This is a genomic window from Amycolatopsis sacchari (assembly GCF_900114035.1).
GTDB classification, from domain to species: Bacteria; Actinomycetota; Actinomycetes; order Mycobacteriales; family Pseudonocardiaceae; genus Amycolatopsis_E; species Amycolatopsis_E sacchari.
Genome location: NZ_FORP01000009.1, coordinates 1 through 115,343 on the forward strand (window position 1 = coordinate 1; position 115,343 = coordinate 115,343).

Annotated in this window: 91 protein-coding genes and 4 pseudogenes (1 of these 95 running past the window's edge); 48 read left to right on the plus strand and 47 right to left on the minus strand. The window is 71.1% G+C overall.

Going from position 1 to position 115,343, the window contains the following annotated elements; translation table 11 throughout:
• The first annotated feature begins 151 nt into the window (after nucleotides 1–151).
• The 3 genes from BMZ92_RS16870 to BMZ92_RS16880 are packed head-to-tail and all read left to right on the plus strand — an operon-like array spanning nucleotide 152 to nucleotide 2,688.
• Complete coding sequence (locus BMZ92_RS16870; RefSeq protein WP_091508455.1) at nucleotides 152–517, plus strand: Rieske (2Fe-2S) protein; 366 nt, start codon at nucleotides 152–154, stop codon at nucleotides 515–517.
• Between the two features lie 30 nt (nucleotides 518–547).
• A complete protein-coding gene (locus BMZ92_RS16875) occupies nucleotides 548–1,501 on the plus strand; it encodes a PDR/VanB family oxidoreductase (RefSeq protein ID WP_091508458.1) in 954 nt (317 codons plus the stop codon).
• A 41-nt stretch (nucleotides 1,502–1,542) separates the two neighbouring features.
• Entirely contained in the window at nucleotides 1,543–2,688 is a 1,146-nt protein-coding gene (locus BMZ92_RS16880; RefSeq protein ID WP_091508461.1) for an amidohydrolase family protein, read from the plus strand.
• Between the two features lie 557 nt (nucleotides 2,689–3,245).
• Here the strand turns inward: BMZ92_RS16880 and BMZ92_RS16885 are convergent.
• Entirely contained in the window at nucleotides 3,246–4,466 is a 1,221-nt protein-coding gene (locus tag BMZ92_RS16885) for an MFS transporter (RefSeq protein ID WP_091508463.1), read from the minus strand.
• A gap of 45 nt (nucleotides 4,467–4,511) precedes the next feature.
• Here BMZ92_RS16885 and BMZ92_RS16890 point away from each other — a divergent pair, with 45 nt between their 5' ends.
• Nucleotides 4,512–5,429: an NAD(+)/NADH kinase gene (locus tag BMZ92_RS16890; RefSeq protein ID WP_091508467.1), complete on the plus strand. Its 918-nt coding sequence runs from the start codon at nucleotides 4,512–4,514 to the stop codon at nucleotides 5,427–5,429.
• An 8-nt stretch (nucleotides 5,430–5,437) separates the two neighbouring features.
• Here BMZ92_RS16890 and BMZ92_RS16895 read toward each other — a convergent pair whose 3' ends face one another.
• Nucleotides 5,438–6,697, minus strand: coding sequence for an alpha-amylase family protein (locus tag BMZ92_RS16895; RefSeq protein WP_091508472.1), 1,260 nt, complete (start codon nucleotides 6,695–6,697; stop codon nucleotides 5,438–5,440).
• A gap of 62 nt (nucleotides 6,698–6,759) precedes the next feature.
• Here BMZ92_RS16895 and malQ point away from each other — a divergent pair, with 62 nt between their 5' ends.
• Genes malQ through treZ form a run of 4 tightly spaced genes read left to right on the plus strand, consistent with a single transcriptional unit; the run spans nucleotide 6,760 to nucleotide 14,792 of the window.
• Nucleotides 6,760–8,697 carry a 4-alpha-glucanotransferase gene (malQ, locus tag BMZ92_RS16900; protein WP_091508475.1) on the plus strand — a complete coding sequence of 646 codons (1,938 nt, stop codon included), beginning with the start codon at nucleotides 6,760–6,762 and terminating at the stop codon, nucleotides 8,695–8,697.
• Between the two features lie 10 nt (nucleotides 8,698–8,707).
• Nucleotides 8,708–10,837: a glycogen debranching protein GlgX gene (gene glgX / locus BMZ92_RS16905; protein ID WP_091508479.1), complete on the plus strand. Its 2,130-nt coding sequence runs from the start codon at nucleotides 8,708–8,710 to the stop codon at nucleotides 10,835–10,837.
• Complete coding sequence (gene treY, locus BMZ92_RS16910; protein WP_091508483.1) at nucleotides 10,834–13,077, plus strand: malto-oligosyltrehalose synthase; 2,244 nt, start codon at nucleotides 10,834–10,836, stop codon at nucleotides 13,075–13,077. The genes glgX (BMZ92_RS16905) and treY overlap by 4 nt, the downstream gene beginning before the upstream one ends.
• Entirely contained in the window at nucleotides 13,077–14,792 is a 1,716-nt protein-coding gene (treZ, locus tag BMZ92_RS16915; protein WP_091508486.1) for a malto-oligosyltrehalose trehalohydrolase, read from the plus strand. Before treY ends, treZ begins: the two co-directional genes overlap by 1 nt.
• A gap of 10 nt (nucleotides 14,793–14,802) precedes the next feature.
• On the opposite strand, the gene BMZ92_RS16920 is transcribed toward treZ, so the two are convergent.
• The 3 genes from BMZ92_RS16920 to BMZ92_RS16930 form a co-directional block, all read right to left on the minus strand.
• The gene (locus BMZ92_RS16920; RefSeq protein ID WP_091508491.1) at nucleotides 14,803–15,273 is read right to left on the minus strand and encodes a flavin reductase family protein; all 471 of its coding nucleotides are present in this window, start codon (nucleotides 15,271–15,273) and stop codon (nucleotides 14,803–14,805) included.
• The gene (locus BMZ92_RS16925) at nucleotides 15,270–16,478 is read right to left on the minus strand and encodes an acyl-CoA dehydrogenase family protein (protein WP_091508495.1); all 1,209 of its coding nucleotides are present in this window, start codon (nucleotides 16,476–16,478) and stop codon (nucleotides 15,270–15,272) included. Before BMZ92_RS16925 ends, BMZ92_RS16920 begins: the two co-directional genes overlap by 4 nt.
• Before the next feature lie 87 nt (nucleotides 16,479–16,565).
• On the minus strand, nucleotides 16,566–17,126 hold the full coding sequence (locus tag BMZ92_RS16930) for a TetR/AcrR family transcriptional regulator (protein ID WP_245783096.1): 561 nt from the start codon (nucleotides 17,124–17,126) through the stop codon (nucleotides 16,566–16,568).
• 128 nt (nucleotides 17,127–17,254) lie between these two features.
• Here BMZ92_RS16930 and glgX (BMZ92_RS16935) point away from each other — a divergent pair, with 128 nt between their 5' ends.
• The 5 genes from glgX (BMZ92_RS16935) to glgB all read left to right on the plus strand — a co-directional run bounded on the left by glgX (BMZ92_RS16935) (nucleotide 17,255) and on the right by glgB (nucleotide 27,028).
• Nucleotides 17,255–19,378: a glycogen debranching protein GlgX gene (glgX, locus tag BMZ92_RS16935; protein ID WP_091508502.1), complete on the plus strand. Its 2,124-nt coding sequence runs from the start codon at nucleotides 17,255–17,257 to the stop codon at nucleotides 19,376–19,378.
• 195 nt (nucleotides 19,379–19,573) lie between these two features.
• Entirely contained in the window at nucleotides 19,574–21,553 is a 1,980-nt protein-coding gene (locus tag BMZ92_RS16940) for an alpha-1,4-glucan--maltose-1-phosphate maltosyltransferase (protein ID WP_091508503.1), read from the plus strand.
• Between the two features lie 100 nt (nucleotides 21,554–21,653).
• Nucleotides 21,654–23,465 carry a maltose alpha-D-glucosyltransferase gene (gene treS / locus BMZ92_RS16945; protein WP_091508506.1) on the plus strand — a complete coding sequence of 604 codons (1,812 nt, stop codon included), beginning with the start codon at nucleotides 21,654–21,656 and terminating at the stop codon, nucleotides 23,463–23,465.
• A gap of 2 nt (nucleotides 23,466–23,467) precedes the next feature.
• Nucleotides 23,468–24,853 (plus strand): maltokinase N-terminal cap-like domain-containing protein, encoded by a 1,386-nt coding sequence (locus BMZ92_RS16950; protein WP_091508507.1) that lies wholly within the window; start codon nucleotides 23,468–23,470, stop codon nucleotides 24,851–24,853.
• A gap of 3 nt (nucleotides 24,854–24,856) precedes the next feature.
• Complete coding sequence (gene glgB, locus BMZ92_RS16955) at nucleotides 24,857–27,028, plus strand: 1,4-alpha-glucan branching protein GlgB (protein ID WP_091508510.1); 2,172 nt, start codon at nucleotides 24,857–24,859, stop codon at nucleotides 27,026–27,028.
• A 607-nt stretch (nucleotides 27,029–27,635) separates the two neighbouring features.
• Here the strand turns inward: glgB and BMZ92_RS16960 are convergent.
• The 14 genes from BMZ92_RS16960 to BMZ92_RS17025 all read right to left on the minus strand — a co-directional run bounded on the left by BMZ92_RS16960 (nucleotide 27,636) and on the right by BMZ92_RS17025 (nucleotide 46,427).
• Nucleotides 27,636–28,982, minus strand: coding sequence for a protein kinase domain-containing protein (locus BMZ92_RS16960; protein ID WP_091508512.1), 1,347 nt, complete (start codon nucleotides 28,980–28,982; stop codon nucleotides 27,636–27,638).
• A gap of 678 nt (nucleotides 28,983–29,660) precedes the next feature.
• On the minus strand, nucleotides 29,661–30,743 hold the full coding sequence (locus tag BMZ92_RS16965; protein WP_091508515.1) for an MSMEG_0565 family glycosyltransferase: 1,083 nt from the start codon (nucleotides 30,741–30,743) through the stop codon (nucleotides 29,661–29,663).
• Between the two features lie 30 nt (nucleotides 30,744–30,773).
• Complete coding sequence (locus tag BMZ92_RS16970; protein WP_091508518.1) at nucleotides 30,774–31,613, minus strand: carbon-nitrogen hydrolase family protein; 840 nt, start codon at nucleotides 31,611–31,613, stop codon at nucleotides 30,774–30,776.
• Between the two features lie 5 nt (nucleotides 31,614–31,618).
• Nucleotides 31,619–32,476: a carbon-nitrogen hydrolase family protein gene (locus BMZ92_RS16975; RefSeq protein ID WP_091508521.1), complete on the minus strand. Its 858-nt coding sequence runs from the start codon at nucleotides 32,474–32,476 to the stop codon at nucleotides 31,619–31,621.
• The gene (locus BMZ92_RS16980; protein WP_091508522.1) at nucleotides 32,473–33,858 is read right to left on the minus strand and encodes an MSMEG_0567/sll0787 family protein; all 1,386 of its coding nucleotides are present in this window, start codon (nucleotides 33,856–33,858) and stop codon (nucleotides 32,473–32,475) included. The genes BMZ92_RS16975 and BMZ92_RS16980 overlap by 4 nt, the downstream gene beginning before the upstream one ends.
• Before the next feature lies 1 nt (nucleotide 33,859).
• Nucleotides 33,860–34,900 (minus strand): MSMEG_0568 family radical SAM protein, encoded by a 1,041-nt coding sequence (locus tag BMZ92_RS16985; RefSeq protein WP_245783098.1) that lies wholly within the window; start codon nucleotides 34,898–34,900, stop codon nucleotides 33,860–33,862.
• A gap of 105 nt (nucleotides 34,901–35,005) precedes the next feature.
• Complete coding sequence (locus BMZ92_RS16990; RefSeq protein WP_091508525.1) at nucleotides 35,006–35,518, minus strand: MSMEG_0572/Sll0783 family nitrogen starvation response protein; 513 nt, start codon at nucleotides 35,516–35,518, stop codon at nucleotides 35,006–35,008.
• 34 nt (nucleotides 35,519–35,552) lie between these two features.
• A complete protein-coding gene (locus tag BMZ92_RS16995; protein ID WP_177228738.1) occupies nucleotides 35,553–36,368 on the minus strand; it encodes an amidohydrolase family protein in 816 nt (271 codons plus the stop codon).
• A gap of 759 nt (nucleotides 36,369–37,127) precedes the next feature.
• Nucleotides 37,128–38,420 (minus strand): MSMEG_0569 family flavin-dependent oxidoreductase, encoded by a 1,293-nt coding sequence (locus tag BMZ92_RS17000; RefSeq protein ID WP_245783099.1) that lies wholly within the window; start codon nucleotides 38,418–38,420, stop codon nucleotides 37,128–37,130.
• Nucleotides 38,421–38,561: 141 nt separating this feature from the next.
• Nucleotides 38,562–40,280 (minus strand): FAD-dependent oxidoreductase, encoded by a 1,719-nt coding sequence (locus BMZ92_RS17005; protein WP_091508531.1) that lies wholly within the window; start codon nucleotides 40,278–40,280, stop codon nucleotides 38,562–38,564.
• Entirely contained in the window at nucleotides 40,277–42,205 is a 1,929-nt protein-coding gene (locus BMZ92_RS17010; RefSeq protein WP_091508534.1) for a maleylacetate reductase and hydroxyquinol 1,2-dioxygenase domain-containing protein, read from the minus strand. Before BMZ92_RS17010 ends, BMZ92_RS17005 begins: the two co-directional genes overlap by 4 nt.
• 93 nt (nucleotides 42,206–42,298) lie before the next feature.
• Entirely contained in the window at nucleotides 42,299–45,259 is a 2,961-nt protein-coding gene (locus BMZ92_RS17015; RefSeq protein ID WP_245783100.1) for a GH92 family glycosyl hydrolase, read from the minus strand.
• A gap of 67 nt (nucleotides 45,260–45,326) precedes the next feature.
• Nucleotides 45,327–46,160 (minus strand): AraC family transcriptional regulator, encoded by an 834-nt coding sequence (locus tag BMZ92_RS17020; protein WP_091508536.1) that lies wholly within the window; start codon nucleotides 46,158–46,160, stop codon nucleotides 45,327–45,329.
• Between the two features lie 33 nt (nucleotides 46,161–46,193).
• The gene (locus tag BMZ92_RS17025) at nucleotides 46,194–46,427 is read right to left on the minus strand and encodes a hypothetical protein (RefSeq protein WP_143249871.1); all 234 of its coding nucleotides are present in this window, start codon (nucleotides 46,425–46,427) and stop codon (nucleotides 46,194–46,196) included.
• Between the two features lie 71 nt (nucleotides 46,428–46,498).
• Between BMZ92_RS17025 and BMZ92_RS17030 the strand changes: the two genes are divergently transcribed.
• The 7 genes from BMZ92_RS17030 (at nucleotide 46,499) to BMZ92_RS17060 (ending at nucleotide 54,470) form a co-directional block, all read left to right on the plus strand.
• Nucleotides 46,499–47,452, plus strand: coding sequence for a GlxA family transcriptional regulator (locus BMZ92_RS17030; RefSeq protein WP_091508540.1), 954 nt, complete (start codon nucleotides 46,499–46,501; stop codon nucleotides 47,450–47,452).
• A gap of 15 nt (nucleotides 47,453–47,467) precedes the next feature.
• Nucleotides 47,468–48,658: a cysteine desulfurase-like protein gene (locus BMZ92_RS17035; protein WP_091508885.1), complete on the plus strand. Its 1,191-nt coding sequence runs from the start codon at nucleotides 47,468–47,470 to the stop codon at nucleotides 48,656–48,658.
• Nucleotides 48,659–48,750: 92 nt separating this feature from the next.
• Nucleotides 48,751–50,076, plus strand: a complete 1,326-nt coding sequence (locus tag BMZ92_RS17040) for a purine-cytosine permease family protein (RefSeq protein ID WP_091508542.1) — start codon at nucleotides 48,751–48,753, stop codon at nucleotides 50,074–50,076.
• A gap of 14 nt (nucleotides 50,077–50,090) precedes the next feature.
• On the plus strand, nucleotides 50,091–51,635 hold the full coding sequence (locus BMZ92_RS17045; protein WP_091508544.1) for a hydantoinase/oxoprolinase family protein: 1,545 nt from the start codon (nucleotides 50,091–50,093) through the stop codon (nucleotides 51,633–51,635).
• The gene (locus tag BMZ92_RS17050; protein ID WP_091508547.1) at nucleotides 51,632–52,687 is read left to right on the plus strand and encodes an S-methyl thiohydantoin desulfurase family protein; all 1,056 of its coding nucleotides are present in this window, start codon (nucleotides 51,632–51,634) and stop codon (nucleotides 52,685–52,687) included. Before BMZ92_RS17045 ends, BMZ92_RS17050 begins: the two co-directional genes overlap by 4 nt.
• Nucleotides 52,684–53,766 (plus strand): S-methyl thiohydantoin desulfurase family protein, encoded by a 1,083-nt coding sequence (locus BMZ92_RS17055; RefSeq protein ID WP_091508548.1) that lies wholly within the window; start codon nucleotides 52,684–52,686, stop codon nucleotides 53,764–53,766. The genes BMZ92_RS17050 and BMZ92_RS17055 overlap by 4 nt, the downstream gene beginning before the upstream one ends.
• On the plus strand, nucleotides 53,763–54,470 hold the full coding sequence (locus BMZ92_RS17060; protein WP_091508551.1) for an SDR family oxidoreductase: 708 nt from the start codon (nucleotides 53,763–53,765) through the stop codon (nucleotides 54,468–54,470). Before BMZ92_RS17055 ends, BMZ92_RS17060 begins: the two co-directional genes overlap by 4 nt.
• Here BMZ92_RS17060 and BMZ92_RS17065 read toward each other — a convergent pair.
• A complete protein-coding gene (locus BMZ92_RS17065; protein WP_218153478.1) occupies nucleotides 54,455–55,987 on the minus strand; it encodes an alpha/beta hydrolase family protein in 1,533 nt (510 codons plus the stop codon). The genes BMZ92_RS17060 and BMZ92_RS17065 overlap by 16 nt on opposite strands.
• A 31-nt stretch (nucleotides 55,988–56,018) precedes the next feature.
• Between BMZ92_RS17065 and BMZ92_RS17070 the strand changes: the two genes are divergently transcribed.
• Genes BMZ92_RS17070 through BMZ92_RS17080 form a run of 3 tightly spaced genes read left to right on the plus strand, consistent with a single transcriptional unit; the run spans nucleotide 56,019 to nucleotide 59,255 of the window.
• Complete coding sequence (locus tag BMZ92_RS17070; RefSeq protein WP_091508555.1) at nucleotides 56,019–57,074, plus strand: S-methyl thiohydantoin desulfurase family protein; 1,056 nt, start codon at nucleotides 56,019–56,021, stop codon at nucleotides 57,072–57,074.
• Nucleotides 57,071–58,549: a PucR family transcriptional regulator gene (locus BMZ92_RS17075; RefSeq protein ID WP_091508557.1), complete on the plus strand. Its 1,479-nt coding sequence runs from the start codon at nucleotides 57,071–57,073 to the stop codon at nucleotides 58,547–58,549. The genes BMZ92_RS17070 and BMZ92_RS17075 overlap by 4 nt, the downstream gene beginning before the upstream one ends.
• A 1-nt stretch (nucleotide 58,550) precedes the next feature.
• Nucleotides 58,551–59,255, plus strand: coding sequence for a class I SAM-dependent methyltransferase (locus BMZ92_RS17080; protein ID WP_091508560.1), 705 nt, complete (start codon nucleotides 58,551–58,553; stop codon nucleotides 59,253–59,255).
• Here BMZ92_RS17080 and BMZ92_RS17085 read toward each other — a convergent pair.
• Both BMZ92_RS17085 and BMZ92_RS17090 read right to left on the minus strand, forming a co-directional pair.
• Nucleotides 59,248–59,652, minus strand: coding sequence for a MarR family winged helix-turn-helix transcriptional regulator (locus BMZ92_RS17085; RefSeq protein ID WP_091508562.1), 405 nt, complete (start codon nucleotides 59,650–59,652; stop codon nucleotides 59,248–59,250). The two genes, BMZ92_RS17080 and BMZ92_RS17085, sit on opposite strands and share 8 nt — an antisense overlap.
• Nucleotides 59,649–61,070 (minus strand): MFS transporter, encoded by a 1,422-nt coding sequence (locus BMZ92_RS17090; protein WP_091508564.1) that lies wholly within the window; start codon nucleotides 61,068–61,070, stop codon nucleotides 59,649–59,651. Before BMZ92_RS17090 ends, BMZ92_RS17085 begins: the two co-directional genes overlap by 4 nt.
• Nucleotides 61,071–61,191: 121 nt before the next feature.
• Here BMZ92_RS17090 and BMZ92_RS17095 point away from each other — a divergent pair, with 121 nt between their 5' ends.
• Nucleotides 61,192–62,916, plus strand: a complete 1,725-nt coding sequence (locus BMZ92_RS17095) for an IlvD/Edd family dehydratase (protein ID WP_091508566.1) — start codon at nucleotides 61,192–61,194, stop codon at nucleotides 62,914–62,916.
• Between the two features lie 2 nt (nucleotides 62,917–62,918).
• On the opposite strand, the gene BMZ92_RS17100 is transcribed toward BMZ92_RS17095, so the two are convergent.
• The 7 genes and pseudogenes from BMZ92_RS17100 to BMZ92_RS38945 form a co-directional block, all read right to left on the minus strand.
• On the minus strand, nucleotides 62,919–63,869 hold the full coding sequence (locus BMZ92_RS17100; RefSeq protein ID WP_091508568.1) for a TIGR03557 family F420-dependent LLM class oxidoreductase: 951 nt from the start codon (nucleotides 63,867–63,869) through the stop codon (nucleotides 62,919–62,921).
• Nucleotides 63,870–63,897: 28 nt separating this feature from the next.
• Nucleotides 63,898–64,230, minus strand: a complete 333-nt coding sequence (locus BMZ92_RS17105; RefSeq protein ID WP_091508571.1) for an STAS domain-containing protein — start codon at nucleotides 64,228–64,230, stop codon at nucleotides 63,898–63,900.
• Nucleotides 64,227–65,786: an ATP-binding SpoIIE family protein phosphatase gene (locus tag BMZ92_RS17110; protein ID WP_245783101.1), complete on the minus strand. Its 1,560-nt coding sequence runs from the start codon at nucleotides 65,784–65,786 to the stop codon at nucleotides 64,227–64,229. Before BMZ92_RS17110 ends, BMZ92_RS17105 begins: the two co-directional genes overlap by 4 nt.
• Before the next feature lie 198 nt (nucleotides 65,787–65,984).
• A pseudogene (locus tag BMZ92_RS38805) lies at nucleotides 65,985–68,066 on the minus strand (DNA gyrase subunit A); the annotation flags it as partial.
• A 390-nt stretch (nucleotides 68,067–68,456) separates the two neighbouring features.
• A pseudogene (locus BMZ92_RS38810) lies at nucleotides 68,457–69,104 on the minus strand (LAGLIDADG family homing endonuclease); the annotation flags it as partial.
• 27 nt (nucleotides 69,105–69,131) lie between these two features.
• Nucleotides 69,132–69,758, minus strand: a pseudogene (locus BMZ92_RS38815) (DNA gyrase subunit A); the annotation flags it as partial.
• 22 nt (nucleotides 69,759–69,780) lie between these two features.
• Entirely contained in the window at nucleotides 69,781–73,296 is a 3,516-nt protein-coding gene (locus tag BMZ92_RS38945) for an ATP-binding protein (protein ID WP_091508579.1), read from the minus strand.
• Nucleotides 73,297–73,473: 177 nt separating this feature from the next.
• Here BMZ92_RS38945 and BMZ92_RS17125 point away from each other — a divergent pair, with 177 nt between their 5' ends.
• Together BMZ92_RS17125 and BMZ92_RS17130 are read left to right on the plus strand one after the other, a co-directional pair.
• Nucleotides 73,474–74,349, plus strand: a complete 876-nt coding sequence (locus tag BMZ92_RS17125; RefSeq protein ID WP_425425825.1) for an RluA family pseudouridine synthase — start codon at nucleotides 73,474–73,476, stop codon at nucleotides 74,347–74,349.
• A 58-nt stretch (nucleotides 74,350–74,407) separates the two neighbouring features.
• Nucleotides 74,408–75,214 carry a class I SAM-dependent methyltransferase gene (locus BMZ92_RS17130; protein WP_091508584.1) on the plus strand — a complete coding sequence of 269 codons (807 nt, stop codon included), beginning with the start codon at nucleotides 74,408–74,410 and terminating at the stop codon, nucleotides 75,212–75,214.
• A gap of 9 nt (nucleotides 75,215–75,223) precedes the next feature.
• Here the strand turns inward: BMZ92_RS17130 and BMZ92_RS17135 are convergent, their stop codons facing one another.
• A complete protein-coding gene (locus BMZ92_RS17135; protein ID WP_218153479.1) occupies nucleotides 75,224–76,207 on the minus strand; it encodes a CobW family GTP-binding protein in 984 nt (327 codons plus the stop codon).
• Between the two features lie 65 nt (nucleotides 76,208–76,272).
• On the opposite strand from BMZ92_RS17135, the gene BMZ92_RS17140 reads away from it, so the two are divergent.
• Entirely contained in the window at nucleotides 76,273–77,670 is a 1,398-nt protein-coding gene (locus tag BMZ92_RS17140) for an MFS transporter (RefSeq protein ID WP_245783102.1), read from the plus strand.
• A gap of 6 nt (nucleotides 77,671–77,676) precedes the next feature.
• Here BMZ92_RS17140 and BMZ92_RS17145 read toward each other — a convergent pair whose 3' ends face one another.
• The gene (locus tag BMZ92_RS17145; RefSeq protein ID WP_091508586.1) at nucleotides 77,677–78,519 is read right to left on the minus strand and encodes a helix-turn-helix transcriptional regulator; all 843 of its coding nucleotides are present in this window, start codon (nucleotides 78,517–78,519) and stop codon (nucleotides 77,677–77,679) included.
• 102 nt (nucleotides 78,520–78,621) lie between these two features.
• On the opposite strand from BMZ92_RS17145, the gene BMZ92_RS17150 reads away from it, so the two are divergent.
• Nucleotides 78,622–79,527, plus strand: a complete 906-nt coding sequence (locus tag BMZ92_RS17150) for an SDR family NAD(P)-dependent oxidoreductase (RefSeq protein WP_091508589.1) — start codon at nucleotides 78,622–78,624, stop codon at nucleotides 79,525–79,527.
• Nucleotides 79,528–79,536: 9 nt separating this feature from the next.
• Nucleotides 79,537–79,671, plus strand: coding sequence for a LysR family transcriptional regulator (locus BMZ92_RS38820; protein WP_091508592.1), 135 nt, complete (start codon nucleotides 79,537–79,539; stop codon nucleotides 79,669–79,671).
• Between the two features lie 171 nt (nucleotides 79,672–79,842).
• Here the strand turns inward: BMZ92_RS38820 and BMZ92_RS17160 are convergent, their stop codons facing one another.
• Nucleotides 79,843–80,634 (minus strand): SDR family NAD(P)-dependent oxidoreductase, encoded by a 792-nt coding sequence (locus BMZ92_RS17160; RefSeq protein WP_091508593.1) that lies wholly within the window; start codon nucleotides 80,632–80,634, stop codon nucleotides 79,843–79,845.
• Nucleotides 80,635–81,093: 459 nt separating this feature from the next.
• Here BMZ92_RS17160 and ligD point away from each other — a divergent pair.
• Nucleotides 81,094–81,219, plus strand: a pseudogene (gene ligD / locus BMZ92_RS38825) (non-homologous end-joining DNA ligase LigD); the annotation flags it as partial.
• Nucleotides 81,220–81,479: 260 nt separating this feature from the next.
• Here the strand turns inward: ligD and BMZ92_RS17165 are convergent.
• Nucleotides 81,480–82,064 carry a cysteine hydrolase family protein gene (locus tag BMZ92_RS17165; protein WP_091508597.1) on the minus strand — a complete coding sequence of 195 codons (585 nt, stop codon included), beginning with the start codon at nucleotides 82,062–82,064 and terminating at the stop codon, nucleotides 81,480–81,482.
• A 357-nt stretch (nucleotides 82,065–82,421) separates the two neighbouring features.
• Between BMZ92_RS17165 and BMZ92_RS17170 the strand changes: the two genes are divergently transcribed.
• The 11 genes from BMZ92_RS17170 (at nucleotide 82,422) to BMZ92_RS17220 (ending at nucleotide 94,556) form a co-directional block, all read left to right on the plus strand.
• On the plus strand, nucleotides 82,422–84,716 hold the full coding sequence (locus tag BMZ92_RS17170; RefSeq protein WP_091508599.1) for a sensor histidine kinase: 2,295 nt from the start codon (nucleotides 82,422–82,424) through the stop codon (nucleotides 84,714–84,716).
• Entirely contained in the window at nucleotides 84,713–85,117 is a 405-nt protein-coding gene (locus BMZ92_RS17175) for a roadblock/LC7 domain-containing protein (RefSeq protein ID WP_091508602.1), read from the plus strand. Before BMZ92_RS17170 ends, BMZ92_RS17175 begins: the two co-directional genes overlap by 4 nt.
• Nucleotides 85,114–85,476 (plus strand): DUF742 domain-containing protein, encoded by a 363-nt coding sequence (locus BMZ92_RS17180; protein WP_091508605.1) that lies wholly within the window; start codon nucleotides 85,114–85,116, stop codon nucleotides 85,474–85,476. The genes BMZ92_RS17175 and BMZ92_RS17180 overlap by 4 nt, the downstream gene beginning before the upstream one ends.
• A complete protein-coding gene (locus BMZ92_RS17185) occupies nucleotides 85,457–86,038 on the plus strand; it encodes a GTP-binding protein (RefSeq protein WP_091508607.1) in 582 nt (193 codons plus the stop codon). The genes BMZ92_RS17180 and BMZ92_RS17185 overlap by 20 nt, the downstream gene beginning before the upstream one ends.
• Before the next feature lie 22 nt (nucleotides 86,039–86,060).
• Complete coding sequence (locus tag BMZ92_RS17190; protein WP_091508892.1) at nucleotides 86,061–86,831, plus strand: MHYT domain-containing protein; 771 nt, start codon at nucleotides 86,061–86,063, stop codon at nucleotides 86,829–86,831.
• Between the two features lie 289 nt (nucleotides 86,832–87,120).
• Complete coding sequence (locus BMZ92_RS17195) at nucleotides 87,121–87,963, plus strand: ESX secretion-associated protein EspG (RefSeq protein WP_091508610.1); 843 nt, start codon at nucleotides 87,121–87,123, stop codon at nucleotides 87,961–87,963.
• Between the two features lie 19 nt (nucleotides 87,964–87,982).
• A complete protein-coding gene (locus BMZ92_RS17200; protein WP_425425821.1) occupies nucleotides 87,983–88,408 on the plus strand; it encodes a hypothetical protein in 426 nt (141 codons plus the stop codon).
• A 30-nt stretch (nucleotides 88,409–88,438) separates the two neighbouring features.
• Nucleotides 88,439–90,331, plus strand: a complete 1,893-nt coding sequence (locus tag BMZ92_RS37400) for a hypothetical protein (RefSeq protein ID WP_177228739.1) — start codon at nucleotides 88,439–88,441, stop codon at nucleotides 90,329–90,331.
• A gap of 11 nt (nucleotides 90,332–90,342) precedes the next feature.
• On the plus strand, nucleotides 90,343–90,669 hold the full coding sequence (locus BMZ92_RS17210) for a type VII secretion target (protein WP_091508616.1): 327 nt from the start codon (nucleotides 90,343–90,345) through the stop codon (nucleotides 90,667–90,669).
• Nucleotides 90,666–91,181, plus strand: coding sequence for a YbaB/EbfC family nucleoid-associated protein (locus BMZ92_RS17215; RefSeq protein ID WP_091508618.1), 516 nt, complete (start codon nucleotides 90,666–90,668; stop codon nucleotides 91,179–91,181). The genes BMZ92_RS17210 and BMZ92_RS17215 overlap by 4 nt, the downstream gene beginning before the upstream one ends.
• Before the next feature lie 813 nt (nucleotides 91,182–91,994).
• Nucleotides 91,995–94,556, plus strand: a complete 2,562-nt coding sequence (locus tag BMZ92_RS17220; protein WP_091508620.1) for a helix-turn-helix domain-containing protein — start codon at nucleotides 91,995–91,997, stop codon at nucleotides 94,554–94,556.
• 193 nt (nucleotides 94,557–94,749) lie between these two features.
• On the opposite strand, the gene BMZ92_RS17225 is transcribed toward BMZ92_RS17220, so the two are convergent.
• Nucleotides 94,750–97,257: a helix-turn-helix domain-containing protein gene (locus BMZ92_RS17225; RefSeq protein ID WP_091508622.1), complete on the minus strand. Its 2,508-nt coding sequence runs from the start codon at nucleotides 97,255–97,257 to the stop codon at nucleotides 94,750–94,752.
• Between the two features lie 276 nt (nucleotides 97,258–97,533).
• On the opposite strand from BMZ92_RS17225, the gene BMZ92_RS17230 reads away from it, so the two are divergent.
• Entirely contained in the window at nucleotides 97,534–98,397 is an 864-nt protein-coding gene (locus BMZ92_RS17230; RefSeq protein ID WP_245783103.1) for an SAM-dependent methyltransferase, read from the plus strand.
• 3 nt (nucleotides 98,398–98,400) lie between these two features.
• Here BMZ92_RS17230 and BMZ92_RS17235 read toward each other — a convergent pair whose 3' ends face one another.
• Complete coding sequence (locus BMZ92_RS17235) at nucleotides 98,401–99,018, minus strand: DUF1275 family protein (protein ID WP_091508624.1); 618 nt, start codon at nucleotides 99,016–99,018, stop codon at nucleotides 98,401–98,403.
• A 9-nt stretch (nucleotides 99,019–99,027) separates the two neighbouring features.
• Nucleotides 99,028–99,183 carry a hypothetical protein gene (locus BMZ92_RS37405; protein ID WP_177228740.1) on the minus strand — a complete coding sequence of 52 codons (156 nt, stop codon included), beginning with the start codon at nucleotides 99,181–99,183 and terminating at the stop codon, nucleotides 99,028–99,030.
• Between the two features lie 194 nt (nucleotides 99,184–99,377).
• On the opposite strand from BMZ92_RS37405, the gene BMZ92_RS17240 reads away from it, so the two are divergent.
• The gene (locus BMZ92_RS17240) at nucleotides 99,378–99,884 is read left to right on the plus strand and encodes a universal stress protein (RefSeq protein WP_091508626.1); all 507 of its coding nucleotides are present in this window, start codon (nucleotides 99,378–99,380) and stop codon (nucleotides 99,882–99,884) included.
• Nucleotides 99,885–100,611: 727 nt separating this feature from the next.
• Here the strand turns inward: BMZ92_RS17240 and BMZ92_RS17245 are convergent.
• From BMZ92_RS17245 to BMZ92_RS37410, 3 genes are all read right to left on the minus strand, one after another.
• Complete coding sequence (locus BMZ92_RS17245) at nucleotides 100,612–101,478, minus strand: NAD(P)H-hydrate dehydratase (RefSeq protein ID WP_091508899.1); 867 nt, start codon at nucleotides 101,476–101,478, stop codon at nucleotides 100,612–100,614.
• A gap of 101 nt (nucleotides 101,479–101,579) precedes the next feature.
• On the minus strand, nucleotides 101,580–102,323 hold the full coding sequence (locus BMZ92_RS17250) for a histidine phosphatase family protein (protein WP_091508629.1): 744 nt from the start codon (nucleotides 102,321–102,323) through the stop codon (nucleotides 101,580–101,582).
• A 48-nt stretch (nucleotides 102,324–102,371) separates the two neighbouring features.
• Complete coding sequence (locus BMZ92_RS37410; protein ID WP_177228741.1) at nucleotides 102,372–102,542, minus strand: hypothetical protein; 171 nt, start codon at nucleotides 102,540–102,542, stop codon at nucleotides 102,372–102,374.
• Nucleotides 102,543–102,678: 136 nt separating this feature from the next.
• On the opposite strand from BMZ92_RS37410, the gene BMZ92_RS17255 reads away from it, so the two are divergent.
• Nucleotides 102,679–103,614 (plus strand): serine hydrolase, encoded by a 936-nt coding sequence (locus BMZ92_RS17255; RefSeq protein ID WP_091508631.1) that lies wholly within the window; start codon nucleotides 102,679–102,681, stop codon nucleotides 103,612–103,614.
• On the opposite strand, the gene BMZ92_RS17260 is transcribed toward BMZ92_RS17255, so the two are convergent.
• Nucleotides 103,533–104,489, minus strand: coding sequence for a LysR family transcriptional regulator (locus BMZ92_RS17260; RefSeq protein WP_091508633.1), 957 nt, complete (start codon nucleotides 104,487–104,489; stop codon nucleotides 103,533–103,535). The two genes, BMZ92_RS17255 and BMZ92_RS17260, sit on opposite strands and share 82 nt — an antisense overlap.
• An 83-nt stretch (nucleotides 104,490–104,572) precedes the next feature.
• On the opposite strand from BMZ92_RS17260, the gene BMZ92_RS17265 reads away from it, so the two are divergent.
• Nucleotides 104,573–105,508 carry an MBL fold metallo-hydrolase gene (locus BMZ92_RS17265; RefSeq protein ID WP_245783104.1) on the plus strand — a complete coding sequence of 312 codons (936 nt, stop codon included), beginning with the start codon at nucleotides 104,573–104,575 and terminating at the stop codon, nucleotides 105,506–105,508.
• On the opposite strand, the gene BMZ92_RS17270 is transcribed toward BMZ92_RS17265, so the two are convergent.
• The 5 genes from BMZ92_RS17270 to BMZ92_RS17290 form a co-directional block, all read right to left on the minus strand.
• Nucleotides 105,498–106,976: a PI-PLC domain-containing protein gene (locus BMZ92_RS17270; RefSeq protein WP_091508638.1), complete on the minus strand. Its 1,479-nt coding sequence runs from the start codon at nucleotides 106,974–106,976 to the stop codon at nucleotides 105,498–105,500. The genes BMZ92_RS17265 and BMZ92_RS17270 overlap by 11 nt on opposite strands.
• A 52-nt stretch (nucleotides 106,977–107,028) precedes the next feature.
• Complete coding sequence (locus BMZ92_RS17275) at nucleotides 107,029–107,691, minus strand: alpha/beta fold hydrolase (RefSeq protein WP_091508643.1); 663 nt, start codon at nucleotides 107,689–107,691, stop codon at nucleotides 107,029–107,031.
• Nucleotides 107,692–107,695: 4 nt separating this feature from the next.
• Entirely contained in the window at nucleotides 107,696–108,436 is a 741-nt protein-coding gene (locus tag BMZ92_RS17280) for a three-helix bundle dimerization domain-containing protein (RefSeq protein ID WP_091508646.1), read from the minus strand.
• Between the two features lie 45 nt (nucleotides 108,437–108,481).
• A complete protein-coding gene (locus tag BMZ92_RS17285) occupies nucleotides 108,482–109,819 on the minus strand; it encodes an NAD(P)/FAD-dependent oxidoreductase (RefSeq protein WP_245783105.1) in 1,338 nt (445 codons plus the stop codon).
• Between the two features lie 88 nt (nucleotides 109,820–109,907).
• Nucleotides 109,908–110,135: a tautomerase family protein gene (locus tag BMZ92_RS17290; RefSeq protein WP_245783106.1), complete on the minus strand. Its 228-nt coding sequence runs from the start codon at nucleotides 110,133–110,135 to the stop codon at nucleotides 109,908–109,910.
• Between the two features lie 93 nt (nucleotides 110,136–110,228).
• Between BMZ92_RS17290 and BMZ92_RS17295 the strand changes: the two genes are divergently transcribed.
• Nucleotides 110,229–111,074, plus strand: coding sequence for an MmyB family transcriptional regulator (locus BMZ92_RS17295; protein WP_091508651.1), 846 nt, complete (start codon nucleotides 110,229–110,231; stop codon nucleotides 111,072–111,074).
• A gap of 9 nt (nucleotides 111,075–111,083) precedes the next feature.
• On the opposite strand, the gene BMZ92_RS17300 is transcribed toward BMZ92_RS17295, so the two are convergent.
• A complete protein-coding gene (locus BMZ92_RS17300; RefSeq protein WP_091508652.1) occupies nucleotides 111,084–111,791 on the minus strand; it encodes an SDR family oxidoreductase in 708 nt (235 codons plus the stop codon).
• A gap of 100 nt (nucleotides 111,792–111,891) precedes the next feature.
• Here BMZ92_RS17300 and BMZ92_RS17305 point away from each other — a divergent pair, with 100 nt between their 5' ends.
• The gene (locus BMZ92_RS17305; protein WP_091508905.1) at nucleotides 111,892–112,368 is read left to right on the plus strand and encodes a winged helix-turn-helix transcriptional regulator; all 477 of its coding nucleotides are present in this window, start codon (nucleotides 111,892–111,894) and stop codon (nucleotides 112,366–112,368) included.
• Nucleotides 112,369–112,392: 24 nt separating this feature from the next.
• On the opposite strand, the gene BMZ92_RS17310 is transcribed toward BMZ92_RS17305, so the two are convergent.
• The gene (locus tag BMZ92_RS17310; RefSeq protein WP_091508655.1) at nucleotides 112,393–113,607 is read right to left on the minus strand and encodes a cytochrome P450; all 1,215 of its coding nucleotides are present in this window, start codon (nucleotides 113,605–113,607) and stop codon (nucleotides 112,393–112,395) included.
• A gap of 118 nt (nucleotides 113,608–113,725) precedes the next feature.
• Between BMZ92_RS17310 and BMZ92_RS17315 the strand changes: the two genes are divergently transcribed.
• Nucleotides 113,726–115,343 carry the 5' portion of an AfsR/SARP family transcriptional regulator gene (locus tag BMZ92_RS17315; protein ID WP_091508656.1) on the plus strand. Its footprint extends 1,538 nt past the window's final position, so only the first 1,618 of its 3,156 coding nucleotides appear in the window; the start codon lies at nucleotides 113,726–113,728; its stop codon lies off the right edge, out of view.

The following is a 115,343-nucleotide window of genomic DNA, read 5'->3' on the forward strand; positions in this document are numbered from 1 at the left end:
CTCCGCACTGAACGCCGAGCCGATGTCCACCAGGCCATCCTCAGCGTGGCCTGCTCAATCATCTGCCTACGCAAGCTCATTCTGAACTGATCTCTTATAGCTCGTAGCCAAGGCCACCCCGTATGCGGGATGCGAAAGATAGGTCAGCACTGTGGTCGGAACGAACCTCCAACGCGTCGCTCGCGTGGACGAGATTCCCGAGACCGGCTCCCTCGTTGTCACCGTGAACGGTACCGAGATCGGCATTTTTCGGGTCGGCTCGGAGCTAGTCGCCTGGCGAAACGTGTGTCCACACTTCGCCGCTCCGGTCTGCAAGGGCACCGTTGCAGGCACGACGCTGCCGTCGGGGGTATACCAGTACGAATACGGGCGAGATGGCGAGATTTTGCAGTGCCCCTGGCACGGGTGGGAGTTCGATCTGCGGACAGGGGAACACTTGGCTGTCGGTTCACGTGCCCGGCTGAGGCAGTACTCGGTCGAGATTCACGGCGATGACGTTTACGTCGCTGCGCGTTGAACAGCCCCAACCGGCAGCGAGAAGCAGGCTATGACTGGACACTCGAATTCTTTTTTCGACACCGTAGTCAGCGAACGACGGCAAGAGGCAGAAAATGTTATTTCTTTAGCGCTTTCTCCCGCAAGTGATGCTGCACTGCCCCCATGGGCACCCGGCGCTCACATCGACGTCAGGCTACCATCGGGCGTCATCCGCCAATATTCGCTCTGCGGCACAGGCGAGAATAATTACACCATTGCGGTATTGCGAGATCCGAATAGCCGCGGCGGCTCCATAGAGATACATGACGCGGTTCCCGTGGGAACAGTCCTCGCGATACGCCACCCGCGCAACAAGTTCCCGCTCGTCGAAGCGAGCGACTATGTATTTTTAGCCGGTGGTATCGGAATCACACCAATACTCTCCATGGTACGCCACTTGGATGCAATAAGGAAACCATGGACGTTGCACTACGGCGGCCGCTCCAGATCAACGATGGCGTTTCTCGGCGAACTGGAACGTATGAACGGAACTACCCTGATCGTTCCTGAAGACGAGTGCGGTCTCCTCGATCTTCCTACCATTCTCTCCTCCACCGCTCACGAAACCGCCATCTACTGCTGCGGCCCTGCAGGCCTGATCCAGGCCGTCAATGAACTATGCAACCACTTCTCAAGGAAAGATAACCTGTACACGGAACGATTCACCGCGAGCGGGTTCCCTACATCGGACAGCTCGAGTACTTTCGAGGTCCGACTGGCAAGGAGCGGATTCTCCGTATTCGTGCGCCCTGAACAAAGCATACTCGAAGCGGTGCGCGAGGTTGTAGCAGATGTGCCATCCTCTTGCGAGGACGGGTACTGCGGCACCTGCGAAACTCGAGTTCTCGAAGGTGTGCCCGACCATCACGACGATTATTTGTCCGATGAAGAACGCGCAAGCAACGAGCGCATGATGATCTGCGTTGGACGCGCAAAGACACCCCTGATCGTCCTGGACATATAGAATTACCTGTCGTTCAGACAATCCCATTGGAGGCACGAGGCATGCCCGCAGAAGCAGCAACGAACCTGTTGATCGACACCGATGTGCATCCTCATCTCGGCGACCTCTCCGCATATTTGCCCAGAGTATGGGGTGAACGATGGAAACGAATAGCTATGGGAGTAGGCGCTGCGCACGAAGGAAATCCTCGAGGCGTCCCGCGACGTGACGCTTGGACACCAGATGGACGATTACCTGGAAGCGACCCAGAATTCATGGTAACGGACCATCTCGACCGGTATGATATCGATTACGCGATACTGTTGCCACCTGTTCTTCCAATGATTCCGGATCCAGACTACGCGAACGCGCTCGCGTCCGCGTACAACGATTGTCTACTGGATTCGTGGTTACCTGTGTCCGCACGCTTCAAAGGATCTGTAGCCGTCAACTCGAACGACCCAGAGGCAGCGGCTCGCGAAATTCGTCGCGTTGGCTCGCACCCTGACATGGTTCAGGTGCTGATGAGCAGCGTGTCCCGCGCGCCATACGGGCAGCGCCAGTACCATGCAATATACGAGGCCGCAGCCGAGTTCGACTTGCCGGTAGCCGTCCACCCGGGCACGGAGGGCGCCGGCACAGCGTGGCCCCCCACTCCTGTCGGTTACCCGTCACGCTATCTGGAGTGGCACAACATCCTTCCGATAACCTATATGGCACAAATTAACAGTTTGATATGCGAAGGCGTCTTCGAGAAGTTCCCAACCCTCAAGTTCGTCGGCGTCGAAGGAGGCCTGGCTTGGCTACCCCACCTCATGTGGCGCATGGATAAAAACTACAAAGCGCTTCGTGATACGACTCCTTGGCTTAAACGCCTTCCTTCCGAGTATATCGTTGAACACATTCGATTTACTACCCAGCCTATCGAAGAACCCGCAAAGCCAGCGGAGCTTGAACAAATCTTGTCGATGATCTCAGCCGAAAAGACTGTCATGTTCTCGTCGGACTACCCCCATTGGGACAACGACGATCCCAGACTCGTTCTGCGGCGCCTTGATCCAGCTATGCGAGCCAGGATTTTCGGAGGCACTGCCGCCGAGTTATATCAGTTGCACACCGCGCCAGCGCGCACTGAACCAACTTGGCAGCGGACAAAGAAAACCGAAAGTAAGGACGACAGTACGTCCTATGCCACGGTTATCGAATGATTGTTTTCAACCGGCTTAAGTGCTGGGCTTGTTCTCGTCCGGTCGTCTACCACTTTCTACTCCCGACTTGTACCCGCTCGCAAACAAAACGCTGGGTGCAAACTGAAGCTGCAGTAGGGGCAACCGCACCCAAGCCCGAAGAACGCCGATGCGACCTCAAGAAGTCGTGCCCACGGAGGTTTCCGTGTGACGGTCGCGGCAGGTCGAACAGGCAGGAGGGCAGGTGCCATGACTCTGGCCGTGTGGGCCTTGCGCCGTCGGGCCCGGTAGCGGTCCCGAGTGTGCGCCACCCTTGAGGTCGGCGAAACCGTTGTCTGGACGCTGGTGGCCGGCGTGGCACGCTCGCGGACCACCTTTGCTCGTCGAACGCACCGACACGAGCTGCCAGCAGGGACAGCGTCGGGCCATAACCACAGCCTGGGGCGCCACCTGCGGTGTCGCTGCTCCCGGTGACCGGCACAGGCACGACGGACGGCTACCTCAAGGCAAAGCCGCATCGGGGAGCACCTCGTATTCCTCCCGTCGGGGCTTCGCCAGTGTGCAGCGGCACCGCGGGGTCACTCGCGCAGCGCCGGTGTCCGCCACGCGACCAGCGCGACCGCCAGCACGCACAGCACCCCGCCCGTCACGAGGGCCACCGCGCCGGAGGTGGCATCCGCGACGAGGCCCGCCCGCAGGTTCCCCACGTCGGGACCCGCCAGGCCCACGATCTGCTCCGCCGCCCCGACTCTGCCCAGCATCGAGTTCGGGGTGTTCAACTGGACCACCGTGCCGCGCGACACGACGGACACGGTGTCTGCCGCGCCCGCCAGCACGAGGCAGCCCAGCCCGAGCCACGCGTTCGGCACGAGCCCGAACACCACGAGCGCGACACCCCAGCCCGCCGAGCCCGCGAGCATCACCGGTCCCGGCCGCAGGCGCGTGAACGTGCCCGAGAACACCGACGCCAGCACACCGCCCAGTGCGATCGCGCTCATGAACAGGCCCAGGGTGTGCGGGTTGCCGCCGAAGCGTTCCTCGTTGATCAGCGGGAACAGGCTTGTCGGCATCGACAGCACCATCGCGGCCAGGTCCGTCAGCAGCGCACCCCGCACCGCTGGTTCCCGCACCAGGAACGCCAGCCCGTCGGCCACCCCGCGCAACCCCGGCCGCGACGGCTCCCCGTCGGGACGCATCGGGGGCAGCCCGAAAACGCCGTAGAACGCCAGGAGGAACGTGCCGGCGTCCACGGCGTAGCAGCCGCCGACGCCCGCCCAGCCGAGGACGACACCGGCCAGCGCGGGCCCCAGCAACATCGCCCCCTGGAAGGAGATGCGGTTCAGCGCGAGCCCGGCGCCGACCTGCGTGCGGGGCAGCAGGCTCGGCGCGAACGTCCGCGCGGCGGGCCCGCCGCCCGCGACGAAAGTGGACTGGACCACTACCACCGCGAGCAGCACCGGCACCGGCAGCTGCCCGGCGAACCCCTGCACCGCGAGCACCACCGAGCAGACGAGTTGTCCCGTCAGCGTGCACAGGTAGTACTTCCGCCGGTCGACGCGGTCCACGAGGGTGCCGGCGAACAGCCCGAACGCGAGGATCGGCACCGCCTGCGCGAGCGCCGCCGCCCCCGTCCACACGGTGCTGTGCGTCGACTCCCACACCTGGTACAGCACCGCGACGAGCGTCATCTGGCTGCCGAAACCGGAGAACGTGCGGCCGGTCCACCACCGGCGGAACGGGCGGGAGGTGCGCAACGGCGCCAGGTCGAGCAGCACCGGGTCACCCTGCCAGCCGATCATGGCGGCCGCCAGGGGTTTTCGGCGCCTATAGTCGCCGTCGTGGGGATGGGAACGATCGGGCTCGTGGTGCACCCGAGCAAACCGGTCCAGTCGTCGGTGCACACGATCCTCCGCTACGCCCGCGCACACGGCTCGCGCGTGCTGGTCCAGGCCTCCCAGGCGGCGCTGGTGCCGGAGGCCGAAGCGGTGCCCGACGAGGAGCTCGCCGAACAGGCGGACGGGATCATCAGCCTCGGCGGTGACGGCACGATGCTCGGCGCGCTGCGGCTGGTCGTCGGCAGACCGGTGCCGGTGCTCGGCGTCAACCACGGCAACCTCGGCTTCCTCGTCGAGATCCCGCCGGACGGGCTGGCGGCCGCGCTGGAACAGCTGGTGCGTGAGGAGTTCACGATCGAACCGCACAGCTGCCTGGTCACCACCGAACCGGCCGAGCACGCCGCCTTCAACGACCTCGTGCTGGCCCGGCGCGGCCGGGGCGCGCTGTCGGTGGACCTGACCGTCAACGGTCAGCGGTTCGGCTACTACCGCTGTGACGCCGTGGTGGTCGCGACGCCCACCGGCTCGACGGCCTACAACTACGCGGCGGGCGGCCCGGTGCTCTCGCCGTCCGCGCCCGCGCTCGTGGTCACCCCGGTCGCGCCGATGGCGGGCGTGAGCCGCCCGATCGTGCTGGGCCCGAGCGACGAGGTCCGGCTGCACGTCGCCCCGGACAGCGCGACCGCCGGGCTGGAGGTCGACGGCACGGAGGCGGGGTCGCTGGCCGTGGACGGCGTGCTCACCGCGCACCTGCTCCAGGACGCGGCGAGGGTCGTGCGGCTCTCCGCCGGTGAGCACGCGAGCCGCAGCCGCGTCAAGCTGAGCCTGCTCGACCTGCCGCTGCGGCCGGACCAGCTGCTCGACCTCGTGCCCGAGCACCTGCGCAAACGGCTGGACCAGGCGCCTCCCGGGAAGTGGAAGTCCTGACCGGCCGGCTACCTGCTCCTGCCCAGCACCAGCCAGCCGTGCCCCGGCACGAGCGAACCCGGCCCCTCCCCCGCTGACGGCGTGGCGATCACCGAGAAGCCCGTGACGTCCAGGGGGAACCGGTACGGCTCGTCGCCGATGTTGAGCAGCGTCAGCACCTCGCCCTCGGGCGCGGTCGAGCGCAGCGCCAGCGCGCGGTTCGTCAGGTGCTCGACCGACGTGTGCGCCCGCACGAGCCAGGGGTGGCGGCGCCGCATGCCGACGAGCCGCTGGTGCAGCCGGTAAGTCGGCCAGCCGAACGGCGCCAGCTCGCTCGGGTCGCGCGGGAACGCGGGGCGGATCGCGTCGTCGCCGCCCTCGCGTTCCTCCTTCAGCCCGCGGAACGCCTGCTCGTCCCCGTAGTAGATGCTCGGCACCCCGGGGAGCGTCATCAGCAGCACGAGCGCGTGCGCGAAGTGCCGCTCGTCGGTGAGCCGCGTCGCCAGGCGGGTCACGTCGTGGTTGCCGATGAACGTCTGCGGCACGAAGGTGTCCAGCATCGCGACGTGCCGCTTCAGCGCCCAGGCCAGCTCGAAGAAGTTGCCGTCGTTGAGGGAACTCCAGGTCGCCTTCCACAGCTCGTACTGCGTGACCGAGTCCAGCCCGCTGCGCTCGACGTACGCGGCGTAGTCGCCGTGCAGCACCTCCCCGAGGAACCACGCGTCGGGATGGCGTTCGCGCACCGGCGGCACGACCTTCGCCCAGAACTCGGGCGGCACGGCGTACGCGGCGTCGAGCCGCCAACCCGACACGCCCCGGTCGAGCCAGTGGCTGAGCACCCGCGTCACGTACGCCGCCACTTCCGGCCGCTCGTGGTCGAGCGCGACGAGGTGCCGGTGCCCCTCGAAGACGTCGTACGTCCCGTCGCCGCGACGCCGGAACCAATCGCCGCCCTGCGCGAAGCGGCGGCTGACGTGGTTGAACACCCCGTCCAGCACGAGGCGCAGCCCCCGCTCCCGCGCGGCGGCGACCAGGCGGTCGAAGTCCTGCTCGTCGCCCAGCCGCGGATCGACGCGGAAGTGGTCGATCGTGTCGTAGCCGTGGGTTTCGGAGGCGAAGACCGGGCCGAGCAGCAGCCCCGAACAGCCCAGTTCCACCGCGTAGTCCAGCCAGTCGGCGACCCGCCGCAGCCGGTGCTGGACGGCACCGTCGGCGGCGGCCCGCGGCGCACCGGTGAACCCCAGCGGGTAGACGTGCCACAAGATCGCGTGTTCCGCCCACTGGATCATGCGTGCTCCTCGTCTCAGACCTATCGGTAGCGCCGTTCGCCGCCGACCGCGATGCTTTACGGGTGGATCAGGACCTCGTCTCCCTCGCCGACGCCTACGGGGTGGCTACCCGTTACGAGAACTCGGAACAACGCGAGGTCGTCGTCGACGCCGATGTCGTGATCGCCGTACTCGCCCAGTTCGGTGTCGACGCTTCGACGCCCGAGAGCATCGAGCGCGAACTGGCAGCCGTCCGCGAGGCACGAGAACGTACCGCGCTGCCGCCGACGCTCGTACTCCGGGCCGGTACCGAGCACGACGCGGGTGGCCCGGCGTTACTGCGTTTGGAGGACGGCACCCGCCGCGAAATCGACGGGACGATCCCGGGGGACCTGCCGCTGGGCTGGCACCGGGTGGTCACCGAGGACCAGGACGTCGTGCTCGCCGTGGTCCCGGACCGGCTGCCCGACGTGCCGCCCGCGTGGGGCTGGATGCTCCAGCTGTACGGGCTGCGCTCGGCCGGGTCGTGGGGCATGGGCGACTACGGGGACCTCGCCGTGGTGGCCCGTCGTTCGGCGGAGGAGCTGGGCGCCGGCGTGCTCCTGGTGAACCCGGTGCAGGCGATCAGCCCGACGCACCCGGTCGAGCGTTCGCCGTACTCCCCGTCCAGCCGCCGCTTCGCGAACCCGCTGTACCTGCGGGTCACGGACACGAAAGCGTTTGCGGAAGCGGACGAGGCGACCAGGGAACGCGTGCTGGCGCTGAAACCGGACAACGACACCGAGTTGATCGACTACGACGCCGTGTGGGACGCGAAACTCGCCGCGCTCGAACTCCTGTGGCCACAGGAAACCGCCGAACCGGACCCGGCGCTGCGCGATTTCGCCACCTTCTGCGCGCTGGCCGAGCGGCACGGCCCGGACTGGCGCGACTGGCCCGCGCCGCTGCGGGACCGCGACAGCGCTGAAGTCGCGAAGGCGCGTGAGGAACTGGCCGAGCGCATCGCCTTCCACGCCTGGCTGCAGCACCTGTGCCGCGAGCAGCTCGACGCCGCACGGCAGGCGGCCCATGACGGCGGCATGCCGGTCGGCGTGGTGCACGACATGCCCGTCGGCGTGCACCCCGGTGGCGCCGACACCTGGGCGCTCGGGGACGCCTTCGCCGCGAAGGTCACGGTCGGCGCCCCGCCCGACGCCTTCAGCCAGCAGGGACAGGACTGGAACCTGCCGCCGTGGCGGCCGGACCGGCTCGCCGAACTCGGTTACGCGCCGTTCCGCGACGTGTTGCGGGGTGTGCTGCAGTATGCGGACGGCGTGCGCATCGACCACGTCGCGGGGTTGTGGCGGCTGTGGTGGATCCCGCCGGGCGAGCCGCCGTCTCGCGGCACGTACGTGCATTACGACGCCGAAGCGATGATGGGCATCCTCGCGCTCGAAGCGCACCGGGCCGGTGCGGTCGTCGTCGGTGAGGACCTCGGCACGGTCGAGGACGAGGTGACCGAGACGATGCACGAACGCGGCATGCTCTCCTCCGCCGTGCTGTGGTTCCAACGCGACTACGACACGCCGGGACACCCGTTTGTCCCGCCGGGGAAGTGGGACCCTGAGTCCATGGCCAGCATCACCACGCACGACCTGCCGACGGTGGCCGGGTGGCTCACGGCCGAGCACGTGCGGGTGCGGGCGGAGCTGGGCCTGCTCGACGGTCCGGCCGAGCGGGAGTACTCGGCAGCTGAGGAGGAGCGCACGGATCTGACGAACTTCCTCGTCCAGCAAGGGATTCCGACCGAAGACAGGGTGGCGGCGCTGCACACCCTGCTCGCGTCGGCGTCCTCCCGCCTGCTGCTGACCGCACCCGCCGACGTCGTCGGCGAGCGCCGCCAGCCCAACCTGCCCGGCACGGTCGATGAATACCCGAACTGGCGGATACCCTTGCCCGTCACCGTCGACGAGTTCTTCGCCGACCCCGGCGTACGCCGTCTGGTCGCCACCCTGCGGGCCGCGCGCCCGCTGAACCGCTGAGGAGACCAAGTTGCCGCCCTGGCCCGGAACGCCCTACCCGCTCGGTGCCACCTACGACGGGGTCGGGACCAACTTCGCCCTGTTCTCGGAGGCCGCGACCCGCGTGGAGCTCTGCCTCGTCGACGAGGAGGGCAAGGAGGAGCGGATCACCCTCCCCGAGGTCGACGGTTTCGTCCACCACGGTTACCTGCTCGGCGTCGGCCCCGGCCAGCGCTACGGCTACCGCGTGCACGGCCCGTACGAGCCGGAAAAAGGTCTGCGCTGCAACCCGAACAAGCTGCTGATCGACCCGTACGCCAAGGCGATCTCGGGTGCGGTCGACTGGGACGAGTCGCTGTTCGGCTACCCCTTCGGCTCCCCGGAGGAGCGCAACGACGCCGACTCGGCGGGCCACGTGCCGCTCTCGACCGTGGTCAGCCCGTTCTTCGACTGGGCCGACGACCGCCCGCCGCGCACGCCCTACAACGAAACGGTCATCTACGAGGCCCACGTGCGCGGCCTGACGATGAACCACCCCGAGGTGCCGCCACGGCTGCGGGGCACCTACGCCGGGCTGGCGCACCCCGCGGTCATCGAGCACCTGCAGAAGCTCGGCGTCACGGCGATCGAACTGATGCCGGTGCACCAGTTCATCACCGACCACGGCCTCGTCGAGAAGGGACTGGCGAACTACTGGGGCTACAACACGATCGGCTTCTTCGCACCGAACGAGGCCTACGCCGCGCTGCCCGAGCAGGCCGGGCAGGTGCAGGAGTTCAAGGGCATGGTCCGCGCCCTGCACGAGGCGAACATCGAGGTCATCCTCGATGTGGTCTACAACCACACCGCCGAGGGCAACCACCTCGGCCCGACGCTGTCCATGCGCGGCATCGACAACCAGGCCTACTACCGGCTGGTCGACGACGAGCCGAAGTACTACATGGACTACACGGGCACCGGGAACTCGCTCAACGTCCGCAACCCGCACACCCTGCAGCTGATCATGGACTCGCTGCGGTACTGGGTCACCGAGATGCACGTGGACGGGTTCCGGTTCGACCTCGCGGCCACGCTGGCGCGCGAGTTCTACGACGTGGACCGGCTGTCGACGTTCTTCGACCTCGTCCAGCAGGACCCGACGGTGAGCCGGGTGAAGCTGATCGCCGAGCCGTGGGACGTCGGGCCCGGCGGCTACCAGGTCGGCAACTTCCCTCCACTGTGGACGGAGTGGAACGGCAAGTACCGCGACACGGTGCGGGACTTCTGGCGCGGCGAGCCCTCGACGCTGGGCGAGTTCGCCTCGCGCCTGACCGGCTCCTCCGACCTGTACCAGGACGACGGCCGCCGCCCGTTCGCGTCGATCAACTTCGTCACCGCGCACGACGGCTTCACGCTGCACGACCTGGTGTCGTACAACGAAAAGCACAACGAGGCCAACGGCGAGGGCGGCAAGGACGGCGCGGACGACAACCGCTCGTGGAACTGCGGCGTCGAGGGCGAAACCGACGACAAGGAGGTGAACGCGCTGCGCGAGCGGCAGCGCCGCAACTTCCTCGCCACGCTGCTGCTGTCCCAGGGCGTGCCGATGCTCCTGCACGGGGACGAGCTGGGCCGCACGCAGCAGGGCAACAACAACGCCTACTGCCAGGACAACGACCTCTCGTGGGTGGACTGGCGGCTGCTGGAGCACAACGCCGACCTGGTGCACTTCGTCGGGAAGCTGACGGAGTTCCGCCGCAACCACCCCGTGTTCCGCCGTCGGCGGTTCTTCCAGGGCAGGCCGATCCGCAAGGGCGACGAGGTCGCGGACATCGCCTGGTTCACCCCGTCCGGTCAGGAGATGAAGGAGCAGAACTGGGACGACGCGTTCGGCAAGTCGGTCGTCGTGTTCCTCAACGGCAAGGGCATCCCGGACCTGGACCAGCGCGGCATGCGGGTGGAGGACGACTCGTTCCTCATGGCGTTCAACGCGCACTACGAGGACATCGAGTGGACGTTGCCGGACGAGGAGTACGGCGGGGGGTGGGCGGTCATGATCGACACCGCGAAGGGCGAGATCGTCGAGGAACCGGGTGAGCCGGACGTCGCGGCGGGCGGGAAGCTCACGCTGCCCGCGCGGTCGCTGATGGTGCTCCAGCGCGTCGAGCAGAGCGAAGAATGACGCCGCCGAGCTCCACCTACCGGCTGCAGCTGCGGCCCGAGTTCACGTTCACCGACGCCGCGGCGCAGGTCGGCTACCTGCGCCGCCTGGGGGTCGGCGCGCTCTACGCCTCCCCCGTGCTCGACGCCACCCCGGGCTCCACGCACGGCTACGACGTGGTCGACCCGACGCGGGCCCGTCCGGAGCTGGGCGGCGAAGAGGCGCGGAAAGCGCTTGCCGCGAAACTGCGGGAAGCCGGGCTCGGCTTCGTGGTCGACATCGTGCCCAACCACATGTCGGTCGAGGTCGCCAAGGCGAACCCGTGGTGGTGGGACGTGCTGCGCAACGGCCGCGAGTCGGCGTACGCGGGCCACTTCGACATCGACTGGAGCCGCGGCCGCATCCTGCTGCCCGTGCTCGGCGACGACGACGCGGTCGCGGAGCTGAAGGTCGAGGGGGAAGAGCTGGTCTACTACGACCACCGCTTCCCCATCGCGCGGGGCACCGAGGGCGGCACGCCGCAGGAGGTGCACGACCGGCAGCACTACGAGCTGGTGGGCTGGCGCCGTGGCAACGCGGAGCTGAACTACCGCCGGTTCTTCGACATCACCACGCTCGCCGCGGTGCGGGTCGAGGTGCCGGAGGTGTTCGCCGACACGCACGGCGAGGTGCTGCGCTGGGTCGCCGACGGGGATGTGACCGGGTTGCGCGTGGACCACCCGGACGGCCTGGCCGACCCGGGCGGCTACATGCGCAGGCTGCGTGAGGCGGCGCCGGGCGCGTGGCTCGTGGTGGAGAAGATCCTGCACCCCGGCGAGGACCTGCCGCAGAGCTGGCCGGTGGACGGCACGACGGGGTACGACGCGCTGCGGGAGATCGCCGGGATCTTCGTCGATCCCGCCGGGGCGCCGCGGTTCTCGCTGCTCGCCGGTTCGCCCGACTACCGGGCGGTCGAGGAGGAGGCCCGGCGGCTGGTCACGGACACGATCCTGGTCGCCGAAATGCGGCGGATCGGTGCGCTGGTCGGCGCGCCCGACGCCCCGGCCGCCGTGGCGGAGCTGATGATCGCGTTCCCGGTGTACCGGTCGTACCTGCCCGAGGGCGGTGACCACTGGGCGCAGGCCGTGGCGCGGGTCAAGGCGAAGCGGCCCGACCTGGCGTCCACTGTGGACGTCATCGACCGGCAGGTGCGCGCCGACCCGGACGGTGAGCTGGCGACCCGGTTCCAGCAGACGTCGGGCATGGTCGTCGCGAAGGGCACCGAGGACACGACGTTCTACCGCTACACCCGCTTCGCCGCGCTCAACGAGGTCGGCGGCTCGCCGGAGGACTTCGGCACGAGCGTCGAGGAGTTCTACGCCTCCGCCACCGCCCGTGAAGCGGGCTGGCCGGCCGCGATGACGACGTTGACGACCCACGACACCAAGCGTTCCGAGGACGTCCGCGCGCGGCTGGCGGTGCTGTCGGAGCTGCCGGACGACTTCGCCGACGCGGTCGAGGAGTGGACGGGCAAGCACGGCATCGACGAGCCGTCGCTGAACCTGCTGGCGTGGCAGACGCTCGTCGGCGCCTGGCCGATCTCCGCCGACCGCCTGCGGGACTACCTCGACAAGGCCGCGAAGGAAGCCAAGATCCGCACGACGTGGACCGACCACGACGAGGCGTTCGAGGCGGCGGTCGCGGCGTGGCCCGAGCAGGTGCTCGGCGACACCACGCTGGGCGTCGCGGAGTTCGTCGAGCGGATCAAGGGGCCGGGCTGGTCCAACTCGCTGGGCCAGAAGCTGATCCAGCTGACCGCGCCGGGTGTGCCCGACGTGTACCAGGGCACCGAGCTGTGGGACTTCTCGCTGGTGGACCCGGACAACCGGCGTCCCGTGGACTACGCGTTGCGCCGGGAGGTCCTCGACCGGATCGAGGCGGGCGAGCTCCCCGAGGTCGACGAGACCGGCGCGGCGAAGCTGCTGGTCGTGCACCGGGCGCTCACGCTGCGGCGGGACCACCCGGAGCTGTTCCGCGGGTACAAGCGGCTGCACGCCGAAGGCCCCGCGGCCGAACACGCGGTCGCGTTCGAGCGCAACGGCCTGATCGTCGTCGCGACGCGGCTGCCGGTCGGGCTCGCGGCGGCGGGCGGCTGGCGCGAAACCGTACTTCCCCTGCCCCCCGGTGAGTGGACCGACGTCCTGACGGGTACCGCTGCGGTCGGCGAGCTGTCCGGTTTGCTGTCGCGGTACCCCGTGGCGTTGCTGGTTCGAGGAGACTGATGGCTTTCCGCGTGTGGGCACCGGGACAGGAACGCGTCCGGGTGCGGGTCGACGGTGCCGACCACGAGATGACCCTGCGCGACGGCGACTGGTGGTACTCCGACGTGACGGGCACGGACTACGCGTTCCTGCTCGGCGACGACGAGGACGCGCTGCCGGACCCGCGCTCGCGGTGGCAGCCGGAAGGCGTGCACGGGCCTTCGCGCGTGTACGACCATTCCGCGTTCCCGTGGACCGACCGGTCGTGGACGGGGCGGGCGCTGCCGGGCGGGGTGATCTACGAGCTGCACATCGGCACGTTCACCGAGGGCGGCACGTTCGACTCGGCGATCGAGCGGCTGGACCACCTCGTCGACCTCGGCATCACGTTCGTCGAGGTCATGCCGGTCAACTCGTTCGACGGCACCGCGGGCTGGGGCTACGACGGGGTGCTGTGGGGTGCGGTCCACGAACCGTACGGCGGGCCCGACGGGTTCAAGCGGTTCGTCGACGCGTGCCACGCGCGCGGCCTGGCCGTGGTGCTCGACGTCGTCTACAACCACCTCGGCCCGTCGGGCGCGTACCTCGACCGGTTCGGCCCGTACTTCGCGGGGCAGAACGACTGGGGTCCTGGTCTGAACCTCGACGGCGAGGGCTCCGACGAGGTCCGCCGGTACGTGATCGACAACGCGCTGGGCTGGCTGCGGGACTTCCACGTGGACGCGCTGCGGCTCGACGCGGTGCACGCGCTGGCCGACCGGCGGGCGACCCACCTGCTGGAGGAGCTGGCCCGTGAGGTGGAAACGCTGTCCGCCGCGGTGTGCCGCCCGCTGACGTTGATCGCCGAGTCCGACCTCAACGACCCGAAGCTGGTGCTGCCGCGCGAGGCGCACGGGTACGGGCTGCACGCGCAGTGGTCGGACGACCTGCACCACGCGCTGCACGTGGCGCTCTCCGGCGAGACGAGCGGGTACTACGCCGATTTCGCCGCGCCCGGCGCACTGGCGCGGACGCTGAAGGAGGTCTTCTTCCACGCCGGGACGTGGTCGTCGTTCCGCGGCCGGACGCACGGGCGGCCGGTGGACACGCGGACGGTGCCGGGCCACCGGTTCCTGGCGTACCTGCAGAACCACGACCAGATCGGCAACCGCGCGACGGGCGACCGCCTGTCGGCGACGGTCTCCCCCGGCAGGCTCGCGTGCGGGGCCGCGATCGTCTTCTGCTCCCCGTACACGCCGATGATCTTCATGGGCGAGGAGTGGGCGGCGAGCACGCCGTGGCTGTTCTTCGCGTCCTTCCCCGACCCGGAACTGGCGGAGGCGGTCCGGACGGGGCGCCGCCGGGAGTTCTCGCGGCACGGCTGGGGCGAGGCGGAGGTCCCGGACCCGATCGACCCGGCGACGGTCGAGCGTTCGCGGCTGCGCTGGTCCGAGGCGGGCGAGCCCGGGCACGCGGAGGTGCTGGAGCTGTACCGCTCGCTGATCCGGCTGCGGCGCGAGTGGCCGTCGCTCGCGGATCCGTTCGTCGACCACCTGGAGGTGCGGGCGGAGGGCTCGTGGCTGCTGCTGTACCGCGGCACGCTGCGGCTGGCGTGCAACCTGGGCCCCGACGCGGTGACCGTCCCGTTGGACGGTGAGACCGCCCGTGTCCTGCTGTCCTGGGGCGAGGCGAAGGCCACCGGCGGCACGGCCACCCTGCCGCCGGAGACCTTCGCGCTGGTGGAACTGCTCGACTGAGCCGGGTGCCTCAGGCGAGCCGCCGGAAGCGGCTGCCGTGGAACACCAGCGGCGGGACGGAGGGCCGGAACTCGACCGCCGTGACCGCCAGCAGGGCGAGCACGTGGTCACCCGCGGGCACCTCCTGGTGCAGGGTGCAGTCGAACCGGGCGGTCGCGCCGCCGATCAGGACCGCCCCCGATTCCGCGGCGGTCCAGTCCACTCCCGCGAACCGGTCCCCCGGCCCGGACAACCGCCTGCCCAGCTCCCCGTGGTCCTCGGCCAGCACGCTCACCCCCAGTGCGGCGGCCCCACGCAGGAGCGGCCACGTGGTGGACGTCCGCTGGATCGAGGCGGCGATCAGCGGCGGTTCGAGGGAGATCGAGGCGAAGGAACTCACCGCCATCCCCACCGGCCTGCCGCCGACCAGCCCGGCGATGGCGGTGACCCCGCTGGGAAAACACGCGAAGGCGGCACGCAGCACGCCGGCATCGATGTTCACAGCCGGAAGTAGTCGAGGACGTTCGGCAGCTCGCCCGACAGCTCGTACGCCCCGATCAGCGCGTTCTTCGCGTCGATCGAGTCGTGCGTGGCGAAGGTCCTGGCGTTGCGCCAGAACCGGTCGAAGCGGTAGCGGTTGGCGGTGCTGCGGGCGCCGGTGAGGTCGTGGATCCGCCCGGTCACCTCCAGGCTCACCCGGTTGCTCGCGACCTTCGACCGGAACCCGTGGATCGTGAGCTCCCGCGGATCGACCTCCGGTTCCTCCAGCCACGCCGCCACGCTCAGCAGGTACGCGCGGGCGGCGGCCAGCTCGCTCGACATCTCACCCAGCTGGCGGTGCATCAACGGGTCCTCCAGCGCGGTGGGGAACTTCGGCATGCTCCCGCGGTTCAGCGTGCGGAGGTAGCCGACGGCCGCGTCGAACGCGCCCTCGCCGATGCCCTGCATCAGCGCCGCGTGGACCAGCATGCCCGCGCCGAACGCGTTCGGGTCGGTCAGCGTCGACGCGAAGTGCCACCCGTCGGGGACGAACACGTCCTCGTAGGTGATGGTCTGGCTGTGGGTGCCGCGCTGGCCCATGTTGTCCCAGTCGTGCGCCTGCCGCACCCCCGGCGCGTCCAGCCGGACCAGCGCTTCGTGCCTCGTCGCGGTCGCGAGGTCCGCGTCGGGCCCGAGCAGCGCGAACCCGACCACGAGGAGGTCCCGGCCGCCGCCACCGCTGTTGGTGTTGAACGTCTTGGTGCCGCTGACCACGATCCCGCCCGGCACGCGCCTGCCGGTCACCGGTCCCCTGGCGCCCGCCTCGGAGTTGGAGGAGACCAGGCGCCTGCCGTCGTTGACCAGCTCGTCGGCCAGCTGTTCCTTGGTTTCGTCCGGCAGCTCGGCGGTGAACAGGCGGCGGGGGTGGATCGCGTTGTTGGTCCAGCACATGCCGGTCGAGCCGTCGGCGGCGGAGATCTCCACCAGCGCCTCGATCGTGTCACGCCAGCCGCTCCACATGCCACCGCTCCACAAACCGCCGTACTCGGCCGGCACGCTGAGCCGGTTCACGCCCGTCTCGCGGAGCAGCTCCATGTTCTCCGCGACGTCGATGCCCTCGGCGTCGACGCGGACGCCGTTCTCGCTCATTTCGGGACGCACGGCGCGCACGCGCGCCAGCACCTCCGCGCGGCCCTTGGCCAGGTCTTCTCGTTCGAGAGTGGTCATGGGGAAAACGCTAATCGCGTGACGACGCGGATCCGGCCGATCGGGAAGAAGCGAGAAACGCGCGCGCGGGAGCTTCTCGCCTTCCGGTCAGCCGAACTCGACGCCCAGCAGCGAGACCGGCACCGGCGCGGGCAGCGGGGCGGTGCGGGCGGAGAACGACTGCAGGAGGTAGGCGACCAGGCGCCGCGCCGCGGCCGGGGAAGCGGCGCTGTCGCTGGCCTGGACCAGCAGGGCGAGATCGGCCGTCATGAAGTCGGCACGCAGGGCTCCGGCCTCCTGGGCCCGGCGCACCAGCTCGGTGACGTTGCCCAGGATCCGCTCCCGCGCCCCCGTGTCCGGGAAGTCCGGCGGAAAGCCCCGCTTGCCGTGGTGACCGGAAACGGCCTGGTCCACCACCACTCGCAGCGCCCGCCACGGGTCGGGATCGGCGAGCGCCTCCTCGGTCAGCCGGTCACAGTGCGCCAGCTCCTGCTCGAAGGCCGCGGCGATGAGCGCCTCCCTGGTGGGGAAGTGCCGGTAGAGGGTGGCGACCCCGACCCCGGACCGCCGGGCGATCGCGCGCATCGTGACGTCGGGCCCCGTGGCGGCGAAGAGCTCTCGCGCGGCCTCCAGGATGCGGCTGCGGTTGCGGCTCGCGTCGGTGCGCACGGGCTGACCTCCGGTTCCGGACGGCGCGTTCCGGTCCCCAGTCAACCACGGCCGGCTCCACCGCCTCCGAAAATAACGCCTGAGCTGCGGATGTGCGGAATGTCGGTGTCGGCTGAGAAGATCGGGAGATGGCCATCCCACCGACCGAAGCCGACACCGGAGTCCTCGCCGGCCGCCCGTTCCCGCTGGGCGCCCACCCCGAAGGAGGGGGCGTCCGTTTCGCCGTGACCTCCAACGTCGCGGAAGCGGTGGAGGTGTGCCTGATCTCCGACGACGGTTCCGAACGCCGCGTGGAGCTGACCGAGCGCACCTTCGGCGTCTGGCACGGCCTCGTCCCCGGCGTCACCTCCGGCCAGAAGTACGGCTACCGCGTCCACGGCCCGTACGCCCCGCAGCGCGGTCTGCGCTGCAACCCGAACAAGCTGCTCGTCGATCCGTACGCCACCCACATCACCGGAGCGCTGACCGACCTGGACGCCGCGCTGGGCTACGTCGGCGACCCGATGCACGGCCGCCCCTCCAAAGTGGACTCGCTGGGCAGCGTCCCGCTGTCGGTCGTCGGCTCGCACGGCGGACCGGACACGGGCACCAAGCCCGACGTGCCGTTCGAGGAGTCGGTGATCTACGAGCTGCACGTCAAGGGCTTCACGCAGCAGCACCCGTTCGTCCCCGAGCACCTGCGCGGCACGTACCTCGGCATCGCGCACCCGGTGGTCATCGAGCACCTCGTGCGCCTGGGCGTCACGGCGGTGGAGCTGCTGCCGGTGCACTGGTTCACGGAGGAGCCGTACCTGGTCCGCACCGGCCGCCGCAACTACTGGGGCTACTCCCCGCTGGGCTACTTCGCCCCGCACGCGGGGTACGCGAGCGAGCCCGGCCGCGAGGTCGAGGAGTTCCGCACGATGGTCGCCGCGCTGCACGCGGTCAACATCGAGGTGATCCTCGACGTCGTCTTCAACCACACGTGCGAAGGCGGCTTCGAAGGGCCGACGCTGAGCTTCCGCGGCCTCGACGCACCGGCGTACTACCTGCACGGCCCGCGCGGCGGCGGGTTCGACCTCACCGGCTGCGGCAACACGCTCGAAGCGGGCTCCCCCACCGTGATCAGGCTGGTCACCGACTCGCTGCGCTACTGGGCCACCGAGATGGGCGTCGACGGGTTCCGCTTCGACCTCGCCAGCACGCTGGGCCGCCCCCACGGCGGCGCCTTCGACCGCGACTCGGCGATGCTCACCGCGATCACCACCGACCCGGTGCTGTCCCGGTGCAAGCTGATCGCCGAGCCGTGGGACGTCACCGGCGAGGGCTACCGCGTCGGCGACTTCGGCGCGCAGTGGGCCGAGTGGAACGGCCGCTACCGCGACACGATGCGCGACTTCTGGCGCGGCATGCTCCGCGTCGACGACCTCGCGTTCCGCCTGTCCGGCTCGTCCGACCTCTACGACCACAACCTGCGGCGGCCGTGGCAGTCGATCAACTTCATCACCGCGCACGACGGTTTCACCCTGCGGGACCTGGTGTCCTACAACGGCAAGCACAACGAGGCCAACGGCGAGGACAACCGCGACGGCAGCAACGACAACCGCTCGTGGAACTGCGGGGTCGAGGGCCCGACGGACGACCCGGAGGTCAACGCGCTGCGCGCCCGGCAGGCCCGCAACCTGCTCGCCACGCTCCTGCTGTCCACCGGCACCCCGATGATCGTCGCGGGTGACGACCTGTGGCGCACCCAGCACGGCAACAACAACGCCTACTGCCTCGACGACGAGACGTCGTGGGTGGACTGGGCGGGCGGCGAGGAGGCCGAGGCGATGCTCGCGTTCGCCCGCCGCGTCATCCACCTGCGCGCGGACAGCCCGGCGCTGCGCCAGCCGCAGTTCTTCGAAGGCCGCAAGACGCCCACCGGCAAGCCCGACCTGATCTGGCTGCGGCCCGACGGCACGGAGATGACCGAGAAGGACTGGTTCGACGACGACCGCCGCACGCTCGGGATGTGGATCGACGGGTCCAACAGCCAGTCCCGCACCCGCGCGGGCGAGCTGATCCCCGACCACTCGTGGCTGCTGTGGCTGCACTCCGGTGACGAGCCGGTGGAGATCACCCTGCCCGCCGAGGAGTACGGGCCCTCGTTCAAGCCGACGCTCGACACCAGCCGCGCCGACGGCGCTCCCGCGCGGGTGGAACCGCTCAAGCCGGGGGACACCCTCACCCTGCCCTCCCGATCGCTGCTCCTGTTGCGCGCACCCCGCTGATCGGTGACACCTGGGTTACCAGTCGCCGGGAGCTCTGGACAGGAGTCGCGCGACGGCAGAAAGTGACACCCGATAGGTTTGCGCTCGTCCGCAGCCGGGTATCGCCTACCGAGGACCTGTTCCCGGTCCCACCAAGCCTTCCGCGCATGGCTGCGGCTTTGAGCGCACACGCACTTTTGAGGGAGAGGGGCGCCGATGACGGGCCGGCTCGGCATCGACGACGTGACCCCGATGGTGAGCTGTGGCCAGTACCCGGCCAAAGCCGTTGTCGGAGAACACGTTCCGGTTTCCGCGACCGTGTGGCGGGAGGGGCACGACGCGCTCGCCGCCACCGTCACGTGGCGCGGGCCGAACGACCGGGTCGCCCGCCGCACCCGGATGACCGAGCAGGGCACCGGGCTCGACCGCTACACCGCGGTGATCGTGCCGGACTGCGAGGGCTTGTGGACGTTCCGCGTGGACGCCTGGAGCGACCCGTGGACCACGTGGCGGCACAACGTGAAGGTGAAGATCGCGGCCGGGCAGGGCGCCGAGGAGCTGTCCAACGACCTGGAGATCGGCGCGCAGCTGCTCGACCGCGTGTCCCGCCGCCCCGACCGCCGCCGCGAGCGCGCCCTGCTCGCCAGCGCCTCCGCCGCGCTGCGCGACTCGGTGCGGCTGCTCGCCGAACGGGTCGGGCCGGCGTTGTCCAACGACGTCGAGCGCGTGATGCACGAGTACCCGGTGCGCGAGCTGGTCACCAAGGGCAAGCCGGTCAAGGTCTGGGTGGACCGCGAGCGCGCCGCCTACGGGTCCTGGTACGAGTTCTTCCCCCGCTCGACCGGCGGCTGGGACGCCGAGGGCAGGCCGGTGCACGGCACGTTCGCCACCGCCACGAAGGAGCTCGACCGCATCGCGCGGATGGGCTTCGACGTCGTCTACCTCCCGCCGATCCACCCCATCGGCCGCGTGAACCGCAAGGGCCGCAACAACTCCGTCGTCGCCGAGGAGCACGACGTCGGCTCGCCGTGGGCCATCGGCTCGGACGAGGGCGGGCACGACGCGGTCCACCCGGAGCTGGGCACGATCGAGGACTTCGACACGTTCGTCGCGCGGGCCGAGGAGCTGGGCATGGAGGTCGCGCTCGACCTCGCCCTGCAGTGCGCCCCGGACCACCCCTGGGTGCTCAAGCACCCCGAGTTCTTCACGATGCGCCCCGACGGCACGATCGCGTACGCGGAGAACCCGCCGAAGAAGTACCAGGACATCTACCCGCTCAACTTCGACAACGACCCGCAGGCCATCTACAACGAGGTGCTGCGCGTCGTGCTGCACTGGGTCGAGCACGGGGTGCGGATCTTCCGGGTCGACAACCCGCACACCAAGCCGCCGGACTTCTGGGCCTGGCTGATCGCCACCGTCAAGGACGCGCACCCGGACGTGCTGTTCCTGTCGGAGGCGTTCACCCGGCCCGCGCGGCTGTGGGGGCTCGCGAAGCTGGGCTTCACCCAGAGCTACACGTATTTCACGTGGCGGACCAGTAAGGACGAGCTGGTCGAGTTCGGCCAGGACCTCGTCGACCACTGGGACGTCGGCAGGCCGAACCTGTTCGTCAACACGCCGGACATCCTGCACGAGTCGCTGCAGCGCGGCGGTCCGGGCATGTTCGCGTTGCGGGCGGCGCTGGCGGCGACGATGTCGCCGTCGTGGGGCGTGTACTCCGGGTTCGAGCTGTACGAGTGCCAGCCCGTGCGGGAGGGCAGCGAGGAGTACCTGAACTCCGAGAAGTACGAGCTGCGCCCGCGGGACTACGGCAAGGCGCTCGCCGAGGGCCGTTCGCTCGAACCGTGGCTGACCAAGCTGAACGCCATCCGGCGCGCGCACCCGGCGTTGCAGCAGATGCGCACGCTGCGGTTCCACCACATCGACAACGGTGGGCTGATCGCGTACTCGAAGCAGGACCCGGCCACGGGTGACACGGTCGTGGTCGTGGCGACGCTCAACCCGTTCGGCGCGGAGGAGGGCACCCTGTGGCTCGACCTGCCCGCGCTGGGTTTCGACTGGTACGACCGCGTGATCGCGCACGACGAGGTCACCGGTGAGACCTGGGACTGGGGACAGGCGAACTACGTGCGGCTCGAACCTTGGCGAGCCGTGGCGCACGTGGTGAGCCTGCAACGACGACTGGCCGGCTGACACCACAACGCGAGCAAGTCGAGGTGGGCACCCCCGTGCCGGCGAGGCGCACGGGGGTGGATGGGACGTACCCGGATTCCAGGTGGGACGAGGTGGAGTGATGGACGAAGAACCCCGGCCCGACGCGGCCCTCGGACTGGAGGGGGTGCCGCACACCGGTGAGGCACTGACCGAAGAGGGCATGCTGGTCGAGCCGCAGGCCGACGACTTCCAGTCGGCCAGGCAGGCGCCCGCGAACCCCATGTGGTACAAGGGCGCCGTCTTCTACGAGGTGCTGGTGCGCGCGTTCACCGACTCCAACGGGGACGGCACCGGCGACCTGCGCGGGCTGGCGAGCAGGCTCGACTACCTCGAATGGCTCGGGGTGGACTGCCTGTGGCTGCCGCCCTTCTACGCCTCGCCGCTGCGCGACGGCGGTTACGACATCTCCGACTTCCGCGCGGTGCTGCCCGAGTTCGGCACCGTCGAGGACTTCGTCTTCCTGCTCAACGAGGCGCACAAGCGCGGCATCCGCGTGATCACCGACCTCGTGCTCAACCACACCTCGGACCTGCACCCGTGGTTCCAGCAGTCCCGCACCGACCCCGACGGCCCGTACGGCGACTTCTACGTGTGGAGCGACGACGACTCCCGCTACGCCGACGCGCGCATCATCTTCGTCGACACCGAGACCTCGAACTGGACGTACGACCCGGTGCGCGGCCAGTTCTACTGGCACCGCTTCTTCAGCCACCAGCCCGACCTCAAATACGAGAACCCCGCCGTGCAGGAGGCGATGCTCGACGTCCTGCGGTTCTGGCTCAACCTCGGCATCGACGGGTTCCGCCTGGACGCCGTGCCCTACCTGTTCGAGCAGGAGGGCACCAACTGCGAGAACCTCCCCCGCACGCACGAGTTCCTCAAGCGCTGCCGCAAGGTCGTCGACGACGAGTACCCGGGCCGCGTGCTGCTCGCCGAGGCCAACCAGTGGCCCTCGGACGTCGTCGAGTACTTCGGTGACCCGGCCACCGGCGGCGACGAGTGCCACATGGCGTTCCACTTCCCGCTGATGCCGCGCATCTTCATGGCGGTGCGCCGCGAGTCGCGCTTCCCGATCTCGGAGATCCTGGCCCAGACGCCGAAGATCCCCGACAACTGCCAGTGGGGCATCTTCCTGCGCAACCACGACGAGCTGACGCTCGAGATGGTCAGCGACGAAGAACGCGACTACATGTACTCCGAGTACGCCAAGGACCCGCGGATGAAGGCCAACATCGGCATCCGCAGACGCCTCGCCCCGCTGCTGGAGAACGACCGGAACCAGCTCGAGTTGTTCACGGCCCTGTTGCTTTCCCTCCCGGGCTCGCCCGTCCTGTACTACGGTGACGAGATCGGCATGGGCGACAACATCTGGCTGGGTGACCGCGACGCGGTCCGCACGCCCATGCAGTGGACCCCGGACCGGAACGCGGGCTTCTCCTCCTGCGACCCGGGCCGGATCTACCTGCCCGTCATCATGGACCCCATCTACGGCTACCAGGCCATCAACGTGGAGGCGCAGCGTGACAGCGCTTCCTCGCTGCTCAACTGGACCCGCCGGATGATCGAGGTGCGCAAGCAGCACCACGCGTTCGCCGAGGGCGAGTTCGTCGAACTCGGCGGGTCCAACCCGAGCGTGCTGGCCTACAAGCGGACGTGGGTGCGGCCGGACGGACGGCAGGACGTGGTGCTGTGCGTCAACAATCTGTCCCGGTTCCCGCAGCCGGTGGAGCTGAACCTGGCCGAGCACGAGGGCTGCACGCCGATGGAACTCACCGGTGGTGTGTTGTTCCCCGACATCGGGGAACTGCCTTACCTGCTGACGCTGCCAGGGCACGGCTTCTACTGGTTCCAGCTGCTGGACGAGGACGCGAAGGCGAGGCGAGGTGACTGACGGTGAGCGATCCGGCTGAACTGATCGACCCCCTGGTGAGCGAACTCCCGACGTGGCTGCCCGGGCAGCGGTGGTTCGGCGGCAAGGACCGGCCGATTTCGTCGGTGCACCCGCTGGGCACGACCGTGCTGCAGGAAGGCGATCCCCTGCTGCTGCACATGATCGTCGAGGTGCGGCAGGACGACCGGGTCACCCCGTACCAGCTGCTGGTGGCGAGCAGGGAGAAGCTGCCGGAGTACCTGGGGTCCAGCTGGATCGGCACCGAGCGCGGCCGGCCCTGCTACGAGGCGACGGGCGACGCGGACGTCACGGGGCGGCTGCTCGACCTCATCGCCGAGGGGGCGGACGTGGGGTCGATGCAGTTCCGCCACGAGCCGGGCGCCGAGGTGCGGGGCGGATTGCGGGGCCGCCCCATCACCTCCGAACAGAGCAACACGTCGCTGGTCTACGGCGGCACCTACATCCTCAAGCTGTTCCGCAAGGTCGCGCCGGGCGAGAACCCGGACCTGCGGCTGCACCGCGCGTTGCAGGAGCAGGGGTGCGAGCACATCGCGCCCCTGCTGGGCAGCATCACCGGTGACCTGCACGGCGAGCCCGCCACGCTGGGCATGCTGCAGCGGTTCATCTCCGACGCGGTGGACGGCTGGGCGATGGCGACCACGAGCGTCCGGGACCTGATGGCCGACCCGGAGCTGCCGCCGGACCAGGTGGGTGGCGATTTCGCGGGCGAGTCGCAGCGGCTGGGGCAGGCCGTCGCGAACGTCCACAACGACCTGCGCCGCGCGCTGGGCGAGCAGGTGGCCGACGCCGAGCACATCGACCGCGTGGTCAAGGCGATGCACAGCAGGCTCGACACGGTGGTGGCCGCTGTGCCGCAGCTGGCCGAGCACGCCCCGGCGTTGCGTGCCGCCTTCGACAGGCTGCGTGAGCTCGACGCCCCGGTCCCCATGCAGTTCATCCACGGCGACCTGCACCTGGGCCAGGTGCTCCGCACCGTGACCGGCTGGCTGCTGCTCGACTTCGAGGGCGAGCCCGCGGCGACGCTCGCGGAGCGGTCGGCGTTGCGCTCGCCGTTGCGTGACGTGGCGGGCATGCTGCGGTCTTTCGACTACGCCGCGCACCAGATGCTGCTGGGTGAGCAGGGCGAGGACCCGAAGCTCACCGAACGGGCCCTGGAGTGGGCGCGGCGCAACCGCGCGGCGTTCTGCGAGGGCTACGCGAAAGCCGCCGCGGATTCCCTCGGCGACCCCCGCTCGCACGGCGATCTGCTGCGCGCGCTGGAACTGGACAAGGCGGTCTACGAGGTCGCCTACGAACACGCGAACCGGCCGGAATGGCTCGGCGTGCCGCTCGCGTCGATCGCCCGGATCAGCTCAGGAGGCGAGTAACCCGTGACCGAACTGCCCGCCGGCGCCCCGGCCCCCGCGGACATCGACCGGCTGCTGGACGGATCGCACCACGATCCGCATTCGGTCCTCGGCGTGCACACGGTCGGGGACGAGGTGGTGGTGCGCGCGTTGCAGCCGCACGCGCGAGCCGTGACCGTGGTGGCGGCCGACCACAAGTTCGAGCTGACGCGGGTGGTGGACGGCCTGTTCTCCGGCACGGTGCCGGAGAACCCCGGTGACTACCGCCTGGAGGTCGATTTCGACGGGCACGTCGTGGAGATCGACGATCCGTACCGTTGGCTGCCCACCGTCGGCGAGCTGGATCGCCACCTGATCGGCGAGGGCAGGCACGAGCGGCTGTGGGATGTGCTGGGTGCGCACGTGCGCCGGTACGACACGCCGCACGGGACCGTCGAGGGCGTGTCGTTCGCGGTGTGGGCGCCGACCGCGCGCGGGGTGCGCGTGATCGGTGATTTCAACGGCTGGGACGGGCGGGCGCACATGATGCGTTCGCTGGGGTCGTCCGGTGTGTGGGAGATCTTCGTCCCGGGGCTCGGGGCGGGGATCTGTTACAAGTACCGGATCCTGGGCGCGGACGGGCACTGGCACGAGAAGGCGGATCCGCTGGCGTTCGCGACGGAGCGCCCGCCGAAGACCGCGTCGGTCGTGGCCGAGTCGTCGTACGAGTGGGGTGACGACGAGTGGCTGGCCCAGCGGGCGGCGACGAACTGGGCGAACGCGCCGATGAGCATCTACGAGGTGCACCTGGGTTCGTGGCGGCAGGGGCTGGGGTACCGCGAGCTGGCGGATGAGCTGGCGGACTACGTCGAGGAGACGGGTTTCACGCACGTCGAGTTGCTGCCGATCGCGGAGCACCCGTTCGGTGGTTCGTGGGGTTACCAGGTTACGTCGTACTACGCGCCGACGGCCCGGTTCGGTTCGCCGGACGATTTCCGGTATTTCGTGGACAGGTTGCACCAGCGCGGGATCGGTGTGCTGGTGGACTGGGTGCCGGCGCATTTCCCGAAGGACAGCTGGGCACTGGCGCGGTTCGACGGGACGCCGTTGTACGAGCACGCGGATCCCCGGAGGGGTGAGCAGCCGGACTGGGGCACGTACGTGTTCGACTTCGGGCGCAACGAGGTGCGGAACTTCCTGGTGGCCAACGCGCTGTACTGGCTGGAGGAGTTCCACCTCGACGGGCTGCGCGTGGACGCGGTGGCGTCGATGTTGTACCTGGACTACTCGCGGCCGGAGGGCCAGTGGGTGCCGAACGAGTACGGGGGCCGGGAGAACCTCGACGCGGTGCGGTTCCTGCAGGAGCTGAACGCGACTGTCTACAAGCGACACCCGGGTGCCGTGATGGTGGCGGAGGAGTCGACGGCCTGGCCGGGCGTGTCGAGGCCGACCCACCTGGGTGGGCTCGGGTTCGGGTTCAAGTGGAACATGGGCTGGATGCACGACACGCTGCACTATTTGCAGCACGATCCGGTGCACCGCATGTACCACCACAACGAGATGACGTTTTCATTGGTGTACGCCTGGAGCGAGAATTTCGTGCTGCCGTTGTCGCATGACGAGGTGGTGCACGGCAAGGGTTCGCTGTGGGGCCGCATGCCGGGTGATGACTGGAACAAGGCGGCGGGCGTGCGTTCGTTGCTGGCGTTCATGTGGGCGCATCCGGGGAAGCAGTTGTTGTTCATGGGCGGGGAGTTCGGGCAGGAGCAGGAGTGGTCGGAGGAGCGTTCGCTGGACTGGTACCTGCTGGACCAGCCCCTGCACGCCGGCGTCCGGCGGCTCCTGGCGGATCTGAACGGGGTTTACCGTCAGACGCCGGCCCTGTACAGCACGGACACGAAGCCGGAAGGCTTCCAGTGGATCGACGCCAACGACGCGAACAACAATGTCGTGAGCTTCCTCCGCATCGGTGAGGATGGTTCACAGCTGGCCTGCGTGGCCAACTTCGCGGGCATGCCCCACCACGACTACCGCGTAGGCCTGCCCAAAGCAGGCCGCTGGCGCGAGCTGGTGAACACAGACGCCGAGACGTATGGCGGTTCCGGCGTGGGCAACTACGGCACAGTCGAAGCGGCGGAGGAGCCGTGGCACGGCATGCCCGCGTCCGCGGTGCTGCAGCTCCCCCCGGCGGGGGTTCTCTGGCTCACGCCGGAGTGATCCGGGAGGGGTTCTCGGGTCACGCCGGAGTGACCCCGGGGAGGGGGGTTCTCTGGCTCGCCCCGGAGTGACCCCGGGCCCGGGTTTCCTGGCCACGCCGGAGTCATCCGGGGCAGGGATTTTCGGTTCGCTCCGGAGTCGCTGCCGCAGGGGGTTGGTCGCGGGCGGGGGTTTCCTGGCCACGCTGGAGTTGCCGCCGCGGGGGTCGGTCGCGGGCAGGGGTTTCCGGGTCGCTCCGGAGTCGCTGCCGCCTCGCGGGGGTCGTGGGCAGGCCTCCTACGGCCACTCGGCGGTGGTCGCGGCTCGAGGTCCTCTGCGCACCGCACACCGATCACCGCCAGGGAGCCCTGGCGGCCCCGCGATGGTCGCAGCCAGTCCTCCTGCGGCCGCCCCGCGGTGGTCGGCAGCAGCCGGGCTGCGGCCGCTAACAACTCGCCCGCCCCACCCAACTGGCATGCCCGCCCCCTGCCGGAAATGCTGGAAAGCCGCCATGCCGCAACCCGCTCATCCCGGCACGTAGCCGCGCGACCGATAGCGCCGCGAGATCACATTCCGCCCAGGGCAATCCCGGGCCACCGCCACCGCCACCGACGATGCCGCAACTACCTCAGGACGCGTCGCACGAAACCGTGGGTCGCCCCGGCGCACTTCCGGACATCGCCGCGACGAACCCGAACGAGGTGGTGCCGTTCGGCGAAACGACCGCGTTGTAGCTCGCGTTCGTCACCGTCACCGCGCCGCCCTCACGGACCAGCGTGCCGTTCCACAGGTTGTTGATGCTCTCGCCCGAAGGCAATTGCCAGCGCACGGCCCAGCCGGTCAACCCGCGACCACCGTCAGCGCGAACGGTCACCTCGACCTGGTACCCGTTCGGCCAGGAGTTCGTGACCCGGTAGTCCGCGACACAGCCGGAATCGGGCGTGGGCGAAGTACTGGCTGGCGCCGGTGGTGGCACAGCGGAAACAGGTTGTCCCGATGCCGCAGTCGTATCATCTCCCCCTCTGAGCAAGCTGCCGACAACCCCGCCTATCCCTAGCAGCGCCACGGCACCTACTCCTGCGAAGACCAGTCGCCGTGACGGTTTTCGCCGCGCGGGCAACAGCAAGGTCGGATCTCGGGGCGGCGGAGCAGGCCTGCCCTCCGCGACCGCGTTCAGCGCCTCTTCCACCTCCTCCATCCTCGGCCGCTCGTGCGGCTCAGACCGCAGCATCCGGCTCAGCACATCCGTCAGTGGCCCCGCCTGCCGTGGTGGCACCACCTCACCCCGCGCCGCGCGCTGCAACAACGCGTACGGGTTCTCGTCGCGCCCGAACGGTGGTGCTCCTTCGACCGCGAAGTACAGGGTCGCGCCGAGCGAGAAGACGTCCGACGCGAACACCGCCTCACCACCGCCCGCGACCTCCGGCGCGAGGAACGCGGGAGTCCCGGCTATGACCCCACCACCCGTGACCGTGCCTTCGCCGACAGCGCGTGAAATCCCGAAGTCGGCCAGCTTCGCCGTGCCGTCTGGAGTGATGAGCACGTTCCCCGGCGTGACGTCCCGGTGCACGATCCCCTCGACGTGGGCCGCGGCGAGAGCCGACGCCACTTGCCTCCCGATACCCGCCACATAGGCGGGCTCCAAAGGCCCTCGCTCGGCGCTGAGCGCGGCCAAGCTTCGCGACGGCAAGTACTCCAGCACCAGGCACGGTTTTCCGTCGTGTTCGACCACGTCGTGCACGGTGATGGCGTGCGGGTGCCGCAACCTCGCCGCAACCCGGCCTTCCCGAATCGCCCGGCGTACCGCCTGCTCCGCGGTCTCCGCATCGACAGTCTCGTCAAGCACCAGCTGCTTCACAGCGACGGTCCGGTCGAGGCGCTCGTCCCGCGCCTGCCACACCACACCCATCGAGCCACGGCCGATCCGGGACACCAGCCGGTACCGTCCTGCGATCAACTCGCCTTCGGCGGTCACGTCTCCTCCGGTCCCACGGTTCCGAACGGTCATTCTAGGTATCCACCGTTCAGAGAACGTGAACCGTCATCGGGCTTCCTCGCTCACCTCGTCTTCCTTCTCCTCCTCGGCCCCACTACTGGCCGCTCGTTGTGCCACTTGTGCCCATCCCGCTGTCCTCAGCCGGACCGGCGCGGCGGGGATCGTGGCCGAACCGCACACGCACAACGGACACGGCCGAAGGCGTATGCCTGTTCGCTGTCGCCGGCTCGCAGTCGGCCGCCGTCGCTCGCCGGCAACGCAGGAGGCCCGGCGACGAGTACCGGCATCTCCACGCGCGCCCTCCACAGGGCCCAGCCCGACGGCGCGAGCCGGGACCGTGCCTGCCGCCCGTCAGCATGTCCACGCGCTTCCCCTTCAAAGCCTGCCCGCAGCTTGCGGGAATCGCTGCAGCGTCCCGACGCCACGACCTCCAGCGCCGTTTCGCCTAGGCGTTCGATCAAGGCGGGAGCACGTCGAAGAAGCAGCCGGAAAACGCTGCCACCAAGCAACTTCCGGCACGGCTCAAGCAAACCGTCCACTATGGACTCGATCATGATTATCCCCCTCGTTTCGCGATTGACACCACTATGGATGCGACCACCGACAAAAACGGGGGTTTCCGGAAACGTTCACCAGATAGGTTGAAAGAGGTTGCGCTCAGAACGTCAGCGAGTGGTACAGCTTGATATGCGACCGCGCCGCCGCACTCCACGTGTAGCGGGCGGCCAGGGCTTCACCCGCCGCCTTCCGCGCCGGGTCCGGTTCTGCGAGTGCCCGCGCCAGCTCACGCGCCAAACCCGCCGCATCGGACCCGAAGCCCGCCACACCACCGAAAACCTCACGCATCACCGGAAGATCGCTCGTCACCAGGGGGACTCCGGCCGCGACGGCTTCCATCGCCGCCAGGCCGAAACCCTCCTTGATCGACGGGAAGGCGAACACTCCCGCAGCTGCCACCAGGAAAGGAAGCTCGTCATGAGCCACAGGTCCCAGTACGACCGGCGACACGCCCAGCTCCGCCGCGCGCTGCTCCCACCGCGTGCGGTAGTCGCGGTAGTCGAACAGCGTCTCGCCGCCCGCGATCACCAACCGCACGTCCGGCTCGGCAAGGCGGGCAAAGGCTTCCAGCAGCTCGAGCGAGCCCTTTCGGGGCTCGATACCGCCCACCGAGAGCACATACCGGCCCAGGCGCTCCCGCCACCGCTGCCGAGCGGGGGCCGACTCGGGAGAGGCGGCGGCAGCGAATCGTCCTGCTTCCACACCGTTGGGGATCACCGTGGCCTTGATACCCCAGCCGGTGGCCAGTTCATCGGCCACGGCCGCCGACACGCACACGTGAGCGTAGGGACGAACGATCGCCCGTTCATGGCAGGCGGCCAGCTCCGGTGTCGTGAAGTGGTCGATGTGGTGCACCGTGCGAACACACCGGTCCACCGCGTTCGCGCTGATGCAGTCCTGGGCGTGCACGATGTCATAGCCCGCGGGGTCGAAGGCGTCGCGAAGCGCGTCGATCGAGCGAAGGATGCGAGGGCCCACTCCCTCACCGTCCACGTCCGGAAACGGCACGACGCGCACTGTCACCGCCGGGTCGACAGGTCGGAAGAAGCCGCTGTCCCCACCGCGGCCCAGCGTCCAGACCGTGACGTCCTGCCCCTCCGCCGCGAGTGCCTCGGCGAGCGCGAGCGTGTGCACCACTCCCCCGCGCGGTTTCGTCGAGTAGCTCAGCAGGGCAATCCTCATGCCGTTCCCTCGTTCCGGAAGCGCCGGCAGTCAACTCCGCCGGGCTCCCACGTAAACCTCTGGCTTGCGCTCATCCAGGTGCTTGAGAACGCGGCGGGCCGTGGCGATCTCGGCCTGGACGTCGAGTTCGGCCACCGCGATCCCCGCCTTCGCCCAGGTCCGCGCGAGGATGTCACCGCCGGGCCCGACCACCTTCGCCTGGCCGAGGAACCGCATCCCGCCCATGGCGCCGGTCTGGTTCGAAGAGGCCAGCACCACCTGGTTCTCGGCAGCCCTCGCCTGGTCGTACAGGTCGAACAGCCGGGACTGCCGGTCCTGCGCCATGCGCGGCGCGCGGTTGGTGATGCTGGTCGGCCAGGCCGACAGGCAGGCGAGTACTTCGGCACCGTCGATGGCCAACGTGCGGGCCGACTCGGGGAACGTCTTGTCGTAGTCGATGAGCATCCCCAGACGGCCGATCGGGGTGTCGAACGCGGCGAAGCGCTCGCCCGGCGCGTACGCGGCCGATTCGCCCGCCGGCTGGTGCACCTTCCGGTGCCGGCCCAGTACTCCGTCACCGGTGACGCAGACCGCGGAGTTGTACCTCGACTCGCCCTCCGCCTCGCAGAACCCGAGACACACCACCATTTCAGCGGCCAGTGCGGCGACTTTCGCGATCTCCGGTCCCTCGATTTCGAGCGCCGGCGGCAGAGCCTCCGGGTCGGGATGCCGCAGATCGGCGAGGTACCCACCCAGCGCCGCGTCCGGCAGGACCAGCAACGAGACGCCGGAACTGCGGGCGTGCTCGATCAGCGTCGCGATGCGCTGCAGGTCGAAGTCCAGGTCGCGGCCGAAATGCGCGGCCACCGCACCGATCCGGATGAGGCCCATGAGCCCTAGTATCTCGTCCCGGCGAATTCTTCCTCGACGCCCAGCCCGGGATAGGCCTCTGGCCTGCGGTCCCGTAGGTGGCCCATCGAACGCCGGGCGGTCTCCAGTGCCTCCTTGACGTCCAGTTCGGTCACGGCCATGCCCTCGGCGACGCCCGTGTCGGACAGAATTTCGCCACCAGGGTCGACCACCTTCGCACTGGCCACGAACCTGAGCGAGCCGAAGGTGCCGGACTGGTTCGCCGAAAGCCACACGATCTGGTTTTCGAGCGCCCTGGCCCGGTCGAACAGGTCGAACCGGCGTTTCCACCGGTCCTGCGCGAGATCCGCGGCAGGATTCGTACGGCTGCCCGGCCAAGCCGAGATGCACACCCCGATCTCGGCGCCGTCGAGCGCGAGGGCACGCGCGGACTCGGGAAACGCCTTGTCGTAGCAGATCATGGTGCCGAGGCGGCCGACCGGTGTGTCGAAGGCGGCGAACGACTGGCCCGCACCATAGCTGGCGTCCTCCGACAGCGGCTGGTGCACCTTGCGGTGGTTGCCGAGCACTCCGTCTCCGTGCACGCACACGGCGCTGTTGTAGAGGCGGTCACCCGAGTCCTCGCAGTACCCGGCCACCACCACCATGTCACCGGCCAGCTTGCGGAGGCGTTCGATCTCGGGGCCGTCGAGACGCAGGGGTGGTGGTCCCTCGGCACCGCCGTCGAGGTTGGCGAGGTAGCCACCCAGGCAAGCCTCGGGCAGGGCAAGCAGGCCGACGCCCTCGGCGCGAGCCTTCTCGACGAGATGGCGGATCCGCGCGAAGTCCTCGTCCAAGTCCCGATCGAAAGGAGCCGCCACAGCGGCCATGCGCAAGGTCGTCATGCCCTTCCCAATCCAGTCACGCCCCCGGTGAGCACTTCCGTACGTTCCCCGTCCGGCCAGCACAGCGCCACGCCTCGGCCAGGGATCAACCGTCCACATGGGACGGACGCTGCGGGGCCGGCGTCGAGCGCGCCGGCGCCCGGTTCGTCCGTCGTCAGCATCGCGAACCCCGGAAAGCAGGTGAGCCAATCGCCCATACTCGTCCCGTTCGGCCTCGGTATCCGTGCCAGGTCGAGCTCGGCACCGCAGCCGCTGGCTTCGGCGAGCATGCCGAGCGTCCCGGCAACGCCCGCCATCGACACGTCCTTCGCCGCCGCTGGACGGGCTCGGCTAACGGCGCCGAGCATGGCGCGCAGCTCCGGCGTGCGGCGGAAGCTGCTCGAGTCCCACTGTCGTCCGGCGTATCCCGGGCGCCACCGGCCGTCCAGGTCGGCGGTGAGACGCACCTCGTGCCCGGGACGGCCGCCTCCCCCAGGCACCGGGTGAACCGTGCGGCCCAGGGCGGTGACGGACAGGGCCGCGGGGACCCCGAACTGGGTGTGGCCTCCGAGCACGGGAACTCCGTAGGCGTCGCTGGCCCGGCGCAGTCCGGTGAGTACCCGGCTTGCGAAGGACCTGTCACGGGCGCCTAGCGCGTCGAGCAGGCCGACGGGTTCCGCGCCCATGGCCGCGAGGTCGTTGACGTTGACCAGCACCGAGCACCATCCGGCCCACTCCGGATCGCGTTCGACCATCGACGGGACGATCGCATCGCACGCGGCGACGAGGTCGCTGCCAGGCACGGGGACCCCGTCATCACCGACGAAGCCGGGGACGCCGGTGAGTCCGGTGAGCAGCGGGCCGAGGTCACGCTTGGTGGCGTCGGCCAGGGCCTGGATGCGGCCGACGGGCCACCGCATGAGGACGTGCGGTGCGCCGGCGACCGTGACGCGTCGAACGGCACGCCAGCCGAGCCGGGTGAACAGCGGTTCGTTGCGAAGCTGCACGGTCGCTTCGAAGCGCAACACCCCGGCGTCCTCGGCACGGGCACAGGCGGCACGGACGAGGGCAGGGCCGACGCTGCCGCGGCTGGCCGGTGCGACGACCAGGCGGCCGCCGTACCACCAGCCGAGATCCGGGCCGTCAAGCTGCGCGGGGCCGAGCCGGACGCCGCCGATGACGGCGCCCTCCCGGTCACGGGCGACGAGGACGACGGTGCGTGGGTCCTCGTCGTGCTCGTCGAGGTCGTGGTCCTCGAACAGGCCCTGTTCCTCGACGAACACCTGGCGGCGCAGGGCGTGGTACGCCGCAATGGTCACCGCGTCCGCCGCCTGCTCGATGTGGAAGGCGGGCTGGCGTTCGAGGCTGACGGGATCGCCGAGGATGGCCAGAACGTCGCGCATGTCAGCCTCCTGCCGTGCTCAAGGCACCGCACGCGCCGCAGGCGGCACAGCCGGCTTCCTGGTCCGAGCCCTTCATGCCGGCTGCCCGGAGCAGGGCCGCGACGCGCTCGGTGACGTCACGGACCAGGGCAGGTGACGGCGCCTTGGCACCGTCCCGGCGGGCGAGGGTGCCCGCCATCGGACGCATGGGCACGACGAACGGATAGACGCCACGCTCGATCAACCCTGCCGCCCCGGCGACGAGTTCGTCCGGGTTCTCACCCAAACCGACAAGGAGGTACGTCGACACTCGATTCCGACCGAACACGCGCACGGCCTCGTCCCAGGCCGCTTCGTACTCGCTCATCGGGACCGTGGACTTGCCCGGCATCCAGCGCCGGCGTACGTCGTCGTCCAAGGACTCCACGTGGATGCCGATAGAGGTCGCACCGGCTTCTCGCAGCTCGGTGAGTACTGCGAGGTCTCCCGGCGGTTCGATCTGCACCTGGATCGGCAGACCGGGCACCGCGGCGAGCACCGCCCGCACACAGCGAACGAGATGCCGGGCACCGCGGTCGGGTCCCGCGGTGGTGCCGGTGGTCATGACCATCTGCCGGACGCCGTCGAGCCGGACGGCCGCCTCCGCGACCTCGGCCAGCTGCGCGGGGGTTTTCGCGGCGATGGTCGAGCCCGCGTGCAGCGACTCCTCGATCGTGCAGAACCGGCAACGCTGGTCCTCGGCATAGCGGATGCAGGTCTGCACGACCGTGGTCGCGAGGACGTCTCGTCCGTGCAGCAGCGCGATCTTGCGGTAGGGCACGCCGTCGGCCGTGGTCAGGTCGTAGAACTTCGGGCGGGCCACCGGTTCCACGGACAACCCGAGATCGATGCGGCCTTCATAGACCCGTCCGCCGCGGAGGGTGTACGGGCTCGCGGGGTTGAGGGGCAGCGCAGCGTTGGCACCGTCGACGAGCAGGTGACCGTCGTCGCTCGGGCCCGCGCCCTTGCTGCGCTGCACGGGCGCGTCCCAGCGGACGCCCCGCACCGCGAGGTCCACCCTCACCCGGACGGGGTCCAGGTCCGGGCCTGGGTGTCGAGCGTCTTCGCCGACGACAGGGGATGACGGCATGGCCGGTTCGCCTTCGGTGCCAACGCGCACTGCGGCCTCCTAGAACATGTAGGTCGAGTTGATGACGGCGCCCTTGCGGGCGTAATGGATCAAGGCGTCCTGCACGTCCAGCGGGTGCGTGGGGATGACGCCCTCGATCAGGTCCTCCTCCCGGGCGCCGTGCAGCGACAGCCCGAACCGGCAGCAGTACACCTTGCCGCCTTCGGCGATGAACGTCTTGAGCTGATCGTTGATGTTCATCTCACCGGGGAAGGCCGCGTTTCCGGTCGTCGGGAAACCACGCGTTGCCAGGCAGTTCAGCGATCCCGGGCCGTAGAAGTAGATCGCGGTCTCGAATCCCTTGCGCAGCGCTCGGGTCGCCTGCAGGATCGCCACGAAACTCACCGACGACTCGTGGGCGATACCGTGCACGAGGGTGAAGTAGCTCTCGCCGTTTTCCGCCTTGTAGTCGGGAAAAACCTTCGTCCCGCCGTACAGGCTAGATCCTTCGGGGAGGGAGGGGTGCGGAACCTCTTCGAGGCTCTTCTGCTCCAGGTCGGTCAGCTCGGGCATACCAGCTCCTTTTGTTCCTTCGATTTCTTCGTGATCAGCCGTAGAGTTTTTCGAAGTTCTCCCGGAACACCAGTCCGGAGAGCTCACCGTCACCGGTGGCCGCCCGCATGCGGGCGTACTCCCCTTCCCGGTCGCCCCAGGGCTCGTCGCTCGCGAAGAGGATCCGGTCGTGACCGATGCCGCGCCGGGAAACCTCTTCCGCCAGCCATCGGGGCGCGAACCCGATGGCCCACGACAAGTCCGTGTAGACCCGCTTTCCCGCTTCGATCCAGTCGAAGAACCGGGAACCGGCGAGCTTGATGTGACCGCTCATACCGCCGCCGAAGTGCACCAGGTGAACGGCGACGTGATCCCCGTACCACTCGACGAGGTTGCCGACCTCGTCGATGTCGGACGCAGCACCCGGCGACGTGTGCACGTGCACCACCAGATCACGCTCGCGGGCGACGGCAAAGATCCGGTCGAGCATCGGTCGGCAGCTCGGGTCGCTCGCGCGGCCACCGAGCAGGAAGCTGAGTTTGAGCGCCTTAACCCCCTGCTCCGCCGCCAGTGCGAGCGCGGCCTCCGTGCGTTCCAAGTCGCTCGGCAGCGGTGAAACCCACAGCGCGGCACGGATCCGGTCGTCGGTCTGGGCCGCTTCGACGCACAACTCGTTGAAGGCGAACGAAACTCCGGGGCTCGGCACGCCGTAGTTGGGGATGACGAGCGCGCGTTCGGTGCCTTCGGCGTCGAGGTCGGCGATCAGTTCGGCGATCGTCGCCCGGGCTTTCGTGTCGGGGTTGACGGCGGGGCCGCCGTAGAACGGGTACGCCGGCAGCACGCCGAGGTGGCGATGCGCGTCGAATACCATGATCGATTTCCTAGGGTCGGGAGCCGGGATGTGAAGTTCGGTCGGGGTGTGGCGTATTTCGGTTGGTGGGTGGCGGGGCGCGGCGGGGACGGCCCGGATTCACGTGGCGGTGGGTCGGCGACGTGACACGGTCGAGGTAGCGCTGCCGGAGGAGTCAGGACGAGACGGCGGTCCGGCGGAGACCGCGGAATCCGCCGAGGATGGGGATGGGGCTGGGGCCGGGGCTGGGGCCGGAGCCGGGGCTGGGGCGAGTAGGGATTGGGCGAGGGTGTCGGTGCCTGTCAGGTTGGGGGCGGCGTGCGTGCCTTCCCTGCAGGGCGTTCACCTGCGGAGCCAGGCGGGTAGCCGTGCAAGAGGATGCGCCGGGACAGCCGGGCAGCCCACGTGACCCGGCCGGGCCGAGCGGCACCCAACCGAACCGAGCCGCGCCGACCTCGCCGAGCGCCTGGGTGCGCCGTGCGGCCCACCGCGGCACCCAGCCAAACCGAGCGGCGCCAGCCTCGCCGAGCGTCGGGGCGTGCTGCGGCCCATCGCTGCGCCGACCTCGCCGAGCACCGGGGCATGCCGCGCGGCCCACCCGAACCGACCAACCGAGCCGCGCCAACCCAGCCGAACGCCGGGGCGTGCCGAGCGGCACCGGCCCAGCCAAGCCCGGGGGGCGGCCCACCGCAGCCGACCAACCGAGCGGCACCGGCCCAGCCAAGCCCCGGGGGGCGTCCCGCGCAGCCCGAACCGACCCAACCGGGCCACAGCAGCCGCTCATGCGACTGTCCGTGGGGCGACCCAGTCGTCGCTTTCGTAGGTTCCGGGTGGCGATCCCGCTAGCCAGCGGACTTCTGAGCTTCGGCCGCCTCGGTGGAGCAGTTCGATCCGGCCTGCCAAGAACTCCGCGTCGGCGGCGACGCCGCAGAAGCGGCCCGAGCCCCACGTGTACTGCCACGGGAGACCCAGGAAATACAAGCCCTCACAACTCGTCACGCCTCTGTCGTGCGTGGGGTAGCCTCTGCCGTCGAAGATGGGGACGTCTATCCAGCGGTGGTCCCGGCCGAAACCTGTGCACCAGACCACCGACGTGATCCCCGACAGGGCCAGCTCCGTGGGCTCGACAGACGGCTGCCACACCGGGACGTAGCGGGCCTCCGACGGGGCATCTATGCCGTGCGACGAGATGTACGCGTCGATCGAGTCCTTGATTCCCTCGGACACCGCGTCCGCGGCGTCCAGGTTCTTGCGCAGGTCCTGGTCGAAAGTGAACGCGCCCGACGAGAAACCACGAAGCCTGCCGTACAAGCGCATTCCCTCGCGGGCGAAGGCGCGCAAATCGATGTCATGACCACCGTCGCGGCCTGTGACGTAGTGGTTGGCCCGGAAACGCACCGCATCCGCGTCGGCGAATTCGTCTATTCCCCTTCGGTAATAGCCCATCTCGTCCAGCCACGCCACCACGTCCCGGCCGCGGTACCGGCGCGCCACCCGCGGCGCGCTGCCCACCGCCAGGTGCACGCGACGCCCCGCCAGGTGCAGATCCTCCGCGATCTGGCAGCCCGACTGGCCCGTGCCGACCACCAGAACCTCGCCCGGCGGCAACCCGTCCGGATTCCGGTACTGCGAGGAATGCAGCTGCACCAACGACTCCGGCAGCCGCTCGGCCATCCTCGGGATCAGCGGCACCTGGTACGGCCCCGTCGCGAGCACGACCTGCTCCGCTGTCACGTCCCCCTGCGACGTGCGGACCAGGAAACCGTGTGGCGTCAACCGCAGGCGCGTCGCCTCCACACCCTCGATCACCGGCAGCTCGAACGTCTTCGCGTACTCCCGCACATACGAGACGATCTCGGCGCGCCCCATGAAACCGTCGGGATCCGGTCCGCGGTAAGGAAAACCCGGCAACTGACACTGCCAGTTCGGCGTCACGAGACAAAACGTGTCCCAGCGCCGGTCCCGCCACTCGTGGCCGATCTCGTCCCGCTCGAGGACCACGTGATCGATCCCGCGGCCCCGCAGGCAGTGGCTCATCGACAGCCCCGCCTGCCCACCGCCGATCACGACCACGGAGTGATGACGGCCATGTAGTGGATGAGACACCGAACGTCCTCCTCGCGAGTACCGTCGCTGATGACGACCAGTACAGCCAGGAGCCATTGCCGAACGGTTTCATCCGGAACAACTGCGTGTTACGCGCGGCCCGCTTTGTTACCGCTGCAGCACAAGGGAAAGCGCTCTCCGCAACTCCTCCGTGTGCCCGTCCGCCGATTTCGGACCACGCCACGCGATGTACCCGTCGGGCCGGACGAGGAGGCACTCCTCCTCCGCCATGCCGGACACACGGACCCACTCGCCGTACGCGTCGCGGGCCTCCGCCGCGCCTATGCGGACGAACCCGACCCCCGCGTCACGGACCGCCGGTTCCCACGCTCCGCCCGCGAGACCCGTGACGAGCGTGAACCGGCCGCCACCCACGAGGTCCAGAGTGGACACTCGCTCGCCGCGCTCGTTCACCAGCCACGCATGGGGCAGCTTCGCGCCGGGACGCGTGCTGGGCTGGTGGTACAGCTCCGGGTCGCGCGCCCACTCCTCCGCCGGACCGCCGTCGTCGAGGACCGCGGCCGACGCGTAACGCTGGTTCAGCTCGACGCCGTGCGCGTTGAACTCGTAGTTCTTCAGCTGGATCGCCTCGTCGAGCGCCTGCCGCCGCTTGACGCCCTCCGGCGCCCGGCACGCCGCCAGACCCGCGACGATCCCCTCGTCGTCAGTGCCGCCCGCGATGCCGAGCGCTTCGAAGATCGGGCCGAACTGGTCGCGGCTGAGGTTCGCGCGGTCGACGACCTGCTTGCCCACCGGCGCCCGCTCCGCGCTGTACGTGTCGAGCAGGCCGGGACCCGCTTCCCCGCGCAGCACCATCGCCAGCTTCCACGCCAGGTTGTAGGCGTCCTGGACGGACGTGTTCGAGCCCAGGCCGTTCGACGGCGGGTGCCGGTGCACGGCGTCGCCCGCGCAGAAGACCCGGCCGGCCGAATACTCCGTGGCGTAGCTGTGGTTGACCGTCCACAGCGAGGTCGACGTGATCTCCACCGGGATCGACGGGTCGCCGATCAGGTCGTGCACGATCCGCGTCGCCTCCGCGTCGTCGACCTCCGGTGGCGGCTGCGAGATGTCGTAGCCCCACGTCAGCAGCCATTCGTGCCACGGCCGCACCATCCGCACCAGCCCCATGCCGATGCCGCCCAGGTGCGCGCCGGGTCGCATCACCCAGTACAGCACGCTCGGCCGGTGCGCCACGTACTGCGACAGGTCGGCCTTGAACACGATGTTCATGCTGCCCGCCTTGCCGCTCTGCCCCGCGAACGGCAGGCCTGCCTGCTCCGCGACCAGGCTCCGGCCACCGTCGGCACCGATCAGGTAGCGAGCGCGCACCGTGTACTCGTCGCCGCGGACCCGGTCGAACAACCGTGCTGTCACGCCTTCCGAGTCCTGTTCCAGGGACAGGAACTCCGTGTCGAACCGGACCTTCGCGCCCCGCGCCGCGGCGTTGCTGACCAGGATCGGTTCCAGGTACGTCTGCGGCAGGTCGATCATGCCGCACGGACTGGCCGTCGCGTACTCGCTCAGCGACGCCGGGCCGGTACCCCACGTGCGGATCCGGCCGATCTCCTCCCCCGCGAGCGCCGTGCACAGCACCGTGTCGCCCATCAGCTCCTGCGGGGTGCCGGCCGCGAGCGCCTCCTGCTCCACGCCGAGATCACGCAGCACCTCCAGCGTCCGCTGGTTCGTGATGTGCGCGCGGGGCGTGTTGGCCACCCAGCCGTACTTGCTCACGAGCAGCGTCCGCACGCCGTAGGTGGCGAGCAGCAGCGCGGCGGACCCGCCGGCGGGGCCGCTGCCGACGACCAGGACGTCGGTGTCGTAGGTCATGGGATCTCCCGGGCGATCTTGAACGTGAAGTCGAGCCTGCGCCACTCGCCGTCGAGCGGGCGGCCGTCGGGCGCCGGGCCGTGCTGCGGGGCGAAGTCGACGACGAGATCCTCCTTGACGCCGAAGACCGTGTCACCTCGGCCGCCCTCGGTGTCGAGGTACGGGCCGCCGCGCACGAACAACTGTGTGATGAGCTGTGTGTACCCGGGCTTGAAGATCATGAAGTGCAGGTGCGGCGCCCGCCACGGGTGCCGTCCCGTCGCCGCCAGCATCTGCCCCACCGGGCCGTCGTCGGGGATCGGGTACTCGCTGGGCAGGATCGACCAGAACCGCAACCTGCCGCCGGCGTCGGTGGTGAACCTCGCGCGCAGGACCGGGCCGTCGAGGTCGGGCAGCTGGACGTCGTAGAAACCGTCCTCATTGGACTGCCACACGTCGACCGTCGCGTCCGGGACCGGTTCGCCGTGGGTGTCGGTGACGGACACGTCGACCCACAGCGGTGTGCCGGGCAGGCCCTGCGCGATGTCGCTGCCGTGCTCGGCGGCGGGCGGCCCCTCGACGTAGAACGGGCCGAGGACCGCGGAGGCGGTGGTGTCCGGCGTGCGCGAGTTCGTCAGCACGTCGACCGCGCTGGAGACGCCCAGCACGTCCGACAGCAGCACGAACTCCTGCCGCGTGTCCGTGGTGATGTGCCCGGCGCGAGTCAGGAACTCGATGGCGTACTGCCATTCGGGCTGGGTGACGTCGTTGCGCGTGACGTAGGAGTGGAGGTGCCGGACGAGGTCGGTGAGCAGCTGCCGCACCCGCGCGTCCGGCGCCCGGTCGAAGCTCGCGACCACCTGGTCGGTCAGCCAGCCGAGATCCGGCACGGTGCGCCCGCCGCCAGGACGCTCGCCGCGCCACGCCCCGTGAAGCAGCTCCTCGATGCCGTCACGGGTCAGCTCCCGCGGGTTCGGATACGGCGAGGCGGTGGCCAGCTCGGCAGCACGAGCGAGATCGGATTCCGCCATTCCCAGCGAGCGCAGCGAAGTCGGACCGTCCACCCGGACCACGAGGTCGAACACCCCGCTGGGCGCGTCGGCAGCGCCGAGGGCGTCCGCGATCCTGGCCATCGCCTGCCCAGCAGCGGGCGCGTTGTAGGCCATCGCGTGCGGCAGCATGACAGTGTGCGTCTCGGCATGGGGCAGGTCGAAGGAGCCGCCGAGGGTGTGGCACAGCTTGTGGTGCAGCCCCATGCCGACCCCGGCCAGGCACATCCCACCCAGCCACGCGGCTTCCAGCAGCTCGGCGCGGACGTCGAGCGCGGAGGGGTCGTCGGCCAGCCGGGGCAGGAACCGCGCGATCTTGCGGATCGCCTCCAGCGCCATGCCGTCCACGACGGGGTTCGACTCGGGCGAGTACAGCGCTTCGACCGCGTGGGCCATGGCGTTGACGGCGCTGGTGACCGAAACCGGCACGGGCAGCGACCGGGTCAGCTCGACGCCGTAAAGCACCGTCTCGGGCAGGATCGCGTCGGAGGAACGCGTCGTCTTGCGACCGTGCTCGGTCTCGCCGAGCACCGGCGTGACCTCCGAGCCCGCGTAGGTCGTCGGCAGGATCACCTGCGGCAGGTCCGTGCGCACGGCGAGCGCCTTCGACAGCCCGGTGACCGAGCCGCCGCCGACCGCGACGAGGCAGTCCGCGCCGTGTTCCTTCAGCACCTGCAGCGCCCGCTCGGTCACCTCGACGGGCGTGTGCATCACGGCCCCGTCGAACTCGGCCGCCAGCAGCGGGCCCAGCGCCGACCGGACCGCCCCGGCGTCGGCCGAGCGGCTGGACAACAACAGCACGCGCCGCCCGCCCAGCCGCTCGACCTCGTCCCGGACCTGGCTCGCCTGCCCGAACACCACCCGGCCGGCCCGGGCCGAGTACCCGAAGTTCCGCATCGCCCTCACTCCCTTGTGGTCCAAGGGCAGTATCGGGCGGGCGGACGCGGGAAAGCCTGCACGTTTCCCGCGTCCTCCTGCACGAAAAGCGCGTCAGCTCCGGGTGGTGAGCGCGAGGACCTTCAGGTTCGGCACCGCCGTCGTGGTGAACGACGTCAGGGTGCGGGCCGGGTCGGCGGGCAGGGTCACGTGCCAGATGTGCACGGCGCGGCCGTCCTCGGTGCCGTTGACGTTGTAGCGCGTCGTGGCGCCGAGGACGCTCTCCTCACCGAAGTGGGCGGACGTCGCTGCCCAGTCGGTGACGGCGAGGTGTGCCGTGGAGGTGGTGCCGTCGCTGTAGGTGAAGGTCACGTCGGTCTGCTGGTCGCCGTTGACCGCCGTGGTCAGCACGTCGAGCCCGGAGTACTTGCCCGGCGTCAGGTAGACGCGCTGGCCGCGCAGGCTGGTGAAGTTCCCGCTCGTGCCCGTCGTGGGCGGCACCAGGTACGGCACCTGCGCAAGCGTTTGCACCCCGGGCGCGGGCAGCTGTTCCGCGGGGAAGCTCCAGCCCTTGCCGTCGAGGTTGCCCTGCGCCTTTGCGTCCGCGGTCGCGACGCCGTCAGTGTCGTACTGCAGGTTCTGCAGGCACGACGTTCCGGCGGGCGTGCACGCGGCGGGCAGGTTCGGCACGGCCGGGGCGGGCAGGACGCGGTCGACCGGCGGCGTGCCCCACTTGCTCGGCGTCGACCCCAGGGTGAAGGTCACCTCGCCGCCCCGGTTCACGACCGACTCCGGCAGCCACGACTCCGCGTGCGCACGCCCGTCGAGCCGCACGTTCTGCACGTAGATGTTCGACGCCGAAGCGCCGGGCGCGTTGATCGTGATCGTCGGTCCGCCGTCCCGCTTGACCCACGCCTTCGGGAACATCGGGCTCGACAGCAGCATTTCCGCACGACTCGGCGTCTGCGGGTACATCCCGAGCGCGGCGAAGACGTACCACGCGGACATCGTGCCGAGGTCGTCGTTGCCGGGCAGCCCGCCGGGGCCGGTCTTGTACACCAGCGAAGCCATGGCGCGCACGGTTTCCTGCGTCTTCCACGGCTGCCCGAGCGCGTTGTACAGCCACGGCGTGTGGATGCCGGGCTCGTTCGTCGGGTCGTAGCGGAAGCCGTCGCCGCCCGTGGCCCACGAACCGTCGGGGCGGTGGAAGAACGCGTCGAGGCGTTGTGCCGCAACGTCCTTGCCGCCCATCGCCGCCGCGAGACCGGACACGTCGTGCTGCACCATCCACGTGTACGTCGCACTGGTGCCCTGCGCGAAGCCGAGGTCGGAGGTCGAGGAGAACGGCCAGACCCAGCTGCCGTCGGAGTTGCGGGCCTGCTGGTAGCCGCCCTCCGGGCCGGCGGAGGGGTTGAACGTGTTCCGCCACCAGCTCGCGCGCGGCAGCATCTCGTTGTAGACCTTGCGGTCGCCGAGGCGCTGCGCCCAGTCCGCGAGCGCGAAGTCGGCGGCGGAGTCCTCCAGCGTCTCGGCCGCGCCACCCCAGCAGTGGCACACGTCCTGGGGCGCATAACCGAGTTTCAGGTACTCGGCGAGGTTCGGGCGCTGGCCCTCGCACTGCCCGGGGCAGCCCTTGTCCGACAGCCCGGCCGGGTTCGGCACCGTCGCCTGGCGGTACAACGACTCGAACGCGCCACGGACGTCGAAGTTGCGCACGCCCATCGCGTAGAAGCCGGCCACTGTGGGCGCCGACGGGTCACCGGTCATCACGTGCGTCGGGCCGTTGACGTGCACCCACCGGTCCCACACGCCGCCGTTCTGCTGCGCCAGGTTGTACAGCGACTGCGCGAAGTCCCCGGCGATGCCGGGTTCCAGCAACGCGAGCAGCTGCGTGTGCGCGCGGTACTGGTCCCAGCCGGAGAAGTTGCCGTACTGCGCGCGCTGGCCGCGCGCGAGCCGGTGCACCTTCTGGTCGCTGCCGAGGTACGTGCCCTCGACGTCGCTGGCGATGTTCGGTTCCAGGAACGAGTGGTACAGCGCGGTGTAGAAGGTGGTGAGCTGGTCGGGAGAACCACCCGCGACCTCGATGGAGCGCAGCTGCTTGTTCCACTCCTGCCGCGCGTCCGCCGCGACGGAGTCGACCGTGTCCTTCGGCTTCACCTCGGCGGCGAGGTTGTGCCGCGCCGCGTCGAGGCTCGTGTAGGAGATGCCGACCTTCATCCGCACGTTGGTGTCGGCGAAGGTGACGTACCCGCCGGACCCCTTCCCGGCGCGGTTGGCCCCGGTCAGGTAGCCCTCGCCGCCGTGCGCGGTGGTCGAACCGGGCTCGAGCTGGTCGTTCACCCACGTGCCGTTGCCGGCGAACGCGCGGTCGAACGAGGCCACGAAGTACAGCCGGTAGTAGGTCTTGCGGTTGTTCTCGCCGCCGTTGGCGCGGCGGCCGCAGAAAGCGCCCGTCAGCACGGAACCGGTGACGGTCCGCGTCGCCGGGTCGATCTTGATCTCCGCGTCCTCGCTGCCGTTGAGCGAGTTGGACACGCGGAACAACAGGTTCGCGGGCGAGCCGGCCGGGAAGGTGAACTCACCGACGCCCGCGCGCGTGGTGACGGACAGGTCGGCCTTCACCCCGGAGTCGAGCGTGACCGTGTAGCGGCCCGGCTGCGCGTTTTCGTTGTCGTGGCTGAAGTTGCTCGCGTACACCGCGTCCGTGGTGTCCGCCGTCGGTGAGGACGTGACGGCACCGGCGAACGGCAGGATCGGCACGTCACCGGCCGCGCCGGGGTGGCAGCCCGCGCCGTTCACGTGCGTCAGCGCGAACCCGCGGGTGCGGGGCGTGGCGTAGGAGTAGCCGTTCGCACCGGCGGCGTTGGTCTGGTCCCCCGCGGTGTTGGTGGGACTCCACGAGATCATGCCGAACGGGCGCACCGCGCCCGGGTAGGTGTTGCCGCCGTTGGCGGAACCGATGAGCGGATCGACGTAGCGGACCGGGTCGGCGACCTTGGCGGGTGCGGCGTCCGCCGGGAGGGCGGGCAGGAGCGCACCGGCCAGTGCGACCGCGAGCAGGGATCTGATCACCCGCCGATCCCAGCCGCCGGTTCCGTCCGGTGCGTGAACATCCGTGAACGGCCGGGGGTCGCCAAGGTCAACTTCCCTTCCGGTAGGCGGCGGGGGTGGTGTCGAGGCGGGCGCGCATCACGCGCGTCAGGTGCTCCTGGTGCGAAAAACCGCACCGCACGGCGATTTCGGGGATGCTCAGCGTGTCGGCGCGCAGCATCCGGCAAGCGTGCTCGACGCGCAGGCGCATGAGATAACGGTGCGGGGTTTCGCCGGTCGCGGCCTTGAAGCGGCGGGTGAACTGGCTGACGCTGAGCGACGCGGCATCCGCCAGGTCGGCGAGCGGGATCGGCTCGGCGAGCCGGGCGAGCATGAGTTCCTTCGCGGCGGCGAGCTGCTTTTCCGACAGCGCACCGTTGTCGGCGCGGACGCGGGCTCGGGTGTAGCGGTGGGCCAGGTGAGCGGCGAACAGGCCGGACAGGTGGTCGACGTAGGTCCTGGCCGCGGGTTCCCACTGCCGGACCAGGCCGTCGAGCGCGAGCATGAGCTGCTCGACGAGCGGGTCGGCGACGCCGAGTTCCTCGTTGAGTTCCGCGGGAAGGGCGTCCGCGGGCAGGTAGGCGTGCACGGTGTCGAGCGGCCCGCCGAGTTCGACGGTCAGCTCCCGGCCCGCGGGGTGCATGAACAGGCCGCCGGCGGGCACGCGCCGTTCCTGCGTCCGGCCGCGGCGGACGGTGACCGGCCCGCCGAGGTGCAGGATGACCAGGTGCGTGCCCGCGGCGTCGAAGCGGGCGCGGTAAGGGCTTTCCGACTGGGTGGAGACGTAGAGCCCGGGCCAGCCGAGCCCGGCGCTGGACCGCGCAGGCCGCACCGACGGCAGGCGGAGGATGCCGTTGGTGTCGGCCAGGCCCAGCTCGGCCACGCTCGCCTCCCTCCGCCGGTGGAGACCCCGAGTCTAGGCGGCGTGGCGTGAGATGCGGGAGAGTTCGACGCCCCGCGGCTCCGGGACCCGCACTCGGCGCTCCTCCGACGGGGGCAGTCCGCGCAGGTCCTCCGTTATTCGTGTCAGGTCACGGTCTTCGTGCGGGGAACTGCCGTTCACGCGGGCCGGGCGCTGGCGGCGGTGGTTGCGCTCGATGGCGTAGGCGAGGAGGGCCAGGATCGCGAGGAAGAGGATCACGTTTGTCATGACAAGAATTGTTCGCCCAGCTACTTCCTGCCAACAGTGGCAGATCTGACGAACTACGCTAAAATCCTGCCATGCTCAAAACCGTTGCGGTGGTGATGATCGAGGGGGTCGCCCCGTTCGAGTTCGGCGTGCTGTGCGAGGTGTTCGGCATCGACCGCAGCGACGACGGGGTGCCGAAGTTCGACTTCCGCCCGTGCGGCGAACGCCCCGGGCAACCGCTGGCCACGAGCGTGCCCGGCGTCTCCATGACCCCGGCACACGGCCTCGACGGGCTGATCGGCGCGGACCTCGTCGCCGTACCCGCGGTGAGCACCGACGAGGAGTACCCGCCCGCCGTGATCGAGGCGGTGCGCGCCGCCGCCGACCGCGGCGCCATGCTGCTGTCCGTCTGCAGCGGCGCCTTCCTGCTCGGCGAGGCCGGGCTGCTCGACGGCCGCCACTGCACCACGCACTGGCACCACGTCGAGGCGTTCCAGGCCCGCTTCCCCGAGGCGAAGGTCGATCCGGACGTCTTGTTCGTCGACGAGGGCGACATCATCACCAGCGCGGGCACGGCCGCCGGCATCGACGCGTGCCTGCACCTCGTCCGCCGCGAACTGGGTTCCGCGATCGCGACCACGATCGCGCGCCGGATGGTCGTACCGCCCCAGCGGGACGGCGGGCAGCGGCAGTTCGTCGCACTGCCCGTGCCCGAGTGCACCGCCGACAGCCTCCAGCCCGTGCTCACGTGGATGCTGGAAAACCTCGCGGAGGACCACTCCGTCGCGACGCTGGCGAAGCGCGCGCAGATGTCCGAGCGCACCTTCGCACGCCGGTTCGCCGCGGAGACCGGGACGACCCCGCACAAGTGGCTGTCGATGCAGCGGGTCCTGCACGCCCGCACGCTGCTGGAGGAGACCCGGCTGGGCATCGAGGAGATCGCCCGCGAGTGCGGGTTCGGCACGGCGGCCCTGCTGCGCCACCACTTCCACCGCGTCGTCGGCGTCTCCCCGCACGACTACCGCCGGACGTTCGCGCCCGCGTGAGGCATGCTGTCAGGCGTGACCTATGACGTGGACGCCGTTCGCAAGCACTTCCCCGCGCTCGACGAGGGCGCCGCGCACTTCGACGGGCCGGGTGGCTCGCAGGTCCCGGACGTGGTCGGGCAGGCGGTCGCCGCGACCCTGACCTCCGCGATCGCCAACCGGGGCACCGTCACCGCCGCCGAACGGCGGGCCGAGGAGGTCGTGCTCACCGCGCGGCAGGCCGCGGCGGATCTCGTCGGCGGCGTGCCCGAGGGCATCGTCTTCGGCCGCAGCATGACGCAGCTGACGTACGACTTCTCCCGCGCGCTGGCGAAAACCTGGCAGCCCGGCGACGAAGTCGTGGTCACGCGCCTAGACCACGACGCCAACATCCGGCCGTGGCTCCAGGCCGCCGAGGCACGCGGGATCACCGTGCGGTGGGCCGACTTCGACCCGGCCACCGGCGAACTGCCCGCCGACGCCGTTCCCGTCACCGAGCGCACGAAGCTGGTCGCCGTCACCGCGGCGTCCAACCTCCTGGGCACCCGGCCCGATGTGCCCGCGATCGCGGCGAAGGCCCACGAAGCAGGTGCACTGTGCTATGTGGACGGTGTGCACCTCACCCCGCACGCGCCGGTGGACGTCGCCGCGCTCGGGGCGGACTTCTACGGTTGCTCACCGTACAAGTTCCTCGGCCCGCACCTGGGTTTCCTCGCCGCCGCACCGGAACTGCTGGAGACGCTGCACCCGGACAAGCTCGCCCCGTCCACGAACGCCGTGCCCGAGCGCTTCGAACTGGGCACCCTCCCGTACGAGCTGCTCGCGGGTACCACCGCCGCCATCGACTTCCTCGCCGGTCTCGTCCCGGGCGAAGGCACCCGGCGGGAACGCCTGGACGTTTCGATGCGGGCGTTGGAGGAGTACGAAACCGGTCTGCTGCGCACACTCGACGAAGGGCTCGCCGCCATCCCCGGCGTGACGCGGTACGGCTCCCCCACCCGGCACCGCACCCCGACGGTCCTGTTCACCGTGGACGGTCGCACCCCTGCCGAGGTCTACCGCCACCTCGCCGCCCACGGCGTGAACGCGCCGGCGGGCAGCTTCTACGCACTGGACTGCGCACGCCACCTGGGCCTCGGCGAAACCGGCGCCGTCCGCGCGGGGATCGCGCCCTACACCACCGAGGACGACGTGCGGCGGCTGCTGGAGGCTGTGCAGTCCGCATAGCCTCCACCAGGTGACTGTGCACTTCGCACGGTGACGGCCGGGGAACCCGTGGTTACGGTGATCGGAACTTCTCCCCGGATAAGGAGGTCGGCATGGCCTCGTCTGTCGGTGTCGACGACTACGCCCTCACCAGGGTGCCCCGCAGCGCCCGTTACTCCTGGTGGTCGGTCGCGGTGCAGCGGTTCGGCCAGGTTTCCGCACTGTCCCAGTTCCTGCTCGGGGCCACCGTGGGCTTCGGGATGAGCTTCTGGCCCGCGTTCCTCGCGTTCACCCTCGGTTCGGTCATCCTCGAACTGATCACGATCCTGGTCGGCGTGATGGGCATGCGCGAGGGCCTGTCGACCTCGCTGATCGCCCGCTGGACCGGCTTCGGCCGGGGCGGCGCGGCGCTCATCGGGCTCGCGATCGGGATCAGCCTCATCGGCTGGTTCGGCATCCAGTCCGGCGTTTCGGCGCAGGGCCTGACCAGCCTCATCGGTGTGCTGCCCGACTGGGCGTGGGCGCTGGTGTTCGGGCTCGTCGTGACCGCGATCGTGATGCGCGGGTTCCACTCCATGGCGTGGACCGCCTACCTCATGGTGCCGGCGTTCCTGATCCTCGTCGGCTGGTCGATCATCTCGGAGCTGACCAAGCACGACGTGGGCGCACTGGTGTCGTCCGCGCCGCCAGGCCCGGAAATGACGCTGCTGCAAGGCACCACGCTCGTCGCGGGCGGGTTCATCGTCGGCGCGGTCATCACGCCCGACATGGCCCGGTTCAACCGGTCCGGCGGTGACGTCGTGAAGCAGACGCTGGTCGGCATCACGCTCGGCGAGTACGTCATAGGCATGGCGGGCGTGCTGCTCGCGCACGCCGTGAAGACCTCCGAGATCACCACGATCGTCACCTCTTCGGTCGGCTGGGTCGGCATCCTGGTGATCGTCGCGGGCACCATCAAGATCAACGACTGGAACCTGTACTCGTCCGGGCTCGGCGTCGTGAACTTCGTCGGCACCCTCACGGGCAGGCGGCTCAACCGCGCGGTCGTCACGGGCGTGCTCGGCGTGGTGGGCAGTGTGCTCGCCGCGGCCGGGATCCTCAGCGCCTTCACCGAGTTCCTCACCGTGCTCGGCGTGGCGTTCCCGCCCATCGCGGGGATCATGGTCGCCGAGTACTTCGTCGTGAAGCGCTGGCGGCCCGAGCTCGACGCGGCCCGCGCGTCCGGCACGCTCCCCGAAACGGCCCCGGTGTGGGTGCCCGCGACGATCGTCGTGTGGGTCGCCGCCGCGCTCATCGGCAAGTTCGTCGAATGGGGCCTGCCCAGCATCAACTCCCTCGTCGTCGCGTTCGTGCTCTACGTCGTGGCGGGCAAGCTCGGCCTCGTCCGCGGGGTCGGCGTGAGCCGCACGGCGGACGCGGAACCGGCTCACGCAGTCTGAAAAAGGAGAAACCTGTGCGCATCGGCATCGACGTCGGCGGCACCAACACCGACGCGGTCCTGCTCGACGGCCGGGAGGTGCTGGCTTCGACCAAGACCAGCACCACCGCCGACGTCACCTCCGGCATCGTCGCCGCGATCGACGGCCTGCAACGGCAGCGGGCCTTCGACCCGGCCGCGGTGCAGGCGGTGATGATCGGCACGACCCACTTCATCAACGCGCTGATCGAGGCCCACCGGCTGGCGCCGACCGCGGCCGTGCGGCTGAGCCTGCCCGCGGGCGCCTCGCTGCCGCCGATGGTGGACTGGCCGCAGCGGCTCGTCGACGCGATCGCCGGGCGCAGCTACCTCGCCCACGGCGGGCACGAGTTCGACGGGCGGCACATCTCGGCGCTCGACGCCGACGAGCTGCGCCGCGCCGCCGAGGACATGGGCGAGGCCGGGGTGCGCAGCGTCGCGATCACCTCGGTCTTCTCCCCCGTCAACGCCGAGTTCGAGGCGCGGGCGGCGGAGATCATCAGCGCCGAGCTGCCGGACGTGGCGATCTCGCTGTCGCACGAAATCGGCCGGATCGGCCTGCTGGAGCGTGAGAACGCGACGATCATCAACGCGGCGCTGCGTGAGCTGGCCGCACACATCGTGGACGGGCTGGCGTCGTCGGTCAGCGGGGCAGGCATCACCGCGCCGCTGTACCTCAGCCAGAACGACGGCACGCTGATGGACGTCGACTTCGCGCGCCGGTACCCGGTGGCGACGTTCGCGTCCGGCCCGACGAACTCGATGCGCGGCGCCGCCGTTCTGTCCGGTTTGGACACTTGTGCGGTGGTCGACGTCGGTGGCACGACGAGTGACGTCGGCGTGCTGCGCCAGGGCTTCCCGCGCGAGGCGACGACCGACGTGAGCGTGGCGGGCATCCGCACGAACTTCCGCATGCCGGACGTGCTGTCCATCGGCATCGGCGGCGGCAGCCGCGTGCGGGACGGTGCGGTCGGCCCGGATTCGGTCGGGTACGAGCTGACGTCGAAGGCGCTGGTGTTCGGCGGGGACACGCTCACCGCGACGGACATCGCGGTGGCCGCCGGCCGGGCGGAGATCGGCGACCCGTCGCTGGTGGCGCACCTCGACCGCGACCTCGTGCAGGCGGCGCTGGACCGGATCGCGAGCGACGTGTCCGACGTCGTGGAGCGGATGCGCACCTCTGCCGAGCCGCTGCCGGTGGTCGCGGTCGGCGGTGGTTCCGTGCTGCTGCCCGACAAACTGGCCGACTCCGGCGAGGTGCACCGGCCCGACCACTACGCCGTGGCCAACGCCATCGGTGCCGCGATCGCGCAGATCGGCGGCGAGGTGGACCGCGTGTACGCGATCGAGCCGGGCCGCCGTGACGCGGTGGTCGACGAGGCCAAGCAGGAGGCGGTGGACCGCGCGGTCGCCGCCGGTGCCAGCCCGTCCAGTGTGTCCATCGTGGACTTCGACGAGGTCCCCATTCCTTACCTGCCGGGCAATGCGACGCGCATCCGCGTCAAGGCCGTGGGCGATCTGCAGCTGGGAGCGGCGTCGTGAAGGAGCTGACCCGTGACGATCTGGACGACGTGGCGCGAGGAGCGGCCATCCTCGGCACCGGCGGTGGCGGTGACCCGTACATCGGACGGCTCCTCGCCGCTCAGGCGGTGCGCGAGCACGGGCCGGTTCCCCTCGTGGCGCTGGCAGAAGTCCCCGACGACGCGGTGGTCCTGCCGGTAGCGATGCTCGGCGCGCCCACCGTGATGGTGGAGAAGCTGCCGACCGCCGAGCAGATCGGGCTCGCCGCGAGCACGCTCGCCGGGTACCTCGGCAAGGAGCTGACGCACATCGCGTGTGCCGAGGCGGGCGGGGTCAACTCGCTGATCCCGGTGCTCGCCGCGGCGCAGCTGGGCCTGCCGCTGGTGGACGCCGACGGCATGGGCCGGGCGTTCCCCGAGCTGCAGATGGTGCTGCCGACGCTGTACGGCATCCGCGCGACGCCGATGGCCTACGCCGACGAGAAGGGCAACCGCGGCATCCTGGACACGGTGGACAACCACTGGGCCGAGCGGCTGGTCCGCTCGGCGGCGATCGACATGGGCTGCTCGTCGGCGATCAGCTCGTTCGCCATGTCCGGCGCCCAGGCCCGCGAGTCGATGGTGCCGGGCACGCTGAGCCTGTGCGCGGAGCTGGGCGCGCTGGTGCGGGAGACGAAGTCCGTGGCGGCCGTGGTGGAGCGGCTGCGTGGGCGGATCCTGTTCAGCGGCAAGGTGACCGACGTGGCACGGCGGACCGTCACCGGCTTCGCCCGCGGCGAGGCACGACTGTCCGGAATGGACTCCGACACCGGCGGCGAGCTGCTGCTGCGGTTCCAGAACGAGCACCTGATCGCCGAGCGCGACGGCGTCGTGCTGGCGTCGGTGCCGGACCTGATCTGCACGCTGGACCGGGAAACCGGCGAGGCGGTGACCACGGAGGGCCTGCGGTACGGCCAGCGCCTCACGGTCATCGCCGCACCCGCCGACCCGCGCTGGCACAGCGAAGAGGGTGTCGCGCTCGCGGGACCGCGGTACTTCGGTTATGACATCGATCCGGTGGGAGTTCCCGCGTGAGCTGGTTGTTGACCGAGGAGCACCTCGAAGACCTCGCCCGGGGCGCGGCGGTGCTGGGCACCGGCGGCGGTGGCGACCCGTACGTGGGGCGGCTGCTGGTGCGGCAGGCGATCCGCGAGCACGGGCCGGTGACGATCCTCGACCCGGACGAGGTCGAGGACGACGCACTGGTGATCCCGACCGCGCAGATGGGTGCGCCGACCGTCGTGTTCGAGAAGCTGCCCAGCGGGTCCGAGCCGGAGACCGCCTTGGCAGCCTTGGAAAAGCACCTCGGCGCGAAGGCGACCGCCACGATGCCCATCGAGTGCGGCGGCATCAACTCCATGATCCCGCTCGTCGTCGGCGCCCGCACCGGGCTGCCCGTGGTGGACGCCGACGGCATGGGGCGCGCGTTCCCCGAGCTGCAGATGGAGACCTTCGGCGTCTACGGCGTACCGGGTTCGCCGATGGCGGTCGCGGGTGAGGGCGGCGAGGTCACCGTGATCGACACCGGCTCCGACAACCGGCGCATGGAGTGGATCGCCCGCGGCGTGACGATCCGGCTCGGCGGCGTCGCGCACATCGCCGAGTACTCGATGAGCGGTGCGGACGTGAAGCGCACGGCGATCCCCCGGACGTTGACGCTCGCGTTGAAGGTGGGCCGGGCGATCCGCGAGGGCCGGTCGAGCGACCCGATCGCACGGCTGGAGGAAGCGCTTTCCGAGACGCTGTACTCGAACCTGCGGGTGTTGTTCCGCGGCAAGATCTCCGACGTGGAACGCCGCACCGAAGCCGGGTTCGCCCGGGGCCGGGCGGCGGCGGTGTCGTTCGACGGCGAGCACGAGCTGGGGATCGAGTTCCAGAACGAGAACCTGGTCGCGGTCGTCGACGGCGAGGTGCGGTGCGTGGTGCCGGACCTGATCTGCGTGCTGGACTCCGAGTCCGCGGAGCCGATCACGACGGAGACGTTGCGCTACGGGCAGCGGGTCACGGTGGTGGGCATCTCGACGCCGGACATCATGCGCACCCCGGAGGCGCTCGCCACGTTCGGTCCGGCGGCGTTCGGGCTGCCGCACGAGTTCCGCCCGGTGGAAGCGTGAAGGGGCGCACCGTCGTCCTGATCGGCGGCGGGTCGGGCATCGGGTTCGAGGTGGCGCGGCGGGTCGTCGAGGCGGGCGGGCACGTCGTGCTCGGCGGCCGCACGCCGGAGAAGCTGGCGGCGGCCGCCGAGTCGCTGGGCGACGCGGAGTGGCGGATCGTCGACACCGGCGACCAGGAGTCGCTGGCGGCGTTCTTCGCACCACTGTCGCGAGTGGACCACCTGTTCACGACCGCGGCGACCTACCGGACGGGCCCGATGCGCGAACTCAGCGACGAGGACGCGGAAAGCCCTTTCACGTCCAAGTTCTGGGGGCAGTACCACGCGGTGAAGCACGCCGCCCCGAAGCTGGACCCTGGCGGCTCCGTCGTCCTGATGGCCGGGGCCGCCAGTGTCCGCCCACCCGGCCCGGCGCCGGCTTACGTGGCGTGCAACGCGGCGATCGAGGGGCTCGGCCGCGGACTCGCCGTGGAGCTGGCGCCGGTGCGGGTCAACGTCGTCTCGCCGGGCACGATCGACGGGAACCTGTGGTCGCAGCGCCCGGAAGCGGTGCGGGAGGCGGCGTTCGGGCAGTACCGGCGGGACACGCTGCTGCACCGCGTCGGCACGGAGGCCGACGTGGCGCAGGCGGTGTTCTTCCTGTTCACCAACGAGTTCATGACGGGCTCGACGGTCTACCCCGACGGCGGCTACGGCCTCAGGTAGCGACCGAACCACTCACGCGTGCGGCGCAGCAGGTCGAGCTGGTGCGCACGCTCGCGGATCGCGTGGTTCTCCCCCGGGTACACGACGTACTCGTGGGGCACGTCGAAGTGCCGCAGCGCCCGGTGCAGGAATTCCGCTTGGGAGGGCGGGACGTTCGTGTCCGCACCCCCGTGCACGATCAGCACGGGGGTGCGGATGCGCGACGCATAGGAGATCGGGCTGACGCGGTCGTGCGGGTGCGGGCCGGGTCCCTCCCAGCCGGTGCTGCCGCCGAGCGCGGCCTCGGCGCTGCCGTACTCCCCGGTCGCGGCGAGCATCCCCCAGTCGCTGATGCCCGCGCCGACGAGCGCGGCCTTGAACCGGTCGGTCCGGGTGACCGCCCAGGCCGCCATGAACCCGCCGTGGCTCCAGCCGCCGATGCCGAGCCGCTCCGGGTCGGCGACGCCCTCGGCGATCAGCAGGTCGATGCCGGTGAGGATGTCGGTCCACTCCTCCTGACCGACGCGCCCGGCGACGGTCGCGGCGAACTCGTGCCCGTGGCCCTGCCCACCGCGCGGGTTGGGCAGGAAGACGGCGTGCCCGGCGGTGGCGAGCCACTGCCCGGAGGGGAACCAGCCCAGCCTGAGGCCGTCGGTGTGCCGGCCGTACGGGCCGCCGTGCACGATCGTGACCAGCGAAAACGGCCCGTCGGCGCGGGTTTTGCCCGGGGGCAGGACCAGCAGCCCGTCGAGCTCCAGCCCGTCGGCGGCCCGGTAGGACAGCCGCTCCTGCGTGCCCCAGCGGATGCCGCGCAGTTCCGGGCGCGTGTCGGTGATGCGGGTGAACGGCGGCCCGCACCAGATGTCCGCCGGCTCGTACCGGCTGCTGGCGACGAAGGCGATCCGGTCCCCGCCCGCCGTCAGCGACTCCGCGAGCCCCGGGATGCGCACGACCTCCTCACCGTCGATCCTCCGGACGACGGTGTCCAGCCCCTCCGCGACGAGGACGACCGGCTCGTCACCGGCCTGCGCCAGCTCCACCGGGCACGACGACGTGCCCGCGGTGAGGTTCCGCGTCTCGCCCGTCGCCAGGTCGCGGTCGAACACCGCGAGCCCGCCGACGAGGCCCGGCGGGGTGCGGGCGAGGTAGACCAGGTGCCAGCCGTCCTTCCGCCACCACGTCAGCGACGACGCCTCCGCCTCGACGCGGCCCAGGTCCCGCACAGTGCCGTCCTGCTCCACCAGGTGCAGCTCCGGCCGCTGCAAACCCGGGTCCAATGTGTCCTCGGCCCACGTCAGCACCGCGAGCGGTCCGCCGTCCGGGCGGCGCACGCTCTCGACCACGTGCCGGTCCCCCACATCGGGCAGTGCGTCTTCGGCAGGCTCGGTTCTCCGTGGCGACCCACCGCGAGCCGGGACCTGCCACCACTCCTCGCCCAGCCGGTACGTCACCTGCCGCCCGTCCGGGGAAAGCCCCAGCTCGCGCGGCACGCCGCCCGCCACCACCAGTTCCGCCGTCAGCTCGTCTACCGTCGTCATAGTTGGCACTCTGCCAGCGGAAAGGCGGTCCATGAAGATCACGGCCGATGACGTGCCCGCGCTCGAACGGGGCGTCGCGCTGCTCGGGTCCGGCGGAGGTGGCGACACCAGGACCGGCGCGACCCTGCTCCGCCACCGCCTGCCCGCCACCGTGACCCCCGTCGCCGACCTGCCGCCCGACGCGAACGTGCTGCCCGTCGGCGTGGTCGGCGCGACCGCGGTGTTCACCGAGAAGCTCCCCGGCGGCGACGAGGTGCCCACGGCGATCGCGGCGATGGAACGCTGGACGGGCGTCCACGCGGACGCGCTGATCTCCATCGAGGTCGGCGGGCTCAACGGGCTGATGCCCCTCGTCTCCGCCCACGAGCTCGGACTGTCCGTAGTGGACGCCGACCTCTCCGGCCGCGGCCTGCCGCGCCTGGACCAGCTGTCGGTCGCGACCGCGGGCCGCGGGCTCGCCCCGGCGGTCGTCGCCGAACCCAGCGGGCAGGTGCTCGTGCTCGCCACGGGCTCCGACACCACCATCGAACGCACCGCGCGCGCCTTCCTCGCCAGCTCCAGCGGCTGGGCGATGCTCGTGCTCCCCCCGATCCCCGCCGCGGAACTGCCCGGCTGCGCCGTCCTCGACACGATCAGCGGCGCGCTCGCGCTGGGACGGCGGGTGCTCGCCCTCGGCGAGAGCCCCGACGCGGACCGGCTGGCCGAGGCCGTCGACGGTGACGTGCTCGCCACGGGCCGCGTGCTGGAAGTGTCTCGACGCCTCGGGCCCGGGGAGCACGGGCGGCCCGGGTTCGGCCGCGGCAGTGTCACGCTCATCGACCACCGCGACGGTTCGCTGCTCAGGATCGAGATGGAGAACGAGTACCTGCTGGCCCTGCGGGACGGCCGCCCGGTCGCGTCCACCCCGGACGTGCTGACCGTCGTCGACCGCCGCACGGCCGTGCCCATCGCGTGCGACACCATCCGCGGCGGCGTCGAGGTGGCCGTGCTGCGGTTGCCCGCCGCGCCGTTCTGGACCGATCCGCGGCACCTGCCCGTCATCGCACCCCGCGCGTACGGGATCGACACGGAGCCGGTGCTGCCGTGAACCTGCGCCGGTTGCTGGCCGTACCGGAGTGGGCCGGGTCCGTCCGCGTGCTCGCGGGCGTGACCGGGCTCGACCGTCCACTGCGGACAGTCGTCGCGACGCTGACCCCAGCCCACGAACCCGCACGCGACGAACTGGTGGTCGTCGTCGCACCCGTGTCCCCGGCGGACTGGCGGCTCGACGCGCTGGTGCGGCACAGCGCCGACGCCGGGAGCACCGGGATCCTGCTGCCCGCACTGGAACCGCTGTCCGGCACCCGGCTGCTCGCGGACCGGCTCGGCATCCCCCTGCTGACCAGCACAGCCGATCCGCTGGAGCTGCTCGTCACCGCGCGGCTGCACCTCGCCGCCCCCGACCTCGACCGGGCGGAGCTGGTGATGGCCGCCCACCGCGCGCTCGACGACCGGCCCCGCTCGCCCGAGGAGGTGGTCACGTTGCTCGGCGAACTGCTGCGATCCCCCGTCGCGCTGCTCGACGACCGCGGCCAGCCGCTCGCCGGAGAACTCGCCGAAGCCGGGCTCGTGCGCGTGGAAGAGCCTGTGGCACAACGGATCAGCGTCGACGATGGCGTGCTGCTCGCCCATCCCGCGCGCGGCCTGTGGGTCGCCACCGTGCTGCGCGGCACCGCGGCGGCGCGGGCCGACGTGGTGCCGCCCGCGCTCGCCGTCGCCGCGTCGGCGGTGCAACGGTGGTTGCTGGCGAACAGGCTGGAGCTGGAACGCGACGCGCGCTCGCGCTCCGCCCTGCTCGGTGACCTCCTGCGGCTCGACGACGAGCCCAGCGCGGACCTCCGCCGTCGCGTCGCCGACGCCGGCTGGCGGCTGGGCGGCTGGCACATCGGGTTCCGCCTCGGTGTGTCGTCCACTGTGGACGTGGTGGCGCGGACGCGGGAGGTGGTGCGGGCGCTGGGCGCCGACGACACCGTGGTCGTCGAGCACGGCGAGGGCTGGACGGGCTGGCTGACGCTGGACGCCGAGCCGACAGCCGCCCGGGTCCGCAGGCTCGCCGCCCGGCTGCGGGCCGCGCACAAGGTGCTCGGCCGGACGCTGGACACGCACATGGGCGTCGGCCGTCCGCACCCCCGCCCCGAGGGCCTGGCGACGACCGTCGCGGAGGCCACCGACGCCGCCCGGCTGGCCGCGACCAGGCCGGAGACCGGGCACTTCCTGCACGTCGACCAGCTGGGCCTGGCGCAGCTGCTGCTGGAGTGGACGCGCACCGACACGTTCGAACCGGCGGCCCGCGCGCTGCTGGCCCCGCTGCGGCAGGTGCCCGGCGACCTCGTCCGCACGCTCGCCGCCTACCTGGACGCGGAGTCCTCGCTGGCCGAGACCGCCGCCGTGCTGGGGGTGCACCGCAACACCGTCGCGGCCCGCATCGCCCGCGTCGAACAACTGCTGGGCGTGGACCTGCGCCGCCGCGACGAGCGCCTCGCACTGCACCTGGCCTGCCGCACCGTGACACTGGGAGATTGACGTGACCGACGACCTCTTCGCGCACCCCCGGCTCGCCGCGCTCTACGACGTGCTGGAGGGCGAACGCGACGACCTCGACGCGTACCTGGCCATGGCGGAGGAGTTCGGCGCGCGGCGCGTGCTCGACATCGGTTGCGGCACAGGCACTTTCGCGTTGCTGCTCGCCGCTCGCGGTATCGAGGTCACGGGCGTCGAACCGGCACTCGCCTCACTGGACGTCGCACGCGCGAAGGCCGGCGCGGAGCGCGTCCGCTGGCTGCACGGGGACGCGACCTCCTTGCCACCGATGGAAGTCGACCTCGCCACGATGACCGCGAACGTGGCGCAGGCGATCGTCGACCCCGGCGACTGGGCGGGCACGCTCGACGGCGCGCGGGAGGCGTTGCGGCCCGGCGGGCATCTGGTGTTCGAGACGCGTGACCCGGCGTACCGCGCGTGGGAGGGCTGGAACCGGTCGGCGTCGCACAGCGTGCGGGACGGCGTGGAGAGCTGGGTGGACGTCCTCGACGTGAGCCTGCCGCTCGTGACGTTCCGGTGGACGTACGTTTTCCCCGACGGTGAGACGCTCACGTCGGACTCGACGCTGCGGTTCCGCGAGCGGGAGGAGGTCGAGGCCGACCTGCGCGCACACGGCTACACGGTCGAGGACGTGCGCGACGCACCGGACCGGCCCGGGCGGGAGTTCGTGTTCGTCGCCGTCAGGTGAGCCGGTCGAGGATGCGGTCCAGTGCCGCGAGGTCCTCCGGCGGCAACGCCAGCAGCGACTCCGGCGGCTCCGACAGGATCCGGTTCGCGGTCTCGGCCGCCGCGCGGCCCGCGGCCGTCGGCGTGACGATCTTCGAGCGGCGGTCCTCCGGGCGCACCGTGCGCTCGACGAGGCCCCGCTGTTCGAGGTCGTCCACCAGCACTGTCGCGTATGGACGGTCGATGAGCAGTTCCTCGGCCAGCTCGCGCAAGGTCATCGGCCGCGCCGCCAGCCTGCGCAACGCCTTGGTCTTGACGAAGCTCAGGCCCAGCTCGTCGACGACCCGCTTGCGGCGGTCGTGCCGGACGGCGACCAGGTCCCACAACCGCTCCCACACCCGCACGGCGTCTTCGCTCACGCGGCGACCCTCTCCTCTTCGACGAACCGCTGGGCCGTACCCCGTGCCCACGCCCCGGTCGTGACGAACCCGAGCACGAGCACCGCCAGCCCGCACGCGGCCATGATCTCCCACGCGGGCAGGCTCGCGGGCACGAACCCGGTCTCGATCGGCCCGCGCACCCGCGAGGTCACCACCGCGCCGAGCACCGCGACCCCGAGCGCCCCGCCGACCACGCGGCTGGTGGACGCGACCGCGGCCGCGACCCCGGCCTGCTCACGCGGCATCCCCGAGACCGCGGTGTTGGTGATGGGCGGGTTGACCATGCCGAACCCGATCCCGAACACCAGGTACGTCACCACGAGCAACCACAGCGGCGAGTGCGCGCCCTGCGTCGTGAGCAGCAGACCGGCCGCGGCGATGCCCACCCCGCCGACCACGAGCGGGAGGCGGGCACCCCAGCTCGCCACGATCCGCCCCGACACCGGCGACAACGCGAAGATCATCGCCGCCATCGGCAGGGTCAGCAGGCCCGCGTGCAGCGGCGAGTACCCCCGCACGTTCTGCAGGTAGATCGCGTTCAGGAAGAGGAAACCGCCGAGGCAGGCGAAGGCGCACATGGCGATGAGGGTCGCCCCCGAGAACGGCGCGCTGGTGAAGAACCGCGGGTCGATCAGCGGTTCCGCACGGCGCTTCTCGTACGGCACGAGGCACAGCACGGCCGCGACGGCGAGCGCGAAGCAGCCGATGGTCTGCGGCGAGCCCCAGCCCGCGTGCGGGGCCTCGATGATGGCGTAGGTCAGACCGCCCAGCGCCAGCACGACCAGCAGCTGCCCCACCGGGTCCACCCGGCGGGCCCGCGCCGCCCGCGACTCCGGCACGAACACCGCGGCCAGCACGAACGCGGCCACACCGATGGGGACGTTGATCCAGAAGATCGAGCGCCAGCCGATCGCGTCCACGAGCGCCCCGCCGATCACCGGGCCGAGCGCCATGCTGATGCCGAACACCCCGCCCCACACGCCGATCGCCCGCGCCCGCTCCCGCGGGTCGGTGAAGGTGTTCGTGACGATCGACATGGCGACCGGGTTGAGCATCGAGCCGCCCACCGCCTGCACCATCCGGAACACGATGAGGAGCCCGACGTTCGGGGCGAGGCTGCACAGCAGCGAGCCGATCGTGAACACGGCGAGCCCGGTCTGGAAGGTGCGCCGCCGCCCCAGCCGGTCAGCGGTGGAACCGGAGAGCATCAGCAGGCTCGCCAGTACCAGCGAATACGCGTCCACGGTCCACTGCAGGCTCGACACCCCCGCGGCGAACTCACGCTGGATCGAGGGCAGCGCGAGGTTGACGATCGTGTTGTCCATCGACACGACGAACAGGCTCAGACAGCAGATGGCGAGGACCAGCATGCGACGGCGGTAGGTCAGCTCCGGCAAGAGCAACTCCTGATAGTTGTACGTCTATAACAGTTAGTACTGTACAACTTTTCACCCTGGACAGCCATTCATCCAATGATTTAACGTTTCCTGAGGCTGCTTCGACGGAGAGGATCAGGTCGTGACGGGTGAGAGGCGCAGTGCCGCGTGGTTCGGAGCGACCGGCAGGGCCGGCATGATCTACCGCTCCTGGATGCGCAACCAGGGGTTCGGGCCCGACGTGTTCGACGGGCGGCCGGTCATCGGCATCGCGACGAGCGCGTCCGAGCTGGCGCCGTGCAACGCCCACCTGCACCGCGTCGCCGAGGCGGTCAAACGCGGCGTGTGGCAGGCCGGCGGGTTCCCGCTGGAGTTCCCGACGATGGCCACCGGCGAGACGCTCATGCGCCCCACCGCCATGCTGTACCGCAACCTCATGGCGATGGAGGTCGAGGAGCTGATCCGCGCCAACCCGCTCGACGGCGTGGTCCTGCTCTCCGGCTGCGACAAGACCACCCCGGCGATGCTGATGGCCGCGGCGAGCGTCGACCTGCCCGCCGTGATGGTCACCGGCGGCCCGATGCTCAACGGCAAGTACCGCGGCACCGACGTGGGCTCCGGCACCCACGTGTGGAAGTTCGAGGAGGAGCTCAAGGCCGGGCGCATGTCGCAGGAGGAGTGCTTCTTCGCGGAGGGCTGCATGGCCCGCTCCAACGGGCACTGCATGACGATGGGCACCGCCTCCACCATGGCGTGCATGGCCGAGGCGCTCGGCATGCAGCTGCCCGGCTCGGCGACGTGGCCCGCGGTGGACGCGCGCCGCTTCGAGATCGCCCAGAGCGCGGGGCAGCGCATCGTGGCGATGGTCGAGGAGGACCTGCGCCCGTCGAAGATCCTCACGCGCGAGGCCTTCGAGAACGCGATCCGCGTCAACGCCGCGATCGGCGGCTCCACCAACGCGCTCGTCCACCTGCTCGCGATCGCCGGCCGCGCCGAGGTGCCGCTGAAGCTCGAGGACTTCGACGCGCTCGCCCGCGCCGTGCCGACGCTGGTGAACCTCATGCCGTCGGGCAAGTTCCTGATGGAGGACTTCTGCTACGCGGGCGGGCTGCCCGTGGTGCTCAAGGAGCTGCTGGACCACGACCTGCTGCACGCCGGCAGCATCACCGTCACCGGCAAGAGCGTCGCCGACAACGTCGCCGGCGCGGAGAACTACGGCCCCGAGGTGATCACCAGCGTCGCCGAGCCGTTCCAGGCCCCGGGCACCGGAACCGCGGTGCTGCACGGGAACCTGGCCCCGAACGGGGCGGTGATCAAGCAGTCCGCCGCGTCACCGCACCTGCTCACCCACACCGGTCCGGCGCTCGCGTTCGACACCGTCGAGGACTACCACGCCGTCGCCGACGACCCCGACCTCGACGTCACCCCCGACACGATCCTGGTGATCCGCGGGGCCGGCCCGAAGGGCTACCCCGGCATGCCGGAAGTGTCCAATGTGGCCTTGCCCGCGAAGCTGCTCAAGGCCGGGATCACGGACATGGTCCGCATCTGCGACGGGCGGATGAGCGGCACCGGCTACGGCACGGTCGTCCTGCACGTCGCACCGGAATCCGCCGTCGGCGGCCCGCTCGCGCTCGTGCGCAGCGGCGACCGGATCACCCTCGACGTGCCGAACCGGTCGCTGACGCTGCACGTGGACGACGAGGAGCTGGCCGCCCGGCGCGCCGCGTGGCAGCCGCCGGAATCCACCATCACCAGCGGGTACGCCTGGCTGTACACGCAGCACGTCGGGCAGGCCGACACGGGCGCGGACTTCGACTTCCTGCGCGGGCGGCGCGGCCACACCGTGCCCCGCGACTCGCACTGAGGTCAGGAGAACCGCGGCAGCACCTCGTCCGACCACGCGCGGAAGAACTTGTCGTGGTCGGCACCGATCTGCTGCACGTACACCTCGTCGAACCCGGCCTGCTCGAACTCGCGGATCTTGTCCACGTAGACCCCGGCGTCCGGGCCGCACGGGATCTGCTGCGCGACCGCGTCCTCGGTGACGAGCGAGGACGCGGCCGCGAACTCGCTCGGGATCGGCAGGTTCCGGCCCAGGTTGCCGGGCAGCACGTCGCTGGGCCACTTGCGGTGCGCGGTCTTGCGCGCCTCCGCTTCCGACTCGCCCCAGCACACCTTGAACCCGCCCTGGACCGGCCCGCGGCCACCCTCGTCCCGGTACCGGCGCACGAGGTCCGCGTCGGGCATCACGGTGCACAGCCCGTCGGCGGTCTTCGCGGCGTGCCGCACCGCCTTCGGTCCGAACGCGGACACGTAGATCTTCACCGGTTCCTCGGGCAGCGTGTAGATCCGCGCCTGCTCGACCGTGTAGTGCTTGCCGCGGTGCGTCGTCAGCTTGCCGGTGTGCAGCTCGCGGATGACCTCGATCGCCTCGTCGAGCATCTCCAGCCGCTCGTCCGGCGCCGGCCAGCGGTCGCCCAGCACGTGCTCGTTGAGCGCCTCGCCGCTGCCCACGCCGAGCGTGAACCCGCCGCGGCACTGCACGGCGGCGGTGGCCGCGGCCTGCGCGACGATCGCCGGGTGGATGCGGATCGTCGGGCACGTCACCGCCGTCGTGATCGGCAGCGACGTCACCTGCGACAACGCGCCGATGACCGACCACACGAACGGGCTCTGCCCCTGCTCGTCCAGCCACGGGTGGAAGTGGTCGGAGATCCACAACCGCTCGAACCCGGCCTCCTCGGCCATTCTCGCCTGCTCGACGAGCTCCCGCGGACCGAACTCCTCACACGAAAGGAAGTAGCCGATGCTCACCATGTGGTGCGGCTACCCCGCACCACGCGCGTCAACCGCGGTCGCGCTCCGAAAGCACGCGCGCGACCGGTTCGAGGCCGGACATCTCCACCACGCGGCGGACCGCGGAACTCGGCGGCACCACCAGGTCGAGCCCCATCTGCAGCACCCGCAGCCGCTCGGCGAGCGTGAACAGGACACGCAGCCCGGCGCTGTCGAGGTACTCCAGGTTCGCGAGGTCCAGCACGACACGCGTGGCGTCGTTGGTGACCGCCTCGTTGATCTCGTGCTGCACGTCGGCCGCGTTGGCGAGGTCGATCTCGCCGGTGATCTTGACGAGGACCGAGTCGCCCTCCACTTCGGCGCTGATCTGGGCCGTCGTCATGCTTGTGCCTCCGCTTCGAGACGTCGCCGGATCACGACCGTCGTCCCTTCCTCGCCTCGCAGGACCTCGACCTCGTCGCCGCACTTCTCCATCAGGGTCAGGCCACGGCCCCGGTTGACGCCCCTGGCGGGCCGCCACCGGCCGTGGTCCCGCACCGTCACGACGAGCTCGTCGTCCAGCAACTCCATCCTCAGGTGGATGTCGCCGCCCGCGGGCCCGTACGCGTGCTCGACCGAGTTCGTGCACGCCTCACCGACCGCGAGCAGCAGGTCACCGGCGACGTCGCCGCCCACGCCCACCGCCGACAGCCAGCGCCGCATCGCCGCCCGGATGTCCTTGAGCGACTCGGGAATCGCCTGCATCGTGACGTCGAGCGCGCCGACCTCGTCGGCGGCCTGCCGCCGGAACACCAGCAGCGCGACGTCGTCCTCCGGCACGCTCTCCCCGATCAGCGCCCCCATCACGGCGGCGCACACGCGTTCGGACCGCTGGGGCCGCACGGCGCTGCGCAACGCCTCCAGGCCCTGGTCGAGCGGGGCGTGCCGGCGCTCCACGAGCCCGTCGGTGTAGAAGCACGTGATCGTGCCCGGCGGCAGGTCGATCTCGGTGGTCTGCCTGCGGGCCTCCCTGACCGCGCCGATGGGCGGGTCCGTCGGGAGCTTCGCGAACTCCGTGGGCTCGCCCGGGCTGGCGAGCACCGGGGCCAGGTGCCCCGCGGAGGACAGGTACAGCTTTTCGAAGTTCGGTTCGAGCGTGCCGTACAGCACGGTCGCCATCATGCCGGGCTCGAAGTGCTGGGCCTTGCGGTCGAGCCGCGTCAGCACCTCGGCCGGGTCGGTGTGCTCCAGGGAGTACGCCCGCAGCGCGCTGCGCAGGCGGCCCATCACGACCGCGGCGGGCAGGTCGTGCCCGACGACGTCCCCGATCACGATGCCCATCCAGCCGTTGGGCAGCGTGAACACGTCGTACCAGTCACCCGCCACGATCGACCGGCCACCGGGGACGTAACGCGCCGCGAAGTCCAGCGACGGCACCAGGGGCAGCTGCGCGGGCAGGAGGCTGCGCTGCAGCTTGCTCGCCGCCGCCCTCGCCGACTGCGCCTGCTGCGCCTCGACGGACAACGCGACGCGGTCGGCCGCCGCCTGCAGGAACTCCACGTCGTCCTCGGTGAACGTCCGCGGGGTGAGGCTGCCGACGTGCAGCACGCCGAGCACCTCGCCGCCGACCAGCAGCGGCACGCCGAGCAGGGTCTTGATGCCCTTCTCCCACAGCAGCGGGTTCACCACCGTGGTCTCGTCGATGCGGTCGAGGATCACCGGGTGCTTCTCGGCGGCGATGCGGCCGGCGAAACCGCGGCCCAGCGGCACGCGCACGCCCTGCCGGACCTCGCTCTCGATGCCCTTCGTGGCCGCGGCGACCAGTTCGTTGCCGCCCGGTTCGAGGATCAGCACCGCGACGGTGTCCACGCCGAGGCCCTGCCAGATGCGCTCCAGCAACTCGGCGAGGACCTCTTCGCTGTCGATGTGGGCCAGCGCTCGGTCGCTCACCGATCCCATTCGGCGGAGCCTGTCTTCCGCGCTCGCCGCTGTCGCCATGATCGGTAGTTAACCAGCCTTTGAAAGAGGGAAACCCACATCAGTTACTCGGCACACGGTAACTCTCCCGTGTCGCCGCCGCCAACCGATCACGCGTTCGTCACCAGCAGTATCCCTTCGGCTACCGGCAGCCCCGAACGCGTGGTCGGCGGCCCCTGTTCAGCTTCGTTCGACGAGGTGCCCGACGTGGTCCGGCCCCGGGTGCGCGGCACCCGACCCGTCGCGCCTGGCAATCGGTTCCGGCAGTTCGACGGGATCGCCGGTACGGCTCACCCCGGCCGGACGCGGCCCGATCCACGCCAGCTTCAGCGCGTCCTCCCCCTTCAGGAACCGGTGCGCCCGCACGCCACCCGTGGCCCGGCCCTTCGCCGGGTACTCCGCAAACGGCGTCACCTTCACCGACTGCCCCGTCGCCGTGACCACCATCGGCTCGCCGCGTTCCGGATCATCCGTCCGCACCGCACCGAAGAACACGACGTGGGCGCCGTCGGCGAGCTTGATGCCCGCCATCCCGCTGCTCTTGAGCCCCTGCGGGCGCACCAGCGACACCGACAACCGCAGCAGCGACGCGTCGGAGGCGACGAACGCGAGCGTCTCGTTGCGGTTGGTCAGCCAGCTCGCGCCGACCACCTCGTCCCCGTCCTTGAGCGAGATCACCTCGAACTCGTCGGCGCGGACCGGCCATTCCGGCGCGCACACCTTCACCACACCGTGCTTCGTGCCCAGCGCCAGCCCAGGCGACTCCGCCGCCTGCTCGCCCAGGGGCGCGAGGCCGATGACCCGCTCGCCCTTCTCCAGCGGCACCAGTTCCCGCGCGGCCATCCCGCCCCGCAGCGACACCGTGCCCGCGCCCTCCGGCAGCACCGGCAACGGCAGCACGTCCGTCTTGAACGCCCGGCCCCTGCTGGTGACCAGCAGCACCTGCCCGCGTGCGGTGGAGTGGACCAATGCGGCCACGGCGTCGTGCTTGACGCGCCCGTTGCGGCGGCGGCCCTCCTGCGCCTCCTCGGACTCCGCGGCCGTGCGGGCGACCAGCCCGGTGGCGGAGAGGATCACCTGGCACGGGTCGTCGGCCACCTCGCGCGGCCCGGCGGGCTGGGAGGCCGCCAGCACCTCCTTGAGGTCACCGTCGATCAACGCGGTGCGGCGCTCGGTCTTGAAGTCCTTCGCGATCTTGGCCAGCTCCGCGGAGACGACCTTCTTCAGCTCGCGGTCGTCCTCCAGGATCCTGGTCAGCTCCGCGATCTCGGCCCGCAGGCGCTCCTGCTCGTCCTCGAGTTCGAGCTTGTCGTACTTGGTGAGCCTGCGCAGCGGGGTGTCCAGGATGTACGTCGCCTGGATCTCCGACAGCTTGAACCGCTTCATCAGGCCTTCCTTGGCCTCGGCGGCGTTCTCGCTGTTGCGGATCAGCCGGATCACCTTGTCGATGTCCAGCAAGGCGATCAGCAGGCCCTCGACGAGGTGCAGCCGTTCCTCGCGCTTGCGGCGGCGGTACCGCGTGCGGCGCGTGACGACGTCGTAGCGGTGCCGCAGGAACACGTCGAGCAGTTGCTTGAGCCCGAGCGTCTGCGGCTGCCCGTCGACGAGCACGAGGTTGTTGATGCCGAACGACTGCTCCAGCGGCGTCAGCCGGTACAGGTCGGCGAGCAGCGGCTGCGGGTTGACCCCCACCTTGCACTCGATGACCAGGCGCGTGCCGTTCTCGCGGTCGGTGAGGTCCTTGACGTCGGCGATCCCGGTGAGGCGCTTGGACTTGTTGACCTCGTCGGTGATCTTCTCGATCACCTTCTCCGGGCCCACGCCGTAGGGCAGCTCGGTGACGGTGATGGCCTGGCGGCCGCGGCTGCCCTCCAGCGGGCCGATCTCGACCTTCGCACGCATGCGCACCACGCCGCGGCCGGTCTCGTACGCCTTGCGCACCTCGTCGAGCCCCAGCAGCAGGCCGCCCGTGGGCAGGTCGGGCCCCGGCACGAACTCCATGAGCTTGTCGAGGTCGGCGTTGGGGTGGTTGATGAGCCAGCGCGCCGCCGCGATGACCTCGCCCATGTTGTGCGGGATCATGTTGGTGGCCATGCCGACCGCGATGCCGGACGTGCCGTTGACGAGCAGGTTCGGGTACGCCGCGGGCAGGACCGAGGGCTCCATCAGGGACCCGTCGTAGTTCGGCCGGAAGTCGACCGTCTCCTCCCCCAGCTCCCCGACGAGGAGCATCGCCTCGGGCGACATGCGGGCTTCGGTGTTGTGGTTGACGAAACCACCGGCGAGGAACGAGTGGTCCTGCGAGTCCACCCGCACCGAGTACACCTCGGCCGGTTCGGCGGCGGCGACCTCCGTGACCTCCTCGAACCGGTACCCGGAGTCCATCACCGGCAGGATCGTGGCCAGGACCTCGGTGTCCTTGATGCGGTCGAGGATCCGCAGCCGTTCGGTCTCCCACCGCTCCACGCGATCGAAGTTGTGCGTGACAAGCCACTTCCGGCCGCTGCCCCGCCGGTCGAAGTCCAGCGCACCGCGCACGTAGTCCGCCACGAACGGGACCTTGTCCTGGCTGAGCCGGTGCGGCCGCAGCACCGAGCGCCTGAGCAACTCGGTCACCTTCGCCTGCTTCGTCTTCAGGAAACCGACGCGCTCGACGAAAGCCCGTACGTTGCGCAGCCCGGAGATCACCAGCCGGTGCTCCACCGAACCACTCTGCCGCGTGTACCTGCGGTGCTGGGCGATGACACCGAACTCGGCCAGCATCTCCTGCACCTCGGCCGCCAGGCGTTCGCTGTAGCTCGTGTACTGGACCGTGAACCCGTCCGGCGCCACCCTGGGCCCGCCGTCGCCCTCGAACAACGCCATCAGGAAAGCCCGCTTGACGCCCCAGCCGCCGTTCCAGACGAAGTCCGGCACGAACTTGTCCCTGGCCTGGTGACCGATCAGCTCGGCCAGCGGGCTTTCCCGGAACGCCGCCATGCCACCGGCGTAGTCCTGGACGTCCAGCTCGTGCACGACCTTCCGGTCGCGTCGCGTCCGCCGTGCCGAGACGTAGCGGGGACCGCCGACCACCTGGTCGTAGGCGTGCAGCACCTCACCGAAGAAGTGCTCGTCGGTGTTGTTGAAGCCCGCCCGGTTTTCGCTCGCCCACCCCTCGGAGACCCAGGCTCCCCCGAGCACACCGAGCGTGTATTCACGCGCTGTCGGCACCACCTGCATCCAGGCGTTCCGCGCCACGGCGACGACCGCGCCCGGCCGCAGCTCGTCCAGCCGCCGCCACTGGAACAGCGGGACGCCCATCGGCGCTTCCAGGCACAGGACCAGGTGGTTCTCGCTACCGCGCAGGGAAAAGCCGGACTTCGTCGTCATCCGGATGGTCGGGTGCACGCCCGAGTTGAACACCTTGGACACCCGGACGGCCTTGCCGTCCTTGTCCAGGACCTCGAAGTCGGCGTCCGCCTCGCTGTCGGCGGGCAGGTTCACCACGTCGGCGATGCGCGGGCTCGACCCGTCCGCGAGCCTGATCCTCGTGTCCCCGACGACGCAGTACCGGCTCGCCGCCGGGCCGTCGTCCGGGCTGCCGAAATTGCCGTGGCCGTCGATGAGCGGGGCGTTCATCGAGAAGTCCTGCGCCAGGCGGACCATCGCGTCGTAGATCGCCGTGTCACCGTGGGGGTGGTAGCGGCCCATCACGTCACCGACGACGCGGGACGACTTCACGTACGCGTGGTTCGGCCGGTAGCCCGCTTCGTTCATCGAGAACAGGATCCGGCGGTGCACCGGCTTGAGGCCGTCCCGCGCGTCGGGCAGTGCGCGGGAGTGGATGACCGAGTACGCGTACTCCAGGTACGAGTCCTCGATCTCGGTCTTCACCGGGTTTTCGAAGACCTGCGCGCCCGCCTGGTCGAAGGCGGCCGGGTCGACCCTGGTCGTGGGGGTTTTGCGCCGTGCCATGGCTGCTGCTTCTCCTGGTGCTTCAGATGTCGATGGCGGCCTGGTCCACCCGGCCGGAGGACTCGATCAGCCAGTTGCGCCGCGGCTCCACCTTCTCGCCCATCAGCAGGTCGAGCGCCGCCTCGGCGGCGTCTGCGTCGTCGAGGGTGATGCGGCGGACCGACCGCGTCGCGGGGTTCATCGTGGTCTCCCACAGCTCGTCGGCGTCCATCTCGCCGAGACCCTTGAACCGGGGAACCGGCGTGACGATCTGCTTGCCCGCCCGCTCCAGCTCGGCGACCTTCTGCTCCATCTCGCGCTGCGTGAAGGTGAAGTGGGTCTCGGGGTTGCGGCCCTTCGTGGTGATCTTGTGCAGCGGCGGCATCGCGGCGTACAGCCTGCCGTCCTCGATCACCGGCCGCATGTACCGCGCGAACAGCGTGATCAGCAGCGTCCGGATGTGCGAGCCGTCGACGTCCGCGTCCGCCATCAGGATCACGCGCCCGTACCGCATCTGCGACAGGTCGAACGTGCGCCCGGTGCCCGCGCCCAGCACCTGCACGATGGACGCGATCTCGGCGTTCTTCAGCGTGTCGCCCAGCGACGCCTTCTGCACGTTGAGGATCTTGCCCCGCAACGGCAGCAGCGCCTGGTACTCCGACACGCGCGCCATGCGGGCGCTGTTGTGCACGAAGACCCCCGCGTCGAGGGCGAAGTTGTGGTAGCCGTCCACGGTCAGGTCGTAGACGTCGGCTGTCTCGTCGAGCGCCTCCACCGAAACAACCCGGTGGTTGACCATGGCGGCAGCCTCGCGCAGGGCCTCCAGGTCACCGCCACAACTCGCGGGCAGCCGGTCGAACCGCAGGCCGGTCCGAGCTGTGCGCAGCCTGTGGGTCTCGTAGGCGTTCGCCAGTTCGGCGTCCGGCACACCGGGCATCACGGTGGCCAGCCGCTTGAGCGCGGCGACCCGGCGCCCCTCGTTCTGCTGCGCCACCCGTTCTTCTCGTGGCACCGTCGCCACGTAGCGGGCCCGACCCTCCTGGGCCTTCGCCAGGTGGCCGTTCTCGGGGTCCGCCATCCGCAGCTTCATCCGCAGGGAATGCTGCTCGCCGAACTCAGGGTGGTTCCGGTGCCAGGCCAGCACCGCCGCCCGCTGCCGCTCGCGTTCGGCGGGATCCGAGAACTGCTCGGCGGTCTTGCGCGAACACCACTCGAGCAGGTCCTCGTCCTGCCACTGCTGCTCGGCGCGCTCGCTCCATCCGGCTCGCCGCCCGGGCTTCGCGAAGAAGATCCGCACGCGTTCCGCGGCCGCCGCCCGGTGTTCCGGGTGCGCCCAGTAGGCCGCCTGCTGATCACGCATGCGTTCGGCGTACGTGGCTCGCTCGTCGTCGCCGAGCGAGTCGTACCAGTCCTGGAACCCCTGCTCGAAGCGTTCCCGGAACGCGGGGTCGGCATTGCGCTCGGCGAGCCGGCGCAGGCATGCGGCGCGGAAGTCCGGATCCTCCCACTGCGCCGACAGCGCGGCGGACTTGAACTCCTGCCCCGCACTGCTGCTCAGCCACGCGCGGTAACCCTCGTGCACGTGCGGGCCCCTCATCGAGGCGTGCAGCGCGGCGTGGTCCTCCCAGGTCATCCGCCGGAGGTTGCGCGGGTCGTTGTTCCGCTTGTCAACGTCGACGTGGTGCCGGACGTTGCCGTTGTCCGCGCTGTCGAGACCGTGCCGCAGGTTGTGGGCGTCCGCGAGGTAGTGCGTGTAGACCCATTCCGCGCGGTCGTTCATCCACACCCGCTCGTACCCGTCGAGCTTGTCACCCGCGGACTTCGCCGAGACCGAGCGGTACAGCGGCATCAGCGAATCCCCGGCGACCAGCTCGTCGGCACGGCGGTAGGAGCCGTCCCTCAGCCGGAAGAGGTGGTCCGGCGTGCACCGCACCGACTCGCCGTTGTCCAGCGTCACCCGGACCAGCGGGGCGTCGCGCTTGGTCAGCCTCGGCGCGACCAGTGGGACCACCACGACCCGGCCCGCCTTGTTGGTGGCATATCCGAAGTGGCTGATACCACGGTCCCAATCCGCCGCCAGGTCGGCGAACGACCTGCTCTTCCCGGAGGCGAGCGCGACTTTCGTGTCCCCGGTGAAGCAGCCCAGCGCGCTGTCCCCCTCCACGAGGAACAGCTCGCTGCGCGAGACGCCCGTCGTGCGGCAGTCGACGAGCTTCGGCGGCATCGAGGCGCCTTCGAGCGCCGTCTTCCGGCGCGCGGCGTCCTTCTGCAGCTTCTGCGTCAGCCGCACGCGCGCGGCGTCGACCACCTTCTGCAGCACGACCTTGGCCTCGGCCTTGGTCTTGCGGTCCTCCGTCCAGGCCTTCAGCTGCTTCTCCACGATGCCCTGGATCACGCGCGTGATCCCGGCCGTGGACAGCTCGTCCTTGGTCTGGGAGGTGAACTGCGGCTCCGGGATGCGCACGTGGATCACGGCCGTCATGCCCTCGAGCACGTCGTCGACCGTCGGCAGGTCCTCCTTGGGCTTGAGCAGCCCGCGGGTCTTGGAAATGGCCTCCTGCAACGCTTTCAGCGCACCGCGGTCGAACCCGCGGCGGTGGGTGCCGCCGTGCACGTTGCGGATCGTGTTGGTGAAGCACTCCACCGTGCGCTCGTAGCCGGTGCTCCACCGCAGCGCCACCTCGACCTCGGCGCGACGCTCCACATTGGACTTCATCACGCCGTTCTCGTCGGCGGCGTTCTCCTTGTACGTGCCCTCACCGGTGATCATGAGGGTGCCCGAGACCGGCTTGTCCCCGCCCGGCGTCAGGAAGTCGACCATGTCGCGCAGGCCGTTGGGGTAGGAGAAGGTCTCCTCGCTGATCGAGCCCTCGGTCGCGTCCCGCAGCACGTACGTGACGCCGGGCACGAGGAACGCGGTGTTGCGCAGCTTGGTGCGCACGGCCTCGACGTCGAGCTTCGCACCGCTCTCGAAGTAGCGGGCGTCGTACCAGTAGCGGATCGAGGTGCCGGTGCGCTCGCCGCGCTTCATCTTCCCGGCCACGCGCAGGCCCGGCTGCGGCGTGAACTTCGCCTTCGGCCCCGGCCCGTCGAACACCCCGGGCGTGCCGTGCGCGAACGACATCTCGTGCACCTTGCCCGCGTTCTTGACCGTGACGTCGAAGCGGTGGGACAGCGCGTTGACCGCCGACGCGCCGACCCCGTGCAGGCCGCCGGACGTCTTGTAGCCGGAGCCGCCGAACTTGCCGCCCGCGTGCAGCCGCGTCAGCACCAGCTCGACGCCGGAAAGGCCCGACTTGGCGTGCTTGTCCGTGGGGATGCCGCGGCCGTCGTCGTCGACCTGGACGCTGCCGTCGGCGTGCAGGGTGACCACGACGCGGGTGGCGTGACCGGCGACACCCTCGTCGGTCGAGTTGTCCACGATCTCGGTGAGGAGGTGGTTGATCCCGCGGCTGTCGGTGGACCCGATGTACATGCCGGGCCGCTTCCGGACGGCTTCCAGGCCCTCGAGGTGCGTGAGGTCGTCGGCTCCGTACAGGGGCTCAGCAGAGGCGGTCACAGGGTGTTTCTCCCAGGTCGTGGCGGATTGCGGTGTCGGCAGGCGACCCACGGTAGGACAGGGTATCCGACCCTGCCGACAAAACCGTGTTCCTTCCGGCACGTGCCGTACCCTCGGCACGTGAGGAAGCGGCCCGAAGCACCGTTGCCGCAGCGCAACGGACTGGACCCCGCCCGGATGAAACTGCCGGCAGAGGGGTCGTGGGCGACCATCCGCGACCACCTGGTCGAACGCATCCCCCGGCTGCCGCCGGGCCGGCTGGACGAGATGCTCGCCGAGGGCCGGATCGTGGGGCTGGACGGCCCGATCACCCGCGAAACACCGTTCAAGGCGGGCGCGTACGTCTGGTTCCACCGCGACCTGCCGGACGAGGTGCCGGTGCCGTTCGAGATCGCGGTCCTGCACCACGACGAGCACCTCGTCGTGGTGGACAAACCGCACTTCCTCGCCACGATCCCGCGCGGGCAGCACGTGCTGGAGACCGCGCTCGTGCGGCTGCGCCGCGACCTGGGCCTGCCCGAGCTGAGCCCCGCGCACCGGCTGGACCGCGTCACCGCGGGGCTGCTGATGTTCGTCACCCGGCGCGAGCACCGCGGCGCGTACCAGACGTTGTTCCGCGACCGCCGGGTCCGCAAGGAGTACGAGGCGATCGCGCCGTACGACCCGTCGGTGGAGCTGCCGGCGACGGTGGTCAGCCGGATCGTCAAGGAGCGCGGAAGGGTTACGGCGGAAGAGGTTCCGGGCCCGCCGAACGCCGAGACGTACGTGGAGCTGCTGGAGCACGCCGGCGGCCTCGGCCGCTACCGGCTGGTGCCGGCGACGGGGCGTACCCACCAGCTGCGGGTGCACCTGAACCGGCTGGGCATCCCGATCCTGGGCGACCGGTTCTACCCGGTGCTGCGGGAAACCCCGTTGCACGACTTCAGCAGGCCGCTGCAGCTGCTGGCGAAGACGCTGGAGTTCCGCGATCCGCTGACCGGCGAGGACCGCCGGTTCGAAAGCCGCCGGACGTTGCAGGCGTGGGATTCCTACACCGAATGGGAATCTTCGTAGTCTTCCGCAATTTTTGTTTTTGTGCTATACTCCGGAATTGTTCGGCTAGCTTGGCCGCATGATTCCTCCTACCGCTTTCACCGCCGCGGCCGCCCGTGCCGCCCACCTCGTCGTCGACGGCGAGCCGCGCCTGTTCGCCGACCCCGCCGCGGAGGTCCTGCTGGGCGAGCACGCGGCGGAACTCCTGCGCTACCACCGGGAACACGGCGAGCACCCCGTCCTGCGCAGCGCCCGCGTGCAGACGACCGTGCGCAGCCGGTTCACCGAGGACAGGCTCGCCGCCTCCGGTCTGGCGCAGTACGTGCTGCTGGGCGCGGGCCTCGATTCCTTCGCGCACCGGAATTCGCTGGGGGTGCGGGTGTTCGAGGTGGACCGGCCGGGGGCGCAGGAGTGGAAACGGGGCCGCCTGCCGGGCGAAGTGACGTACGTGCCGGTGGACTTCGAGTCCGACGACCTGCCGTCGGCCCTGCGCAAGGCCGGGTTCTCGATGGACGAGCCCGCTTTCGTCGCCTGGCTGGGAGTCACGATGTACCTCTCGGCGACGGCGATCGACCGAACACTGGCGGCGTTGGGCGAGCTGGCGCGGGGTTCGCAGCTGACCGCGGACTACCTCGTGCCCCCGGAACTGCGCGCCCCGGAAGCACAGGCCTATGTGGACGCGGTGGCCGCGATGACGGCCGAACGTGGTGAGCCTTGGCGCACGTGCCTGTCCCCGCAGCGGATGGCGGAACTGCTGGCGGCCCACGGGTTTCGTGTGCTCACCGACGCGAGTCAGCGCGAGGGGGTCGATCCGGCCTTGTGGCAGCGGGAGGACGGCCTGACCCCCGGCTCGCTGTCGCGCCTGGTGCACGCCGAGCTTCGATGAGGAAGATCCTCATGAGGAATGGTGCAGCACACGCAACATCGCGTTCGGGTCGATGTTCCCCGGCTCCGGTTCGACGCACGCGGAAAGCCCGGCGAGCAGCGCTTCCTCGTCGAGACCGGTGCCGATCAACACCAGCGAAGTGCGTGGCTCGCCCGGCCACTCCGAACGCTCGAAACGCAGGTAGCGCCCCACGGTGTGCAGCGTGTACCGCTCGGGCACGCCGAAGTGGACCGTGCCCTTCGCGCGGTACAGCCCCTCCGGTCGCTCGTCGAGAAAACGCAGGAACCGCCGTGGGTGCAGCACTTCCGGCGTGTCGAACGCGACCGTCTGGTACTCGGCGTGCAGGTGCCCGTCGTGGTCGAGGAGTTCGTCGAACGACAACTGCTCCACCGCGGGTTTCGGACGCTCCACGGGATCGAGCAGCAACGCGAGGTCGATGCGGCCGTGCGTCACGGGCAGCACCGGACGGCCACCGCTCAGTTTCCCCACCAGCACACGCAGTTCCTCGGCCCGCTCGGGCGAGACGCGGTCGACCTTGTTCAGCACCACCAGATCCGCGAACGCCAGGTGCCGGTCCAGCTCCGGGTGCCGCTCCCGCGTGGACTCGAACTCGGCGGCGTCCACGACCTCGACCAGGCCGCCGTACTCGATGCCCTCGTGCGTGGCGGACAACACCAACTGCACCAGTTCACGCGGCTCCGCCAGACCGCTGGCCTCGATGACGATCAGGTCCAGGTCCGCCTGCGTCAGCCGCTCCAGCATCCGGTCCAGCCCGCTCGCGTCCACCGCGCAGCACAGGCAGCCGTTGCCGAGGGAAACCGACGCGTCCACCTGGCCCGCGACCGTCAGCGCGTCCACGTTGATCGCGCCGAAGTCGTTGACCAGCACGCCGATCCGCACGCCGCGGTCGTTGTGCAGCAGGTGGTTGAGCAGTGTGGTCTTGCCCACGCCCAGAAAACCCGCGAGCACGAGGACGGGAACGCGCGAATGCATAATCTTCACCATAGTGGGTAGTAGGGGGCGTTTCACCAACAGCGGCAGTGGGCATACTGCGGATCGTGCAAAATGGAAAGCTGCAGCTCGAAGACGTGACCATCGCGGACCGGCAGGTGGTCCGCAGAGCGGTCGGCGCGGCGGCCGTCGGCAACATCACAGAGTGGTACGACTTCGGGGTCTACGGATATCTCGCGACGACGATCACCCACGTCTTCTTCTCGGGTCTGCCGTCCACCATGGGCACGATCGCCACTTTCGGCCTGTTCGCGGTCTCGTTCCTGATCCGCCCGTTCGGCAGCCTGTTCTTCGGCCCGCTCGGTGACCGGATCGGCCGCAAGCGCGTGCTGTCGCTGACCGTCATCCTGATGGCCGCCGGCACGTTCGTGATCGGGGTCGTGCCGAGCTACGCCTCGATCGGCATCGCCGCGCCGCTGCTGGTGCTGCTGGCGCGCCTGCTGCAGGGCGTGTCGACCGGTGGCGAGTACGGCAACGCGATGACGTTCATCGCCGAGTACGCCCCCGACAAGCGCCGCGGGTTCCTCGGCAGCTGGCTGGAGTTCGGGACGCTGACCGGCTACGCGTTCGGCGCGACGATCGCCACCGTGCTGACCGCGGTGCTCACGCCCGACCAGCTGCTGTCGTGGGGCTGGCGCATCCCGTTCCTGATCGCGCTGCCGCTCGGCGCGGTCGGCCTGTACCTGCGGCTCAAGCTGGAGGAGACGCCGGCGTTCGCGGAGCTGATGGCGCAGACGAAGAAGGCGAACCAGCCGCAGAAGTCCGAGTTCCGCAGCGTGTTCGTCGACCACTGGCCCGCGATGCTGCTGTGCGCCGGGCTCGTGCTGGCCTGGAACGTGACGAACTACATGCTCACCAGCTACGTCCCCACCTACCTGACCGACACGCTGCCCAGCCGCGGCCACACGGGCACCGGCGAGACCGCGTCGCAGGTGCTGCAGATCGTGGTGCTGGTCGTGCTGATGCTCGTGATCACCTTCCTCGGCCGCCTGTCGGACCGCGTCGGGCGCAGGCGGGTGGTGCTCGGCGGCTGCGTCGCGCTGGTGGTGCTGTCGCTGCCGTCGGTGCTCCTGCTGCGCGCCGGCGGGGACGTGCGGACGCTGCTGGGGCTGCTGATCATGGGGCTGACGCTGATCTGCTTCTCCGCGGTGCTGCCCTCGACGCTGCCCGCCATGTTCCCGACCCACGTCAGGGCGGGTGGGCTGTCGATCGCGTTCAACATCTCGGTGTCGCTGTTCGGCGGGACCACCTCGACGGTGATGAGCGCGCTCGTCGCGGGCACCGGTGACCTGAACTGGCCCGCCTACTACCTGATGGGCGCCGGGGTCATCGGCGCGATCAGCATCCTGCTGACCCGCGAGACCGCGCGGCGCCCGCTCGACGGGTCCGCGCCCATCGTGGAAACCAGGCAGGAAGCCAGGGAACTGGTGGACGCCGACCGCTGAGGGTCCTCAGAGCGCCAGTGACTGGGTGCCGAGCACGACGGCCAGCTCGAGCCGGTCGGCGTCCTCGGTGCCCGGTTCGGCGGTGTAGACGGTGACGCGCAGGTCGTCGCGGGCGACGAGCAGCATGTCGCAGTCGAGGGTGATCAGGCCGGCCTCCGGGTGCCGGATGGTCTTGCGCTGCGACGTGTCGGCCGGTGGCGGTGGGGCGTCGGCGTCCCACAGCTCGGCGAAGCGCGGGCTGCCGGACAAGTCGGCGACGAGGCGCCGCAGGGCGTGGTCGGCCGGGTAGCGCCAGGCCGTCAGGCGCAGGTCGGCGACGAGCTGGGCTTCGTAATCGGCCTGCTCCTGCGCCGTGTGCACGACCCGCGAAGGCAGGCGGGTCACGTTGCGCCAGACGGCGTTGCGTTCCAGGCCGCGCCAGGCCGTCGTGTCACCCATCAGCGCGTTGTAGGGCGCGTTGGCGAGCACGAGCGTCCAGCTCGCGTCGTACACGACGACCGGGGTGTGCGACAGGCGGTCGAGCAGCCGCTGCACGCTCGGCGGAATCCGCGACGGCACGACGTCCGCGCCCGGTGCGGCGTGCCCCGCGAGCCGGTGGAGCAGGTCGCGTTCGGTGTCCGACAGGCGCAGGGCGCGGGCCAGCGCCTCCACCACCTGCGCCGACGGGGCTGTCGCGCGCCCCTGCTCCAGGCGGGTCAGGTAGTCGGCCGAGATGCCGGCGAGCCCGGCGAGTTCCTCCCGGCGCAGGCCGCTCGCCCGGCGCCGGGGGCCCACCGGCACGCCGACGGCCTCGGGCGCCACGCGGTCACGCCAGCGGCGCACCGTCCGGCCGAACTCCCACGCTTCCACGTGTCCCAGTCTCCGCCCCGCGCGCGGTTTTGTCGTGGCCCTGGCAGTCCTACGACAACGGGACGACTGCCTGCGGCACGGCCGTCCTCGCAGGCTGGGGGCATGACCGAACCAGGAACCGTGTTGATCACCGGCCCCACCCGCAACCTCGGGCGCCACGCCGCGCTGGCGATGGCCGAGCGCAAACCTGACCTGCTGCTCGTCGGCCGCCCCGGACGCGACCTCACCGCGGTCGCCGAGGAGGCCCGTGCGCGGGGCGCCGGCGTCCGCGAGATCGGCTGCGACCTGTCGAGCCTCGCCGACGTCCGCGCCGCCGCGGCGACCGTGCGCGACCTGCTCGCCAGCGGTGCCGTGCGGCCACTGCGCGCACTGGTCGCCAACGCGGGCATGAGCACGGGCGACACCCGGCACGCCTCCGCCGACGGCTACGAGCTGACCTTCGCCGTCAACTACCTCGCCCACGCCCAGCTCATCGGCGACCTGCTCGGCTCGTTCACCGCCCCCGCGCGGATCGTGCTGCTCGGCTCGAACACCTACCACGCGAACTTCTGGCGCAAGCTGATGAAGGTGCCCGAAGCCCAGTGGGCCGATCCCGTCGAACTCGCCCGCCCGGCCACCGGCACGCCCGGCGTCGCCTACTCGAACGCGAAACTCGCGGTCCTGTACTACGCCCACGAACTGCAGCGGCGCGTCGGGGACGGGATCAACGTGGCCGTGTTCGAACCGGGCTTCATGCCGGGGACCGCGCTGGGCCGCAACGCTCCCCCGGCGTTGCAGGCGATGGGCCGTGCGATGGGCCGGATGCCCGGCGTGTCCACGCCACAACGCTCGGGACCGCTGCTGGCCGCGGTGGCCCTCGACGAGAAGTGGGCACACCTGCGCGACGGCGCTTTCGTGGTCAAGACCAAGGTGACCGACGTGCACCCGATGGCCCAGGACCGCGACAGGGAGCGCCGGCTGTGGGAGGCCACGGCTGAGCTGCTGGCACGTTCGGGCGCGCGGGGTTAGTTTCCGCGTGTGGAGTTGCGCCAGTTGGAGTGCTTCGTCGCCGTCGTGGAGGAGTCCAGCTTCACGCGCGCGGCGGCCCGGCTGCACGTTCGGCAGCGGATTCCACCGCGAGCACCGGTTCGCCGGGGCTCATCGCCGAGTTGACCGAGGGCGGCTCAACCTCGATTCCCGGCCCGCCCCCGGCGGCGCGAAGCGACGTGGCGATCGCCGAGCTGACCAGTAGGTCCTTTGTGGACTCCCCGTCCGGGCGTTCGCCGCCGCCGGGTCGCCTACTTCACCACCGACGGCGGTTCTGAGGGCTCCTACGGGAAGCGGTCACTTCCCGCCGCCCGGCTCGGACATCTTGCGAGCCAGCTTGGTGTTCAAGGTGTCCGGGCTGTGCTGCGCGACGGTGGACTGGACCTTGTTCCGCGCACCGGTGACGACGTGGTCCTTGCCCGCCATCAGCGCCTCGTAGCCCTCCTTCGCGACCTCGGCGGCGTCGTCCTTCGGGCCGGTGGCGATGCGGGTGTCCTCCATGCCCGCGCGCGTGAAGAACTCCGTGTCGGTCGGGCCGGGCATGAGCGCGGTCACGGTGACGCCGGTGTCCTTCAGCTCCTCCCGCAGCGCCTGCGCGAACGAGCCCACGAACGCCTTCGACGCGTGGTAGACCGACTGGAACGGGCCCGGCAGGCTCGCCGCGATCGAGGACGTGAACAACACGCGCCCGCCGCCCTGCTCGACCATGCGCGGCAGCAGGAGCTTCGCGAGGTGGACGGTGGAGCGCACGTTGAGGTCCACGATGGTCAGCTGGTCCTCCAGGCTCCCGCCGTCGGTGAAGGACCCGCCGACGCCGACACCGGCGTTCAAGGCCAGCGCCTGCACCGGCCTGCCGCCGAGGTGCCCGGCGAGTTCCTCGACGCCCTCCGGTTTCGCGAGGTCCACGCGCACGGCCTCCACCCGGGCGCCCAGTTTCGCCACCTCCTCCCGCGCGCCGTCGAGTTCGGGGTTCTCGGCGGCGATGACGAGGTCGAACCCGTGCTGGGCGAACTGCTTCGCCAGCTCCAGCCCGATCCCGGTGGAGGCTCCTGTCACGACTGCCAGTGGCTTGCTCGTGGTGTCCGTCATAGCGGCAGGGGTACCCGGCCCCGACGGGCCAAACGCGGAGGGGATATCCGCTCACCGCTCGTGACGATCCGCCCGGCCTGTGCTGACTGTCCGTGTTTTTACCCGGGGTTCCCGCTGGTCGCCCGATCCCGGCGGGGAATCGCTGTGCGCGATCGGGGATGGGCCTTACACTGGAACGTGAGCGAGCGGGAAACCGCTTTCTCACCGGACCCGCCCAGCGCCCAACCTCCCCCCTCGGGGCGCTGTGGCGCAGAGTGGTCCCTGGCGGGCTCCCCTGCCCCGCCGGGGGCCACCCCCTCCCTCCCGCGCACCCGGGGAACGCGGTGTCCAATTCGGACAGGGTGCGCCATCCCGGGCTCGTGAACGACCTGCCGCTGGAGCCGCACGTTCCGCAGTGGACGGTCGATCCCGGGGACGTACCGCGCAACCCGGCCCTGCCGCGACGAGCCCGCGCGGTGGCTGGCGGAGCTGCTGACCGTGGACGGGTTCACGCCGTTCCCGAAGACCAGCGGCTCGAAGGGGCTCCAGCTCTACTGCGCGATCCGCAGCCGCCGCCCGGAGGCGGCGGCGGAGCACGCGCAGTCGCTCGCCGAGCGGCCGAGCACCGGAGCGCGTCGTCGCGGGGACCTCGGCGACCTGTTCGCCGCACTGCCCGAGACGCAGGCGCCCTGCCCCGGCAGCCGCGAGAAAGCGCGTCCCCGGAGGCCTCCCTACCGCAGCGCCTCCGCGCCCGCGCGACAGCCTGCCGGACCTCGGCCACCCGTTCGCCGCACTGCCCGAGACGCAGGCGCCCCTGCCCCGGCGGCGCCGAGAAAGCGCTTTCCCGCGAGCCGGACAGCCTCCCGCTACCGCAGCGCCTCCGGGGCCGCGACGCACCCCGCCGTCGTCAGCTCCAGGTTCGCCAGCGACGCGGCGTGCGTGGTCTCGTCCGCGGCCGTCACGCAATCGCTCACGACGTGGACCGTGAAACCGAGGTCGGTGGCGTGACGCGCGGTCTGCTCGACGGTCAGGTTGGTCGCCACACCGGTGATCAGCAGCGTGTCCACCCCCTGCGCGCGCAGGGACTCCGCGAGCCCGTTGCCGGCGAGCCCGGACAGCTTCTGGTTGTCCACCACCGCGCTCGCCAGCCCCGCCATCTCCGGGATCAGCTGCGCACCGGGCGCGCTGGGCCGGAACGCCTCCTGCGCCTCCCCCACGGCCCGCATGAACCCCGTGTTGCGCACCAGCTGCCCCTCCCCCTCGGGCACGGTGAAGCGGGTGAACACGACCGGCACCCCGGCCTCGCGCGCCGCGCGGTGGAACCGGACCGCCCTGCCGACCACCCCGCTGCGCGCGACCGGCTCGCCGAGCAGGCCGCCGAAGAAGCCGTCCGGGGAGATGACGTTGACCTGCCAGTGCAGTGCCAGCACCGCGCGCGACCGTTCTGCCATGTCCCGATTTTGGCACGACCGGCGGCACGCGGAAAAGAAACCACCTTCGCGACCATTTCGGAAACTGCTTTCACATTGCGCCGTACGGCGGCGGCGACACGGCCATCAGGACGTATGGGAAAACGAATTCTCCGAGAGCACCCCAAGTATTCGGGATAGCGCTTTCCGTGGTCAACACCTGCCCAGGTAGGACAGTTAGTTGATCACTCGTCACACACAGGGGCGAAGCCGGGTAAACCGAATATTTCGATTTACCGCGGAGGGGTTTGAACACTTGACAAGATCGGCCCGGTGCGGTTGTCTCCTACGCGCTTCGCTGCACCTGAGGGCACTCTTTCGAATCGAGCGGCACCGAATATGGAACGAACCGCGGCCTGGCCACCGGGTGGCTGGAGTCTCCGGACCAAGATCTCCGTCGTCCTGCTGCTGCCGGTCGTCGTCGCGTTGACGCTCGCCGGCACGCGCATCCAGGGCGAGCTGGACCAGGCCAGCAGGCTGTCCGCGGTCCGCGACCAGCTGCCGGTCGTGCAGGGCGTCGCCGACCTCGGCGACCTGGTGGACCAGGAGATGGTGGCCACCGCCGCCGCCAGCCCCGGCACCACCCCGACCGCCGAGATCGACGCGGTCGACTCGAAGGTCACCGCCGTCCAGCGCGACGCCGACTTCGCGCACCTGCCGGCCGAAACCGGCCGCGCGCTCAACACGGCGCTCGGCAGGCTGTCGGGCCTGCGCACGGCGAACGCGGGTGGCGACCCGGTGGGCACCACCGCCGGGTACCGCGACATCGTCTACGCGCTCGCCGACATCGTGCCGTCGATCATCGAGGGCGCGGGCAACACCGACCTCAACGGCACCGCCGACACCGCCCGCGCGCTGGTCCAGCTGCGCACGACGCTCGCGGTGCAGGAGGCGCTGCTGCGCTCGATCCGGCCCGGCTCGGCCGACCAGGCGGTGCTCGCGGCCGCGGCGCAGGCGTCGGCCGAGGAGTCGGTCATCCGCGGGCAGGTCCAGCGGACGCTCAACCCGGCCCAGCTGAGCCGGTTCACGGCCGCGACGACGTCGGCCACCGACCGCCGCGCGCTGCTGCAGTCGTCGCTCGCGACCGAACGGCGGGCCGAGCTGAGCGGGCTGCTGCTGCCGATCGCGACCGAGAGCGCCGGGCTGGGCGACCTGGTCACCGAGACCTTCGCCATCCTCACCGACACGATCACCACGCAGACCGAGGACAGCCGCTCCGCCGCGCTGCGGGACGCCGCGCTCGTGATGGGTGCGCTGCTCGCCGCGCTCGCCGTGGCACTGCTGATGGCGCGTTCGCTGCTGTCGCCGATGCGGCGGCTGCACGCGGCGGCGCTGTCGGCCGCGCACGAGCAGCTGCCCGAGACGATCGAGCGGGTGCACCGCGGCGAGGAGGTGTCGTGGCAGTCGGTCGAGCCGGTGGGCATCAAGACCGGCGAGGAGATCGGCCAGCTGGCGCACGCCTTCGACGACATGCACCGCCAGGCGGTCCGGCTCGCCGGTGAGCAGGCGGAGCTGCGCAAGCAGGTCAGCGAGATGTTCATGACGCTCGCGCGGCGCAGCCAGTCGATGGTGGAGCTGCAGCTGACGGTGCTGGAAGGCCTGGAGTCCCAGGAACGGGACCCGCAGCGGCTCGACGAGCTGTTCCGGCTCGACCACCTCGCCACGCGCCTGCGCCGCAACGGCGAGAACCTGCAGGTCCTCGCGGGCGGTACGCCGGCCCGCCGGGACACCGGGCCGGTGTCGATGGTGGAACTGTTGCGCGGCGCCACTTCCGAGGTCAAGGACTACCGCCGGGTCTCGCTCGTCAACGTGCCCAACGGCGCCGTGCGGTCGGAGGCGGCCGCCGACGTCGTGCACATCCTGGCCGAGCTGCTGGAGAACGCGACGCGGTTCTCCCCGCCCGAGGAGAAGGTGTACCTGACCGCGGACCGCGGCAGCGACGGCGGTCTGCTCGTCGAGGTCGTGGACAACGGGCTGGGCATGACGCCGGAGGACCTCGACGCGGCGAACCAGCGGCTCGGGGCCAGCGACACGGTGAGCCCCGAGACGGCCAGGCGGATGGGCCTGTTCGTGGTGGGACGGCTCGCCGCGCGGCACGGCGTGACCGTCCGGCTGCGGCCCACGATGACCGTCGCGGGGCGCACCGGCGTCACCGCGAGCGTGCACCTGCCGGGCGAGCTGATCATCGCCGACGGCACGCCGGCGAGGACCCCCGTCGCCGTCGCCGCGGTCAACGGCCACTCCTATTCCGCGCCGCCGCCCCCTCCCCCGCAGCCGCCCGCCCGCACGCCGATCTTCGAGCGGGTCGTGTCGAACTGGTTCAGCGAGCACACCCCCGACGACCAGGCCGAACAGGCACCGGCGGCCCGCAACTGGGTCACCCCCAGCGACGAGGCCCGCCGCGCGGCGGAACGCGCCGTCCAGCAACCCGCGACGGCCGTGCTCAGCCCCGCCGGCCTGCCCACCCGCAGACCCGGCGCGCAGCTCGCCCCCGGCGCCGCGCAACCCCGCCGCGGCGGCGCGGCGAAACCCGCGGACTTCCGCGACCCCGCCGCCGTCCGGAACAACCTGTCCAGGCACTACAACGGATTGCGGGCGGCGCGCCTGCGCACCGCGAACGAGGAGAGATCGTGACCCACTCACCCACCGCACCGTCCACCGGCTGGCTGGTCTCCGCGTTCACCGAGGAGGTCGCCGGCGTCGCCCACGCCGCGCTCGTCTCCGCCGACGGGCTGCTCGTGGCGGCCTCGCAGAGCCTGCCCCGCGACCGGGCCGACCAGCTGTCGGCGATCGCGTCCGGGCTCTCCAGCCTCGCGCTGGGCACCGCCGAGCTGTTCACCGCGGGCCGCGTCGTGCAGTCGGTGATCGAGATGGAGGAGGGGTTCCTGCTGCTCATGAGCGTCGGGGACGGCTCCAACCTGGTGGTGCTGGCCAGCCCCGGCTGCGACATCGGGCTCGTCGGGTACGAGATGACGCTGCTCGTCGACCGGGTGGGCAAGATGGTCGACACACCGTTGCGGCAGGCCGGACCGTGAGTGATCAGGGCAGGCCGGGGCCGTCGCTGGCCCGGCCGTACGCCTGGACCGAGGGCCGCACCCGGCCCGCGGTCGAACTGGCCATCGAGGCGTTGGTCCAGACCACTCCGGAGGGTCAGTCGGTGCCGTTCAACCGGGCCAGCCCGCTGTCGGTGGTGACCCAGCTGTGCCTGCAACCTCGGTCGATGGCCGAGATCGCGGCGTACATGTCCGTGCCCCTGCAGGTGGTCCGGGTGCTCGTTGCCGACCTGCTCGCGTCGGGCTGGGTCATCGTGCGGGACACTCTGTCCGAGCACGCAACCTGGGACGAGCGACACGACCTGCTGGAAAGGGTCCTCAGTGGACTACGCACACTCTGACCGCGCGCAGGGCATCACCTCCGCGAAGATCATCGTCGCCGGCGGCTTCGGCGCGGGCAAGACCACGTTCGTCGGGGCACTGTCGGAGATCGTGCCCCTGCGCACCGAGGCGGTGATGACCGCCGCGTCGGCGGGCATCGACGAGCTGACCGCCGTGCCGGAGAAGGCCACCACCACCGTCGCCATGGACTTCGGCCGGATCACCCTCGCCGACGACCTCGTGCTGTACCTGTTCGGCACGCCGGGCCAGCACCGGTTCTGGTTCATGTGGGACGACCTCGTGCGCGGCGCCATCGGCGCGGTGGTGCTCGTGGACACCCGGCGGCTGGCGGACAGCTTCCCCGCGATCGACTTCTTCGAGTCGCGCGGGCTGCCGTTCATCGTGGCGGTCAACGAGTTCGACGGCCTGCGCAGGCACTCGCTGGAGGACGTCCGCGACGCGCTCGCCGTCGGCCCCGGCGTCCCCGTGATCACCTGCGACGCCCGCTCGGCCGACTCGACGAAACAGGCGCTGATCACGGCCACCGAACACGCGATGACCAGGCTCACCGCGGCGACCTGATCCCGGAGGATCCACAATGGACATGGGCCACGTGCACTACTTCGTCATGGGCGACTGGCTGTTGTTCCTCGCCTACCTCACGTCGGTGGTGGGCTGCACGATCGGCCTGGCGTGCACGCTGCACGCCCGGTACGCGCTCGACACGCGCGCCCGGATGGCCTGGCTGGCGCTGGCGTCCCTGTCCATCGGTGGAGTCGGCATCTGGCTCATGCACTTCGTCGCCATGCTCGGGTTCGCCACCCCCGGCATGCCGGTGCGCTACGACCTGTTCCGCACGGTGCTGTCCGCGGTGCTCGCGGTGGTCTCCGTGTTCGCCGGGCTGCTGGTGTTCGGGGTGCGGCCGCGGTTCGCGTGGTGGCGGCTGATCGTGGGCGGGGTGCTCACCGGCCTGGCCGTGAACCTCATGCACTACTCGGGCATGTGGGCGCTGGAGATCAAGGGCACGATCAGCTACGACGCGTGGCTGGTGGTGCTGTCCGTGGTCATCGCGGTCGTCGCGGCGACGGCGGCGCTGTGGTTCACCGTCGCCGTCGACAAGCCGCTGCACCGGCTCGCCGCGGGGCTCGTCGCGGGCGTGGCCGTGACGGGGATGCACTACACCGGCATGGCCGCGATGCGGGTGCACCTGGACATGTCCGCGCCGGACCCGTCCGGCGTCGAGGTGTTCTCGTTCCTGTTCCCGGTGTTCGTGCTGGCGGCGCTGGTGCTCGCGGTGCCGATCTGCGCCGTGCTCATGGCGCCGGCGCCCGGTTCGCGCCGTCCCGCGCCACCGAAGGTCGGCCAGCCGGTCTGACCGGCACCTGCGAAGACTGCCCGACGTACCCGGAAAGCGTGTCCGTTGAGGCACTTCCGGCCCACCGGGTGAACCGGCTCCAGCCGGGTCCCGTCCCATCGTCGGTGAACGCTGCCCGACGACGAGCTGTGATCACCGTCTCCCGCCGGTCAGGTGCTCGACAGCGGGCGTCGCGGCGCGGAGACTGAAGAACGAACAGGCGAAACTCGCCGTCAACGGTTCACCATGCGGGGGGCCGGCGGTTCTGTCCAGTTGTTTTCGGCTTCTGCGAAAGGTGACACGAGCGTCGATGGTGTCTCGGTTCGACTTCACGCTCGGCAGCGTGGAGGCGGTCGTGGTCGGCCGTGCGGTCGGTGCCGACGTGCGCGTTTTCCCGCTGCGCATCAGCAACACGACGGTCGATCCCGTCCGCTTCGCCAAGCTGGCGCGCCAGGTCTACTTCGACCTCGAGGACCGGCGCCTGTCCGTGCGCGGCGAGCTCAACCGGCAGGTGCGGCTCGCCTTCGAGCTGCTGCGTGACCACCGCGTCGTCGTGACCGCGAGCGGCAGCGACGTCCGCTACGGCCAGCTCGCCGTCTTCGCCGTCACCGACGGGGCGCAGGCGCTGACGATCGGCCAGGACGACGGCGACGACCGCCTGTGGTTCTCGCTGCTGCCCGACGAGGAGCTGGTGCCGGCGATCGCCGGCGCGCTGCCGGAGGCCGGCCCCGCGCCGACCGGCCCGCTGTCGGTCTCCCGCCGCGACGAGCGCCCGCTCTCGGCGGTGGCCGCGCGGCGGCAGGCCGAGGAGGAGTTCGACGAGGAGGAGACCAAGGCGTTCGGCAACCTCCAGGTGAACACCGTCGTACGGCCGCGTGGCGCGGTGGCGCCACCGCCCACCGCCGACGAGGAGCGCCTCCAGGAGATCTTCGCCGGGCCGCGGCTCGGCGGCGGGTACTTCACCGCGGCGGGCCGGGGCCGCCACGGCGAGCGCCGGACCGTGGAACCGGTCACCTGGCTGGACACCGAGGAGGGGCGCTACCTGGTGCAGACCAGTACCGACGCGACGGGAACGATCACCGCCCGGTACGTTCCAGCGGGGTTCACCGACGTCGCGCAGACCGTCCGCACGATGATTTCCGCCGTCTACTGAGATCGGGGAGGCACCAGGGATGAGCGAGGAAACGGCACCGATCGAGCAGGAGCAGGGGGAGCTGGTGCTGCCCACCATGCAGCGGATGCTCAGCGGCGTCGAGCTGAAGCAGCTGGCCAAGGAGGGCGGCTTCGCGGTCGACGAGCACACCGGCGACCGGATGATCCAGGCACTGCAGGACATCATCGACTCGCTGGAGGCCCGCTGGAGCGCGCTCGAGCAGTTCCAGCAGGCGCCGCCGATGAGCACCACCGCGACCTCGCGCTGGGTCTCGGACCTCATGGTCCGCACCGCGACCGACGAGCGCGGCCTGCTCACCCAGCTCCAGCAGGCGAAGGCCGAGCTGCCCGCCTACATCGAAGCGATCAAGCTCGCCAAGGCGAACTACCAGTCGCAGGACGGCGAGACCGGGAACACGCTTTCCCGGATGCGCGTCGAGGCCTGACGCCCGAGCACGACACGGAGGAGAACCATCGTGGCCCAGACCGGAGTGGGCGGCTTCTTCCACGACGTCACCGAGGACCCCGAATCGCCCTACTACCTGGGGCCGATCGGGGAAGGGGTGTCGTCGGGCGACGAGATCCGCGCCGAGGTGACCCGCGAGGTCGACGACGAGATCGCCAAAGGCTGGCTGGGCGACGTCGTCACCCCGCTCCGGCGTGACGAGGAGATCCAGCGGCGCTACGAGCAGCAGATCGCCAAGGCCAGGGACGGGCTCGACGCGGGGCTGGAGATCCGGCAGAAGGGCACCGCGCCCAGCACGTTGTGGGAGAACGCGAACCACGAGCAGATGATCGCCGCGCTGACCGAGAACGCCGACTCCGCCGCCGTCGCGGTGACCTCCGAGGAGTGGGTGCGGCTGGGCAACGAGCTCACCGAGCACCAGCGGAACCTCGCCGACGCGATCAACGACAGCCTGTCCGACTGGCAGGGCTCCGGCGGGGACGCCGCGCGCACGCACCTCACGTCGGTCGGCAAGTGGCTGGGCCTGACCGCGCAGGGCGCCACGCTCACCGGGCGCCAGCAGGAGATCCACTCGCAGGCGCTCAACGAGGCGCAGAAGCAGATGGCGGCCAACCCGCCCGTGCAGTTCGACGTGCAGGCCGCCAACGCGCGGCTGCAGACGATCACCGACCCGATCGCCTATGCGCAGCAGGCCCAGGCCGACCAGCAGGTGCTGCAGCAGCAGGAGGCAGCGCGCCAGCAGGCGGCGCGGATCATGGCGCAGTACGACGACACCGTCGCGGGCGCCACCACCACCCCGGCCTTCCCGCCGCCGCCCAAGCTCGGCGGCGGCTCCGCCACCACGGCCTCGCTGCCGCGCGGGGTGGCGGAGCCTGATCACCCCGTGTTCAGCAAGAGCGTGCACGGCACGGCATCCCCGGACAACGCGGTCGCGGGCCAGCGCGTCCCCGCTGGCTCCGCCTCGACCGGCGGGGCGTTCGACCCCGCCCAGCTGCCCGCCGCCTCCCTGTCCGGCGACGGTGCGTCCGGCACTTCCGGCTCCGGCGCTGGTGACTGGTCCGGCAACGGGCAGCCCGGCGGCTCGGGTTCCGGTTCCGGCTCCGGTGCGGGCGTGCCGAACCTGCCTGGCAGCACTTACGGCGGCGGCTCCGGCACGTACGGCGGTGGTTCGGGTACCGGCGCCGGGATCCCGCCGTTGTCCACGGGGGACTACCCCGGCGGCACCACCACGTACGGCGGTGGCGGGTCCTCCTACTCGCCGCCGCACATCCCCGAGAGCACCCTGCCCTCGTCGGTGACCGGGACGGACCTCAGCGGCACGTCCGGCGGATCGGGCGGGTCGAGCGGGACCGGCCGGATACCGACGATCGGCTACACCGGCGGGGTCAACGGGGACAGCATCTCCAGCCGGCTGGGCGGCGGTCCCGCGTTCAGCGGCTCGCTCGGCGACCTCGACTCGTTCGGTGGCACGGGCGCCGGTGGCAGCGGCCTCAAGGGCATCGGCGGCATCGGCGGGACCGAAGGGGCGGCGGGCAAGGGGCTCGGCGGGATCGGTGGCGGTGGCGGTGGCGGCAAGGGCATCGGCGGCATCGGTGGCGGTGGCGCGAGTGGTGCCGGCGGGGCCGCGAACCGGCTGGGGCCCGGGGCGGCTTCGGGTGCCGCGGCCGCGGCGGAGGAAGCCGCCGCGGGGCGTGGTGCGGCCGGTGCCGCGGGCGCCGCGGGCCGTGCGGGTGCCCCGGGTGCGGGGATGCCGCACGGCGGCAGGGGCAAGGGGGAAGAGGACAAGGAGCACAAGGTCGCCGACTACATCGAGGGCGATCCCGAGTTGTTCGAGGCGGGCCAGGTGGTCGCCCCTCCGGTCATCGGTGACTGGAAGAAGAACAAGCCGAGCAAGAAGAACTAGCGGGGGCGAACATGTCTTTCGATGTCGACCCGGACGAGCTGCGCACCCACGCGAGCCACGTGGACGCGCTGGTCGACCGGCTGAACACCGCCGTGGACGCGGCGAACACCGTGGTCATGGACGATTCGGCCTACGGGCTGCTGTGCGCTTTCCTGCCGCCGATCATCAACAAGACCACGCAGGACGACGCGACGGACGCGCTGCGTGCCGCTGTCGAGGGCATGGGCAACACGGCGGACAACGTCCGCGCCGCGGCCGACGGGTACGAGGAGCAGGACCGCAGCAACGCGGCGCCGTTCGAGGCGCAGCTGCGCGCCGACGTGGCGGTGGCCGAATGACGGCGCCCAACGGGCTCGGCGACCTGATGCGGGACCCGGACGAGGCGGCCGCGCGGATCGACGCGTGGGCGCAGGGTTTCGCGCGGAAGGCGGAGCGGTACCGGGCGGCGCAGGAGCGGACCGAGGAGATCCGGCTGACGTCGGCGAACACCGATGGTTCGGTGAAGGTGACCGTGCGCGCGGACGGCAGTGTGACGGATCTGGAGCTGACCGGGCGGGCGCGCAGCATGCCGCTGGAGGAGCTGTCGTCGCAGATCCTGACCACCATGCGGCGCGCGCAGGCGGGGATCGCGGAGCGCGTGGCGGAGGTGATGGCCGAGGAGGTCGGGGACGAGGACCCGCAGACCCGCTCCCTGGTCGTCGACAACCTGCGCAGCCGCTTCCCGGACCCGGACGCCGAGGAGGACGAGGACGTCGAGGCCGAGGCGGAGGCGGAGGCTGGGGAGTCCCGCCCGTCGTCCCGCCGCCCCCCGGCCCCGGAGCCGGACGACGAGGACAACAACCCGTGGTGATGCGCCCGGTGGGGTAGGCGGGTCGGTAGGGCTCCTGGCGGCGTGGCCGGGCGCCGGAGGCGGTTTGGCGCTGCGGCGGGGCTGGGGGTTCGCCGCAGGCGGTTCGACTGTGCGACTGGGGCGGTTTGGCCCCCCCGGTGAGAAGGCTCGGCCGCGGCGGGCGGCTCGGCCGCGACCGCCTGTTCGGCCCGGCGGCGGGGCGGCTCGACCCGGCGGCAGGGCGGTTCAAGCCCGGGCTGGGTGGCTCGGCTGCGGTGGGTGGCTCGGCCACGCGGCGGGGCGGTTCGGCCCCGCGGCAAGGCCCTTCGGCCCCGCGACGGGCAGCTCGGCCCCGCGGCAGGGCAGCTCGGCCCCGCGACGGGCAGCTCGGCCCCGCGGCAGGGCAGCTCGGCCCCGCGACAGAGGGTTCGCCCGCGCAACGGGCAGCTCGGTCCGCCCCTCCAGCGGAGCAGCTTGGCCGTCCAGCCGTGGGCCGAGACGGCGTCCCGCCCCGCTCCCCCTGCAGTGGCCGGGCCCCTGGTCTAGACCCCCACCCCAACCACCGTCCAATCAGGACCTCCCCACCACCGAACCCCGCCCCACGAGGAAGAGCCGGCCCTTCCGCAGGGAAAGGCCGGCTCTTCATCCGTCGGGGGACGTGGATCGGCGGGGACCGGAGGATATGCCTTCTTCCTCTTGCAGATGCGGAATGCCACAGAACCCGGCTGAGTTATGCAAATCCGATCGGACTAATCGTGCTCACCGGTCGTCACCTTCGGTCCCGAGAACGGGTGAACGCGCCGGTACGCAGGGGTGATCGGACATACTGTCCGCGTGACGTCTGCTCTCCTCGCCCGAGTTCTCGCGGCGAAGGCACCCGTCGTCGTCCTCGCGGGCGGCCCCGGTTCCGGCCGCACCACGCTCCTCACCCGTGCCCGCGCGCGTTCCACCGAACCCACCGTCTCGCTGCGCTTCACCCGGTCCGAGCAGCAGCGCCCCGGTTTCGCCGCCGCACGCCTCGTGCAGGAACTGAGCCTGCTGCACCCCGCCACCCCACCTGACCTGCGGCGCCTGTTCGCGACCGGCCCGCGCGTGTTCCTCGACGACGTGCAGTGGCTCGACGCCGAATCACTCGCCGTGGTGCTCACCGCCCTGCGCGGCACCCCCGCCCGCCTGGTGTGCACGTGCCGCCTGCCCGCGCCGGCCCCGCTGCGCACCGCCTTCACCCGCCTGCGGGCCGACCGGCTCGCCGAGGTCGTCACGCTCCGGCCGCTCGACCGCGCCGGCACCGCGGCGCTGCTCACCGAGCTCCTGCAGGCCGAACCCGCCGCCGACCTCACGGCGGCGTTCCACCGCCTCACGCGCGGCACGCCCGGCGCGCTGCACGCGGCCGTCGAGGGCTACCGCCGGGCCGGTTCGCTGCGCGTCGTCGACCGGTACGCCTTCCTCGCCCCGCCCGACCAGCCGCCGACCGGGGACGTGCCGGAGCTGCGGGCGCTCGGCGAGCCGCTGTGGCCGATCGCGAAGGTGCTGGCGGTGCTGCACCCGCTCGGCGAGATCGCCCCACGGCTCGCGGCCGAAGCGCTCGGCGTGGACGTCGCCGAGGTGCACGAGGGCATCCGCGCGTTGCGGGCCGAAGGCGTGCTGCGCCCCGCGGACCTCCGGTTCCGGCTGCCGCTGACGGCCGAGCTGCTCCTGTCCTGCCTCAACCCGTTCGAACGACGGCGGCTCGCCCAGCTCGCGGTCACCGCTGTGTGGTCGGGTGAGGCCCAGCCGTCGGACGAGCACTACCTGCCCGAACGGCTCATCGACGCGGGCGGGCTCGTCGATCCGGAACGCAGCGGACGCGAGCTGCTCGAAGCGGGCCGCGCAACGCTCATCGAGTTCGGGTACCTCGCCGAACGACGGCTGGCCGTCGCGGCGGAGCGGCTGGCCGATCCCACCGAAGCGCTGTTCCTCGCCGCCGCGGCGGGAGGCGTGCACCGCCGGTTCGAATCGGCGCTCGCCAACACCCGCGCCGGACTGGCCCGCCCGCTGCCGCCGGACCTCCAGCAGGAGCTGGGGATCGTGCACGTGGTCTCACTGCTCGGCACCGGCGACACCGCCGCGCTGCGGGCGCTCGCCGACGGCGAGTCCGCGCTCCCCGGCAACGCCGCCGTGCGGCTGGTGAACCGCGCCGCCGCGCTGGCCCTGCTCGACCGCTGGCGTGAAGCCGACGAACTCCTCGCGAACCGGCGCGAGGAGTGGGCGGACAGCAACCCGTCGACCGTCGCCTACGCGCTCGTGTTCGGCATCGGGGCCGCCGCCCTGCGCGGCAGGCTCGACGACTTCGAGCGGTCGCTGGCGGACCCCGTGCTGCGGTCCCTGCTGCGGACCGACGAACGGCACCGGATCGAGCAGATCCTGGCCCGCGTCAGGATGCTGCTGGTGTTCGGCGAGCTCGACAGGGCGAGGGCGCTGATGCTGGAGCTGCCCACGGACCTGGTCGCCCCGGCCGACCGCGCGCTCTACGCCGCGGTGTCCGGCCGGTGGGACGACGCGCTGCGGTTCGCGCGGTTCACCACCGCGGACGGCGCCGCCGACGGGTACCCGCCGGGAAACACCGTGCTGGCACGGGAAATCGCCCGCATCCTCGCCGCGAGGGGGCAGTTCGGGCGGGCCAGGACCGTCCTCGACCGGGCCCGCACCGCGCAGCCGCTGCTGACCCACCTGCTCGACCTGGCGCGCGCGGAGCTGGAGTACGGGCTCGGCAACGGGGAGCTGGCGCACGAGCTGATGACCGGTGCGCTCGACCGCGCGCGGCAGCAGGGCGTGGTGCTCGGGTGCGACGAGCTGTGGCTGCGGCGCGCGAAGATCGAGTTCTCCCGCGGCGACCTGGCCGAGGCGCGCCGGTGTGTGGAGGAGATCCGCCGCATCGCCGACCGGACCGGGACCGGCCGGGCCCGGTTGCTCCACCTGAGGGGCCTGATGGTCGTCGAGCACGACCAGGCCGCGGCGGACGAGGCGCTCGGCCTGGCGCGGGAACGGAACGAACCGCACGAGCTCGCGACCACGTGCATCGCCGTCGTGCGCCAAGATCTCGGCGACCCGAAACTGCTGTCGGAGGCGTACGAGCTGCTGGCTTCGCTCGACGCGCTCGTGCCCCGCGCGCACGTCCGGAACCTGATGCGGGAACGGGACGTGCCGGTGCCGGGCCGCGCCGCCACCGTCGCGGAGAACGAGCGGCTGCTGGCCGTGCTGGTCGCGGAGGGACTCACGAACCGCGAGCTCGCGACGGTGCTGCAGACCACGGAGAAGAGCGTGGAGGGGAGGCTGACGCGGCTGTTCGCCCGCACCGGCTACCGGTCGCGGGTCGAACTCGCCGCCGCCCTGCTCACCGGGGCGCACCCGGGCTGAACCCGGGTGCGGCCACCTCAGTCGATGAAGATGTGCAGGCCCGGTCCGATGACCAGTTCGCCATGCCTCGGCACCATGTGCCGGACCCCCTTCCGTGCTGTTCCGACGGGTCGAGCCTGCCGGGCGGAGGGCGTGGCGAACGGGAGCGGGAAACTTCTTTCCGCTTCCGGCGGGTTTTCCCTCACCGGGTTGATCAGGCAGCCGGACCGAACCGGCCCTGCAGGCTGGCGGCGACCAGCTCGACCCGCGAGCGGCAGCCGGTGCGGGCGAACAGCCTGGTCAGGTGGTTCTCCACGGTCTTGACCGTGACGCCGAGCAGCGACGCGACACGCCGGTTCGTGTAGCCCTCACGCAGCAGTTCGATGATCCGCAGCTCCGTCTCGGACAGCTCGGTCCGCGCCGCCCGTGGCTGTGGTGCGGACAGCCCGGGCCGCTGGAAGATCCGCCGGAGCCCGACCGCGCCGCACCGGTCGACCAGTTCGTGCGCCTCCCGCAGCACCGGTTCCGGGTCCTCGGCGATCTCGGCCGCCACCAGGAGCGCGACGAGCTGGTCCGGCACGTCGCCGCGGGCGCGGGCGAGGTCGGCGGCCTCGGCGGCGAGCACCGGGTCGCGGTGCGCGAACGCGCGTCCCTGCAGGACGGCGAGACTGCGCGGCTGGCGTTCCAGCTCGGCCAGGAACCGTTGCGCCGCAGCGGTGTCCCCCGCCCGGTGGGCGAGCACGAGCGCACGGCGCAGCAACTGGTCCAGACCGTACCGGCTGCGCCCGGCGAGCCGGTCCAGCAGCCGCTGGACGATCCCCACCGCCTCCCGGTACTCGCCGAGGTGCAGCAGCAGTCCCACCTCGCCCCACACCCGCATCGCCTCCAGCGCACCGCCTTCCGGCACCGGGTCCAGCCAGCGGCGTGCGGCGGTGAGCTGCCCGCGAGCCGTGCAGATCTCGGCGGCGATGAGGTGGGCGATCTGGTGGCCGGCGCTGTCGGTTTCGTTGCCCGCGGCCAGTTCCCGGGCCGCCGACAACGCGGACGTCCAGTCCCCGGCGCGGTACTGCGCGAGCAGCCGCTGGTACACGGCGACCGGGCCGTGGGACGGCACCCGGTACCGCGGGCCCAGCAACAGTTCCAGCACCGTGGCGAGGTCGGCGAAGTTGCCCGCTTCGGCGAGCGCGTCGAGCGTCTCGGGCGCGATCCGGCGGCGCAGCCGCGCGGCTGTCCTGGCGCAGCCGTCCCGGTCGCCGAGCAGCGCGTGCCCGAGCAGGGTCAGCTCGCCGGGCGAGAGCACGGGCTGTGCCCGCAGCTGCCGGACCGGCGGCAGCCGCTCCCCGATGCGCGCGACGGCGGCGAACCACCACCGCTTCGCGTTGGGGGGCAGGCTGCCCAGGTGCGCGACGGCCAGCAGCTGGGCCACCAGCAGGTCGTGGCGCAGTTCGGCGGGCAGCGCGGCCGCGTCCAGGTCGGGCAGCAGCTCGTAGCGCCCGGTGGCCACGACGAGGCGCAGGAACTCCGCCAGCGCGGCGGGTTGCGCGGCCGCCGCACCCGGCTGTTCCAAGGCCGCCGCGTACCAGCGCACCGCTCGCTCGGGTTCGCGTGCCGCGATCGCGTCGGCTTCCGCGACGAGCCAGGAAACCTCGCCGGGATCGAGCGGCGGGCGGGCGCGGCTGGCGTACTCGGCGAGCACGCGCGTGCGGTTTCCGGCCAGCAGGCGGCGGGTGAACTCGGCGCACTCGGCGTGCACGGGCACCTGCTCGACCGCCGCCGCGGCGAGCGCGGGCGGCTCGCAGCTGAGGGAACCGTCCGGGGCCGCGGTCAGCATGCCCGCCTCGACGAGGCGGTCCACCAGCCGGCCGCACGGGTCGAGCCGTTCGCCCAGCACCTCCGCCAGCACGGGCAGGTCGTCGATCCGCAGGGAGCCGAGCGCGGAGACCACGGCGAGCAGCCGCAGGCCCGCCTCGCCGGCGCGGGCGGGCAGGTCGTGGCCAGGGGGCAGCGCGATCGGGCGGACCGGATCGGCCAGGCACAGCCGGTCGCCGACGCGGACGAGCCTGCCGCGGCGGCGCAGTTCCGCGACAGTGGCGATCGCCGCGCTCGGGTTGCCCGCGAGGGGGCCCAGTGCGGCGGCGAGCGCCTGCGGCACCGCTTCGTCGAGCAGTCCGCCGGCGGCGCGGGCCAGCAGGGGCGCCAGATCCGCTTCCGGCAACGGTCCCAGCTCGAGGACCTCGTCGGCGGCGGCGAGCAGCTCGGGCGCGTCCCGGCACGCGGCCACGACGAGGCAGCCGGGCCGGCGCGCGGCCCCCAGGACGGCCGCGGGCGCGTCGGCGTCGTCGGCGACCAGGACCGTCGGCCCGGTGCGGCCGATGCGGTCGAAGATCGCGGTGAGCGCGGGGAAGGCGGTGGGGCAGGGACCGGTTTCGCACCGGCGGGTGAGCGTGGCGATCCGTTCGGCCACGACCGCGTCCCCGACCTGCTCGAACTCGGCACGCACGGCGTCCACCAGCAGCCGCACGGGATTGGCACCGTCGGCGGGCGGCAGCCGGATGACGCGCGCGCCGTCGGCCTGCCAGGCGGCGGCAGCGGCACGCAGGAGCGCGGTCTTGCCGGTGCCGGCGGCGCCGCGCACGACTACGAGCCGGCCGCGGTCACCGCGCACGGCAGCCCGCAACGCGGCGAGCTCGGTGCGCCGTCCCCGTAGCCGATCGCGAGCCATGTCCCGGTGCCGTCCCCTTCCCGACCGTGCTGACGGAACGGTATGTCAACTGGTTTTCGCAAGCCATTTCGCTGGTCAGCCCGGAAATCCGGCGAAATACTGCCCGAACGCACACCGAACAGTGCCCTTCCGTTCAGCTCCGGTCGCGCTCGATCTACTCATAGTAGGCAACGCCCGTTTCCCTCCACTGTGGACAGCGCCGACGGGTACCGGGTGTCACCGACCGTGATGGTGGGGCGGCGCTACGATGGCCCAAAGCGAGAAAGGAACACCGCGGTGAGCCAACGGGGACCCGACGCCTTCCCGCCCGAAGGTGTGGACCTGGAGCATCCGAGCGTGGCCCGGGTGTACGACTACCTGCTCGGTGGTGACGCCAACTGGGCGATCGACCGCGCCTTCGGTGACAAGGTCCTGGCCGGCTTCCCGGTGCTGCGGTCGGTGGCGATCTCGAACCGGCTGTACCTGCACCGCGCGGTGCGGCACCTGATGCGCCTCGGCGTGCGGCAGTTCATCGACATCGGCTCGGGCATCCCGACGATGGGGAACACGCACCAGGTCGCGGACGAGGTGTCGCCGGACTCGCGGGTGGTCTACATCGACAACGAACCGGTCGCCGTCGCGCATTCGCGGTACCTGCTGGAAAAGCACGGCGATCCGAAGCGGCACGCCGTGGTGCAGGCCGACATGCGGGACCCGGACGGGCTGTGGGAGCGCGTCGCCGAGACCGGGGTGATCGACTTCGAGCAGCCGGTGGCCGTGTTGCTCGTGGCGGTGCTGCACGTCCAGCAGCCGGGGCACGACGGCACCGACATCGGGCCGCAGTGCGTCGCGCGGTACCGGGAGCTGATGCCGTCCGGTTCGTACCTGGTGATTTCGCAGGTGACCGACGAGGGTGTGCCGGACGAGCTGGCGGACAAGCTGGTCGAGCTCAAGGCGATGTACGACGCGTCGTCGAACCCCGTGGTGTGGCGCAAGCAGTCCGAGATCCGGGACCTGCTGGGCGATTTCGAGCTCGTGGAGCCCGGCATGACGTGGACGCCGCTGTGGCACCCGGAGGAGAGCAGCCCGAACTCGCCCGAGCTGGAGTTCAGCACGCCCGAGGAGTCCGTGATCTGGGTCGGTGTCGGGCGCAAGCCCTGACGCTCAGCTGACCCGCCGGCGCGTGGCCGCGACGATCGCGACCAGCAGGAGTGCCACCGGGAGTGCGGGCAGCGCCGTTCTGGACAGCGTCCGCAGGCCCGCGGCCGCCAGCGCGCCCAGTACCAGCGCCAGCAGCTGCCGGACCGCCGCGCGCCGGCTTCCGGCCCGGCCGCTCACCAGGTCGTGCAGGGCGTTGGTGAGCGCGCCGGTGAGGTAGGTGGTCGCGGCGCCGAGCCGCAGTGCGGCGATGCTCTGCCCGCCCATCGCGATGGCCGCGAGCGCGAGCAGGACCAGTGAGCCCGCGTGGCCAGGGGCCGCGCCCGTCGCGACCCACCAGGCCAGAACTCCCAGCAGCAGCACCAGTTCCGCGCACAGCGGCCCGAGCAGTCCGCGCCGCCACACCATCGTCCAGGCGAGCACACCCACGCCGAACGCGGCAACGGCCGTCACGGACGGGACGATGCGGGCGACGTCGGCTGTGCCGAACCCGAAGCCGGTGTTGACGAGGTTGCCCGTCACGACGCTCGCGAACGCACCACCGAGTTCCGAGAGCGCGAACAGGTCCACCGCCCCGGCACACGCCGCGAGCGCGGTCGCCACCACCACCTCCGCTTTGACCACCGGCCCACCCTAACCGTGTTCTTGTGCCGTGCCTGCCGCGCTGGTGGGCGCGGGCCGCGGGGTGGGATCCGCGTCGTGGGCGAGCGACACGCCGGCGATGAGACACGCGGCGACGATCCAGCAGGCCAGCCGCACCAACCGGGACAGCGAACAGACGATCATCATGGGACTACTCCTTGCGGGGAACGGGTTTTCCGGCACCAGCGTCACCCCGCTAGTGCGGGCGGCGGGAGGAGTTTCCGGTTTCCGGTTCGGTGCCACCGCGGGGAAAGGCGCGCGTTTTCGTCCGCTGCGGGGGGGTGAGTGGGTTCGAGCACGCCGGGGCGGAGGGGCGAGGGTGCACCGGTGATAATGGCGGGGTGAGCACCGACGACACCGGATCCCTCCCGCTCGTCGAGGAGTACGGGCCCGCGTGGGCGCGGGGGCCGTTCGAGCGGGGGACGGATGGTCCGCAGCTGATCCTGGTGGGTGTCGACGGTTCGGCGACCGCGATGCGGGCGGGTGCGTACGCGGCCGGTCTCGCGCGGCGGCAGCGGTCGCGGCTGGTCGTGGTCTACGTGGTGGCGCCGTCGGTGTGGACCGGGATGTCGCCGAGCCTCCTCGCGGCCGCGCAGCAACAGGCGCACGACGAGCTGATCACCGAACTACGCGCCCCGCTGGAGCGGCTCGCGGCGGAGGCGCGGATCCCGGTCACGCTGGAGGTCCGCCGCGGGGACGCCTACACGGAAATCCGCCGGGTGGCCACGGACCGGCAGGCGGACCTCGTGGTGGTCGGCGCATCGGAGAGCGCGGGCCACCGACTGGTCGGCTCGGTCGCGACGCGCCTGGTGAAGGCGGGCCTCTGGCCGGTGACCGTGGTGCCCTGATTCCCGGCGGTTCGGGGCCGGTTTGGGGCGGGGCGGTTGGCGATCGCGCCGGGGGGCATTGCGCCGGGGCGTGCGGTTGGGGACGGCTGCGGGCGCGCGAGGGGTCGGGGCGGCTGGGGGCTGGTTGGGCCCCGTGGCCGAAGGCCAGCGAGCCGGGGGCGGGGTGCTTGAGCCCCAAGGCCGGAGTGCCGGGAGGCCCGAGGCCATCGCGCCGGGGACGGGGCGGGGGCGAGTCGGGACGGCTGCGGAGGCGGGGTGGGTCGGGGCGGCGGGCGGTTGCTAGGGAAGCCTCGAGCCGGGGGCGACGGTTCGGGACGGCTGTGGGGGCGATTGGCCACACGGCCCAAGGCCATCGAGCCGGGGGCGACGGTTCAGGACGGCTGCGGGGCGGGGTCGCGCGGTGATGCCGGTGGATCGGGGCCGTGCCGGGGCCGTGGGCGCCTCGGATCGCAGCAGGAGCGCGGTGGTGTGGGACGGCTGCGGCGCGAGAATCCAGGCGGCGCTTGGGATGCCGGTGGGACGGCGCCACTTGGGCGGTCGAAGGCCGTCGTGCCGGGCCGGAATGTGTTGATGCAGGGCGAGCGCTGGGCCGGACGCGGGGTGGCGACCGGGGCGATTCCGGGCGGTGTGCGGGTTCGAGGTGCTTGGGCAGACAGGCGACGGCCACCGTGGCGAGACCGGGGACGGGGCCGGGGCGAGCACAGCTGCCGACGCTGGCGGCCGGGATCTACTGTGCCAGTTCGGAAATCACCGTGCCGACTTCCGCGACGAGGTCTCTTGCCAGCAGGCCCGTCACCCCGGTGCGCGGGATGAGGCGTTGGCCCGCCAGTGCGTGGACGTGCGTCGCCCAGCAGGTTGCTTGCGCTGGGGTTGCCGAGCGGGCCAGGAAACCGCCGATCAGGCCTGCCAGTACGTCGCCGCTGCCGGAGGTGGCCAGGTGGATGTGGCCGCCTCCGTCGAACCAGCGTTCCCCGTCGGGAGTGGCGATCGCGCCCATCAGCGTGACCACCGCCTGGTAGCGGTCCGCGATTTCCGCTGCCGCGTCGGCGAAATCGGGCACCTCGTCCCGGTCGAGGAGGTACGCCGCCTCCTTGCTGTTCGGCGACAGCACCACCCGACCCGCCCACGGCCGCACCAGTTCCGGCTTCCGGCTCAGCGCACCGAGCGCGTAGGCGTCCAGCACCAGCTTCGCGTCTTCGGCCACCAGCGACAGGACCCGTTCCAGCAACGCGAACGTCTCGTCCACGTCCGTCAGCCCGGGGCCGATCACCACGGCCCTCGCGTTCGGCAGCACGTCGGCGAGTGCCTCGGCCGCGTCTCGCGACACCGCGCCGTTTTCCGTCTCCGGCAGGCCGATCACCGAAGACTCCGGCACGGCCACCCCGAGCGCCGTCGCATGCCGTTCGCTCGCGCCCAGTTGCAGCGTGCCCGCGCCCGCCCGCAGCGCCGCCGTTCCGGTCAGCAGCACCGCGCCCGGCACCGTCCGCGCGCCGCCGAGCACGAACACCGTGCCCCGGTCGTCCGTGGGCACCGGCCAGTCCCGGAGCAGCGCCGGCGTGACCGGGGTTGGTTCAGGTGAGGGGCGCTGCGGCATCGGCTCCTCCATCGGCTCCGTCGCGGTGGCGCGTCTGCTTGTCGACAAGGCCATACCCGACGGGCGCCACCGCCCACCGCGACGACGCAACCGAAGCCGGATCAGGTGAGGGATGCTGCGGCATCGTCGTCCTCTGTTGGCTCCGTTGCGGTGGCGTGCAGGTGGACCGTCTCCTGCTCCTCGGTCAGCCGGTACCGGCCATCGGGCTCCGCGCTCCAGCCCGTGATCGACCCGTTCGCCACCTCCGTCCGCGACGCGGCGCGCAGCAACTCCGGCTCCGGCACGCCTTCGAGCAGGTACCGCAGCGTGAACACCGTCATCTCGTGCGCCACGAACAACACCCGCTTGCCCGCCGCGTCCGCGTGCAGCTCACGCAGCAACGGCCGCACCCGCAGCACTACGTCCGCCCACGACTCGCCGCCCGGCGGCCGGTAGTAGAACTTGCCCAGCCGCTGCTTCCGGCGCAGCTCATCGGGCCAGCGCTCCCGCACCCCCCGCGTGGTCAGCAGGTCGAGCACACCCAGCTCCCGATCCCGCAACCGCTCGTCGATCACCGGCTCCCTGGGCACTGGCGCGCCTTGCTGGCGGGCGGCGGCAAGCGCTATCCGCGCCGTCTCCGCGGCCCGCCTGTACGGCGACGCGACGACGAGATCCACCGGGCTGCGTGCGAGCCACTCCCCCGCCGCCTCGGCCTGTTCCTCGCCCAGGGGCGTGAGCGGCACGTCGGCGTCACGCTCGGCGATGTCGATCACCTCGCGCCCGTCGGACTCCGCCTCCTCGCGTGCGACGTTGCCCGTGCTCTGCCCGTGGCGGAGCAACCCCACCCATGCCATCCGCGTGCTCACGGCAGCAGGACTACCCAGGGCGCGGAGATCGTAAAAACGGCGCCCCCGCTAGCGGCCCTGCTCGTCCCGCGGGGCGGCCTCCTGCGCACCCCGCCCCGCCTCGACGACCGTCCAGTTCCGCAGGCCGCCCGCGAACTGGGCCGCGTACTGCTCCGCGGCCGCCTGCGTCGGAAAGCGGACCTCCTGCGCGCGCGACCGGTGCTTGATCTTGTAAGCCATGGTGGACTCCCCTGCTTGCGACTCTCCCTGCGTCCAACCATAGAACAGACGTTCGAGCACGGCAAGGCGACTCGCCGGAGCGGGTGAAAACGGCCCGAACCCGCCCAGTCCACTGTGGACGGTTATCCTCGACGGTGTGCGGGAGATCTTCGACACAGCCGGGGTCCAGGCCTGGGCGCACGTCCGCTGCCTGGACTGCGGCGCCGAAACCGGGCTGGACGCGGACGAACCGGTCGTGCTGGCGTCGGTCGTCAAGGTCCCGCTGGTGCTGGAGTTCGCGCGCCAGGTCGCGGCGGGCCAGCTCGACCCGGCCGACCGCGTCCGCGCGACCGCACCCACCCGCCTGGGTGGTGCCGCGATCGCCGGCTGCGCCGACGACGTCGAGCTGAGCCTGCGGGACGCCGCGCTGTTCGCGCTGACGTTGAGCGACAACACCGCCGCCGACCTGCTGTTCGACCGCGTCGGCCTGGACAACGTGCGCTCGCTGGTGCGCGAACTGGGGCTGGCGGACACCCGGATCACCGGCGCGCCAAGGGATGTCGTGACCAGCATGGCCGAGGACATCGGAGCCCGCGACGCCGCGGACTTCGCGCGCAGGTTCCCCGCGCTGGGCCCCGAGGAGGTGTTCCGCACCCGCGCGCTCGACCCCTCGGCGACCAACGCCAGCACCCCGCGCGACCTCACCCGGCTCCTCGCCCTCATCGCCGACGACCGGGCCGGGCCGCCGGAGGCGTGCGCCTGGGTGCGGGACCTGATGAGCAGGCAGCTCAACTGGCACCGCCTCACCGCCGCCTTCCCGCCCGAGGTCGCGGTGTGGGGCAAGACGGGGTCCTTACCCGCGCTGCGCAACGAAATCGGCGTCGTCTCCTACCCGGGTGGCCCCCGGTACGCGGTGGCCGTGTGCACCCGCGCGGAGGTCCTCACCGGCCGCCTCCCGCACGTGGACCGGGCGATCGGCGAGGCCGCGCGGCAGGCCGTCGAGGACCTGGCTCACGACTGCCCGAACACCACGCTCCACGGCCGTCGCGGCGGTTCCCCCGGCGACGCGAGCGTCGAGATCCCGTCCCCCTGAACGATTTCCACCACCAGCTCCGCCAGCACGCGCACCGCGGGGTGGGGCGCGGCCGAGGGCCAGGCGAGCGACATGCGGCGACTCAGCGCGCCCGGCGGCAACGGCCGCCAAACGACGCGGGGTTCCTTACGCGCCACCGTTCCCTCGTCGAACGCCACTCCGTGTCCCGCCAGCACGAGCCCCAGCACGAACTCGGGGCTGCGGGCGTGCCGCGTGCCCGCCGGGCGGAACCCGTGCTCCCAGCACGTCCGCAGGATCGTGTCGTAGAGCCCGGGCGCGGCGGCGCGGGGGAAGATCACCAGGCCGTGTCCGGCGAGGTCCGCGAGCGTGAGCTCCGCGCGCGCGGCCAGCGGCGAGTCGCGCGGGAGCACGACACCCAGCGGGGTTTCCACGACGGGACCCAGTTCGAGCCCGATCGCGTCGACCGGGTGCTGCAGCAGTCCCGCGTCGAGCTGCCGGTCGGCGAGCAGCCGCAGCTGTTCGGCCGTGGTCAGCTCCAGCAGGTCCAGCCGCACGTCGGGGTGCGCCTGCGCGAACGCGGACAGGATCGCGGCGAGCACGCGGCCCGGCACCTCCGGCGGCACGCCCACGCGCAACGCGTCCAGCTCGCCCCGGCCGGCCTTGCCGACGAGCGTGACCAGCCGCTCCCAGCGGGCCAGCAGTTCCCGTGCCTCGCCGAGCAGCACCTGCCCCGCCTCGGTCAGCTCGACGCGCCTGCTGTCGCGGTCGAACAGCCGCGCGCCCAGGTCCTGTTCGAGCTTGCGGATGCGCTGGCTCAGCGGCGGCTGCGCGATGCCGAGCCGTTCGGCGGCGCGGCCGAAGTGCAGTTCCTCGGCCACGGCGACGAAGTACCGCAGCTGACGCAGGGGTTCCACGCTGGGACGATATCGGAACCGGTATCGCTCGACGGGAGGCGCGGTCTTGGACACGGGCGGACGCGGTGTGCTCAGCTGCGCCCATGACAGTGACCCGACGAAGAATGCTCGGTGCGAGCGCGGCCGCCGCGGTGCTCGGCGGCGCCCTCCCCGCCGCGGCCGCTGCCGCGCCCGCGGGCGTGACGCTGCGCTGGTGGGGCAACAACAGCTGGGAAATCCGGGTGCCGGGCGAGAAAACCGTGCTGATCGACCCGTGGCTCACCCGCTTCCCCACCGGCACCTACACCCCGGCGGGTGCCGATCCCCGCACCCCGCTGTCGGTGGACACCGCGCTGATCGACCGCTACGTCGACTCCGGTGAGCTGCGCGCGGACCACATCCTGGTCACCCACGGGCACTACGACCACCTCACCGACGTGCCCTACCTGGCGCGGAAAACCGGCGCGACCGTGCTCGGCACCGAGACGCACCTGAACCTGATGGCCGCGCTGGGCGCGCCCGAGGACCAGCTCTCACTGGTCACCGGCGGCGAGTACCTGACCTTCGGCACCTACCGGATCCGGGTGCTGCGCTCGCTGCACTCCGCGAGCGGGGCACGGGCGAAGGTCGCTTTTCCCGGTACCAGGCCGAACTTCGGCCTGGAGAAACCGCCGGTGCCGACGGAGATCCAGCACCTCGTCGAGGGCGGCACGCTGGCGTACCAGGTCGAGGCGAACGGCGTGCGCGTGCTGGATTTCGGCGGTTCGAACTACGTCGAGTCGGAGCTGGCCGGGTTGCGCCCCGACGTCGTGCTCCTGCCCGCGGGCGGCGGCTCGATCGCCGACTACGCGGCACGCCTGCTGCGCACGCTGGGGTTCCCGCGCTACGTCCTCCCGACGCACTGGGACGACTTCGACTACCCGCTCGGCGAACCGGCCCGGGACTGGGGCGGGCTCGACGGCCTGCGCGAGGCCGTCGAGCAGGGCAGCCCGTCGAGCCGGTTCGTCGTGGTCGACCACCTGCGGACGTTCAGCCTGTGACGGCGTTCGCGGTGAGCGACAGGTACCAGGAGTCCCGCGGGTGGTTGGTCGCCGGGTAGTTGGCGAGGCGATCGGTCGCGAGGCTCGCGGAGTCGAAGTCCCAGCCCCGCACGACGTACCCCGCCCGCCGCGCGTCGGTGATGAACGACGAGTGCGTGGCCGGGGCGGCGTAGAACACCGCGCCCTGCCGGAGTTCCGCGCTGTCGCCGTCCTGGTACTCGTCGAAGGCGACCTGCGGGTACTGGATCCGCGCGCCACCGACCGAAGGCGTGGAGTACCGCAGGGTCTGGGCCGGGGTGGCACCGTCCGCACCGGTCCAGACCACCACGCCGCGGCTGGTCGTCTTGTCGTAGCGCGGGTCTGCCGTCTTCGCGTTGCCGCTCCACGTGACCGACGAACCGCTGAGCGTCCCCGTCCACTGCCAGTTCTGGGTGCCGCTCTGGCTCTGGTGGACCTCCCGGACCGTGCCGCTGCCGGTGAACGCCACGGTCGGCAGCACGCCGTTGTCGTACTGTTTGCTCGGCCCCCACGTGATCTCGCCGTCCGCGCCCAGCTTGCCGACGTGGGACCACAGCGTCGTCGCGGTCTGGGACTGGTGCACCTCGACGAGGTCACCGTTGTCGGCCAAGGCGACCGCGGGGGTCTTGCCGGTGTCGTACTTCCCGTGCCGCAGCCAGGTGATCCGGCCGTCCGCGCCGTAGGTCCCGGTCCAGTACCAGAGCGTGCCGCTGCCGGAGTCGTGCACCTCGACGACCTGGCCCTTGCCGTTGACGGCGATCGCCGGGCTGGCCCCGCCGTAGGTCCCGGTCCAGTACCAGAGCGTGCCGCTGCCGGAGTCGTGCACCTCGACGACCTGGCCCTTGCCGTTGACGGCGATCGCCGGGCTGGCCCCCGTGTCGCGGCGGTACGCGGCACGGGTCGTGCCGTTGCCGGACAACAGCGGCAACACGCGTCCGCGCAACGAATCGACGGACGGCAGCGACGGGTACTGCGCCGGTGTGGCGAGGCCGGCACCGAACACGTCGGTGAGTTCCTGGTTCACCGCGGCGAGATTGCCCGCGGCGTACGACGGGTTGTCCGTCAGGTCGTCCTTCAGGTCCAGCATGACGACGATCGGCGCGTGGGACGGGTGTGCGTCCGACCAGCTGTCGACCACGCGCAGCCAGTCGCGCAGGGCGTTGGACGCGGGGTTTCCGTTGTGGTCCACCAGGTTCCCGGGCGAGTCGTGGCCGACCGCGTAGTCGTGCGACGTGCCGTAGTCGTTGTCGTGGATGTCGAACTCGACGAAGCGCACCCCGGAGTCGAGCTGGGCGGTGATGGATCCCTTGGCGCCGTCGACGTTCCCGGAGTAGCTGTTGTGCGTCGCGCGGAACACCGCGGACGCGAACGGGACGTCGGCCGAGGCGGGCGGGGCGGCGAGGACGGACGCCGCCAGCAGTCCGGCGGCCAGTGCGGTCTTCAGGCTCACCCCGGCAGCGTGGCAGCCGGAACACCGCCGCGGACCGGATTTCGGCGGAAGTTCAGGCCTGCGCCAGCAGGATTTCCGCGAGCTGCCCGGGCGCGGTCACCATGGCGTCGTGCCCGGTGCGCAGTTCCGTGCTGGGCCAGCCGAATTCGGCCGCCCACTTCGCGAAGGGCAGCCGCTTGTTGGGCACGCACAACACGGCGTGGCACGGCACGTCCTCGACGGCACCGGTGAGCCGCGTCGGTTCGCTGAACGTGCGGCGGGGCTGGGGACGGAGGTTCTCCTCCAGCCAGGCGACGTCGGCTGGTTCCCGCACCCCGACCGTCGACGCCGGAGGCGTGGCGATCATGCCGTCCGCGGTGAGCGAATCGACCCACTCGACGAACCACTCGGGCGCGCGACTGTCCATGGAGTCGCCGTCGCGGCCGTACCACGCGTCGACGAGCACGATCCGCCGGACGCGCTCCGGCATCCGGTCGGCCGCCTCGCGGACCACGAAACCCGAGTAGCTGTGCCCGACGAGCACCACGTCGTCCAGACCCGCCAGCAGCGCGGCGACCTCGTCGACGTGCGTGCGCAGCCCGATTCCCGGATCACCGGTGCTCAGCGTCGGCGTGTGCACGCGGTGCCCCCGCTCCCGTAGCGGCGCGGCCACCCGCTCCCAGCACCAGCCGCCGTGCCACGCCCCGTGCACCAGCACGTAGTCCACAGTAGACACTCCGTTACCCGTTCCGCCGCAGGAAGTCCTCGACGCGGCGGACTGCCGCCGCCCGCTCGTCACCGTTGAGCGCGAGCGCCCGCACCACCGGGTCGGAGTCGCCGCGCCGCGCGCGCAGCTCCGCCATGCGCTCGTCGAAGGACACCCGCGCCCCGTCCGGGCTGGTCGTCATGTCGCAGTACCACAGCGCGTCCCGCACCAGGGTCCGCTCGTCCTCGAACTCGCCCAGCTCCCCGGCGAGCCCGTTCAGCTCCGCGACCCCCGCCGCACCCGCGTGGTGGGCGACCAGCGCGCACACCCGCCGCGGCACGCCGTGCCGCGCGAGGTAGCGGGCGCCGTCGAGCTGGTGGAACCCGGTGACCGTGACCTCGGCGGCGTACCCCACGTCGTGCAGCCAGGCCGACGCGACCAGCACCTGGCCCTCGTCCCGCGGCAGCAGGCGGGCGACCTCCTCCGCCCGGCCCGCGACGCCCCGCGTGTGCCGCCAGCGGCGCGGCAGTTCGCCCGCCAGCAGGCGTTTCGCCGTGGCACGGGCGCCCGCCACCGAACCGGACTTCAGCTGCGCCCGCACCGCGCGCTCGACGAGGATCGGCACGAACGACGTCACGCGCGCGTCGGCGAACCGCTCGCGCGCGTCCTCGACCCAGCCGTGCAGCACCTGCGGCGGGACGTCCTGCTCCTGCCGCAGGCGGTCCTCCAGCCGCCGGATCTGCTCGTCGACGAACGGGTCGGCCGTCGAGATCATCACCGCCCCAGCGTAACTCCGGACCGCCGTCCGGCGGGTGGTTGCCTAGGCCGAGGCGTGGCTCCGCGCGCCGGTGGCGGAGTCGCTTCGGTCCTCCTCGTGGGCGCCCCAGTCGATGCGGTAGGCCTCGGGCCGGTCGACCACGATCTGCGGGCGGCGCCGGGTGCCGTAGTCCCAGAACCAGCTCACCAGCGCGCCGATCTTCTCCCGCACGCCGGACAGCAGGATCACGTGCACGCCGAGCCACGCCAGGAACGCCAGCGGCCCGGCGAAGTGCATCCGCTTGCTGCCCAGCTCGGCGATCGCCGAACCGCGGCCGATCATCGCCATGATCCCCTTGTCGCGGTAGGCGAACGGACGGCGCTGCCCGCCACGCAGGTCGGCGAGGATGTTGCGGGCGGCCCACTCCCCCGACTGCATCGCGACCGCCCCGAGCTGCGGCAGCTTGTTGCCGTTGGCGTCGTCGGTGATGTTGGCCGAGTCCCCCAGCGCGTACACGCCCTCGAACCCGGGCACGGTCAGGTCGGCGGCCACGTCGATCCGGCCACCCTTGCCCTGCGGCAGCCCCGCGTCGCCGAGCAGCCCCCGCGCCTTGAGCCCACCGGCCCACACGACGGTGCGAGACGGGATGAAACTGCCGTCCTTGAGCACCACGCCGTCCTTGCGGACCTCCGTCACGCTGATGCCGAGCTTCATCTCCACCCCGGCCGCGCGCAGCTGCTCCGCCGCGTACTTGCGGGACCTCTCGCTGAACGGCATCAGGATGTCGGGCAGCATGTCGACGAGGTAGACCTTGCCCGCCTTCGCCAGGTCCTTCGACAGGTAGGCGGGCACCACCTCGCGCATGCTCTCGGCCACCGCGCCCGCGGTCTCGACCCCGGTCGCCCCGCCGCCGACGACCACGACGTTCAGCGCGCCCTGCTCGATGTAGCGGGGGTCGCGGTCGGCGGCGTCGAGCACGCCGAGCTGCCGCGACCGCAGCCGCGTGGCGTCGTCGAGCGAGTACAGCGGGAACGAGTGCTCGGCGGCGCCGGGGATGCCGAAGAAGTTGACCTCCGCGCCGGTGGCGATGACGAGGACGCGGCCGCGGAAGGTCAGCCCGTCCGCGGTGGTGACGGTCCGCGTGGCCGGGTCGATCCGGGTGACCTCGGCCGTGGTGACCCGGACCGACCGGTCGCGGCGGAAGATCGACCGCAGTGGCCGTGCCACGTCGCGGTTGGCCAGCTGGGCCGTCGCCACCTGGTAGATCAGCGGCTGGAACTGGTGGTAGTTGTTCTTGTCGAGCAGCAGCACGTCCACGCCGTGCGCGGCCAGCTCCTTCGCGGCGCTCACGCCGGCGAACCCCGCGCCCACGATCACTACCTCGTGCGTCCGCTCACGCACCGAATCCACCATCGTCGTCGCTCCCCTGTCGCTCCGGCTCCATCGAGGACCGGCTACCCGCGACCGGGGAGCACGACACGTCGCCGGCTCAGCCGCCCTGCAGCACCGCGCGGGTCAGCACCCGCCCACCGATGCCCCAGCCACCCTCGGCGACCTCGTCGACGAGCACCATCGTGTTCGCACGGGCGCGCTCGCCGAACGTCTCAACGTACAGCTCGGTGACGCGGCTGACCAGCTCCTGCTTCTGCTCGGCGGACAGCAGTCCCTCCGGCACCTTCAAATTGGCGAACGGCATGTTCTCCCCGCTTTCCCTCATCGGTTGCGACCTCCAGGTTCCCCGTCGCGGACGGCGCCTGCCAGGGGTTGCCGTCCCCAGGTTCGGCGGCGCGCCCTGGCGGATACTGGTCCGGTGAACCTCGCTGAGCTGGGCGTCTTCCTGCGCTCCCGCCGGGCCCGCATCCGGCCGGATGAAGTGGGCCTGCCCGGCGGTCCCCGCCGCCGCGTGCCGGGGCTGCGGCGCGACGAGGTCGCGAACCTCGCTGGCGCCTCCGTGGACTACTACACGGAGCTGGAACGCGGCCGCGGCGCGCAGCCGTCCGCGCAGATGCTGGCCGCGCTCGCCAGGGCGCTGCGGCTGGACAGCGACGAGCGGGCCCACCTGTTCCACCTCGCCGGCCGTCCCGTGCCGCCGCCGCACGGGCACCTCGCCCACGTGCAGCCCGCGATGCTCGACCTGCTCGGCCGCCTCACCGGCACGCCCGCGCAGATCATCACCGACCTGCACGAGACGCTCGTGCAGAACCCGCTCGCCGTCGCGCTGCTGGGCGCGCACCCGCGCGGGGGCGGCTTCGAGGCGAGCTTCGCCTACCGCTGGTTCACCGATCCGGCGGCGAGGGCGGTGTACCCGCCGGAGGACCACCAGCACCAGTCGGAGGCCTTCGCGGCGGACCTGCGGGCCGCGCTCGGGCGCCGCGGCCGCGACCGGCACGCGGAGGAGCTGGTGGCGCGGCTGCGGCGGCTCAGCACCGAGTTCGAGGAGCTGTGGGCCCGTGGCGATGTCGCGGTGCGGCGCCGGGACAGCAAGCGGATCGTGCATCCGGAGGTCGGCGTGCTCGACCTCGACTGCCTGACCCTGCTCAGCGAGGACGGCAGGCAGCGGCTGCTGTGGTTCGTCCCGCGGGCGGGTACCGACGCCGCCGACCGGTTGCGGTTGCTGGAGGTCGTCGGCAGCCAGGAACTGGGCAGTACGCGCTGAGGCCTCCGCTCAGGACGCGAGCTGTGGGTAGATCCCGGTGAGGTCGCCGGACAGCTTCGCCCGCAGCTGCCGGGTCAGCTCGTCCGCGAGCACCTCGAGGCGCCCCTGCTCGATCCCGTCGAGCGCCTGGGCGGCGACGTCGGCAGGGTCCACCTTCGGGCCCTCCACGCGGGCGGCCATGTCGGTGTCCATGTAGCCGACGTGCAGGGCCGTGACGAGGGTGCCCTGGTCCTGCAGTTCGAGGCGCAGCCCGTTGGTGAGCTGGAGCTCGGCGGCCTTCGCCGCCGAGTAGCCGGCCGCCCGCGGGCCGGTGGTGAACCACGACAGGATGGACAGCACGTTGAGGATCGCCCCGCCACCGTTGCGGGCCAGCACGGGCGCGAAGGCACGGGCCATCGCGAGGGTGCCGAAGTAGTGCGTCTCCATCTCGAGGTGGAGCGCTTCGAGCGTGCCGCCGAGGAAGGACGAGCCCGTCGAGACCCCGGCGTTGTTCACCAGGAGCTGCACGTCCCCGGCCTGCTCCGCCGCGGCCCGCACCGCCGCGGGGTCGGTGATGTCGAGCGCCAGCGGGACGACCCCCGGCAGGTCGACGCTCTCCGGTTTCCGCGCCGCGGCGTACACCTTGGCGGCGCCGCGGTCGAGCAGCGCGGCCGCGAACTGCCGCCCCAGCCCGCGGTTGGCGCCCGTGACCAGCGCGACCGAGCCCTTGATGTCCATGGTCGTTCCCCTCCATCTGACTTTTGTTTTTCAAGTTAACCTGGTAACTGGAGAAACGCAAGCCAGAGGGGGTAACCTGGTGGCCGAGGAGGCGGGAACGATGCGGACTACGGGTTTCGAGCCGCTGCCGGAGTCGGTGGCGTGCTCGATCGAACGCGCGGTGAGCGTGCTCGGGGAGCGCTGGACGCCGCTGATCCTGCGGGAGCTGCACCTGGGTGTCGTGCGCTTCGCCGACATCCAGCAGCGGCTGGGCATCGCGACGAACCTGCTGACCACGCGGCTGGCGACGCTCGTGGGGGCGGGCGTCGTGGAGAAGCGGCCCTACCGCGAGGCAGGCGCCCGCACGCGGTACGAGTACCACCTGACGGACGCGGGCCGGGACGCGCTGGTGGTGCTCGGCGCGCTGCAGCAGTGGGGCGACCGGCACCTGCCGCGGCAGGCGGGCCCGTCGTTCACCCGCCACGACCGCCGCACCGGCGCCCGGCTCGACGTGTCCTTCACCGACCCCGACGGGCACGCGGTCCCGCTGGAGGCGGTGCGGATGGTGTACCGGGGCGGCCGGCAACCAGCGGCCTGAGCGGGTCGCCGCCGCCGACCGTCCTCAGTGGACCTCCGTCCACGTGACCGGCAGTGCGTGCACCCCGTAGATGTTCATGTCCGTCCGCAGCCTCACCTCCGCCGCGGGGACCGCGAGGGCCAGCGACGGGAAACGCCGCAGCAGGCCACCGAAACCGGCGCGCATCTCGATCCTCGCGAGTTGCTGGCCCAGGCACTGGTGGACGCCGTGCCCGAAGGACAGGTGACCGCGCGCCTTCCGGTGGACGTCGAGCTCGTCCGGGTGCTCGAAACGCTCGGGATCCCGATTGGCGGCCAGCAGCGACACCACGACCGTCGAGCCCTTGGCGATCTTCTCGCCGCCCAGTTCGAGGTCCTCCGAGGCGTAGCGGTAGAAGATGTCCGCGACCGACAGGTACCGCATGAGCTCCTCGACCGCGTTCGGCATCAGCTCCGGGTCGGCGCGCAGTTCGGCCAGCTGCGCCGGGTTTTCCAGCAGCGCGAACGTGCCCAGCGCCAGCGTGTTCGCCGTCGTCTCGTGGCCGGCGAGCAGCAGCAGGAACGCGATGCCCGTCAGCTCCTCGATGCCGAGGTCGTCCTGGCGCGCCAGGTCGGACAGGATGTCCTCGCCCGGCTCAGCACGCTTGCGCGTCACCAGTTCCGCGAGGTAGCCGCTCATCGCGCCGTACGCGCCGATCTTCTCCTCCAGCGTGATGTCCTTCTCCAGGAACTTCGCCGAGTTGACCTGGAACGTCGCCCGGTCCTCGTACGGGACGCCGAGCAGCTCGCAGATCACCAGCGACGGCACCGGCAGCGCGAACTCCTGCACCAGGTCCACCGGCGGCGTCAGGCTCGCCAGGTGGTCCAGCTGCCGCTCCACGATCTCGACGATCTGCTCCTCCAGCAGCTGCATCCGGCGCACGGTGAAGGCGCCGGTGAGCTTGCGCCGCAACCGGGTGTGGTCCGGCGGGTCCATCGCGACGAACAGGCCCGGCGTCTGCGGGGACGGCTCGGTCTGCACCGGCATACCCGGCGTCTCGTACGGCACGTGGACGATGCCGAGGTCCTGCCGCGAGCTGAACCGGGTGTCCGCCATCATCTGCCGCACCGCCTCGTACCCGGTGACGAGCCAGCCTTCGTGGCCGTCGGGGAACAGCATCGGGCTGACCGGACGCTCCGCGCGCAGTCGCGTGATCTCGCTGGGCGGCGCGAACGGTCCGGCGTCGCGCCGCATCGGCAGGCCGTGGGGGATGGCACTCATCGCGTTCGTCCTTCCGTGGTGGGTGTGGTGACCACGGTCGCCGGGCGCGCTGACACGGCGCGGACACGGCTCTGACACCGGCAGATCCGCTGGTCCAGGCCATGGCAGAATCGGCACGGTGCAGATCCGCCTGCTGGGACCGTTCGAGGTGCGCACGGACGACGGCGCCCCGGTCGACGTCCCGGGCGCCCGGCTGCGCGCCCTGCTGATCGCGCTCGCGCTGGAACCCGGCCACACGGTCCCCAAGGCGACGCTCGTCGACTGGATCTGGGGCGAGCAGCCGCCGGCGGAAGCGGCGAACGCCTTGCAGCGCCTGGTTTCCCGGCTGCGCAAGGCACTGCCGGAAGGCTCCGTCGAAGGGCAGCCCGACGGCTACCGGCTCAAGATCGACCCGGACTCCGTCGACGCCGTGCGGTTCGAACGCCTCCTCACCCGGACCCGCGACGGTGAGGACCCGCAGGTGGTCCGGCGGCTGCGCGAGGCGCTCGCATTGTGGCGCGGTGCCGCGATGCAGGACGTCGGGTTGCAGGAGAGCGGGGCGTTCGACGCGGCCGCCACCCGGCTCGAAGCGTTGCGCCTGACGGCGATGGAGGACCGCTTCGACGCGGAGCTCAGCCTCGGCAACGGTGCGGAACTGGTCACGGAACTGACCGACCTGGTGGCCGCGCACCCGGTGCGGGAGCGGCTCGTCGCCGCGTTGATGCGGGCGCTCGTCGCGACCGGCCGTGACACCGACGCGCTGCTGGTGTACGAGCGCACCCGGGAGGCACTGGCCGACACCCTGGGCGTCGACCCCTCCCCCGAGCTGTCGGCGCTGCACGTCGCGTTGCTGCGGGGCGAGCTGGGGCGCCGGGAGGACAACCGCAAGACCAACCTGCGCGCCGAGCTGACCAGTTACGTGGGCAAGGACGGCGACGTGACGGCGGTCCGCGAGCTCGTCGCCGAACACCGGCTCACGACGCTGATCGGGCCGGGCGGTTCCGGGAAGACGAGGCTGGCGGCGGAAACCGCGCGCACCCTGTTCGGCGACCTGCCGGAGGGCGCGTGGCTCGTGGAGCTCGCGCCACTGGTCGCCGACGGGGACGGCAGCGGCAACGACGTCGCACAGGCCACGCTCGCCGCGCTCGGGCTGCGGGACGCGCTGCTCGGCGAAGCGTCGGACGCCGAGCCCACGGACCGGGTCATCGCGGCGATCCGCGACCGGACGATGGTGCTGGTGCTGGACAACTGCGAGCACGTGATCGCCTCCGCCGCGACGTTCGCGCACCGCGTGCTCGGCGAATGCCGCCGGCTGCGGATACTCGCGACGAGCAGGGAACCACTGGGCATCACCGGTGAAGCGCTGTGGCCGGTCGCGCCACTGGCGCTGCCCCCGGAAGGCGCCGACCCCCGCGAGATCGAGGCGGCCCCGGCGGTCCGGCCGCTGCGGGACCGGGCCGCCGCGGTGCGCAAGGACCTCGCGGACGACGCCGCCGCGTTGCCGACGCTGGCCCGCGTCTGCCGGGCGCTGGACGGGATGCCGCTGGCGGTCGAACTCGCCGCGGCCCGGTTGCGCACCATGTCGCTCGACCAGCTCGCCCACCGCCTCGACGACCGTTTCCGCCTGCTCACCGGCGGCAGCAGGACGGCGTTGCCGCGGCACCGCACGCTGCGCGCGGTGATCGACTGGAGCTGGGAACTGCTCAGCGAAGCCGAACGCGTCGTCCTGCGCCGGCTTTCGGTGTTCTCCGGCGGGG

Excerpts from the sequence above, each read along its gene's own strand:
- BMZ92_RS17200 (WP_425425821.1), top strand. The coding sequence starts at position 87,983 with ATGAGCGAGGAAACGGCACCGATCGAGCAGGAGCAGGGGGAGCTGGTG.
- BMZ92_RS17150 (WP_091508589.1), top strand. The coding sequence starts at position 78,622 with ATGACCGAACCAGGAACCGTGTTGATCACCGGCCCCACCCGCAACCTC.
- BMZ92_RS17005 (WP_091508531.1), bottom strand. The coding sequence starts at position 40,280 with ATGACCTACGACACCGACGTCCTGGTCGTCGGCAGCGGCCCCGCCGGC.
- treS (WP_091508506.1), top strand. The coding sequence starts at position 21,654 with ATGGACGAAGAACCCCGGCCCGACGCGGCCCTCGGACTGGAGGGGGTG.
- BMZ92_RS16980 (WP_091508522.1), bottom strand. The coding sequence starts at position 33,858 with ATGCGCGACGTTCTGGCCATCCTCGGCGATCCCGTCAGCCTCGAACGC.
- BMZ92_RS16965 (WP_091508515.1), bottom strand. The coding sequence starts at position 30,743 with ATGAGGATTGCCCTGCTGAGCTACTCGACGAAACCGCGCGGGGGAGTG.
- BMZ92_RS17280 (WP_091508646.1), bottom strand. The coding sequence starts at position 108,436 with ATGATCTCGACGGCCGACCCGTTCGTCGACGAGCAGATCCGGCGGCTG.
- BMZ92_RS16975 (WP_091508521.1), bottom strand. The coding sequence starts at position 32,476 with ATGACGACCTTGCGCATGGCCGCTGTGGCGGCTCCTTTCGATCGGGAC.
- BMZ92_RS16890 (WP_091508467.1), top strand. The coding sequence starts at position 4,512 with ATGGGAACGATCGGGCTCGTGGTGCACCCGAGCAAACCGGTCCAGTCG.
- BMZ92_RS17170 (WP_091508599.1), top strand. The coding sequence starts at position 82,422 with ATGGAACGAACCGCGGCCTGGCCACCGGGTGGCTGGAGTCTCCGGACC.
- BMZ92_RS17310 (WP_091508655.1), bottom strand. The coding sequence starts at position 113,607 with ATGAGTGCCATCCCCCACGGCCTGCCGATGCGGCGCGACGCCGGACCG.
- BMZ92_RS17265 (WP_245783104.1), top strand. The coding sequence starts at position 104,573 with ATGACAGTGACCCGACGAAGAATGCTCGGTGCGAGCGCGGCCGCCGCG.
- BMZ92_RS17125 (WP_425425825.1), top strand. The coding sequence starts at position 73,474 with ATGAAACTGCCGGCAGAGGGGTCGTGGGCGACCATCCGCGACCACCTG.
- BMZ92_RS17210 (WP_091508616.1), top strand. The coding sequence starts at position 90,343 with ATGTCTTTCGATGTCGACCCGGACGAGCTGCGCACCCACGCGAGCCAC.
- BMZ92_RS17300 (WP_091508652.1), bottom strand. The coding sequence starts at position 111,791 with ATGGACATCAAGGGCTCGGTCGCGCTGGTCACGGGCGCCAACCGCGGG.
- BMZ92_RS17105 (WP_091508571.1), bottom strand. The coding sequence starts at position 64,230 with ATGACGACGGCCCAGATCAGCGCCGAAGTGGAGGGCGACTCGGTCCTC.
- BMZ92_RS17110 (WP_245783101.1), bottom strand. The coding sequence starts at position 65,786 with ATGGGATCGGTGAGCGACCGAGCGCTGGCCCACATCGACAGCGAAGAG.
- BMZ92_RS17190 (WP_091508892.1), top strand. The coding sequence starts at position 86,061 with ATGGGCCACGTGCACTACTTCGTCATGGGCGACTGGCTGTTGTTCCTC.
- BMZ92_RS17290 (WP_245783106.1), bottom strand. The coding sequence starts at position 110,135 with ATGAGGGAAAGCGGGGAGAACATGCCGTTCGCCAATTTGAAGGTGCCG.
- BMZ92_RS16885 (WP_091508463.1), bottom strand. The coding sequence starts at position 4,466 with ATGATCGGCTGGCAGGGTGACCCGGTGCTGCTCGACCTGGCGCCGTTG.
- BMZ92_RS16895 (WP_091508472.1), bottom strand. The coding sequence starts at position 6,697 with ATGATCCAGTGGGCGGAACACGCGATCTTGTGGCACGTCTACCCGCTG.
- BMZ92_RS17245 (WP_091508899.1), bottom strand. The coding sequence starts at position 101,478 with ATGCCGCAGCGCCCCTCACCTGAACCAACCCCGGTCACGCCGGCGCTG.
- BMZ92_RS17305 (WP_091508905.1), top strand. The coding sequence starts at position 111,892 with ATGCGGACTACGGGTTTCGAGCCGCTGCCGGAGTCGGTGGCGTGCTCG.
- BMZ92_RS17100 (WP_091508568.1), bottom strand. The coding sequence starts at position 63,869 with ATGGTGAGCATCGGCTACTTCCTTTCGTGTGAGGAGTTCGGTCCGCGG.
- BMZ92_RS17225 (WP_091508622.1), bottom strand. The coding sequence starts at position 97,257 with ATGGCTCGCGATCGGCTACGGGGACGGCGCACCGAGCTCGCCGCGTTG.
- treZ (WP_091508486.1), top strand. The coding sequence starts at position 13,077 with ATGGCTTTCCGCGTGTGGGCACCGGGACAGGAACGCGTCCGGGTGCGG.
- glgX (WP_091508502.1), top strand. The coding sequence starts at position 17,255 with ATGGCCATCCCACCGACCGAAGCCGACACCGGAGTCCTCGCCGGCCGC.
- BMZ92_RS16925 (WP_091508495.1), bottom strand. The coding sequence starts at position 16,478 with ATGACCACTCTCGAACGAGAAGACCTGGCCAAGGGCCGCGCGGAGGTG.
- BMZ92_RS17010 (WP_091508534.1), bottom strand. The coding sequence starts at position 42,205 with ATGCGGAACTTCGGGTACTCGGCCCGGGCCGGCCGGGTGGTGTTCGGG.
- BMZ92_RS16990 (WP_091508525.1), bottom strand. The coding sequence starts at position 35,518 with ATGCCCGAGCTGACCGACCTGGAGCAGAAGAGCCTCGAAGAGGTTCCG.
- BMZ92_RS17025 (WP_143249871.1), bottom strand. The coding sequence starts at position 46,427 with ATGACAAACGTGATCCTCTTCCTCGCGATCCTGGCCCTCCTCGCCTAC.
- BMZ92_RS16970 (WP_091508518.1), bottom strand. The coding sequence starts at position 31,613 with ATGGGCCTCATCCGGATCGGTGCGGTGGCCGCGCATTTCGGCCGCGAC.
- BMZ92_RS17215 (WP_091508618.1), top strand. The coding sequence starts at position 90,666 with ATGACGGCGCCCAACGGGCTCGGCGACCTGATGCGGGACCCGGACGAG.
- BMZ92_RS17065 (WP_218153478.1), bottom strand. The coding sequence starts at position 55,987 with ATGACGACGGTAGACGAGCTGACGGCGGAACTGGTGGTGGCGGGCGGC.
- BMZ92_RS37405 (WP_177228740.1), bottom strand. The coding sequence starts at position 99,183 with ATGATGATCGTCTGTTCGCTGTCCCGGTTGGTGCGGCTGGCCTGCTGG.
- BMZ92_RS16995 (WP_177228738.1), bottom strand. The coding sequence starts at position 36,368 with ATGGTATTCGACGCGCATCGCCACCTCGGCGTGCTGCCGGCGTACCCG.
- BMZ92_RS16880 (WP_091508461.1), top strand. The coding sequence starts at position 1,543 with ATGCCCGCAGAAGCAGCAACGAACCTGTTGATCGACACCGATGTGCAT.
- BMZ92_RS17130 (WP_091508584.1), top strand. The coding sequence starts at position 74,408 with ATGATTCCTCCTACCGCTTTCACCGCCGCGGCCGCCCGTGCCGCCCAC.
- BMZ92_RS17070 (WP_091508555.1), top strand. The coding sequence starts at position 56,019 with ATGAAGATCACGGCCGATGACGTGCCCGCGCTCGAACGGGGCGTCGCG.
- BMZ92_RS17165 (WP_091508597.1), bottom strand. The coding sequence starts at position 82,064 with ATGGCAGAACGGTCGCGCGCGGTGCTGGCACTGCACTGGCAGGTCAAC.
- BMZ92_RS16940 (WP_091508503.1), top strand. The coding sequence starts at position 19,574 with ATGACGGGCCGGCTCGGCATCGACGACGTGACCCCGATGGTGAGCTGT.
- treY (WP_091508483.1), top strand. The coding sequence starts at position 10,834 with ATGACGCCGCCGAGCTCCACCTACCGGCTGCAGCTGCGGCCCGAGTTC.
- BMZ92_RS17030 (WP_091508540.1), top strand. The coding sequence starts at position 46,499 with ATGCTCAAAACCGTTGCGGTGGTGATGATCGAGGGGGTCGCCCCGTTC.
- BMZ92_RS16875 (WP_091508458.1), top strand. The coding sequence starts at position 548 with ATGACTGGACACTCGAATTCTTTTTTCGACACCGTAGTCAGCGAACGA.
- BMZ92_RS17195 (WP_091508610.1), top strand. The coding sequence starts at position 87,121 with ATGGTGTCTCGGTTCGACTTCACGCTCGGCAGCGTGGAGGCGGTCGTG.
- BMZ92_RS37410 (WP_177228741.1), bottom strand. The coding sequence starts at position 102,542 with ATGGCTTACAAGATCAAGCACCGGTCGCGCGCGCAGGAGGTCCGCTTT.
- BMZ92_RS17135 (WP_218153479.1), bottom strand. The coding sequence starts at position 76,207 with ATGCATTCGCGCGTTCCCGTCCTCGTGCTCGCGGGTTTTCTGGGCGTG.
- BMZ92_RS17040 (WP_091508542.1), top strand. The coding sequence starts at position 48,751 with ATGGCCTCGTCTGTCGGTGTCGACGACTACGCCCTCACCAGGGTGCCC.
- BMZ92_RS17160 (WP_091508593.1), bottom strand. The coding sequence starts at position 80,634 with ATGACGGACACCACGAGCAAGCCACTGGCAGTCGTGACAGGAGCCTCC.